At 43.3% G+C, this 115,343-nt stretch carries 106 protein-coding genes, 1 tRNA gene and 1 pseudogene (1 of these 108 running past the window's edge); 22 read left to right on the top strand and 86 right to left on the bottom strand.

Going from position 1 to position 115,343, the window contains the following annotated elements; all coding sequences use genetic code 11:
- The 7 genes from nspC to NQ488_13185 all read right to left on the bottom strand — a co-directional run.
- Positions 1-221, bottom strand: partial view of a carboxynorspermidine decarboxylase gene (gene nspC / locus NQ488_13155; protein UWN95476.1) — the 5' end (the start) only. It extends 1,030 nt beyond the left edge of the window; only the first 221 of its 1,251 coding nucleotides appear in the window; it begins with the start codon at positions 219-221; its stop codon lies off the left edge, out of view.
- Positions 222-232: 11 nt separating this feature from the next.
- Entirely contained in the window at positions 233-1,450 is a 1,218-nt protein-coding gene (locus NQ488_13160) for a saccharopine dehydrogenase family protein (protein UWN95477.1), read from the bottom strand.
- 40 nt (positions 1,451-1,490) lie between these two features.
- On the bottom strand, positions 1,491-2,336 hold the full coding sequence (gene speE, locus NQ488_13165) for a polyamine aminopropyltransferase (GenBank protein UWN95478.1): 846 nt from the start codon (positions 2,334-2,336) through the stop codon (positions 1,491-1,493).
- Position 2,337: 1 nt separating this feature from the next.
- Positions 2,338-3,798, bottom strand: coding sequence for an aminotransferase class I/II-fold pyridoxal phosphate-dependent enzyme (locus NQ488_13170; GenBank protein UWN97168.1), 1,461 nt, complete (start codon positions 3,796-3,798; stop codon positions 2,338-2,340).
- Positions 3,799-3,903: 105 nt separating this feature from the next.
- Positions 3,904-4,692 carry a CvpA family protein gene (locus tag NQ488_13175; GenBank protein UWN95479.1) on the bottom strand — a complete coding sequence of 263 codons (789 nt, stop codon included), beginning with the start codon at positions 4,690-4,692 and terminating at the stop codon, positions 3,904-3,906.
- Positions 4,693-4,723: 31 nt separating this feature from the next.
- Positions 4,724-6,022, bottom strand: a complete 1,299-nt coding sequence (locus tag NQ488_13180; GenBank protein ID UWN95480.1) for a DUF5711 family protein — start codon at positions 6,020-6,022, stop codon at positions 4,724-4,726.
- A 202-nt stretch (positions 6,023-6,224) separates the two neighbouring features.
- Positions 6,225-7,577, bottom strand: coding sequence for a LysM peptidoglycan-binding domain-containing protein (locus NQ488_13185; GenBank protein UWN95481.1), 1,353 nt, complete (start codon positions 7,575-7,577; stop codon positions 6,225-6,227).
- A 244-nt stretch (positions 7,578-7,821) separates the two neighbouring features.
- Here NQ488_13185 and yyaC point away from each other — a divergent pair, with 244 nt between their 5' ends.
- Complete coding sequence (yyaC, locus tag NQ488_13190) at positions 7,822-8,391, top strand: spore protease YyaC (protein ID UWN95482.1); 570 nt, start codon at positions 7,822-7,824, stop codon at positions 8,389-8,391.
- Here the strand turns inward: yyaC and NQ488_13195 are convergent.
- From NQ488_13195 to NQ488_13205, 3 genes are all read right to left on the bottom strand, one after another.
- Entirely contained in the window at positions 8,360-9,424 is a 1,065-nt protein-coding gene (locus tag NQ488_13195; protein UWN95483.1) for a PTS sugar transporter subunit IIC, read from the bottom strand. The genes yyaC and NQ488_13195 overlap by 32 nt on opposite strands.
- A gap of 96 nt (positions 9,425-9,520) precedes the next feature.
- Positions 9,521-10,090 (bottom strand): transcription repressor NadR, encoded by a 570-nt coding sequence (locus NQ488_13200; GenBank protein ID UWN95484.1) that lies wholly within the window; start codon positions 10,088-10,090, stop codon positions 9,521-9,523.
- Between the two features lie 21 nt (positions 10,091-10,111).
- Positions 10,112-10,351 (bottom strand): hypothetical protein, encoded by a 240-nt coding sequence (locus NQ488_13205; protein ID UWN95485.1) that lies wholly within the window; start codon positions 10,349-10,351, stop codon positions 10,112-10,114.
- Between the two features lie 197 nt (positions 10,352-10,548).
- On the opposite strand from NQ488_13205, the gene NQ488_13210 reads away from it, so the two are divergent.
- A complete protein-coding gene (locus NQ488_13210) occupies positions 10,549-10,821 on the top strand; it encodes a hypothetical protein (protein ID UWN95486.1) in 273 nt (90 codons plus the stop codon).
- On the opposite strand, the gene NQ488_13215 is transcribed toward NQ488_13210, so the two are convergent.
- The 6 genes from NQ488_13215 to NQ488_13240 form a co-directional block, all read right to left on the bottom strand.
- On the bottom strand, positions 10,818-11,783 hold the full coding sequence (locus NQ488_13215; protein ID UWN95487.1) for a D-2-hydroxyacid dehydrogenase: 966 nt from the start codon (positions 11,781-11,783) through the stop codon (positions 10,818-10,820). The two genes, NQ488_13210 and NQ488_13215, sit on opposite strands and share 4 nt — an antisense overlap.
- A 31-nt stretch (positions 11,784-11,814) precedes the next feature.
- On the bottom strand, positions 11,815-13,161 hold the full coding sequence (locus NQ488_13220) for a glucose-6-phosphate isomerase (protein UWN95488.1): 1,347 nt from the start codon (positions 13,159-13,161) through the stop codon (positions 11,815-11,817).
- Between the two features lie 126 nt (positions 13,162-13,287).
- Entirely contained in the window at positions 13,288-13,491 is a 204-nt protein-coding gene (locus tag NQ488_13225) for a hypothetical protein (protein ID UWN95489.1), read from the bottom strand.
- 113 nt (positions 13,492-13,604) lie between these two features.
- Complete coding sequence (locus NQ488_13230) at positions 13,605-14,699, bottom strand: hypothetical protein (protein UWN95490.1); 1,095 nt, start codon at positions 14,697-14,699, stop codon at positions 13,605-13,607.
- A 43-nt stretch (positions 14,700-14,742) separates the two neighbouring features.
- The gene (locus NQ488_13235) at positions 14,743-17,028 is read right to left on the bottom strand and encodes a hydratase (GenBank protein UWN95491.1); all 2,286 of its coding nucleotides are present in this window, start codon (positions 17,026-17,028) and stop codon (positions 14,743-14,745) included.
- A gap of 52 nt (positions 17,029-17,080) precedes the next feature.
- Positions 17,081-17,497 carry an HIT family protein gene (locus NQ488_13240; GenBank protein UWN95492.1) on the bottom strand — a complete coding sequence of 139 codons (417 nt, stop codon included), beginning with the start codon at positions 17,495-17,497 and terminating at the stop codon, positions 17,081-17,083.
- A gap of 127 nt (positions 17,498-17,624) precedes the next feature.
- Between NQ488_13240 and NQ488_13245 the strand changes: the two genes are divergently transcribed.
- Positions 17,625-18,362 carry a sensor histidine kinase gene (locus tag NQ488_13245; GenBank protein ID UWN95493.1) on the top strand — a complete coding sequence of 246 codons (738 nt, stop codon included), beginning with the start codon at positions 17,625-17,627 and terminating at the stop codon, positions 18,360-18,362.
- Positions 18,363-18,376: 14 nt separating this feature from the next.
- Here NQ488_13245 and NQ488_13250 read toward each other — a convergent pair whose 3' ends face one another.
- Genes NQ488_13250 through NQ488_13305 form a run of 12 tightly spaced genes read right to left on the bottom strand, consistent with a single transcriptional unit; the run spans position 18,377 to position 29,876 of the window.
- Positions 18,377-19,366 (bottom strand): SCP2 sterol-binding domain-containing protein, encoded by a 990-nt coding sequence (locus NQ488_13250; GenBank protein ID UWN95494.1) that lies wholly within the window; start codon positions 19,364-19,366, stop codon positions 18,377-18,379.
- A 46-nt stretch (positions 19,367-19,412) separates the two neighbouring features.
- A complete protein-coding gene (locus NQ488_13255; GenBank protein UWN95495.1) occupies positions 19,413-20,747 on the bottom strand; it encodes an FHA domain-containing protein in 1,335 nt (444 codons plus the stop codon).
- A gap of 24 nt (positions 20,748-20,771) precedes the next feature.
- Complete coding sequence (locus NQ488_13260; GenBank protein UWN95496.1) at positions 20,772-21,215, bottom strand: hypothetical protein; 444 nt, start codon at positions 21,213-21,215, stop codon at positions 20,772-20,774.
- Positions 21,206-21,640, bottom strand: coding sequence for a prepilin peptidase (locus tag NQ488_13265; protein UWN95497.1), 435 nt, complete (start codon positions 21,638-21,640; stop codon positions 21,206-21,208). The genes NQ488_13260 and NQ488_13265 overlap by 10 nt, the downstream gene beginning before the upstream one ends.
- Complete coding sequence (locus tag NQ488_13270; GenBank protein UWN95498.1) at positions 21,619-22,605, bottom strand: pilus assembly protein; 987 nt, start codon at positions 22,603-22,605, stop codon at positions 21,619-21,621. The genes NQ488_13265 and NQ488_13270 overlap by 22 nt, the downstream gene beginning before the upstream one ends.
- A gap of 57 nt (positions 22,606-22,662) precedes the next feature.
- Positions 22,663-24,819 carry a DUF5702 domain-containing protein gene (locus tag NQ488_13275; GenBank protein UWN95499.1) on the bottom strand — a complete coding sequence of 719 codons (2,157 nt, stop codon included), beginning with the start codon at positions 24,817-24,819 and terminating at the stop codon, positions 22,663-22,665.
- 44 nt (positions 24,820-24,863) lie between these two features.
- The gene (locus NQ488_13280) at positions 24,864-25,037 is read right to left on the bottom strand and encodes a hypothetical protein (GenBank protein ID UWN95500.1); all 174 of its coding nucleotides are present in this window, start codon (positions 25,035-25,037) and stop codon (positions 24,864-24,866) included.
- A 24-nt stretch (positions 25,038-25,061) separates the two neighbouring features.
- Positions 25,062-26,372 (bottom strand): type II secretion system F family protein, encoded by a 1,311-nt coding sequence (locus NQ488_13285; GenBank protein ID UWN95501.1) that lies wholly within the window; start codon positions 26,370-26,372, stop codon positions 25,062-25,064.
- Positions 26,373-26,406: 34 nt separating this feature from the next.
- A complete protein-coding gene (locus NQ488_13290) occupies positions 26,407-27,153 on the bottom strand; it encodes a type II secretion system F family protein (GenBank protein UWN95502.1) in 747 nt (248 codons plus the stop codon).
- Entirely contained in the window at positions 27,120-28,355 is a 1,236-nt protein-coding gene (locus tag NQ488_13295) for a CpaF family protein (GenBank protein ID UWN97169.1), read from the bottom strand. The genes NQ488_13290 and NQ488_13295 overlap by 34 nt, the downstream gene beginning before the upstream one ends.
- A gap of 44 nt (positions 28,356-28,399) precedes the next feature.
- Positions 28,400-29,398: an AAA family ATPase gene (locus NQ488_13300; GenBank protein ID UWN95503.1), complete on the bottom strand. Its 999-nt coding sequence runs from the start codon at positions 29,396-29,398 to the stop codon at positions 28,400-28,402.
- Between the two features lie 37 nt (positions 29,399-29,435).
- Positions 29,436-29,876, bottom strand: coding sequence for a prepilin peptidase (locus tag NQ488_13305; GenBank protein ID UWN95504.1), 441 nt, complete (start codon positions 29,874-29,876; stop codon positions 29,436-29,438).
- Positions 29,877-30,066: 190 nt separating this feature from the next.
- Between NQ488_13305 and NQ488_13310 the strand changes: the two genes are divergently transcribed.
- Positions 30,067-30,309, top strand: a complete 243-nt coding sequence (locus tag NQ488_13310; GenBank protein ID UWN95505.1) for a YaaL family protein — start codon at positions 30,067-30,069, stop codon at positions 30,307-30,309.
- Positions 30,310-30,517: 208 nt separating this feature from the next.
- Here NQ488_13310 and NQ488_13315 read toward each other — a convergent pair whose 3' ends face one another.
- Positions 30,518-30,952, bottom strand: coding sequence for a restriction endonuclease (locus tag NQ488_13315; GenBank protein ID UWN95506.1), 435 nt, complete (start codon positions 30,950-30,952; stop codon positions 30,518-30,520).
- 95 nt (positions 30,953-31,047) lie between these two features.
- Here NQ488_13315 and NQ488_13320 point away from each other — a divergent pair, with 95 nt between their 5' ends.
- The gene (locus tag NQ488_13320) at positions 31,048-32,142 is read left to right on the top strand and encodes a glycoside hydrolase family 25 protein (protein ID UWN95507.1); all 1,095 of its coding nucleotides are present in this window, start codon (positions 31,048-31,050) and stop codon (positions 32,140-32,142) included.
- 122 nt (positions 32,143-32,264) lie between these two features.
- Positions 32,265-33,482 carry an IS256 family transposase gene (locus tag NQ488_13325; protein UWN97170.1) on the top strand — a complete coding sequence of 406 codons (1,218 nt, stop codon included), beginning with the start codon at positions 32,265-32,267 and terminating at the stop codon, positions 33,480-33,482.
- Between the two features lie 290 nt (positions 33,483-33,772).
- Here NQ488_13325 and NQ488_13330 read toward each other — a convergent pair whose 3' ends face one another.
- The 8 genes from NQ488_13330 to NQ488_13365 all read right to left on the bottom strand — a co-directional run bounded on the left by NQ488_13330 (position 33,773) and on the right by NQ488_13365 (position 39,688).
- Positions 33,773-34,156, bottom strand: coding sequence for a hypothetical protein (locus NQ488_13330; GenBank protein ID UWN95508.1), 384 nt, complete (start codon positions 34,154-34,156; stop codon positions 33,773-33,775).
- Between the two features lie 87 nt (positions 34,157-34,243).
- Positions 34,244-34,441: a hypothetical protein gene (locus NQ488_13335; GenBank protein ID UWN95509.1), complete on the bottom strand. Its 198-nt coding sequence runs from the start codon at positions 34,439-34,441 to the stop codon at positions 34,244-34,246.
- A gap of 171 nt (positions 34,442-34,612) precedes the next feature.
- Positions 34,613-35,605 carry a hypothetical protein gene (locus NQ488_13340; protein ID UWN95510.1) on the bottom strand — a complete coding sequence of 331 codons (993 nt, stop codon included), beginning with the start codon at positions 35,603-35,605 and terminating at the stop codon, positions 34,613-34,615.
- Between the two features lie 70 nt (positions 35,606-35,675).
- On the bottom strand, positions 35,676-36,089 hold the full coding sequence (locus NQ488_13345) for a hypothetical protein (protein ID UWN95511.1): 414 nt from the start codon (positions 36,087-36,089) through the stop codon (positions 35,676-35,678).
- A gap of 267 nt (positions 36,090-36,356) precedes the next feature.
- A complete protein-coding gene (locus tag NQ488_13350) occupies positions 36,357-36,770 on the bottom strand; it encodes a hypothetical protein (protein UWN95512.1) in 414 nt (137 codons plus the stop codon).
- 184 nt (positions 36,771-36,954) lie between these two features.
- Entirely contained in the window at positions 36,955-37,551 is a 597-nt protein-coding gene (locus NQ488_13355; GenBank protein ID UWN95513.1) for a hypothetical protein, read from the bottom strand.
- A 98-nt stretch (positions 37,552-37,649) separates the two neighbouring features.
- On the bottom strand, positions 37,650-38,945 hold the full coding sequence (locus tag NQ488_13360) for a GHKL domain-containing protein (protein ID UWN95514.1): 1,296 nt from the start codon (positions 38,943-38,945) through the stop codon (positions 37,650-37,652).
- 14 nt (positions 38,946-38,959) lie between these two features.
- Complete coding sequence (locus tag NQ488_13365) at positions 38,960-39,688, bottom strand: LytTR family transcriptional regulator DNA-binding domain-containing protein (GenBank protein UWN95515.1); 729 nt, start codon at positions 39,686-39,688, stop codon at positions 38,960-38,962.
- A 197-nt stretch (positions 39,689-39,885) separates the two neighbouring features.
- Between NQ488_13365 and NQ488_13370 the strand changes: the two genes are divergently transcribed.
- On the top strand, positions 39,886-40,476 hold the full coding sequence (locus NQ488_13370; GenBank protein UWN95516.1) for a nucleoside recognition protein: 591 nt from the start codon (positions 39,886-39,888) through the stop codon (positions 40,474-40,476).
- Between the two features lie 4 nt (positions 40,477-40,480).
- A complete protein-coding gene (locus NQ488_13375; protein UWN95517.1) occupies positions 40,481-41,005 on the top strand; it encodes a spore maturation protein in 525 nt (174 codons plus the stop codon).
- Positions 41,006-41,062: 57 nt separating this feature from the next.
- On the opposite strand, the gene NQ488_13380 is transcribed toward NQ488_13375, so the two are convergent.
- The 12 genes from NQ488_13380 to fba form a co-directional block, all read right to left on the bottom strand.
- Entirely contained in the window at positions 41,063-41,800 is a 738-nt protein-coding gene (locus NQ488_13380; GenBank protein UWN95518.1) for a DUF6440 family protein, read from the bottom strand.
- 20 nt (positions 41,801-41,820) lie between these two features.
- Positions 41,821-42,765 (bottom strand): GTPase, encoded by a 945-nt coding sequence (locus tag NQ488_13385; protein ID UWN95519.1) that lies wholly within the window; start codon positions 42,763-42,765, stop codon positions 41,821-41,823.
- 46 nt (positions 42,766-42,811) lie between these two features.
- Positions 42,812-43,945 (bottom strand): GTP-binding protein, encoded by a 1,134-nt coding sequence (locus NQ488_13390; GenBank protein ID UWN95520.1) that lies wholly within the window; start codon positions 43,943-43,945, stop codon positions 42,812-42,814.
- 82 nt (positions 43,946-44,027) lie between these two features.
- On the bottom strand, positions 44,028-44,492 hold the full coding sequence (locus tag NQ488_13395; GenBank protein UWN95521.1) for a C-GCAxxG-C-C family protein: 465 nt from the start codon (positions 44,490-44,492) through the stop codon (positions 44,028-44,030).
- Between the two features lie 10 nt (positions 44,493-44,502).
- Positions 44,503-47,637: an AAA family ATPase gene (locus NQ488_13400; protein UWN95522.1), complete on the bottom strand. Its 3,135-nt coding sequence runs from the start codon at positions 47,635-47,637 to the stop codon at positions 44,503-44,505.
- 13 nt (positions 47,638-47,650) lie between these two features.
- Positions 47,651-48,832, bottom strand: coding sequence for an exonuclease SbcCD subunit D (locus NQ488_13405; GenBank protein ID UWN95523.1), 1,182 nt, complete (start codon positions 48,830-48,832; stop codon positions 47,651-47,653).
- Positions 48,833-48,834: 2 nt separating this feature from the next.
- Positions 48,835-49,272, bottom strand: a complete 438-nt coding sequence (locus tag NQ488_13410) for a MarR family transcriptional regulator (protein ID UWN95524.1) — start codon at positions 49,270-49,272, stop codon at positions 48,835-48,837.
- 76 nt (positions 49,273-49,348) lie between these two features.
- Positions 49,349-51,223 (bottom strand): ABC transporter ATP-binding protein/permease, encoded by a 1,875-nt coding sequence (locus tag NQ488_13415; protein ID UWN95525.1) that lies wholly within the window; start codon positions 51,221-51,223, stop codon positions 49,349-49,351.
- Positions 51,223-52,947, bottom strand: coding sequence for an ABC transporter ATP-binding protein/permease (locus NQ488_13420; GenBank protein UWN95526.1), 1,725 nt, complete (start codon positions 52,945-52,947; stop codon positions 51,223-51,225). Before NQ488_13420 ends, NQ488_13415 begins: the two co-directional genes overlap by 1 nt.
- Positions 52,948-53,101: 154 nt before the next feature.
- Positions 53,102-55,225, bottom strand: a complete 2,124-nt coding sequence (locus NQ488_13425) for a glutamine synthetase III (protein ID UWN95527.1) — start codon at positions 55,223-55,225, stop codon at positions 53,102-53,104.
- Between the two features lie 261 nt (positions 55,226-55,486).
- Positions 55,487-56,296: a class B sortase gene (locus NQ488_13430; GenBank protein UWN95528.1), complete on the bottom strand. Its 810-nt coding sequence runs from the start codon at positions 56,294-56,296 to the stop codon at positions 55,487-55,489.
- 45 nt (positions 56,297-56,341) lie between these two features.
- On the bottom strand, positions 56,342-57,205 hold the full coding sequence (gene fba / locus NQ488_13435) for a class II fructose-1,6-bisphosphate aldolase (GenBank protein UWN95529.1): 864 nt from the start codon (positions 57,203-57,205) through the stop codon (positions 56,342-56,344).
- Between the two features lie 181 nt (positions 57,206-57,386).
- Between fba and NQ488_13440 the strand changes: the two genes are divergently transcribed.
- From NQ488_13440 to aguB, 6 genes are all read left to right on the top strand, one after another.
- Complete coding sequence (locus tag NQ488_13440; protein UWN95530.1) at positions 57,387-57,608, top strand: hypothetical protein; 222 nt, start codon at positions 57,387-57,389, stop codon at positions 57,606-57,608.
- A gap of 216 nt (positions 57,609-57,824) precedes the next feature.
- Positions 57,825-58,901, top strand: a complete 1,077-nt coding sequence (locus NQ488_13445; protein ID UWN95531.1) for a hypothetical protein — start codon at positions 57,825-57,827, stop codon at positions 58,899-58,901.
- Positions 58,895-59,740 carry a TPM domain-containing protein gene (locus tag NQ488_13450; protein UWN95532.1) on the top strand — a complete coding sequence of 282 codons (846 nt, stop codon included), beginning with the start codon at positions 58,895-58,897 and terminating at the stop codon, positions 59,738-59,740. Before NQ488_13445 ends, NQ488_13450 begins: the two co-directional genes overlap by 7 nt.
- Before the next feature lie 74 nt (positions 59,741-59,814).
- Positions 59,815-61,167 carry a phosphoglucosamine mutase gene (gene glmM, locus NQ488_13455; GenBank protein ID UWN95533.1) on the top strand — a complete coding sequence of 451 codons (1,353 nt, stop codon included), beginning with the start codon at positions 59,815-59,817 and terminating at the stop codon, positions 61,165-61,167.
- Positions 61,167-62,309, top strand: coding sequence for an agmatine deiminase (aguA, locus tag NQ488_13460; GenBank protein UWN95534.1), 1,143 nt, complete (start codon positions 61,167-61,169; stop codon positions 62,307-62,309). Before glmM ends, aguA begins: the two co-directional genes overlap by 1 nt.
- Positions 62,306-63,187, top strand: a complete 882-nt coding sequence (aguB, locus tag NQ488_13465; GenBank protein UWN95535.1) for an N-carbamoylputrescine amidase — start codon at positions 62,306-62,308, stop codon at positions 63,185-63,187. Before aguA ends, aguB begins: the two co-directional genes overlap by 4 nt.
- A 68-nt stretch (positions 63,188-63,255) precedes the next feature.
- Here the strand turns inward: aguB and NQ488_13470 are convergent, their stop codons facing one another.
- The 5 genes from NQ488_13470 to NQ488_13490 all read right to left on the bottom strand — a co-directional run bounded on the left by NQ488_13470 (position 63,256) and on the right by NQ488_13490 (position 67,000).
- A complete protein-coding gene (locus tag NQ488_13470; protein UWN95536.1) occupies positions 63,256-63,687 on the bottom strand; it encodes a DUF1934 domain-containing protein in 432 nt (143 codons plus the stop codon).
- A gap of 21 nt (positions 63,688-63,708) precedes the next feature.
- Positions 63,709-64,380, bottom strand: a complete 672-nt coding sequence (spoIIR, locus tag NQ488_13475; GenBank protein UWN95537.1) for a stage II sporulation protein R — start codon at positions 64,378-64,380, stop codon at positions 63,709-63,711.
- 74 nt (positions 64,381-64,454) lie between these two features.
- Positions 64,455-65,123: a GntR family transcriptional regulator gene (locus NQ488_13480; protein ID UWN95538.1), complete on the bottom strand. Its 669-nt coding sequence runs from the start codon at positions 65,121-65,123 to the stop codon at positions 64,455-64,457.
- 26 nt (positions 65,124-65,149) lie between these two features.
- On the bottom strand, positions 65,150-66,019 hold the full coding sequence (gene ispE, locus NQ488_13485; protein UWN95539.1) for a 4-(cytidine 5'-diphospho)-2-C-methyl-D-erythritol kinase: 870 nt from the start codon (positions 66,017-66,019) through the stop codon (positions 65,150-65,152).
- Positions 66,020-66,163: 144 nt separating this feature from the next.
- Entirely contained in the window at positions 66,164-67,000 is an 837-nt protein-coding gene (locus NQ488_13490; GenBank protein UWN95540.1) for an AraC family transcriptional regulator, read from the bottom strand.
- Positions 67,001-67,200: 200 nt separating this feature from the next.
- Here NQ488_13490 and NQ488_13495 point away from each other — a divergent pair, with 200 nt between their 5' ends.
- Positions 67,201-68,592 carry an MATE family efflux transporter gene (locus tag NQ488_13495; GenBank protein ID UWN95541.1) on the top strand — a complete coding sequence of 464 codons (1,392 nt, stop codon included), beginning with the start codon at positions 67,201-67,203 and terminating at the stop codon, positions 68,590-68,592.
- 31 nt (positions 68,593-68,623) lie between these two features.
- On the opposite strand, the gene NQ488_13500 is transcribed toward NQ488_13495, so the two are convergent.
- The 9 genes and pseudogenes from NQ488_13500 to glpK form a co-directional block, all read right to left on the bottom strand.
- Positions 68,624-69,940, bottom strand: a complete 1,317-nt coding sequence (locus tag NQ488_13500; GenBank protein UWN97171.1) for a citrate/2-methylcitrate synthase — start codon at positions 69,938-69,940, stop codon at positions 68,624-68,626.
- A gap of 181 nt (positions 69,941-70,121) precedes the next feature.
- On the bottom strand, positions 70,122-70,634 hold the full coding sequence (locus NQ488_13505) for a metallophosphoesterase (GenBank protein UWN95542.1): 513 nt from the start codon (positions 70,632-70,634) through the stop codon (positions 70,122-70,124).
- Positions 70,635-70,652: 18 nt separating this feature from the next.
- Positions 70,653-71,474 (bottom strand): pectinesterase family protein, encoded by an 822-nt coding sequence (locus NQ488_13510; GenBank protein UWN97172.1) that lies wholly within the window; start codon positions 71,472-71,474, stop codon positions 70,653-70,655.
- 1,731 nt (positions 71,475-73,205) lie between these two features.
- A pseudogene (locus NQ488_13515) lies at positions 73,206-73,688 on the bottom strand (GNAT family N-acetyltransferase).
- 31 nt (positions 73,689-73,719) lie between these two features.
- A complete protein-coding gene (locus NQ488_13520; GenBank protein ID UWN95543.1) occupies positions 73,720-74,304 on the bottom strand; it encodes a LemA family protein in 585 nt (194 codons plus the stop codon).
- Positions 74,305-74,308: 4 nt separating this feature from the next.
- Entirely contained in the window at positions 74,309-74,863 is a 555-nt protein-coding gene (locus NQ488_13525) for a DUF2207 domain-containing protein (GenBank protein UWN95544.1), read from the bottom strand.
- Entirely contained in the window at positions 74,847-75,461 is a 615-nt protein-coding gene (locus tag NQ488_13530; protein ID UWN95545.1) for a hypothetical protein, read from the bottom strand. Before NQ488_13530 ends, NQ488_13525 begins: the two co-directional genes overlap by 17 nt.
- A gap of 65 nt (positions 75,462-75,526) precedes the next feature.
- Positions 75,527-75,691 carry a hypothetical protein gene (locus NQ488_13535; GenBank protein ID UWN95546.1) on the bottom strand — a complete coding sequence of 55 codons (165 nt, stop codon included), beginning with the start codon at positions 75,689-75,691 and terminating at the stop codon, positions 75,527-75,529.
- A gap of 416 nt (positions 75,692-76,107) precedes the next feature.
- On the bottom strand, positions 76,108-77,601 hold the full coding sequence (glpK, locus tag NQ488_13540) for a glycerol kinase GlpK (protein ID UWN97173.1): 1,494 nt from the start codon (positions 77,599-77,601) through the stop codon (positions 76,108-76,110).
- Positions 77,602-78,138: 537 nt separating this feature from the next.
- Here glpK and NQ488_13545 point away from each other — a divergent pair.
- The gene (locus NQ488_13545) at positions 78,139-79,083 is read left to right on the top strand and encodes a hypothetical protein (GenBank protein ID UWN95547.1); all 945 of its coding nucleotides are present in this window, start codon (positions 78,139-78,141) and stop codon (positions 79,081-79,083) included.
- A 254-nt stretch (positions 79,084-79,337) separates the two neighbouring features.
- Here NQ488_13545 and NQ488_13550 read toward each other — a convergent pair whose 3' ends face one another.
- The 3 genes from NQ488_13550 to NQ488_13560 all read right to left on the bottom strand — a co-directional run bounded on the left by NQ488_13550 (position 79,338) and on the right by NQ488_13560 (position 81,596).
- Positions 79,338-80,171, bottom strand: coding sequence for a PD-(D/E)XK nuclease family transposase (locus NQ488_13550; GenBank protein UWN95548.1), 834 nt, complete (start codon positions 80,169-80,171; stop codon positions 79,338-79,340).
- A 358-nt stretch (positions 80,172-80,529) separates the two neighbouring features.
- Positions 80,530-81,069, bottom strand: coding sequence for an NADH peroxidase (locus NQ488_13555; protein UWN95549.1), 540 nt, complete (start codon positions 81,067-81,069; stop codon positions 80,530-80,532).
- 89 nt (positions 81,070-81,158) lie between these two features.
- Positions 81,159-81,596 (bottom strand): transcriptional repressor, encoded by a 438-nt coding sequence (locus tag NQ488_13560; protein UWN95550.1) that lies wholly within the window; start codon positions 81,594-81,596, stop codon positions 81,159-81,161.
- Positions 81,597-81,800: 204 nt separating this feature from the next.
- On the opposite strand from NQ488_13560, the gene NQ488_13565 reads away from it, so the two are divergent.
- Entirely contained in the window at positions 81,801-82,826 is a 1,026-nt protein-coding gene (locus NQ488_13565) for a branched-chain amino acid aminotransferase (protein ID UWN95551.1), read from the top strand.
- A 59-nt stretch (positions 82,827-82,885) separates the two neighbouring features.
- Here the strand turns inward: NQ488_13565 and NQ488_13570 are convergent, their stop codons facing one another.
- The 6 genes from NQ488_13570 to NQ488_13595 all read right to left on the bottom strand — a co-directional run bounded on the left by NQ488_13570 (position 82,886) and on the right by NQ488_13595 (position 89,036).
- Positions 82,886-83,476: a glycerol-3-phosphate acyltransferase gene (locus NQ488_13570; GenBank protein ID UWN95552.1), complete on the bottom strand. Its 591-nt coding sequence runs from the start codon at positions 83,474-83,476 to the stop codon at positions 82,886-82,888.
- The gene (locus NQ488_13575) at positions 83,473-84,588 is read right to left on the bottom strand and encodes a glycosyl transferase (GenBank protein ID UWN95553.1); all 1,116 of its coding nucleotides are present in this window, start codon (positions 84,586-84,588) and stop codon (positions 83,473-83,475) included. Before NQ488_13575 ends, NQ488_13570 begins: the two co-directional genes overlap by 4 nt.
- Before the next feature lie 406 nt (positions 84,589-84,994).
- Positions 84,995-85,615, bottom strand: a complete 621-nt coding sequence (locus NQ488_13580; protein ID UWN95554.1) for a flavodoxin family protein — start codon at positions 85,613-85,615, stop codon at positions 84,995-84,997.
- 224 nt (positions 85,616-85,839) lie between these two features.
- Positions 85,840-87,609: a carbohydrate-binding domain-containing protein gene (locus NQ488_13585; protein UWN95555.1), complete on the bottom strand. Its 1,770-nt coding sequence runs from the start codon at positions 87,607-87,609 to the stop codon at positions 85,840-85,842.
- Positions 87,609-88,295 (bottom strand): DUF4956 domain-containing protein, encoded by a 687-nt coding sequence (locus NQ488_13590; GenBank protein UWN95556.1) that lies wholly within the window; start codon positions 88,293-88,295, stop codon positions 87,609-87,611. The genes NQ488_13585 and NQ488_13590 overlap by 1 nt, the downstream gene beginning before the upstream one ends.
- A 51-nt stretch (positions 88,296-88,346) precedes the next feature.
- Positions 88,347-89,036: a polyphosphate polymerase domain-containing protein gene (locus NQ488_13595; protein ID UWN95557.1), complete on the bottom strand. Its 690-nt coding sequence runs from the start codon at positions 89,034-89,036 to the stop codon at positions 88,347-88,349.
- Positions 89,037-89,237: 201 nt separating this feature from the next.
- Here NQ488_13595 and NQ488_13600 point away from each other — a divergent pair, with 201 nt between their 5' ends.
- A complete protein-coding gene (locus tag NQ488_13600) occupies positions 89,238-89,465 on the top strand; it encodes a helix-turn-helix domain-containing protein (protein UWN95558.1) in 228 nt (75 codons plus the stop codon).
- Positions 89,449-90,297 carry a KilA-N domain-containing protein gene (locus NQ488_13605; protein UWN97174.1) on the top strand — a complete coding sequence of 283 codons (849 nt, stop codon included), beginning with the start codon at positions 89,449-89,451 and terminating at the stop codon, positions 90,295-90,297. Before NQ488_13600 ends, NQ488_13605 begins: the two co-directional genes overlap by 17 nt.
- 16 nt (positions 90,298-90,313) lie before the next feature.
- On the opposite strand, the gene NQ488_13610 is transcribed toward NQ488_13605, so the two are convergent.
- The 5 genes from NQ488_13610 to trmB form a co-directional block, all read right to left on the bottom strand.
- Positions 90,314-91,615, bottom strand: a complete 1,302-nt coding sequence (locus NQ488_13610; GenBank protein ID UWN95559.1) for a HAMP domain-containing histidine kinase — start codon at positions 91,613-91,615, stop codon at positions 90,314-90,316.
- 1 nt (position 91,616) lies between these two features.
- A complete protein-coding gene (locus NQ488_13615) occupies positions 91,617-92,309 on the bottom strand; it encodes a response regulator transcription factor (protein ID UWN95560.1) in 693 nt (230 codons plus the stop codon).
- A 35-nt stretch (positions 92,310-92,344) separates the two neighbouring features.
- Complete coding sequence (locus tag NQ488_13620) at positions 92,345-92,803, bottom strand: hypothetical protein (protein UWN95561.1); 459 nt, start codon at positions 92,801-92,803, stop codon at positions 92,345-92,347.
- Positions 92,804-92,907: 104 nt separating this feature from the next.
- Positions 92,908-92,980: transfer RNA gene (locus NQ488_13625), tRNA-Lys, on the bottom strand.
- Positions 92,981-93,443: 463 nt separating this feature from the next.
- The gene (trmB, locus tag NQ488_13630; protein UWN95562.1) at positions 93,444-94,103 is read right to left on the bottom strand and encodes a tRNA (guanosine(46)-N7)-methyltransferase TrmB; all 660 of its coding nucleotides are present in this window, start codon (positions 94,101-94,103) and stop codon (positions 93,444-93,446) included.
- A gap of 179 nt (positions 94,104-94,282) precedes the next feature.
- Here trmB and NQ488_13635 point away from each other — a divergent pair, with 179 nt between their 5' ends.
- Positions 94,283-95,761 carry a D-alanyl-D-alanine carboxypeptidase gene (locus tag NQ488_13635; GenBank protein ID UWN95563.1) on the top strand — a complete coding sequence of 493 codons (1,479 nt, stop codon included), beginning with the start codon at positions 94,283-94,285 and terminating at the stop codon, positions 95,759-95,761.
- A 70-nt stretch (positions 95,762-95,831) separates the two neighbouring features.
- Positions 95,832-97,175 (top strand): MATE family efflux transporter, encoded by a 1,344-nt coding sequence (locus NQ488_13640; protein UWN95564.1) that lies wholly within the window; start codon positions 95,832-95,834, stop codon positions 97,173-97,175.
- On the opposite strand, the gene NQ488_13645 is transcribed toward NQ488_13640, so the two are convergent.
- The gene (locus NQ488_13645; protein ID UWN95565.1) at positions 97,172-99,094 is read right to left on the bottom strand and encodes an ABC transporter ATP-binding protein/permease; all 1,923 of its coding nucleotides are present in this window, start codon (positions 99,092-99,094) and stop codon (positions 97,172-97,174) included. The two genes, NQ488_13640 and NQ488_13645, sit on opposite strands and share 4 nt — an antisense overlap.
- A gap of 1 nt (position 99,095) precedes the next feature.
- A complete protein-coding gene (locus NQ488_13650) occupies positions 99,096-100,847 on the bottom strand; it encodes an ABC transporter ATP-binding protein/permease (GenBank protein ID UWN95566.1) in 1,752 nt (583 codons plus the stop codon).
- Positions 100,848-101,036: 189 nt separating this feature from the next.
- Between NQ488_13650 and NQ488_13655 the strand changes: the two genes are divergently transcribed.
- Positions 101,037-101,477, top strand: a complete 441-nt coding sequence (locus NQ488_13655; GenBank protein UWN95567.1) for a MarR family winged helix-turn-helix transcriptional regulator — start codon at positions 101,037-101,039, stop codon at positions 101,475-101,477.
- Here the strand turns inward: NQ488_13655 and NQ488_13660 are convergent.
- The 7 genes from NQ488_13660 to NQ488_13690 form a co-directional block, all read right to left on the bottom strand.
- Positions 101,474-101,833, bottom strand: coding sequence for a DUF3783 domain-containing protein (locus NQ488_13660; GenBank protein ID UWN95568.1), 360 nt, complete (start codon positions 101,831-101,833; stop codon positions 101,474-101,476). The two genes, NQ488_13655 and NQ488_13660, sit on opposite strands and share 4 nt — an antisense overlap.
- A 102-nt stretch (positions 101,834-101,935) precedes the next feature.
- Positions 101,936-103,162: a 6-phosphofructokinase gene (locus tag NQ488_13665; GenBank protein UWN95569.1), complete on the bottom strand. Its 1,227-nt coding sequence runs from the start codon at positions 103,160-103,162 to the stop codon at positions 101,936-101,938.
- Positions 103,163-103,288: 126 nt separating this feature from the next.
- Entirely contained in the window at positions 103,289-105,283 is a 1,995-nt protein-coding gene (gene tkt / locus NQ488_13670) for a transketolase (GenBank protein ID UWN95570.1), read from the bottom strand.
- Positions 105,284-105,313: 30 nt separating this feature from the next.
- Entirely contained in the window at positions 105,314-108,367 is a 3,054-nt protein-coding gene (locus NQ488_13675; GenBank protein UWN95571.1) for a hypothetical protein, read from the bottom strand.
- 149 nt (positions 108,368-108,516) lie between these two features.
- Positions 108,517-113,028: a hypothetical protein gene (locus NQ488_13680; GenBank protein UWN95572.1), complete on the bottom strand. Its 4,512-nt coding sequence runs from the start codon at positions 113,026-113,028 to the stop codon at positions 108,517-108,519.
- The gene (locus NQ488_13685) at positions 113,015-113,731 is read right to left on the bottom strand and encodes a DUF6063 family protein (GenBank protein ID UWN95573.1); all 717 of its coding nucleotides are present in this window, start codon (positions 113,729-113,731) and stop codon (positions 113,015-113,017) included. Before NQ488_13685 ends, NQ488_13680 begins: the two co-directional genes overlap by 14 nt.
- Positions 113,712-115,295 carry a hypothetical protein gene (locus NQ488_13690; protein ID UWN95574.1) on the bottom strand — a complete coding sequence of 528 codons (1,584 nt, stop codon included), beginning with the start codon at positions 115,293-115,295 and terminating at the stop codon, positions 113,712-113,714. Before NQ488_13690 ends, NQ488_13685 begins: the two co-directional genes overlap by 20 nt.
- Positions 115,296-115,343: the final 48 nt, after the last annotated feature.

The raw sequence follows: 115,343 nt of genomic DNA on the forward strand, positions 1-115,343 counted from the left end.
TTACCCAGTCTCGCCTCATATAGTGAACTCGCTGTTGTCCCGCACAGATATCTTCCTATAAGCGGATATTCACAGAACATTGAGAATCCTTTCTGTGCAAGAAGTATACGACACCCCGTATCCTTAATAACATCAGCAAGTATCTCGAGATTATCCCTCAAAAGTCTCTCATCAACTACATACGCAGGTGTCTTAACCAAATCAAAATCTATATCGTACATCCAAATCTCCATTAATCAACAAGTACAGGATCAAAATCTTCCTTCCATGGAAGTCCCCACTTGTTGAGTGCCTCCATGAACGGATCCGGGTCAAACTCCTCTATATTATGGACGCCCGGTGTATTCCATCTGCCCGTCATAACCATCATCGCACCAATCATCGCAGGCACACCCGTTGTATATGAGATTGCCTGTGAACCTACCTCCTTGTAGCATTCCTGGTGGTCACATACATTATAGAGGTAGTATTTTTTATATTTGCCATCCTTTTTGCCCTGGAAAATGCATCCTATATTGGTCTTGCCTACTGTTCTCGGTCCTAAAGATGCAGGGTCAGGCAGTACTGCCTTAAGGAACTGCAACGGAACTATCTGCTTTCCCTCGAATTCAATAGGCTCAATAGATGTCATTCCGACATCCTCAAGACATTTAAGATGTGTAAGATAGCTTTGTCCAAATGTCATGAAGAAGCGTATGCGCTTAATGCCATTTATATTAATTCCGAGAGACTCCAGCTCCTCATGATGAAGAAGATACATGTCCTTTTCGCCAACCTGGTCAAAATTGTACACTCTCTTAATCTCCATAGGCTTAGTCTCTACCCAGTGTCCGTCCTCCCAATAGCTTCCGTTAGCTGATACCTCACGGATGTTAATCTCAGGGTTAAAGTTGGTTGCAAACGGATATCCATGGTCTCCGCCATTGCAGTCGAGGATATCAATGTAATTAATCTCATCAAACTGATGCTTCATTGCATATGCAGAGAATACACCTGTAACACCCGGATCAAAGCCTGAACCGAGCAGTGCGGTTATTCCTGCTTTTTCAAACTTCTCGCGGTATGCCCACTGCCATGAATACTCAAACTTGGCCGTATCCTCAGGCTCATAGTTAGCTGTATCAACATAGTGTGTCTTTGTTTCAAGGCATGCATCCATAATTGTAAGGTCCTGATAAGGAAGTGCAAGATTAAGCACCACATCCGGCTTGTAGCTGTTAATAAGTTCTACAAGTTCAGGCACATTATCAGCATTCACCTGCGCTGTTGTTATCTTTGTGCTTCCTTCCTGCGTGCCATACCGGCGTTCGCACTGTTCCTTAATTGCATCACACTTTGACTTCGTTCTGCTCGCAATACAGATTTCATTAAAAACTTCCGAATTCTGGCAGCATTTGTGAATTGCCACGCCTGCTACTCCGCCTGCGCCGATTATTAAAGCTCTTCCCATATTTTTATCTCCAATCTGTTATTAAATATATTTATCATTACTACATATCAAGAAGCTGCTTGACGTATGTGGGCAGATAAAAACTGCCCTTATGAAGGTCGGTATTATAATACCTCGTATTAATTCCGAGTCTGTTCCACTCATCTTCCCTTAAGTCAGCTATTGGGTCGTACTTCTTGGAAGCAAAACCGAACAGCCAGTGTCCCGAAGGGTATGAAGGAATATGGCACTGATACACCGTGCTGTAAGGAAATACAATCTTTATCTGCTTATGTGCCTTCTGTACCGATCTGGAATGTTCGCTGTAATAAGGACTTTCATGCTGGTTAATAAGTATGCCGTCCTCTCTGAGCGCTTTGTAACAGGTTCCGTAGAACTCCCTTGTAAACAGGCCTTCCGCCGGTCCGTACGGATCCGCACAGTCAACTATGATAAGGTCATATTCATCCTTCATCATTCTCACATACCTGAGACTTTCCTCAAAATGCATATGCACTCTCGGGTCATCCAGTCTGCATGATGTCTCCCAGAAATGCTCCAGGCACATATCAGTAACTTTCTTGTCTATCTCTACCATATCAATATGTTCAATCGTGTCATATTTGCAGAGTTCCCTGATAGTTCCGCCATCACCCGCACCTATCACAAGCACATCCCTGACATGCGGATGCACGGCCATCGGCACATGCGTAATCATCTCATGATAGATAAATTCATCCTTCTGTGTAATCATAAGCTCGCCGTCAAGGACAAGCACCTTGCCGAACTCACTCGTCTTTAAAATGTCTATTCTCTGGAATTCGCTCTCGCAGCTTGCAATCTGCTGTTCAACTTTCATAGAAAAACGCACATTTTTAGTGTGCTGGTCCGTATACCATAACTCCACTCTAATTACCGCCTTTCTCATCTACAACATTTATATACTCAAGATTCATATCCTGGGTACCCGTCATAAGGCAGCCCTTTTCCTTGGCATACTCAATGTAATTAATAATCTCCTGGGTGATCATCTCACCCGGTGCAAGTATAGGTATTCCCGGAGGATAACACATTACGAACTCGCCACACACCCTGTCTTTGGTCTCTCTGAGCAAAAGCGGCTGCTTGCGGCTGTAAAATGCTTTGTTCGGTCCCATTACAATCTTCGGGTTAATGTACTCATGGTCAAACAGCCCCGTTATCTCACTTTCATGCAGACGCTTTATCTCAGAAAGCGCCGATATAAGCCGTTCAATCTCAAGATTACGGTCGCCGCCGGATATAATTGCGAGTATATTGCCAATATCACCGAACTCTATCTGTATTCCATAGTCATCCCTTAACAGATCATATACTTCAATTCCGGCAAGCCCTATATCCCTTGTATGTACCGAAAGCTTGGTTGTATCAAAATCATACACGGTATCACCGTTAATAAGTTCAATTCCAAATGCATAATATCCGCCGAGCTTATTAATCTCCCTGCGCGCATACTCTGCATACTCCCTTGATTTGTTAACCAGATATCTGCCGTTAAGGCTCATATTCTTTCTTGCAATATCAAGTGATGACAGCAGAAGATATGAACCGCTGGTAGTCTGCGTAAGATTAATTATCTGTCTGACATAATCGGCATTAACCGTATTTTTCGTAAGAAGAATTGCACTCTGCGTAAGTGAGCCGCCGGTCTTATGCATGCTGACTGCTGCCATATCCGCTCCTGCTTCCATTGCAGATACGGGCAGATTGTCCCCAAAGTAAAAATGCGTACCATGGGCTTCATCGGCAAGCACAAGCATTCCGTGCTCATGTGCTATCTTTACTATGCTTCTTATATCAGAGCATATTCCATAATATGTTGGGTTATTTACAAGAATCGCTTTTGCGTCAGGATTCTCTACAATTGCCCTGCGGACATCCTCAACAGACATCCCCAGAGGTATTCCGAGACGTTTGTTAACACCCGGATTGACATAAACAGGCATTGCGCCATTAACTACAAGTGCATTGATAGCACTTCTGTGCACATTACGGGGCATTATAATCTTATCTCCCGCCTCCGTACATGACATAATCATTGCCTGAACGGCTGCCGTAGCACCGTTCACTATAAAAAATGCTTCATCCGCACCAAACGCTTTTGCTGCAAGCGCCTGTGCATCTTTTATAACAGAAGTGGGGTGGCACAGGTTATCCAGAGGTTTCATTGAATTCATATCAAGCCTCATGGTATCCTCTCCCAGGAACTCTCTCAGTTCCTTATTACCTCTTCCCCCTTTGTGTCCCGGCACATCAAAATGAGCAAGCCTGTTAAGCCGCTGTTCTTCCAGCGCCTTGTGAATAGGCGTGTCAAACTGAGTGAGGGGCATGCCATCGTGAGACACAACTGTCTCTACATCAATCTCAGTGTTTTCCAATTTAGCTATCCGTCTCCTTCCTTTTCATCCTGCCGGCAGAGTGTACACATTGCGTTATCACCCCATTACTGCGCCGACAAGTATATTCATAATAATGTTGTTATTGTAGAGCCATGCAAGAAATGCATTATCATTAACGCAGGTCATTACAGCCTGTGAGAATGCAGTGTTATAGAGCACCGCTACCGCGACAAAGAACAGCCACACTATGAGCAGTGCCTTAATTATACCAAACAGTATTCCGAGAGTTTTATTAACCTCCTTTATTAGCGGAAGTCTGCTGATACCGTTGGCAAGTCTGAGTAAAAGTCTTATGACGACATATACGACCGCAAATACAATGATATAACATGCCGAACTGATTATCATTCCGGCAATTCTGACAGCCACGAATCCCGTTATTGCGTCTTCAAGCTTTGATGCCGTATTATTGGCGCTTCCCGATATTGTGCCCCCTATTGCAGCAGAAGCTACTTTATCCCGGACAGCTTCCGGAAGCGGAATCTGCTGTATGACTTCTTCTATAAAATCATCAAATTTCCCACCAAGTTCACTTATGTCAATGCTTCCGGCATCTGATATACCTGCCTCTTCCCCGGCAGACTCAATAGCCTGGGACACAACGCCCCTGCTCTTAAGGCTGTCATATGTATTCTGCCTGATAGTCTCATAAATGGCAGTATTATCCATAACATAACCGCTAAGCGCAGGTGCCGCTGCCGAAGTCACAACAACGCTTCCTATCATCGCCGCAAAAGACATAACTATCATAATCATGCCTCGTCTCCAGCCGGACCACGCATATAATGCAAATACCGCTATAATAAGAATTAATAACCAGTTCATATTTTCTCCATTCCCAGATGCACAGCATCAGCTATTTTAAACGTATTTCCTGAACATAGGTTGAATTGACAACCATATAACTGCCTCTCGAACCTGCCGACAGAATCTCCTCTACAGGAAGATCAAACCGAAGATTCGCAAGCTGCTTTCCTTTAATATTCATAAGTGTAAATGTATTGTCGTTATACAGAATTATACTGTCATTGTCAAACTTGATTGTATCGTATGAAGTATTAAATGCCGTCTCACTGACTTTATTGCCTGAATTATCGTATACCATAAGCTTAAAGTTATCACCGGACTCCTTATTCTCCATAAGTATCCCTATATACCTGCTGCTTGTAAATACACGCTCTATATTGCCGTCAAGCTTAATCTCCTTCTGAAGATTAGGGAACTCTTTAATCTTGTAAATGCTTAAGACATCCTCTCCGATTGCAATTGCACATGTATCACTTAAAAAATCCACCTCAGGAACTATCGTGCTGTCATAGTGGTTAAAGCCGCCGACAACACGCTCCGTCTCATTCTGTCCTACATCCGAAAAATTATAGAATACGACATTAGTCTTAATTGATTCACCGCTTACATATACATATGATGCAATAAGCTTTGTCATATCCTCGGAAATGCTTATGTTAAGCGGATATCCGTCTCCCGAGAGTGTCGTCTTAACACTGTATACCTTCTCACCCGAAGGCTCATACATATTGATATAGTTGGAAGACGTATCTTCAAGCACTGCCGCCACAAGTCCTGTTCCGCCCACATCTATCTGTGATATTGAAAGCGATGTATCTATGGAACCCAGCATTCCTTTGGTGTTAAATACATATATTGTACTTCCGTTGATATCGCCGACAGCAAGGCACTCCTTACAGGTTACAAGCTGTGGTGACTTCATCTCATACGTCTGGTTCCAGATTGCATTGCCTTTATAATCATAATATATAATTCCGTCATTGCTGCACTTTACATAACCGTCAGCAAATTCGTAATACTTAACATTCTGTACATCATCACGCGTAACAGAATTAACTATTGTATATCCCGAATATGTATGATTGTCCACATTGGAAATGATATACACCACTCCCAGCGCTGCCAGCGCAAGCACTGCGATTCCCGCTATCACGCTCCTTATTCTGTGCATCTTAAGCTGTCTTGAATAATCCTCGTCATCAAATGTATCGTCATACTCCGTGTCATCAGGAGCATTCTTCCCCTTCTGTGCAGACGGCGGCAACGGCTGTACGTTAAAGCGTGACTTGCCGGATACCACGTTGCTTTTCTGTTCCTTCATCTTTTTATATTCTCTTATATCTGCCATCCGATTGCCAACTCCCGCAAATTGTGTTAAATCGCGTCAATTGCGTACAGACGCTATTTCCAATAATTATACAGCACATGATATTCTACGTCAATTTTGAATAAGTCCCGGGAGCCATATTTTACATTTGTAAAATGCAGCAACCGGGACTACTGTTTTGTGTCTGTTTTAACTTGTTAATAAAAATCTGTATAAAATGTTACTATGGAAGGAGCAGCTCCTGCCCTATAAATATCTTGTCAGGGTTGTCCATCCTGTTTATCTCCATAATATCTTTGTATTTCTGGGTGTCGCCATATGCTGTCTTACAGATGCTCATAAGCGTATCGCCCTGCACTACTATATATGTCCTCGCCGGCTGTGACACAGATGCGCTGACTGTGGTGTCCGCAGCTGACGGACGGACGGCTGATGCCTGACTGCTGACATCTGTGGGCAGGACTGACGCCTGACGGTCTGATGTCTGTGATTCATTCTGTGACGGCTGCCGGCCTGCCGTCCCGCTTACGGCTGCTTTTGTCTCAGCAATACTCTCCGTTACAGGCGCATTAGCTACAGCTGTTGTCGGATATACATTGCCATCTATCTTAGTTACAGGTGTTCCGGTAAGATTATCATAATCCGTACCTTCAACATTCATATTGGCAATTTCTTTTGCTATGCGGCTCATAGATGCATCAAGCGTCTGCATTTTTTCATAACTGTTCATCATATTTATCCCGATGACCGTAACAACAACTATCATGAACGCAAATATTCCATACATAAGTGACATATTCTGATGCTTTACCGCATCAGCCTTCTTCTCCCGGATGATGCTTCTGAAATTAGTTATCACACTGTCATCTACATTTTCATCCACACTTCTTGCAGGCCTGCTTGCGAGCATATACTCCTGCATTGATTCATTCTTTTCATAAAAACATATAAAACCGCTCTGGCGCTCAAGCCGCCCCTTGTCTACCATATAGAAATATTCTTCCTGTTCATGTGTATCCACAAGGAACATGACTTTGGCAGCACCCGAAAAATTATCAAAATGAATCTTCTGCAATGACGGTATCAGTGCGGGATTCTCGCAATCAGTAACCACCCGGCTCTGTTCATCACATAAGAACCACCCGATTATCTCCTGCCCCTTAAAATATTTTTCTGCCGAATCATAGAGATTCTTCCAGATCTCAGGGCTGAATCTTACATCGTCGTCGCTGTCTGGGCCGTCACCGTACTCTTTATCGTCAAATGTTCCTTCATCAAGCTGTTTCTCCCGTTCTGTAATTACCCTTACGGCACTCCTTACGAATATAGATGTTTCCCCTGCGCTCTTATGTGTTTCCCCAAGAAGTATTCCATAGAACCTGACACCGTAAGCCGCATATCCGGGCTTGTCCTTTGCCAGTGAGACAAGGTATGTATACACATAGTCTTCTATGTATATCCGCCTTCCCGGCTGCGGCTCACCAATCTGTCTGATATTCTTCGGTATCCTGCACTGCGGTGATGCTGTCTGTGCATCCCCCGCCTTTGACTCATTTTCACATATAATTTCTATCACTTCATAATACCCCCGTTTCAGAACTTGAATTTATCCTTGTCATACAGGAAATATTATCATGTGATCTGTGCGGATTTTATCGTTTTGTGTCACGTATGACCTGCTATCAGCCGCAATTTTATACCAATTAATACGAAAATTTTGTATGCATAAAACCGGCTGAATATGCATATCATAATGCAAGGGCCGGATTGTCATAAAACCTTTGGCCTCACATTATATCGTTTTTATAAGGGGAACTTCAATGCCAGTATATTATGATTCAAGAGAATTTATGACACCCGATCTTATCGGCAGTGATATCAGCCGCATTCTGGATAAGAATATCGGTGCCACACAAAAGCTTGTTATTCTGTGTATCGGAAGCGACCGTTCAACAGGTGACTGCCTCGGACCACTCATAGGCTACAAGCTGGCACAGCTGATATCTCCTTCGGATGATGTAGCCGTATTCGGCACTCTCAGCCATCCTGTACATGCAGTCAATCTCCTTGAAACAATAAACCGTATCCACCGCATTTACAATGATCCTTTTATCATTGCTATCGATGCATCTCTCGGGCGGCGCGACCATATAGGATATATTACTCTCGGCAGTGGAGCTCTGCGTCCCGGACTTGGCGTAAAAAAAAAGCTGCCTGAAGTCGGCGATATCCACATAACCGGAATAGTTAACCTGTCCGGCGGTGTTGATACCGTCATACTTCAGACAACCCGTCTTGCGACCATTATGACACTTGCTGATGCAATAGCTTCCGGCCTTTCAAAAGCCATTCATTCCGTTACATGTCAAGCTTCATGTCCCCTTCTTTGATTATGCCCTTTTTGCGCATGAACTCCGATACTGCCAGTGCAATTACCGCAGGAAGCACAAAATGCATAAGAACTATCTCAATAAATGTAACTGCCGCAGATGTTGTCTGTGTCATCGTCTGCCATGCCATTATCTGGCCTACGAATCCGGCAGATCCCATTCCTGAGCCCGTCGCGTTATTAGTCATATGAAGCACTGCTGACGAAACCGGTCCCAGAACCGCACTTGATATAATTGCAGGAAGCCATACAACCGGCTTTCTTACGATATTAGGCACCTGAAGCATTGAGGTTCCAATTCCCTGTGCGATAAATCCGCCAAACTTATTCTCTCTGTAGCTTGCAACCGCAAATCCGATCATATTGCAGCAGCAGCCGACTGCTGCAGCACCTGCTGCGAGTCCCGACAGATTCATTGATATTCCTATTGCCGCCGAACTGATAGGAAGTGTAAGAATCATTCCCATTGCAACCGATACTATTATTCCGCCAATAACCGGTGACTGTTCCACGTTGACATTAACAATCATTCCGATCCAGTACATAAGCCTGGATATAGGTGGTCCGACAATATATCCGACTACTGCTCCCGATACTATGCTCAGGAACGGAGTAATTATGATATCCACAGGAGTCTTGCCTGATACAAGATGTCCAATCTCAATTGCTGCATACGCTGCAACAAACGCTCCAAGAGGTTCGCCCGGCTTTCCAAGTGCTATTGTTGTCATTGCGACATCAGGAAATGCACCAATAAGACCTGCAACTGCTGCAGCGATTGTAACAAGCGGTTTCTCCTTAAACTTGACTGCCACACCAACACCGATTCCGGCCCCCGTAAGTGACTTAGCTACACGGCTTATTGCAATAAGGTACAATCCGGCCGTCTGTGCTGCCGGAGCCTGTATTCCCATTATAAGGTCACCTATCTGGGCAATGATTGTACCTATGATAAGCGTTGAGAACAGTCCGAGTGCCATTCCGCTTAAACCGTCAATAAAAATGTGATTCAGTATCTTTTTTACCTTTTCCATATATCCTCCTATACAGCTGTAATGTCAACTGTCTTGTCAGATGATAACACACAATAAAAAATCCCGCAAGGACTTTTTATGGAACAATATCCACTGTTATCCTGCGGGATGAAGATAGCCCCTTTTCTTAAGCTCCTCTTCTATTATATCAAGATCTTCTTCACTATTGGCGACCACCGTGTGATAATGCACTCCGTTAGTCAGCCCGTTAAGCGGTCTGTCATGATTATCCGGCGAATTCAGCCGTGCAAGGAAATCCTTCACATCTTTCCTTGAGTTAATTATCAGATCCACCGTGATCTGCCCGTATATATAATGCTCAACTATTACATCGCTTACTTTGCCGTTGTTATCCACAATGCAGTTGAGCTCATCCTCTATCTGATCATCCGTATGGCTCACGCAGAAAGTTCTCCGCACCTTTGAATCTTTTTCAGCAAATAAAATATATCCCTTGTTCGTTGAAAGAATGCTCTTGTCAACAGCCCTCAGCAAAGCTATATCCTGCACTATAACCTGTCTGCTTACACCAAGTCTTTCTGCCAGTTCCGCTCCCGATATCGGGGCATTACTGTCCGCAAGCATCTGTATAATCCTGTCACGCCTTTTATCGCCTTCCATCATCTGTTCTCCCTTCATCCGGAATTCTGAATTTATCTTAACCATATTATTTCAAAAATGCAATATCTATTTTCCTCCTCTGTGGCAGTCCTTCATCCGGCAGTCTGTTTCCTGTGTTTTACATTTATCTGCGCACTTAAGCGGCGTTCCGAATGCATAGATTTTTTTATATTTCTCATCTTTGTCTGCCGGAGATTCTCCCTCAGGTATAAGACCCGTACATTCATGCGCCGACACCGCGTCGCTTAAGTCAAGATAGTCAATATCCGTGTGATAATAGTCTTTTTTATCATCATTTATCGCCATACTAATCCTCCATTCCGCAGGCACAAAGTGCCCACTCACACAATAATTGTTCCTCAAGTCTTAGTATTTAATACATGCGGCACCGCCGAACGCTGATAAAATAAATACAAATGTCCGTTTACAATGCCATGTTTTAATGTATAATGTGAGATATATTAACCATAAACATATTATAGTAGATTGGAGATATAGCAGAAATGTTCCGTATGTGGTGTAAATGCTTTGATGACAGAGGTCATCTTCTTAAAGATATGGTAGTAGAAAATTCATCCCCTGATGAGTCACGCACTAAGAAGATATTCGATGCGCTTGACAGCGCATGTCATGAATTCGACCTGAGCAAACCTATATGGCTTGATTCCAATGTATCCGAATTCAAGCGTCACTCCAAAGTGCGTTTCACACAGGATAATTTTATTGATTCGATTGATTTTGCTTTTCTTGAAATTGAAGTTATCGAGGAGGATTAGCCGCCAATTACATTCCTGGCTTCTCCCCTTACAAATGCCGTTATATTCATGGCAACCTCATCCATGAGTCTCTGTCTGGCTTCCGTTGTTGCCCATGCACTGTGCGGCGTTATGAGAAGCTTCCTGCTGTCCTTAATATCAAGCAGCGGGTTATCGCATCTTACAGGCTCTGTCTCAAGTACATCAAGGCCTGCAGCAGCTATCATTCCGTCATTAAGCGCCTTCACAAGATCCTTTTCAACAACTATAGGGCCGCGTCCGACATTTATCATGACTGCACTCTTCTTCATGCGGCTGAATGCATTAATATCCATAAGGCCTTTTGTGTTCTCATTAAGAGGCGCATGTATGCTTATAATATCAGATTCAGCCAGCAGTTCATCAAAATCCACACGTCTGTAATGTTCATCCGAATGATGTCCCGATGTAGAATAATAGATGACATTGCATCCAAAGCTTTCAGCAATCTGTGCCACCTTGCGTCCAATCGTTCCAAGTCCGATGATTCCCCATGTCATGCCATACAGTTCATGAAACGGTTCTCCAAAATGTGTGAATATAGGGCAGTCTGCATATGCACCCGACTTCACATAGTCATCATAATATCTCATCTTCTCAACGAGGTAGAACATCATTGCAAATGTGTGCTGTACTACTGAATTAGTTGAATATCCCGCCACATTAGTCACCGTAATGCCGCGTTCCCCGGTATATGCAAGGTCAACATTATTATATCCTGTCGCAGTAAGGCAGATGAGCTTAACATTTGCAGCCATCTCAAGCGTGTATGCATTCATAGGTACTTTGTTGGCAATAACAATATCAGCATCCAGAGAAGCAAGACGCTGTCTTGCCTCATCCGGTGTGCTCATATCAAACTTTACAAATTCTCCAAGCTCTTCAATTCTGTCCAGATTCACATCTGTTCCGACTGTAAGAGCATCAAGCATAACTATCTTCATTAATTACCGCCTTAATTACCATCTTCAGATATTACATTCTCTTAAGGAGTTCTTCTCTTGCTTCCTCATATCCCGGCTTGCCGAGAAGTGCGAACATATTCTTCTTATAGCTCTCAACACCCGGCTGGTTAAACGGATTAACGCCAAGTATATATCCGCTGAGGCCGCATGCAAACTCAAAGAAGTAGAACAGCTCGCCAAGATAGAACTCATTCTGCTCAGGTATGTTAACAATTGCATTAGGCACATTACCATCCGTGTGTGCAAGAATAGTACCGTTCATCGCGCTCTTATTTACAAAATCAACTGTCCTTCCTGCAAGGTAATTAAGTCCGTCAAGGTCTTCGTCCTCTGCTTCAATAGTGAGACTGCATCTAGGAGACTCAACATTGAGAACTGTCTCAAACATTATTCTTGCGCCGTCCTGAATAAACTGTCCCATTGAGTGAAGATCCGTTGTAAGGTCAACACTTGCAGGGAAAAGACCCTTGCCATCCTTGCCTTCGCTCTCGCCCATAAGCTGTTTCCACCACTCAAGTGTGTAATGCAGGCTCGGTTCATAATCGCAGAGAATCTCAACTGACTTGCCCTTGCGCAGAAGAATGTTACGGACTGCCGCATACAGCATTGAATCATTCTCCTCAAACGGTGCATTGAGACATCTCTCTCTTGCGGATGCAGCACCTTCCATAAGCTTATCAATATCTGCACCGCTTGCTGCAATTGCAAGAAGTCCTACTGCTGTCAGCACTGAGAAACGTCCGCCTACATCATCAGGTACAACGAATGTCTCATAACCTTCTGCCGTAGCAAGATTCTTTAAAGCTCCCTTAGCCTTGTCAGTAGTTGCATATATTCTCTTTGCAGCCTCTTCCTTGCCATACTTCTTCTCAAGCATCTTCTTGAATATACGGAATGCTATTGCAGGCTCTGTTGTAGTTCCTGACTTTGATATAATATTTACAGAAAAATCCCTGTCGCCAATAACATCTATAAGATTGGAAATGTATGTAGAACTTATTGAATTACCAACAAAATATATCTCAGGAGTCTTACGTATCTCCTTAGATACTGAATTATAGAAATTGTGACGGAGGAACTCAATTGCTGCCCTCGCACCAAGATATGAACCGCCTATTCCGATTACCACAAGCACCTCAGAATCAGACTGTATCTTAGCCGCTGCCTGCTTAATTCTTGCAAATTCATCCTTATCATAGTCTACAGGAAGATCTATCCATCCAAGATAATCATTACCTGCCCCGCTCTTAGACAGAAGTACCTTCTTAGCCTCTTCTGTTATAGCCTTCATAGACTCCATCTCATGGTCTCTGATAAACCCCTTTGCTCTTGAATAATCATACGTTACCTTTGCCATATTAATCCTCCATTCCACTCCGCAGTTTTCTTGAAATATTAATTAATGCATCAGCCGGTTCAGAAGCCTTCCCCTCCGGCATCACTATCTTTATTATAGTCATTTATCGTTAATTTTTCAACAATATTATCTGATATAACCAAATTGTGCCTCAATATCCGACATTTTCTTTTTCATTCTGCGGAAGTCAGCAAGTGATGCATATCTGTCCAGCTTTCTGATTATACTTCTGCCTCCCGCAATACCGGCAACTGATACCGTCAGGACAAGCACTGTGACAGCTGCCGTCACACATGCCGCATCATAATCTGATGCATATATGTTATACATAAAATCCCCTCCTTATAATGGACATGCTATCACTATCCATTATAAAGAGGGGATATTACAGTTAAAAGCAGATTACGTCTGCAATTTGCTACAACAAGCCACAAGTTTCGGATTTATTTGCGCTCATCATACACCATAAGTGCCTGACCTATAGTCTTTACATTGGTACTTCTCATTATCTCGTACAGAGAATCAAGCTTAGCCGATGATACAAACTCACTTCCGATATAAGCCTCATAGTTAGATGAAATATATATCTTCTGTTGTTTTACCCTGTCCTGAAGCTTCGACAGACTTGCCGCCTTTTCTTCAAGCTCAGTCTTCATCGCCTGGATTCTGTCCCTGTCACGGCTCTCAATCTCATCCACAATGTCCGGTCTGGTAGAATTGTCAAATTCTTCAAGAGCAATAGCTCTCTCACCTTCAATGCGTTCCACATCGGAATACAATTCACCAAGCTTGTCGTCAAAGCTCTCAAGACCGTACATTTCTTCGTTGGTGTCCTTCTTTATTGAGCGTCTTATTTTCTTAATCCTGCGTTTATTGGCATCAATCTTTTTCCTGGTTGTACGCACCCCAAGCATTGTCTCTGCGTGAGGAACAAATAATATGTCATTGATGCATTTGTATATGAAAAATCCAAGACATATTATAAGCAGGTATATTCCCGACATAACAAGCTTACTAAGCTCCGGAAATATCAGATTGATTATAAGGGGTACTGCACAGTAAAATACCGCAAACACAGCAATACAGATCAGTATATCCTTAATTCCCTTGGTAACAAATAATGCCAGATAAAGTCTGTTCCTGCACATTCTCGGTATTCTCTCAACCCTGAACGCCTCAAGAATCTGACTGTTCATCTCCTCATTATCCCTGGCAAGGTCCTCTGTCTCCATTGCAATGCGCTCTTTTATTCCTTTGCTCTTAGCCTTCTCGCGCTCTGCCTGAACCTGTTTTACCTTTTCCTTATCGATATCAATGGCATTGTTAAATCCGGCAGCCACATCATCACGTCTCTTCTTCACAGTGGCATCAACTTCATCTTTAACATTCTTACACATCACATCGATATTCTTTGACAGGCTTGATACACTCTGGTTGAGCGCATAAAGTCTGTCGCAGTTGCCCTCATATTCCTTAACGTCACTTCTTACCTGTGCAAGCACATTAATGTCACCTGCAAGTATATTCTGATCTGCCATAAGCTTCACCTCATGTATTATACATGTACTATAGCATTACCTGTTAGTTATTCCTGTAAAAGTTAATAAGGCATCCGTCAAGGATAATCTGTCTCTCATCATCTGTAAGGTCGCCTACAGTAAGTTCGAATTCCTTAAGTGAATCTCCGACAACATATGCCTTGATTACATCATCCTTATTCCTGATTGCATCTACTATTCCCGGTACAAATATATAATCTCCGTTAGCAAACGGAAGCTCACCATCCTTAATAATGAATGGAAGCATGCCCCAGTTAATAAGATTAGAACGATATCTCTTCGTTGCATACTCATTAGCTATGTTAGCCCATCCGCCAAGAACCTTCTGGCATGACGCAGCCTGCTCTCTGGCTGATCCGTCACCAGGCTTAACTGCAAATATTGTACTTCCTATTGCTATTGTGTCCCTGCTTATCTTATATGATTCCTTAATCTTATCCATGACAGGCTTAAGTTCAGGGAATGCCTCTGCAGGACAGTTACCTGCAACTCTTGCTTCTTCAGCCTTCTTAACTTCCTTGGCACGTCCTACATATGCCGGATCCTTTCTTGAGAGTGTGAACTCTGCAAGGCCTATTGGGTTAGATCTGAATGATGATGTCTCACCCGAAGGAATAAGCTCATCAGTTGTAGTTACCGGATCATGTATCTCTGATACAACCTTAAGGAGCAGATTCTCAGGAAGTGGCTCCATTGCAGGCCAGTCCTTAATATTAGGACCAAACTTTATCTCCACAGACGGATCTGCTACTCCGTGGCTGTCAAATACTCTGTTCTCATATATTGTCTTGTCAAAGAAATACTTAGGATTCTTATACTCAACATCCATATCCGTTGCTGCTGTAAGGAAGCCCTTATTAGCCGCTGTTGCCGCAATAGAACGCGCGTCCATAAGTGCAACTGATGCAATCTGACCGTTCTGAAGCTTAGAGCCTTCACGGTTAGGGAAGTTACGTGTTGAATGTCTGATTGAAAATGCATTATTAGCCGGTGTATCACCTGCACCAAAGCAAGGACCGCAGAATGCAGTCTTAACGATTGCACCTGTCTGCATAAGATCAGCAAGCGCTCCGTTCCTGGCAATCTCCATATAGATAGGAGTACTTGCAGGATATACGCTGAGCGTAAATTCATCATCGCCTATACTCTTGCCGCGGAGTATGTCTGCTGCTGCACAGATATTCTCAAAACCGCCGCCTGCACATCCCGCAATGATACCCTGGTCAACATAAAGCTTACCGTCTATAACCTTGTTCTTAAGTGTAAAGTCAACCTGTCCGTCAAGGCTTACCTTGGCACGCTTCTCAACATCATCAAGGATATCCATAAGGTTGGCATTAAGTTCTTCAATAGTATATGTGTTGCTTGGGTGGAATGGCATTGCTATCATCGGCTTAATCTCGCTTAAGTTAACATATACAACTCCATCATAGTAAGCAACATCTGCAGGATTAAGTTCTGCAAAATCAGCGCTTCTTCCATGAATGTCATAGAATTCCTTAATTCTGTCATCAGTTCTCCAGATAGATGACAGGCATGTTGTCTCTGTTGTCATAACATCAACGCCAATACGGAAATCAGCGCTAAGGTTAGATACACCAGGGCCTACGAATTCCATTACCTTATTCTTAACATAACCGTTGCCGAATACCTTACCGATAATTGCAAGTGCAACGTCCTGAGGACCTACACCCTTCATCGGCTCTCCTGTAAGATAGATTGCAACTACGCCCGGCATCTTTATGTCATATGTCTTATTAAGGAGCTGCTTAACAAGCTCAGGTCCGCCTTCACCCATAGCCATTGTTCCGAGAGCACCGTAACGTGTATGACTGTCTGAGCCCAATATCATCTTACCGCCGCCTGCAAGCATCTCTCTTGCAAACTGATGAATTACAGCCTGATGAGGAGGTACATACACTCCACCATACTTCTTGGCACATGTAAGGCCAAACATGTGATCATCTTCATTAATTGTTCCGCCCACTGCGCAAAGACTGTTATGACAGTTGGTAAGTACATATGGGATAGGAAACTTCTCAAGTCCTGAAGCTCTTGCTGTCTGGATAATTCCTACAAATGTAATGTCATGTGAAGTAAGCTTATCGAACTTAATCTGAAGCTGCTCCATATTGCCTGATGTATTATGCTTTTCAAGAATCGAATATGCCATTGTACCCTTAGCAGCCTCTTCCTTAGAAGGTACACTGCCAAGCTTTGATGCAAGTATTGCCTGTACATCAGCATTATCTTCAATTATCTCAGTTCCATGAAGCAGATATGCTCCACCATCACTTAAATTGATCATTTTATGCTCTCCTTGTATTATGGAAAAAATTTTATCAGTATTATATCATCAGTTACTGCTGTGACGCAAGTTTTTCAATGAGATCATGCGCAAGCTTTTCATCAAGCTTGCCTTCCTGCCACTTCAAGCTGACCGAGTCACCTTTATATCTTGGAATGATATGCATATGAAAATGAAATACAGTCTGTCCTGCAATCTCTCCGTTATTCTGGAGAAGGTTCATTCCGTCACATCCAAGCTCATCATTAAGGAACTTCGCAATCTTTGACGCAACTGCAAATACGTGTCCGGCAGTCTTTTCATCCATTGAAAATATATTGTCAAAATGTTCCTTTGGAACAACAAGTACATGTCCTCTTGTTGCAGGGCCGAGATCGAATATTACCTTAACAATGTCATCCTCATATAATGCATTCGTTGGGATATCCCCATTTGCAAGTTTACAAAAAATACAATCATCCTTTTTCATTATGAATAATCCTCCTTTTTCCGCATTATGTGCAGTCGAACTTTGTCGATTTGTCAGCATTTACCGCCGGCATTTTTTATTATATACTTAAATCATACTAATAATCAATGGAGAGGAGCTCATAAATATGCCTTTTTCTGACAATGACAACAAGCTTATTAATAAAATGAAAACCGAGGCTCCCGAATTCTACGATCTGTTCATGCGTACATGTAATATATATGAGTGTCAGGCATCAAGCGCATCACACGATATACTGAATCATATCACCGTACTTCACGGAACCCTTCAGGTTCTTGAACACCGCTCCAATGATATCAAACATGACCCTGTATGGATGAATTTCAGTAAGGCGCTTCACTCTCTGATTGACTATATTAATACGACATCTGAGCTTCGTTATTCACGCCACTGCAACAAAAGCTACTTTGATATTCTGGATATATTATGGAATATTCCTCTTAATCTTGATGATATGTTTGAAACTATAGGTGAAACCCACTCCCGCAATTACAGGCTTGATTTTCCTGAACAGTTCCCTCTTGTATATGCCGACTGTGACAGAATTAACTCTGCACTTCTTGCAATAGCACGCAATGCTGTCGAGGCTACTGATGAGGGTGATGATATCATAATAAGTGCATCACTGGATGATAACGTATTATCTGTTGTTGTAACTGATTATGGCTGCGGATTCTCAGAAGATGCATTATCGCATGTGTTCCATGCATTTGAAAGTGAGAAGACCGGACATGCCGGTGTAGGACTTGCCATAGCAAGAGCAGTTGCCAGTGCACACGGCGGCAGTGTAAGCATAACACCGCTTGCCACCGGTACATCTGTAACTTTCAGCTTTAGAATATAATTTGAATATTATAATTAAAATTTGAATATCTCATCGAGCGTTCTCAGTATTCTGAAATCTCCCTTGGCTGTCATAGCACCTGTCATGAACGCTCGCTGGAATGTCATTCTTCCATATACTATATCATCAAACACCTGCTGTTCCATCTTTCCCACGACATCCGCATTATTGCTTCCTTCGCTCACCAGAGAGATATCTGCATTCTGCCCGTTAGCTTTGATACTTACAGTCTTCTGCTTATCGCTTATTACAATAATATAAGAAGCGTCAAATCCGTTCCTGCCTTCGTAATGCGTCTTAAGCGTTGATATGTAATAATCGTCTCCGCCTCTCTGCTCATCATCGAGCATCTCCATGAACATTCCTGCAAGATCCTGTATATCCTGCTTCTGAGTTGCAACGAACTTATCATTGGCAACAAACCTGGATAACTGTTCGCTCTCCTGTGGCGTAAGCTGGAGTGTCTCCTTCATAAGTGCCCTCTTCATCGCTGCGTTGCTTGACGGAAATGTCTTAACCTGCTGTGACACAGTCCTGTACACATTCTCTGCCATCTTCTCTACAAGTGCCGTTGTATCATCCTCAAGTTCAGCCGCATCCTCATCAACATATGCACAGATTCCGTTCATTGCTTTACCGCCAAGAATCTCCCATGCGTTAGAAAGCGTAAGTGCCGCCTCCCTCTCTCCGTAGGTCTTCGCCATAACGACAGGGAACATGTATATTGAAGCTATCTTATCCTTATCACCGTAAAGCCAGCAGGCATCGAGAAAGTCCTGCATAATTCCGCCTATTCCGAACCATTCTACCGTAACCGCAAGTATGACGGCATCTGCATCCTTAAGCGTCTGTGGAAGTGTTGTAATTGAACTTCTCAGCTCATGGAGGTCATACCTTGACACATGTACCTTAAGCTCGTCAAGTACATCCTGAACCTTACCAAGCACTGACAGCGTCGGGTCTTCTACCATACCTCTTCCGCCATAATATATATTAACATTCATTCCTTACATTCCCTCTCTTATCAATGAATTACATAGCTCAAGAATATCATATCGGATTTGAATTTACAACCCTGTAGAGAGATGCTGCAAATGTTATAACATCGCCGTTATTAAGCCTCTCCGGCTCATTCGGTATAAGCCTTCTGCCATTGACATATGTGCCGTTGCCGGAGTACAGATCCTTCACCACAACTTCTTCATTCTCAATACTGATCTGTGCGTGCATCCTGCTTACATACGCATCATCAATAAACACATCCGCCTCCATACCATGCCTGCCGATAACACATGGCAGCCGGTCAATTATAATCCTGCCATTTTCCGGATTATCATCATGCCACAATTCAAGCACATGTGTTACATTAGAGACAGCAGCATTACACAGTTTCCGTGTTGCATATACATCTTCCGAAACCGCATCCGGCTGCCTGTGCTGCTGTCTTTGCTGCTGCCTTTCGTGTTGATTCACCGGCGTTGTTTTCCCGGCTGCTTCTGCTGCCTTTGCCGCCTTTACTGCCTTTGCTGCCTTTGTTTCCTTTGTTTCCTTCCCCATACGTGATGCCATTGTATACATTGCAGCAGGTACTGCCATCAGAACTATAGCGGATATCAGAGGAATTCTCACCGGAAACCGCGAGCTGAACACCTGGCTTAATATGATAAACACACTTATGATTACGGCAATGCATCTGACGATACCCGGATTAACATTAATAAGTTCCGTATTCTTTATCGGCGCATGTTCACTGTGTCCTATCTTCAAATCCGGTGCTTTGTCCTCAGCAGCTCCATCCTTTCCACATTCTTCTGCCGGCACGCAGCTATTATGTAAATCTCTGGAATTTCCCTGTATAATATCTACAAGCTCCATAATCGTTATATTGCTTCTTCGCGTATGCTGATATGCTTCATAGAATCTCACAGTATCTTCACGTCTTCCATACTGCATATGCTCCATGTAATACTCAAACAGATGCTGCAGCTTTACATTAACAGGCGTGGTTTCCCCGGGTACATATACAAACCCGGCTTTTCGGCTGTCAGAATCCCACATAATATATTGCGGCTCAAGTACAATACCATCCCTGTCAAGAAAATACTCATCAAGCGCCACAAGTGTTCTGTCAAGACACTTTAATATGTCAAGAATAACATCCGTTCCGCTGTTCTCCCTGCTTCCGATATCTTTTAACGATTCATATCCATGTGTATCATAATAATATGCAATCCTGTTATTAACACTCTGTGCATGCATATCCAGAATTCCTTTTATTCTGTTATTCCTGAGCATTCCGGTTATATACGGGGGAATCTCCCCCTCAACCTCCGGATATATTTCGATATAACTGTTATTATCTTCATTTATAAATCTGCCTTCCACAAAATTCCCTCCGCATATATGCAACTATCCAATTATATTCTTTGCAGCATTAATAAGCCTTATAAATTCCGGCGGTGAATTCACCGTAATATCTGCCCCCGCACTCACATTATGTTTTTTCGTAATACGTGATATCATGTCAGGAGTATTGCCGTAACACACAACCGAAACCATCTTTTTCCCATCCTGCACTTCCAGCCTTACATTACGCATTGATATCGTCTTCTCCGCAGCATATATCTGCCCTGCATCACATATATTTTTCTTTACGATATTCCTGTCAGCCCCTGACATTACCGCATAGTCAGACAGCTCCATCTCAGCTTTTACGCCAAGCTTCAGTGCTGTACTTTTGGCAATCAGATTATCATGAATATACAGATCAAGCATTATCAATGATACCGTTATAATTACAAAAAGCGGCACTATAACTGCATTTTCCACAGTAATTGAACCCCTCAGCCGCATAATATCACCCCCACATATCCTGCCAGCAGATAAGGTATGAATGCTATAGTGCTTTTTTTCTTCACCTTTCCTGCCATAAGTAAAGCAGGCATCATTACCGCAGCTATCGTACCTGCAAACATGAGCGCCATAACTGACACATACACTCCCCCAGCAGCACCAATAACCATAAGCACCAGCCCATCTCCGCTTCCTATTGCCTGTCCCGTCATTACACTCAGCATAATGATGAATGCTCCGGGAAGCATTCCGCATAATATATCTTTCCACCCCATATTGCCGCATATCAGATTGCACGCTGCCAATGCTGCAAGCACTGTAACAGCGCATACCGCCGATATATTTCTATGTCTGTAGTCGACTACCGCTTCCACTCCGAGAAATACTACAAGAATAGCATTAATTATGTACCACATTTGCTGCATTGCCGCATTCCTTTCACCGATGTTTTTAATACCTTGATTACATTGCGTCTTATCTTAGGGCAACTACTATTTGAATGATACCTGCCGCCATATTCCGTAATATATACTTCGGACAGGCCACCGCAATCCGTCCCACAATATTCGCATCTGTAATATATGCCTCCGCTTTTATTACGCAGCTTATTCACAGATACCGAAGATACCTTACTGACAGCTATGTCTATATATGTACATGCCCTGTCCGTATGATATACATCACCATCCTGCGTTACATATACATATTCCTGTGTGTTGCTTTCAGAAGCACTGTCCTTTGCATACATATCACTTCCTGTCCACGCACTGACACACACTTTCTGGGTAAATGTCCTTATCGCGACTCCAAATACATCAAAAGGATTCCTCATGGCATATCTTACTTCAAGTTCGATATCATTATTACCGTCACGTATTTTGGAACCCGTCATTATATATCCTGCATTACCGCCGCTTATATGCATTTTTTCCGCATAATCCGCACCCGTCTCCCTGATAAACAGTGCATATACGGCTGCAATATCAATACCTCTTTCCAGTATGGATTTTTCCGGAAATGCATCTGCCACATTTTGATTTGATGATATCGCGCCATCACTGTCATCTCCGTTTTGCAGGCAGTCAGACAGATATGCATAACGTGCCAGCAGTCTGCACTCGTTATACAGACTTTCCTGTATATGAAGCTGCACTGACAACATCTGCATAATATACATGACCGCAGTAACCGCATATATAAACAGCGGCATCACAAGCGCTGCCTCAACAGTTGCGGAAGCTGATAAGTATGCCCTGTGCACGTTGGGCGAAACGATACACGATATGTTATTTTTATTATATCTGACCGGTTTTGCTTCCTTTTGTTCCTTTCTGCCATTATGGCCTGCATATATTCTGTTAATAGTTGCATTGATATATCTTCCGGGCATACTTGTCACCTCCCGCAACCCATCCTGTTAATATACTGTCTTCTCATCATTAACAGATTAATATCCGTATGACACACTCTGTACGCTGTATCTGCTGTTTCTGTACGCTCCCGCCTTAAATGATATGTCCGCATCCATACCGCATATATGATTTCTCATTCTGAACTCCTGACATCCGCGCCTTACTGCCCACAGCTCTATCTGTGCCATTGTCCTGTAATACTTTTGATTACGCTGACACATCATAAGAAGTATCCGCAGATACTCTTCATAATCAAGTCCTTTGCTGATTCCGGAATCTGACCTGTCTGAATCTTTTTTCCCAAAATCACAGGCAGCAGCTCCCTCAAGACTCAGTTTCCACGTTGCCGACGTCTTGGCAAGCTCTACCTTATCCCCAGCCATTAACTGCCTTACGTCCGACAACGCTTCCGCGTAAGCCCATAATGCCATGATTACATATTCAGCAGCCGTGACTACTGCCGGCATTCCCGTAAAACCAAACATTGCAAGCGCCAAAGCGTAGCACTCCTGCCTTCTGGCGCTGTCTGTCATAAGACAGACAAAATTTGTCCCCTCTCTTAATGCAGACAGCTTAAGGACAGTCATAAAAAGATTGTCATAATCTGTCCTGCATCCGTTAAGTATGTACTCCGCCTGGTAATCCAGCAATTCGCCTTCATCACCTGATACACTGGCATTCTCTGTATTTGTGCCGCCTCCCCGGTCATTCGTTATATAATCCGTATAGCTGTCAAAATGCATCATCACATATTCATCATAAAGTATCGTATTCTTTATCTGTGTAAGTACGCCATCCAGATGCGACCTGTCATAACTTACGGCTGAATCTGCCAGGTCTGAAAATGTTATCTGCTTCTCCGATACCTCTGCCCCATCTTCAAGCACAATCCCCATCATGCCTTTGGACATTACATCACGCACTCTCTGAAACATCCCCTTATCCGCCTTATTCTTCTTAAATACAACCCCTGAATAATTAAATTTCAGTCCCGAATATCTTATTGCCTGCGCAGTCATCCGGGCATCATGTGTCCGATCCTGCACTTCTCCGTAGCTGCCATTGCGGTAAGCATTGCTTATGTCCTGTGTTCTCTGTGAAAGCAGCATAAAATACGGCAATATATCCCTTAATGCCGAATATACCGTCTCCGCATCGCAGATAGCGTCATCCGTTGCGAATTGCCCGATTTTTCCTGCATCTTCATACAGGATATCCGCGACTTCCTTTCCGATAAGATTCCTGCTCTCATCTATATGACCTTGCGCAGTCTTTGCCTTTTTCACAACCGAATCTTTGCTTTTCCTGTACATATTGCAAAGCTCTATTCCTCTTTCGCACGCAGCTTTTGCTGAATCCACAGCATCTTCAAGTTCAGATATTGAACCGGAGACTGATGCCTTCAGCCATCTTTCCTTTTGTGGTGATGCATCATCATCAAGATTGTCCAGCTCATATGCATCATCCTGAATATCACTTAATATTGCTGACAGATTGGAATAATGCGGTTTCATGACATTATATACACGCAGATCACTTACCCCCATAAGTGATGGTGACGGCTCATCAGGCGCCGCTGTTTTGACAAATCCCTGTCCTGTTGCAGCAGGTCCGTCATTCTCACTTTTAAAATAACCTCCGGCAGAGTCAATTCCTTCTACCTGCGCAATCAGCTCCAGTAATACCGAATCTATTGCTGCAATATCCTCACGGCACTGTGCAATCTCTTCCGCCAGTTCTCCCGTCCTGTACTCTGCCCTGATTCTTTTTTCGCTCCCCATGAGCATATCTGCAAATTCACTAAACACGCCATATTGCATATATGAAGCTACTGCCGATGCAAATACACTGCCACCTTCATCTGTCGGGTATGTCTTTGCTGTAATGTCACATGCCAATGCCTGTGCCCCTCCGAATCTTCCGTTATTCTCACAGCTCTTGCCGGCATATGAAGTAATGTCAGCTTCAAGCGACTGCCTGTCAGGCATTATAAGAATATTAAATCTGTCTGCAATCTGCCTTGTATAACCTGCAAAGACCGATTCAACAGCCAGATTGGCAGCCATTCCAAGCTTTACATTAACCGCTGCATCAGATGCTGATTTTATTGAGGTGCATACAACCGCAAGCACCAATATTATAGTAAGTGATGCAAGCACGGTTATCTGTGCTTTTAATCTGTAAAACCGCATACATTTCCAATCTCCAATCCCATAAAATGTTACATCTTTTCTGTCTATATCTGATTGGCCTGGCTCGTCATCTTTGACAATATAGAATTGACAAGTGATGTAATCTGTCTCTTGAAGATTACTACCAATCCGATAAGGACAATGATTATAAGGATGATTTCAACAACACCCATTCCATCCTCATCTTCCACAAACTTTGTTATAATATTTTTCACCATATATATTCCCCCATTCTTATTCCGTCAGAAGTTGAAAGACATCATCGCAGGAACCATTACGATTACCATAACTACCGCAAGCATAAGTATCATTGGCAGTAATAATTTTGTTCCTGCCTCTTCTCCAAGCTGCTTTGCCAGATTCTTGCGCTGTTCAAATGCTTCCTCTGATTCCTGTTCAAGAAGCACCGAAAGTCCTCTTGTGCCTTTCCGTACATTCTGTTCAAGAAGCGTGCCGAGCTTTCGGTATTCCTTGATACCGCATCTCCGTCCAAATTCAGCATATGCTATATTCTCAGACATTCCTGACTGCATCTGACGAAGCGTCGTCATCATCTCCTCATATACCGCATGGTACTTTTCCTTTGGCATGTCCTTCATCTTATTATTGTAGTCAAGTGCAATCTTTTCCCATGCACGCCTTACCGACATGCCCGCACCCGTAAGAAGTGTCAGCTTAGACACAATCTCAGTGTAATCATATTGAAGCTGCTTATTCCTCAGCCTTACAGCCTTGCGTTTTCCCTGTTCACGTCCTGCTATTAACGCGGCCGCTGCAAGTACACCTGCCATAATTATTGCCGGAACAGCATTTCCGCCATTCTCCTCATAACGTATGGAATGTCCTTCAACACTTTGCGGCAGGCTTACAGTATCAGAATGCTTTTCAGATTCAAGCACCGCATCGACGCATGCTTTTACTGATTTCCACAGCCTTTCTTCCCCATTCAGATCCGGCTGTTCAACATGTACCTGATATCTGTATTCAGATTTATAACTTCCGCATGTCATCAATGCTGTAAGTTCAACATTGGTTCCGGTACCGCCAATACTATCCGTATTGACGCTTCCATCATATCCGACGATATCGTAATCTGACGAGTACCATTCAACATTTATTCCATATTCAGGTATCTGCGTCATAAGATTAAGATCTCTGGTTACATGCTGTAAGGACTCATTGTCCGCAACAATATTATCAGACACAAAGCTGTCTGCATCGGCAAAGCTGTTCATAGCTTCCTCATACGTGGGCTGCCTTGGCAGGACCTCCACAGCTATCTGCTGTTTTTGCCCACTATTCTCATCTATTGCCTGTATGTCCAGATTCAGCGCACCCTCTCCTGCTCCTGGTCTTGTAATCCGCCCATTATCCAGATTCGTATTCTTTCCTGCACAAAGTGCTGCAGCACTTAAAAATCCTGTTATAACAATGGCTCCGGCTGCTACAATAATTCTGTACATCCATTCATGCTGAATATTAATTTCCAGCTTTTCTTTTGCAAACCGTTCACACTTAACGGTGCAGTGCTCTATATATTCGCCGATATCCATACAATCCCCCCCCCTGTTACGCATATCTATGCATCTATACCTTTATATCAGTTATCTTTCTCCCCAATGCGATTGCCAATGCATATACCGCAAGACACCCCGTCATCACTGCCACCCCTGCGGCATTGCCATACAGAGGCTCTATAAATTCAGGCGATGCAAGCCGCAGATATACAATTATTCCAAACGGCACAAAATTCATTACCATCTGCTCCATGCGCCGTCCGCTTATTATTGTCCTTATATCTTCAGCCACCTCATTCTTATCCCTTATAACTGACGCTGTATTACGGATTATTGACATAAGGTCTCCTCCGCTTCTCTTGGCGTACCTGAATACCTGGGCAAAATACAGAATATCCTCCACTCCGCTCTCGGCCGCAAAATCTTCAAGAATGTCCTCAATATTCTCATTCTGTGCCATTCTGTTGCATATAATCCTGAACTCTTTTGCTATCCTGCTTTCACTTCCATATAACATCTGCATCTCTTTGTATGCTTCCCTGAATGCATTTTCAATTGAATAACCTACGTTAAGTGAGAATGAAACTGCTATTATTCCGTCTTTAAATGCACCGGCAAGCCGCTCATCCTCCCGCTTTGCAAGCTCTCTTTTTTGAATTCTCACATATACCCAGCACAGTGGAAGCAGCAGAATAACCACAAGAAACGAGTTATAAAATATGATTCCCACCGCAACAGGTATGAAAAGACTCTTAAGCCACAATCTAATGTCCTTTCCAAATGCTATTCCCGCATGCAGTTTTCCGTCTGTCCCCAATCTCTCACCCCCGCAGCTATAAATTTATCTGTGTTAGTCATGCATCCACACTTTACCAGTCTTCCGCATACCCTGCCATCCTGCTCTCCCGTTTCTTCAAATCGGTACAGCGGATTAAGCATAATTTCACCATCTTTGTATCCCGTTACTTCGACTATCTGCAGCACGCGCCTTGATTTGTCACGCAGCCTTCCAAGGTGCACTATAATATCTATCGCCGAACCAATCTGGCTTCTTATTGCCTGAACAGGCATATCCATTCCCATAAGGACCATTGTCTCAATTCTGTTAAGCATGTCTGTAGCACTGTTGCTGTGTCCTGTGGAGAGACTTCCTTCCATTCCGGTATTCATTGCCTGAAGCATGTCAATTGCCTCAGCACCCCTTATCTCTCCCACGACTATACGATCCGGACGCATTCGCAGACAGGACTTAATCAGGTCTCTTATTGTTATTGCATTATTGCCTTCCATATTGGCATTGCGCGTCTCAAGGCGTATCAGATTACGTGGTTTTCCGTCCACATCATGTATCTGAAGCTCTGCCGAATCTTCAATCGTAATAATTCTCTCGTCTGCAGGTATATAATTGGACAGTGCATTAAGGAAGGTTGTCTTACCGGAACCCGTTCCGCCACTTACAAATATGTTATATCTTGCCTTTACCGCACACTCCATGAAGCATGATACCTCCTTCGTTATTGAGCCCAGCTCTATAAGCCGTTCTATTGTTATCGGTGTATCGTAGAACTTTCTTATAGTTATTGCAGGACCTTCAATCGCAATCGGATCAAGTACTATGTTGACACGGGAACCGTCTGCAAGTCTTGTATCAAGAATCGGCTCCGTTTCATTAACAGTTCTGTTAGACCACGCGGCAATTCTCTGCGCTACGTCCTCGAGATCCTGCTGCGACTCAAAGCACCTGCCGCTGAGGCTTATACGGCCCTGTCTCTCAATAAAAATCCGTCCCTGCCCGTTGACCATAATCTCGGTTATCGTGTCATCATCAAGCAGATCCTGCAGTACGCCGAATCTTCTCATTGAATTAAATACATTTCTGCGTATATCAAGCCTTGAATTAACCGGGAGCGGAATCTGTGATGCAACATATCCCATTGTGTTGTCAATCAGACCAAGCAGCTCTTCGTCCGTCATGTCCTCCCCAAGGTTCATCTCTTCCCTGACACGGTTCTTCAGCATATCCTGTGCTTTTGACTGCAAATTATTATCCAATGATATCTTTGTCACTGCCAGCTTTTAACTACCTCCCTTGCATGTCTTCCAAGCGTGCCATACTCTGCTGCATCAAGATATCCCTTATCAAGCACCATACCGTTATCCTTCGGCAGCAGCATTTTCTCTATAATTCCGCATACATGCTCTCTTCCCATTGACAGCATATAAGTCTCAAAATCATTTAACTTCTGCATTGAGATGTAGTCCTCGCGCACAGGCATTATCGCTCTTGTACATACCTCAAGCACACGCCACGGCTCACTTACAAGTGTTCCTATGTCCAGAATTATCGTGTCATACAGCCCGCTTGAAGCTATATCTGTTATAAAATCCTGCCACTCCTCCGCCGTCTGGCATGTAATGTCATCAGCGCATCTTATTGGCGGAATATAATATACGTCGCCTGTCCTGCCGACAATCTTCTCAAGTGCATTGGCAAATGCTGCCCTGTTAGTCCTGTATGTATAGAGTGCATCCGACATATTTCCCGCACCACAGTCAGGAAGAAGTTCCGACAGTCCTGAGAATTCCTCCATATTCACGTATAGCACACGCTCCTGCGATTTGGCGCATGCAGAAGCAAGTGCCAGTGCAAATGATGTCTTGCCTGCATAATGTATCGGTGAATATATTCCGATAACCTTTCTGTCATCAGCGTATGTATATATTCTTGAGACTTCATCTCCGACAATTGAATATATCAGCGAGTCCGCCTGCTGATACTTATAGACCTCTGAGACCTTTTCATTACTGTATGTCCCTGCTGTGCCTGAATCCTCCCGCAATACAACAACCCTGTTTACTCTGTGTGTGTCCGTAATCTGCTCCATTGCCTCTTCCCCAACCACAAGCAGAGGCAGCTGCCTGTCTGCCATATATTCACCGAGTGCAGATTCCTCCGTGAACATAATTGTCCTGTAATTAACACCTTTACGTGAATTCATGGCATTCATAAGTCTTCTTGCGTACTGTTCATCATAATCAAAAACCGCACATACTTTTTCCATTATTCTCTCCCCCTCATGTCATTTTCCCTTAAAATTCTCACCATATAATCTGTGTACTTAATATGCTCATAATCAGTGCCGCTAATATTGCATACGAAAAATGTATTCTGTGCATACCGCATCCCCTCCTCCTTATAAGAACCGGAATTCCGTACAACGCCGATATCACCAGTGCCACAGCGAATATCACACATGCCCTCTTAATGCCCGTAACCGATGCCATAACGCACATAAGCTTGATATCACCCGCACCAACCGCATGCACGAGATATACCGGAATCAGAATAATCAGCATCACAATCATCCTTGCCGGAATATCAGCAATCATGCCCGGACTGCATGTATTCATCCACACTGCTTCTGTAATTATTCCGCCCGCGATTGAAAAAGCCGCATACAGCATAAGTCTGTTGGGAATCTTATAAGAAATATAATCGCAGGCTGCCGCCGCCAAAGTAACAGCTGTCACCGCTGCCATACCAAAAATCTGCAGACAGGCCTCCTTTCCGTGGCTTAGCGTTGCTGCGCGCTGCCACTGTCTGATAAAACATATTTGGAATTATCTGATAATAAACTGTATAGATTCTTATAGCCGTGACTATAATTAAGATGATGGTAAAAATTACTTATAACGAAACCTTTAAGAAATCTTAATGAAAGCAGGTCTTATGTTCAGAAAAGAAAAAACAAAACAAAAACCGCTTACTTACGAAGAAAAATATCTTCTTGAGGAAATTGCCATGACAAAAAATGCTATCGAAACAGCATATTCCAACTTTGAAAATGCTGTTGAACCTGACCTGATAGACTGCTATATCTATCAGCTCAATTCAGAACAAAAAAGATACAAATACTTAATCGAACGTGCCAAAGCAGTCCAGTACCGTAATGAACAGCTATGCAGGAATTAACTGCTGTGCTGTGATTAACAATTTATCATCGCCACAGGCAAAAGTCAACAGAAAAACCCGCTTAATTACGCACAAAAAAGCCGTTAAAAGATTGTTATACATTAACAAACTTTCAACAGCTTTTTTATTTTACAGAATATATTTTTCGCAAGTGTAATAAATATTGTTATACATTTACAATATTTTATAAATGTGCTGTGCAATATGACTACCGCTCGTCCATCATCGCTTCAAGATATCCCCTGTCCCACAGCATAATCTTAAGCTTCTTTGCAACATTGACTGCAGGCGTCGTAAAATACTGGTTCGTCATGACAACACCGACCATGCAGTCATAATAATCACGTCCCGCATATATCTCCTGAACTGCCTTGATACCTACAGGCTCTGTATAGCATTTGCATTGGAACGCATATGATACTCCGTCCTTCTCGGCAAGTATGTCAACACCGTAGTCATGGCTTGCCTTCGTAACCTCTACATCGGTGAATCCGCTTTTTTCAAGAAGATCAGCACAGTACAGCTCAAACTCACCGCCATCCATGTCGTCCCATTCCCCGCACCGGAGGTGTCTTCTTATCAGTAATAAAACAACGGCTATGACAACTGCTGCCACTACAGCCGCTAATGTATAATTTAACAAAATATTTTCCATCCTTATATTCATTGACAATATCAGCTTACTATTTTAGTATAAGAATGTAAGTTCGTAAAGACCAAATCGAAAGAAGTGAAAATATGAATACACAGAATATTAATCAGGAAAATCTTTCACGCCAGCCTAAGCCGCAGCGTCAGCAGAAGGCTAAGCGTCAGAAGGCAAGTCCGTACAGATACCTTCTTATACTCGCAGTTGTTACAATTATCGCTGTCGTAAGTATAATTGCCGCTGTATCTGCTAACATAAAATACCGCAGACAGCAGAAGGCTTATGTTGAAGCCGGCATATCCAATCCGGCATATTCCATGGATGTAGCCAATAAGATGGCTCAGGCTGCTGAGGCACAGGGCCGTCAGGCTGTTCTTGACAACATGCGCGAGAATTTTTCTAACGGCACATCAACAATATCATATCTCAAGAAGACATTTACTGATAAGATTGTATTTGCTGATGACGGCAGATACGTCTTTGTTGATATCAATAAGTCGCTTCCTATGCACAACCTCAATCTGTCCGCATTCTCCAAGGATGACAGAGGCTTCATGAACTACAGCGATGCTGCAATCCAGACACACCGCGGAATTGACGTATCGAAGTATCAGGGTGACATTGACTGGAGCCAGGTGAAGACAGACGGCATTGAATACGCTTTCTTACGTGTCGGCTACCGCTCTTACGGAACCGGTATCATCAAGGAAGATGAAGCCTTCAAGACTAATGCGGCAGGTGCCATACAGAATGGTCTTAACGTCGGTGCATATTTCTTCTCACAGGCAATAACTACTGCTGAAGCTGAAGAGGAGGCTGATTTTGTAATTAACACGCTCAAGCCGTTTAAGATTAATTATCCGGTTGTGATTGATGTTGAAGAGATTGTAAATGACTCCTACCGTCAGGAAAATCTGTCACAGGGTGAGCTTACCGATGCAGTTATCGCATTCTGTGAACGTATCAAAGCAGCCGGCTACACGCCTATGATATATGCCAACATCAAGGGATTTGCGTCTCTTGTCGATATAAGCAGACTTACCGCATATGACAAGTGGTACGCAGATTACAACCAGACGCCATATATACCTTATGACATAAGCATCTGGCAGTACAGTGAGAGCGGTAAGGTTAACGGAATCAGCACAAATGTTGATCTTAATATCAGTTTTAAGACATGGTAATTCTGATGCCTCAGGGAGTATCCCAAAGTTTGTGTAAACCTCCAAACTGATGTAAGATAAAATTACTCAGTTTGGAGGTTATTTTTATGGCAAGAAGAAAAGACAGCCCACAAAAAGCAGCAATGAGAGAAATGATGCGTGACTATCTGAAAAATAATGATATCAGCATCAAAGATGGCACTGATGTTAACAGCATCATGCGTGACATGATGTCTGTCATTTTGGAAGGTGCTTTGGATGAAGAACTAGATGAAGAATTAGGATATTCCAAGTATGACTATCGGAACAAAGAAACAGACAATAGTAGAAATGGACATTCCAGCAAAACCATGCACACCAGTTATGGAGATATGGATGTAGCTATACCAAGGGATCGTAACGGTGATTATGAACCACAGCTGATTAAAAAATATCAGAATACCGTAACTCAGGACATGGAAGAAAAAATACTTTCCATGTATGCCAAGGGAATGACAACTGGAGACATTGAATCCCACATGCGTGAATTATACGATATTGATATTTCTGACAGCACAATCAGCCGGATCACAGACAAAATCCTGCCGATTGTAAAAGAATGGCAGGAACGCCCTTTGGAAGAAGTGTATGCTGTAGTATTTATGGATGCAATCCACTATCACGTCCGCAGTGAAGGACGTATTGTAAAACGTGCGGTTTACATTGCCCTTGGTATCGATATGAATGGGAAAAAAGATGTTCTTGGAATGTATGTTGGAGAAAACGAAAGTGCAAAGTTCTGGCTTTCTATCATGAATGGATTAAAAAACAGAGGCGTTGAGGATATCCTGATTGCATGCGTTGATGGTTTAAATGGATTTCCACAGGCAATCGAGGCTGTTTATCCAAAAACAGAGATTCAACAGTGTATCATCCATCAGATTCGTAATTCAACGAAGTTTGTTTCATACAAAGACATCAAAAAACTGATGGCTGATCTGAAGCTTGTATATGCAGCTCCAACGGAAGAAACAGCTTTAAATGAGTTAGAATTGTTCAAGGATAAATGGGATTCCAAGTACCCAAAAATCTATAAATCCTGGCATGATAACTGGGCAACACTGTCCACTTATTTCAAGTATCCAGAAGCTGTAAGACGTTTGATTTATACCACAAATGCCATTGAAGGATTCAACCGTCAGCTTCGGAAAGTGACCAAAAGCAAGACCGTTTTTCCGTCAGATGACAGCCTTTTGAAAATGCTGTATCTGGCAACCATGGATATCACGAAAAAATGGACCGGACACAGGCAGGACTGGGGACAGATCCATTCCCAGCTTGAAATTTATTTTGAAGAACGTCTGGCAGGACGGAACCTGTAAAGCAGTCAATTTTAGGCAGGTTTTATTGACATGCCAAAAAACTACTGTATAATGCAGATATGGGCAGAATCCGGAAAATCGGCTCTGCCCATTTGTAACTATTCACAAATCTTATATCAGTTTTTAACGTTTACACAAAACTTGAAACGGTCTCATGCCTCAACACAGCTTCCGCTTTCTGTAAGCATTACTGCTAAGTAAATGTTCTGTATTCAATATTATATGATATTTTTGTGTGAGACGGCTGATGCCGTCTCATTTTTACTTGTTTATATTACGCTCCGCGTATTTCACCTGAACATTGCATAATACCCGCTTACGCAGCAGTATATTATCAACAACGTACTTACAAATCCGCATACTGAGGCTATTACTATCAGCTTCATGACAGAGCTGTACGGCACTACCTTATTACGATTTTTCTTGCCTACAAACAATTTGCATGGCACACCTTTTTTCGGCTTCCATATAGCCTCTGTGTATATGCTGTACTTCTGCCCGTCTATCTCATATTCATACGTTGCCGGATAATATTTCTGCCCTTCATAGCCGCCACGCCTGCTTGTAAATTCTACACATACTGCCTCCACTACATCATATCTTGCATAATGCCAGATTAATTCCACAGCTATTAAAATAATAAAAAATGCTAAATAATATGGTAGATCTAACATTGGTTTGTTACCATCCCTTCATATTAAATATTTTTCTTATGTGTAAAGATAGCTGTTCACAGGATACGCTGTGGACAGCCATCTTACTTACTTCTTATGCTTAAATATTCTTTGCAGTAACCCTTCTCTCTTTTTGCTCTGCTCGAATTTCTCCTTCATTCTGGCATCAATTTCTTTTTCGTCCTCTTCGTGAAATTCAATGCCTGATTTCTTATACATTTTTTTGTCCACATTCAGCCCCATGGCATCCATGCTTCCGTCTGAGCTGTCGTACTGTCCATACATGGCAGGTCACCTCCTTCTATTATCTCTACAGTTGTGTTTGTTTCAGCCGCCTAAACCTCCTGCGTCAATGTTACAATACAGAAATCATATGCAGTGTACCAATATAATTGGTTGTAAATGCAATTTAATTATACAATTACTTTTAACCGGATAACTTTTTAATGTATCACATCAGGCATTTGCAAATGCATCCAGACCTGAAACTATTATTCCATCCTCATAAGTTGATATATCATCAGCGACTATATGCGCCGGAAGCTTCATTTTCTCAAGCAGCTGATCCACACGATTATTCAAATTGCTGTAGCTATTGTTTTCATTGAAGTTTCCTGACTTTATCAAATCATATATTTTCCCAAAAATATAGTATTTTTCGTTTACATCTGTCCAGCGATAGTAATACTGATTACCTATATCCACTCTCTGATAAGGAATATTTAACAATTCCATGCTCAGTATAAATGTCTGATAATACTTAAAACATTCTTTATCAATATTAATTGTAAATTCCATACCGCCATCTTCTTCAGGATCAACATCATGAATATGCCATACATCATCCACCTTGTCATATTTAGAAAAACATGAACCTATTACATGCTTTTGAATTCCAGTATAATTATATTTTATTCCCGTTGAAATAACAGTTACAGATTTAACATTACGCAACTGATTTTTTGCGTGGTCAACTGTATCCGATGATATTCTGTTACTTATAGTCCCCTTGCTTTCAAACAAATACGCGTTGCCTTTATTATCAAGTCCAAACCAGTCAGGCGCCATTTCGCCACGTTTTAACCTCGTATTAAGCCTGCTGTCTGTAAAATGATATAATCTTGAAATTTTATACTCATTATTAGCTATAATTCTCGCTGCCAGCATCCCCATTGCAAAAGAAATCGCAATCTTATATGACGTTTCGGCATTTGCATAATCCTCCGAAATTGAAAAATATCCATTTTTCTTTTTTATTGCCATTTTGCAGATCGATGAGTAAAATCCTTTTGTATCATATGACATTTTACGCCCATTATACTTTCCGTTCAGTATGGCATATTTAGAAATGTTATATCTGGAAATTTTTAACTGATGTTTCTTTACTTTAGAATGACTGCCTGAATAGGCGCTTGTACTTGTAAAATATTCATATATTAATTTATTCATATGTTTATCACCTTTTCTTACAGTATATTTCACTGTCCAATTCTATAACTTTTATTAAATAGTTTTTATATCACCTGCTGTACCCAAGAATAGCATTAATTCTGGCAAGCACATCATCCTCTTTAATCTTATAATCATTCCATTTGCCATTAGCATTTACAGATACCCAGCCACCGCCTATCTGCCACCGCGAATAGCTGCCATCCGTATACACAATATTAACAAATTGTTCCGGTGCCGCTCCTATGATTCCTTTTCTGGAAAAAGGAGTTCCTTTGAGTCCGTTAAGTAATGCAGCCACTTCATCGCACCCTTGTCCTGATATTTTCACTGATTCATCGCTGTATGGCACTATGTACGCCACTTCGTTATCATATATTCCCAACCTCTTTGCAATATTAAACGGAACAAATTTATAAACTGCTCCACATATCAGGCATACTAAGATCAGGGATAATATCACATACTTTAATATCTTCTTCATGCCACCTCCACCTCCTATTGCAATACTGTTTTATAATTCATACCATATACCGACTTTGCTATTTTTACAATACACTTTGCGCAAGTGGTCGTTTTTCTTCCCAAGTGGTATATTTTTATGACTATAAGAAAGATTTGGCTTATAGATATTGCAAAAAACTGCTGTCCAACCGGATTACCGGCTTTAGACAGCAGCTTTTTATATTTTGATTGCTATTATAAACAATATACAAGCACTTCACGTTCTTAATTATAATAGCATTTTATATCATCTGCTGTACCCAAGAATAGCATTAATTCTGGCAAGTACATCATCCTCTTTAGTCTTATAATCATTTGATTTGTCATTAGCATTTACAGCTACCCAGCCACCGCCTATCTGCCACCGTGAATAGCTTCCATCTGTATACACAATATCAACAAATTGTTCCGGTGCCGCTCCTGTGATTCCTTTTCTGGAAAAAGGAGTTCCTTTGAGTCCGTTAAGTAATGCAGCCACTTCGTCACACCCTTGTCCTGATATTTTCACTGATTCATCGCTGTATGGCACTATGTACGCTGCTTCTTTATCATACACTCCCATACGCTTTGCAATATTAAACGGAACAAATTTATAAACTGCTCCACATATCAGGCATACTAAGATTAAGGATAATATCACATACTTTAATATCTTCTTCATGACACCTCCACCTCCTATTGCAATACTGTTTTATAATTCATACCATATACTAACTTTGTTATTTTTACAATACACTTTGCGCAAGTGGTCGTTTTTCTTCCCAAGTGGTATATTTTTATGTGTTTTGGATGAAAATAATTAAGGAATAGGCTGAGTATTGTCAAAACTTCATTCATTCCGACATCTAATTACTTATTGCATATTTTGATAAAATTGACATAATGTTTTCATAGTTATTGTCTTTATTAACAAGATATTTTGTCTCATTTTCTCCAATCCTTATACTGCAAATATTTCCCGAAAAAGTATATGTTGTTCTATCACTATCATTTAACACTACTTTATACATCCATCCTGTAAACTGCTCTCCCGTATATATTTCAAGTATAAGCGATTGCAGGGAATTACGTATCTGTTCAACATCTTCTTCCGATTCTACCAATACACATTTTCCTGTATTTCCATAAACAATTTCTACATCATTACTTTTTTGATTTGAATTTACACTATCTTCTTCCAATTTATTATATGCCTGCATTTCTTCATCTTTTTTATCATTATTTTTTAAACTATAATCACTTTGTAAAGTCATATTTTCATTCACATATCCAGACACAACTTCCGCCCTTTCTTCATTACTTTCAATTTCATACTCATTACTAAGCTCCTCATTAGTTTCAGATTTTGTTTGTGTATAATTAATATTTTCACTTCTGCCATTAGTGCATCCACACATCATCATAATGCACATCGTAATAATACCAAATATCATTTTTTTCATTGTAATTTTCTCCTTTGGTCACTCCTATGGTCACAGTATGGCTTTTAAAATTACAATTTTCAATAGTTTTGGCGCAAGAGGCACTATTTTGGCGTGAGTCATTTATTATCAGCGATAATCAACACAATCTTAAACATTATCATTGAATGACTTATATTTTTATATATAATCCGTCCATTATATTTATTGACTATGTAACGTATATTATCCATACCATAGCCATGATGTTCTTTGTCATCTTTTGTAGTCTTAAATAGCGGATTATTGTTTAAAGCATTTGGCATTATAGAATTACTTAATTCAATTCCTACTCCCGTCTTATCAGAATATATCATCAGATTAATCATTTTATCATTGCTATTCTCTGCTGCTTCGATTGCATTATCAAGAAGATTTTCAATGAGAATATGAAAGTCAAGGTCATCTATTCCGGATAATTCTCCTTCTACAAGACAACTGAACGAAATACCTTTTTCCCTGCAATATCTGTTTTTTCTATTTAGTACGTGATTTATTATAATGTTAGACGTATAAACAATCCCCTCATCCGGAAGAATTCTGCCACTCGTTACATTTGTAATATACCGGCGTGCTTCTTCGACACTGTTTGCCGTAAGCAGGCTGTCTATCATATTAATAATCCTTTCAAACTCATGGCGCGCCCTCTCATTTTCCCGATGCACACGTTTAATCTCGTCAATATCCGCACGCTGATACTCAAGTGCTGTAAGCCTTACCTTTTCTTTTATCATCTGATGATATCGTTGTTGTTCCTTAGCCATTAATATAAAATTAATTATATTTATAATAGCTATTCCAACTATTACAGCTATCACATAGATTTCTCCATGTATATCACCATTATCAATTCTCAGGACCATGCCACACAAAAAAATACTTATTAGCGGAATCATTGCGGCAGTAACCGCGTAAGCATAATCCCGTAATTCTTTCAATCTGTCTGCCTGTTTTGTGATTGCAATAATACATCCTGTAAGTATTATCTGATTTAACACAATTGCCAGATATCTTGCTTTTCCGCCATTATAGACCATATCTATATAATTTGTTTCGAATATAAACGATATAATACTTCCTGCTATAACCGCAGAAAATATCAGAATGATTATGAGGACTATATTATATATAAGTTTCTTTACAAAACTTCCATCCATATAAACCAAACAAATCGGGAATGATATCAACATATAAATTAGTATTCCGCTTCCCTCAAACACATTAATTTTACTCTGTATTACCAGATATGAAAAAGTAAGCATACATCCAATTATAAATACCTTGGATGCCTTGCGTCCGGGTGCTATATGAAGGCATCTTGTCAAAAAATATATTGTCATTACACTTTGATATAAATCTACTAATATCTCAATCATCTTTTCTGCCTCTGTCACATCATTTTGTAATACATCCATTCATTTTGTACACTTTTGTACCTGTCTTTACTGATATCAATGCTTCTCCCATTAACAAGCTTTACTTTATATGGCCGAATATCTGCAACATACCTTAAATTAATCATCATCCCTCTGTATATAGTTACAAATCCACAGTCCTGTAATTCTTTTATATGATGCGATAGCTGATCCCTGATTGAAATCACATTGTCATCTGTTTCAAGCCTCATCTCATGGTTATACACCTCTATTATCCGGACTCTGTCAATCTGAATTGCCAATTTCTTTGAATTATCACTGAATACAACAACTCTTCTTTTCTTCATTATGTATTCCTGCACAGAAGAGATGGCAAACCATATATCCTTTTCTATAGATTTTTTTCTTATAAATCCCAACGGACGGCACACAAATGATTCATATACATATTGATCGTAGTTCGTCATATAGACTATTCCCGGATCTGTAATTATTGTGCCTAATCTTTTTGCTACTTCAAAACCTGATACATTATTATCCAGCTCTATATCCATAAATACTACATCGATATTATCGCGTATATAATTATCAACCAGCTTGTCACCATCTCTGTAATAAAAGAAACTGATTCCTACACCCTTTTCAGCATATTTTTCTTTGTATACACTTTCAATTACAGGGACTATACGCTTCATAATGTTCTCATCATCATCACATATTGCAATATTTATATTATTATCCATAGTGTATGCTCCAATTAATACCCTTTTATAATATATTATAAATTTAATTATAGAACATTATTATAATTTTTCAATAGCACCTGAATTTATTTACATTAAGATGCAATATAAAACATTCCAAGACACCAATCTTTCCTGCACACTTCCCCACTCCCCCGCATACAATAGAATATCAGTATCACCTTGCGGAGGCTTCTATGCTCAACTACATATGGGCTGTTCTTATTATTATCGGAGTTATATACGGCGCACTTACCGGGCACATGGCTGATGTAACGAATGGTGCTCTGGATTCTGCCAAAGATGCCGTTGAGCTCTGCATCACCATGCTTGGTGTAATGTCTCTGTGGACGGGGCTTATGGAAATAGCAACGCGGAGCGGTATCATTGAGGCACTCACGCGAAGGCTCCTGCCTGTCATGCACTGGCTTTTCCCAAATGTACCGGACAATCATCCGGCGATGTCACACATCTCAACCAATATGATTGCTAATTTTCTGGGGCTTGGATGGGCGGCAACCCCGGCAGGTCTTATGGCAATGAAATCCCTGTCCGAACTTAATACGGAGCACCCGGACAGTGCGAGTGATGCAATGTGTGCGTTTCTTGTAATAAATATTTCATCAATCCAGCTTATCCCGGTGAATATAATCGCATACCGGAGCCAGTACGGCTCTGCCAACCCGGCTGCAATAATAGGTCCGGCAATAATTGCCACATCAATATCTACCGCCGCCGGAATTATTTTCTGTAAACTTGCATGTGCGCGCAAGAAAGGATTAGGGTGATTGAATGAAATTTTTCCTTATTATATCTGATTTTATTATTCCTGCAGTTCTGCTTGGGATTGTTGTCTACGGAATGAAAAAGAAACGCCCTGTATATGATGATTTTGTAGATGGCGCAAAGGAGGGCATGAAGACAGTTGCCGGAATTCTGCCGACTCTTATAGGGCTTATGGTAGGTGTAGGCGTTCTGCGGGCATCCGGCTTTCTTGATATGCTTGCACAGGTTACGGCAGGTCTGTCCTCAAAGATTGCATTTCCTGCCGAGCTTATTCCGGTAGTGTTTGTAAGAATGTTCTCATCATCTGCTGCGACCGGACTGTCGCTTGATATATTCGACAAATACGGTCCCGATTCGTACATAGGTCTTGTGACATCAATCATGATGAGCTGCACCGAAACCATTTTTTATACGATGAGTGTCTACTGCATAGCTGCAGGCATCAAAAAAACACGCTGGACTCTGCCGGGTGCGCTGTTATGCACATTCGCCGGCATCGCCGCAAGCGTGTTGATTGCAGGAATGCTGTAAAATAAATATTATGATACCGGAATCAAAAGACCGGAGCCCACATCAGTCTGCCCATAATTACTGTACTGCCGCACGGTCAGCCGGAGCTGTTACAGGTTCTGTCTCTCCCTGTGCCGCCTGTGTTGCCGATGCACTGCTGTATGACGGAGCAGTTACAGACTTGTTATGAACTGCTTCCGGCAGACTTGCGCCAACCGTAGCCGTACTCTGTGTTGTCTGCTCCTTTTCCGGCTGCTTTTTAAATCCGTCAATCCAGCTATGTTTTGTAGTCGCCTCTGAGGCCGCACCACCAGCAGGGGTTGTAGGTTCAACATACTGCTTATATGAACCGTCAGGATTAATAAGCGGCTGTATACTTATTGAAGATCCGACCTTGAACATAACATACTCTATCCCGGTCTCACTGTCGAGATATATCGTATAATTGCTGCCCGTCTCAATTATGTTAAGTATACTCGTTGTAACGTCTTCCTTAACTTCCTTGTTGTCGGTACTTACATAAGTGTTATCATTCTTCTTCACCTTAGTGTATGAGCGGAATTCCACAACAAACAAAAGTGCAAAAAGAATTAATGCAACAATGCTGACTACTATTCCAAGCCCCTTCTGCATAACACGGGTACGCTTTCTTGTCGGATGCTGCTCATCCCACTCATCAGGATTGAACTCGCCGTCTTCATATGCATACGGATCTTCCTGCCTGTCTGCAGAATTATCTTTATCTTTGTCTTCAGGCTTTTCAGGCTTCTCATCCTTCTTAAGCTCTTCATCATTGTTGTTGTCTTTATCCTTCATAAACACCTCTTTATTATGACTTAGAAATAAACCATCTCTTCCGCAGCAGGCTCAGCCGGTGTTACGCTTGATGCATAAAGAACCGGACCCTTCTTGCGGTATGACATCTGGAACTCATACTTGATAACTGCTTCTACATATACCCATGAACGCTCAGTAAGCGATGCAACGTCAGGATAATTACATATATATCCGATAAATGCCGTATCAGCCTCACAGCATGTCATTGCCTTACGTCCCGGGACGAATGTCTTGGCTGCGAACTTCTTGCCCTTGTATACCTGTGCCTTGAATCTTACCTTTTTATCTTTATAGACTTCAGGTCTCTCCGACACATCCATATACCAGATACCATAATCAGAATCATCAACATCTATGACATCTGCATTAATATCATAAGGAAGCTGCTCTGCTATTGATGCAATCTCACCGTTAGTATTCTCGAATACTATCTGTGCGAATCCGTTAAGAATCTTAACGCTTCTTCTGAAACCGCCAAGGTTCATTCCCTTCTCACAGCGGTTGAATATTACCATCTCTGCGCTTCTCATGGTCTCTGCCATTGTTGACTTCATGTTATTCCACATAAGCTCAAATGTACCGGCATTAACAAGTGTTATTCTCTGATATATTGTCCATCCGAATGGCTTCTTAAGCTCATCCAGAAGCGACATCTCCCACATTCCGTTGTATTCGATTACAACAAGCCATGGGTCATATTTTTTATCAAGCTCTGTAAGCTTCTCGGCAGTAAAGTCTTCCTTCTCAAGTACGACCATGTCCATCTTATGCTTCTTCAGCATAGCTTCGTCATATTCATTCTCGCCCTCTTCACAGACAATAAGAAGCTTCTTCTCTGCCTCATCAAACTGTCCCTGCTCTATAGTCTCTGTTATAAATGTAGTCTTACCGCTGTCAAGGAATCCATCTATAAGAAATACCGGAATCTCATAATTCTGATCCATTAATAATCTCCATTCATGTTTGGTTAAATGTTACCCGGCATCAGATCTAGTTGACACCGAACAGCTCCTTAAGCTTATCCTCTGCAAGCTTAGAACCGATTACGCAGATACGTCCTGTAAAATCAGGCTTTCCTTCTCTTATCTCATACTCGCCCGGTACAAGGTCAAAGTACATCCACTTGCCTTCCTTATCTGAAAGCATACCCTTTGAACGGAGTATCTGACCGAACTCTTCACTGTTGGCAAGCTTATTAAGTATCTCATCAAGCTGCTGTCTTGTAAACTTATTAGGTGTCTCTACGCCCCAGCTTGTAAATACTTCATCTGCGTGATGGTGATGATGATGCTCATGGTCATGCTCGTCATGGTCATGATGATGTCCACAGCAACACTCCTCGCCATCTTCATGGTGATGATGGTGCTCGTGCTCATCTTCGTCATGATCGTGATGATGCTCATCCCCGTCATGATCGTGGTGATGTCCGCAGCAGCACTCCCCGCCATCCTCATGGTGATGATGCTCATGCTCATGTGCCTGATGCTCTGCCTCAGCATGCTCTGCAAGAAGCTCAAGCTCAAGGTTAGTAACATTCTCCATGGCTGACAGGATCTGTGCTCCGTCAAGGTCATCCCATGGTGTTGTAATAATATGTGCGTTAGGGTTAAGCTCACGCATCATCTTTATGACTGCATCAAGCTTCTCCTCTGTCTGATTCTGTGTACGGCTGAGGATTACTGTTCCGGCATGCTCAATCTGGTTATTAAAGAACTCACCGAAGTTCTTCATATATACCTTTGCCTTAAGTGAATCTACAACTGTAGATGCGCTGTTAAGCTCAATCTCATTCTCGATATGAAGATCCTTTACAGCCTTGATTACGTCTGAAAGCTTACCTACGCCTGAAGGCTCGATAATGATTCTGTCCGGATGATACTTATCAATTACATCCTTAAGTGCTGTACCAAAATCACCTACGAGTGAGCAGCATATACAGCCTGAATTCATCTCTCTGATCTCAATTCCGGCATCCTTAAGGAATCCGCCGTCTACGCCAATCTCACCGAATTCATTCTCAATAAGTACAACCTGCTGTCCCTTGAGTGCCTCAAGAAGAAGCTTCTTAATTAATGTAGTCTTTCCTGCTCCGAGGAATCCTGAAATTATATCTACCTTTGTCATTGCTCTATTACTTCCTTTCTTATGATGCGGCTTGCACCACTATATATCTAACAGTTCTCACAGTAGAATTATACAACATCTGTCAAGCCAGCGGATGTCCTCCGAGGTCAAATGTCTCTTCAATAATATCGCATGCAACCCCGATAAGCTCGACACACGGTCTCTTCTTATAGTAATCTGCATTACGCTCTGCCGGCACTGTGCTTCCCTCCGGCTTCTTAAGTCCAAGCAGTTCCTTACATATTATGCTTCCTCCTGACCGTTCCCTGAACTTCTTCGCCATCTCCTGTACAACCGCGTAATTATGTGCCTTGGCATCTCTGTCAGCGCCTTCCGTTGCTCCTGTCTCAAATCCTGCCACAAGTGACATTCCTGATACACATCCGCACACCTCACGCATTCTGCCTACTCCGGCGCCAAATGATGCCGATATCCTGAATGCCATATCCGCCGGAATCTCATACAGATCCGCATATGCGCCGAATACCGACTGTGCACAGTTGTATCCCTCTTTAAAAAGCTGTACTGCCTTTTCTTTACGTGTCATAATCTGCCTTCTACCTCCACTTCACACTGCTTCCCCTTCCTGTCTTGCTTACCACAAGCTGACATTCTATCTGCTCCTTCAGTTCCGTAACATGCGATATAATTCCAATCATACGTCTGCCGTCCGCAAGACCTTTTAGTATATTAATCGCCTGTTGCCTTGAATAATCATCAAGTGAACCGAAGCCCTCATCAATAAACATTGTATCAAGGCGCACTGCCCCTGTCCTGTTCTGTATTATATCAGACATTCCGAGCGCCATTGCAAGCGCTGCCATAAATGTCTCTCCGCCTGACAGTGTCTTAACATCCCTCACTGAATTAGTAAGTTCATCATGGACATCTATATCAAGCCCCGACTTTCTGCCCTTATTGTCTATATTATCAATGTCACGGCACATAAGGCACCACTGCCCGTCATTCATTGCCGACAGCCTCCTGTTGGCTGCACTTATTATCTTTTTGAAATACTGTCTTAATACAAATGTCTCAAAATTAATCTTGACGCTGCCTGTAAGACTTCCGTTCGCCGTATTGTAAAGCGTTGCATATATCCTGTACTTATGCATTGCGCCCGCGCGTTCTTCTGACATCTTTGCAAACTCATCAGCTATCTCCTGATTAGCCCTTATATCCGCATAGAGTTCACCCATATGACCTGATTTTTCGCGGATAAGCTTCTCAATTCGTACGACTGCCGCCTCAGCCTCCTGCGTATCAACACGCATCTTTCCGTCAATCTGGGCGGCCAGCGTCTTAATCTTTACAGCATTATCGGCTACTTCCCTGTCATATTCGGCAATCCCGGCCTCAAGCACCGCCATTGCTACCTTATCCCGCTTTGCTTCTTTATATTCGGCTTCAGAGGCAAATCCTTCAGATTCAACCGAGTCTGCCAATGCTCTGCATGCAGCTTCATAAGTTTCCCTTAACTTCTCCGCCCCTTTCTGTTCATTATCCGCTTCTCCACGTTTTCCTGCAAGCTCTTTTTGAAGATTCGCCACAAGCTCCTGCCGGCTGAGCCAGGACTTCTCAACTGCCGCTATCCTGTCTTCAAGCTCTTTCATAATCTTCTCGGCTTCCGAACGGTCTGAATATCTCAGGTTCTTGGACAGTGCCGATATCTCTGACTCCATGTGTGCAAGCTGTACCTCATCCTGCGATATCTCATTCTTTAGTGAATCAACCCTGACACTCATATCACTAAGGTCTGATGTAAGCTTCTTAAGCTTATCCTCATTGTCTCTGTAAATGCGTGCTGTCTCGTTAAGCTTACGCATCTCTTCACCGACATCAGTGAGTTCTTTTTCTGTCTTAAGCTTGAGTCCGGTAATATCTTCATCCTGCCCATCATCTCCCATAACACTTTGAATGCTCTGTTCGATAAGCTTAATCTGATTATCACATTCACTTTTGGCAATGACTGTTTCTGTATACATATTCTGCCTTGCAGCATCTGCCTTGTCTCTTGACCTTCTTGCTTCATCAACCGATGCCTGCGTTACATCTTCATTATTAAAAGCCGCCGGATTTGGGTGAATTACAGAACCACATACCGGGCACGGCATTCCGTCTTCAAGCTGCCTTGCAAGTATTCCCGCCTGTCCGCTCATGAATAATGCTTCAAGCCTCTCATAGCACGCACTGGCATGTTCATATTCATTCCGTGCATTAAGGTACTCACTGCTTTTCTGTTCATGCCTCTTGCGCATCTTTAAAAGCTGCTCCTGCAAATCTTCAATCTTCCTGATTCTGTCAAGAGTATCCTTTTTGTCGCTTATTGTGTTATTAACCTTTTCGAGCCTTACCATACAGTCAGCGTTCCCGTTCTGAAATGCTGTTATACCGTCCTGATATGCCTTTTGCCTGCTTAATTCCTCTTCTAATGCTGCTTTCTGATTGTTAAGGTCTTTCTTCCTATTATTAAGAGCATCAAATTCCTTCTTCCTGCTGCCAAATGTGTCATAATCCGGAATGCTTTTTCTAATCTCCTCAGCCTGCAGCCTGAGCTTAGGACATTCGTCATTATATACTGCACTTATGCCGGAAAGCTCCGCACTCTGCCTGTCAAGCCTTTTTGCAGCTTCATCAATCCATGTGGCAAGTTCCTTCACCCGCTTCTCAGACTGTCTCAGCTTCTCTTCTGCATCTGTTCTCTTATCATCCAATACAGCCACTGCCGCTGCACGCTTTGCTGCTTCAAGCTCACGTCTCATGCCATCTGCCTGAGGTCTTCTCTGCTCAATATCCAAAGTCTCCGCCGCAGCTTTATCATATTCATCAAACAGGCTGTTAGTCTGCTTCGCTCTCCCGATAGCTGCATTATTATTATCTCTCTGTCCCGTAAGCTCGTCCTTCTCAGCATTCAGGCTGTCGTATAATGACTGCTGTGATGCAATTATATCGCCAAGCAGCGTCAGAGACTCCTCGTAATCCGGTTCTTTTCTCTCACAAAGCTGCCGGTATCTCTCATTATAAGCTTCCGTTACTTTAATCTGTCCAATCCGTGAATCATATATCTTCCGGTTATCCTCAAGCTGGCCGTATATATTCTTATATCTGGCCTGAAGCTCATATTGAATCCTCTGATAATCCTCCGTCCTGAATATCCTGGAGAATATCTCTCTTCTGTCATCAGAATCCGCATACAAAAGCTTCATGAAATCACCCTGCGCAATCATTGCCACCTGCGCAAACTGCTTTGCATCCAGCCCGATTATCTCAACAATCTTACCGTTAACCTCTTTCTTATTACCGGTAAATTCACTTCCGTCAGGCATTGTAAGTGTAACATCCGGCTTCTCCGTTGTATATCTGGCCGAGCCGTCCGCATTGCGGCGCTTACTCTGACGTATGTACTCAGGGTTACGCCTTACTGAATATATGTTGTTCCCATACTCAAACGTAAATTCTACCCATGTATCCGTATCTGCATCCGCATACTGGCTGCGCATCATATTACCGCTTCTGTTGCCGCCACTCGTCTCATCGTAGAGTGCATACATGATTGCATCAAAAATAGTCGTCTTGCCTGAGCCAGTGTCACCCGTAATCAGGAAAAGTCCTTCTCTTCCCCTGTCAAATTCAATTGTCACCCTGTCCGCATACGAGCCGAATGCTGACATTGTAAGTCTTATTGGTCTCATTCTAATTCCATCCTCATTGCCGGCATGATATATTAATTACATCTTCCATTGCCCTGCGCTCATCATCTGACATATCTCTTCCCTGCATCCTGCGGAAGAATTCTGCAAACAGTTCATCCAAAGATACATTCACATCATCATACTCTTCCACGTACTCCCTGTTCGTCCTTGAATTGTCCACACTCACAGATAACAGATTCGGAAATATATCAATAAGAGTCTGACGTGCATTATAAACCTCATTCTCATCAGTCAGCACAACACTGACGTAGTCATTCGTATTCTTATCGGAATATTGCCTTACTATCTCATCAAACTTTCCCTTTATCAGTCTTACATCATGCAGCGCATCAAGCTTAAGCTCCGTTATCTCAGCCGGTTTGCCCTTCTCTTTCATATCTACCATAAGAAGTGCCTTATTATCTTCACGTTCACTTACTGAATACTTAAGCATTGTTCCGCAATACCTTACATAATCATATCCGACCTTCTGTCCTCTGTGTATATGGCCAAGCGCAGCATAGTCAAAATCCTTAACGGCACTGACATCAACATTATCAATTCCGCCTACACTTATAGTCTCAGAATCAGTTCTTGACGGCTGCGTCTGTCCATTAGTATAGAATTGATGTGACACGATAACATTACGTTCTGAATAGTCAATATTCTCCCTTGCTATAACTGCATGAACTGCACTGTCATAAGAACTGCAGCAATCCCCAACTGCGTCTGTAGAAGCCCCAACTGCATTCTCGTCTGCAAATACGCCCTTGACATAACCCGGCTTAATAAATGGCATCAGCCAGAAAGTGACTTCCCCATATTCATCCTTAAGCACCACACTCTTAAGATGGTCCCCACTGTTGCGCGGAGGCATTCCTGCCACGTGGATGTTGGATTTTGTGAAGATTCTGCTGCCATAGTTAAGCCTCTCTGCCGAATCATGATTGCCGCTTATAAGCATAACTGTAGTGCCCGTATCCGCAAGATTAACAATAAAATCATCAAACACTGTAACCGCTTCGGCTGACGGAAGTGACTTATCATATACATCACCTGCAATTATAACTGCATCGGGGCTGTACTCACGTACATACTCCACAACGCGTGTAAGTACATGCCTCTGGTCATCAAGCAGACTTCTCTCATGAAGCTGCTTGCCGATATGAAGGTCCGACATATGAAAAAATCTCATAACTATAACTCCCTGCATTCCTCAAGATTATCCGATATCTTAACAAGCACGCTATGCAGCGCATTAAGTTCATCATCGGACAGTCCCTTGCAAATCACATTATCAAGCTTCTTAAGTCCTTCGCGTGCCTTGGCTGCTTCAATCTTTCCCTGTTCCGTAAGACATATAAGGAATGACCTTCTGCACTCCGGGTCACGTTCCCTTACAAGGAATCCTGCTTCCTCCAGCCTGTCAAGGCTTCTTGATACCGTAGCCACATCCATATAACAAATATCCGCAAGTGTCTTCTGTGTTATATGGTCTTTGGTCAGAAGCGTATCAAGAATTCTTGCCTGCCCCTGTCCGAATGTAAGCCCAAGTGCCGCAAGATAAGGCATCATAAGGTTCTTACGATCTCTCTCTATTCTTAAAAGTTCAACCCTTATCTCATTCTTCTTCATTACTGTTCTCCGTTCCCGCACAAATATGCGCTATTATATACACGCCTCAGATTGTCACGGCTCTGGCATACCTCTTCTATTCAAGTTCGAACTGCCCGGTATATAACTTATAATATCTTCCCTTTTGTTCAAGCAGCTCCTCATGACTGCCGCGCTCTATTATCTCACCATGCTCAAGTACCATTATAGCCTTAGAATTACGTACCGTTGAAAGCCTGTGTGCAATTACAAATACGGTTCTTCCATCCATAATTGCATCCATGCCCTTCTCAATAAGCTTCTCTGTTCTGGTATCGATTGAACTTGTCGCTTCATCAAGAATAAGCACCGGAGGTCTTGATATTGCTGCCCTTGCTATTGCAAGCAGCTGCCTCTGTCCCTGCGACAGGTTCGCACCATCACTGTGAAGCACAGTATCATATCCGTTAGGAAGCCTCTTTATAAATGAATGCGCGTTGGCAACAAGTGCCGCATTCCTAACATCCCCGTCTGTTGCATCAAGTCTTCCGTAACGTATATTATCAGCAATCGTTCCGGTAAACAGATGCGTATCCTGAATAACCATAGACAGCGATCGTCTCAGGTCATCCTTACGGATATCCTTTATGTCTATTCCGTCATATGTTATCGTACCGCTGTTAATCTCATAAAAACGATTGATAAGGTTAATTATTGTCGTCTTGCCTGCACCTGTCGAACCGACAAATGCAATCTTCTGTCCGGGCTTTGCATACAGGCTGATGCCGTTCAGAATCACTTTATCTTCATTATATCCGAATACCACATCCGAGAACCTTACATCACCCTTAAGCGGCACAAGCTTATATTCCTTACCTCCGTCTGTATTATCCTCCACAGGCACCTTCCACGCAAAGTTCTGTGTGAACTCCTCACATTCTGCCGGCTCTCCATCAGGATTATTCCTTACATTGCATAATGTAACCGGTCCCTCATCAATCTCTGCCGGCTCATCCATCATATCAAATATACGCTCCGCACCCGAAAGTGCCGCAAGCAGGAAGTTGACCTGCTGTGTAAACTGGTTCATAGGCATGGCACTCTGTCTTACATACACAAGGTACGAAGCAAGTGTACCTATATCCGTAAGTCCGGCAATTACAAAGAGACCTCCTACACATGCTGAAACAGCATAGTTAAAATATGACAGCGAAACAATCCCGGGTACTGTCATTCCCGAATACGCCAGTGCCTTGGTTGCCGACTCCCTGAATGCTTCATTCCTTCTGCAGAATTCTTCATAATCCTGCCTCTCATGATTAAATACCTTCTCAACCTTCTGTCCTGCCACTATCTCCTCAACAAAGCCGTTAATACTTCCCAGACATTCCTGCTGTCTTGAAAAATACTTTTTACTTCTCCTGCCATTATACCACATGAAAGTAATCATACAAATAAGGAAGAATACAACTATAAGTGACAGCCGCCAGTTAAGCACAAATATCATGGTAAGTGTTCCGGCAACCGTGATAAAACTCTGAATCATCATTGCAAAGCTGCTATTCAGAGCTTCGCTTATTGTATCAACATCATTGGTAAAACGGCTCATCATCTCACCATGCGTGTGCGCATCAAAATATGCAAGCGGAAGCTTCTGGACATGACTGAACAGATCACTTCTTATCTCTCTTACTACCTGCTGCGAAATATGAACCATAAGCTGGTTATACGCAAAACATGAAAATGCTCCCACAAGATACATACATCCCATAAACACCAGTGCCTTAATCAGACCTCTGATATCACCGGGTATTATATACTTATTAATGACCGGCTTAAGCATATATGTTCCTACTATTCCTGCAAGCGCACTTATTGCTACAAGCACTGCTACAAGGAGCATCTGCCACTTATGATGTCCAAGATATTCAAGCACATGCTTAAGAGCTTTCTTCGTATCCTTAGGTCTGCTGAAATTAACTGCTCTCGCCATTACAGATTCGCCCCCTCCTGCTGAGAATAATATATATCCTGATAGATTGCATTAGATGCAAGAAGACTCTCATGTGTACCACTTGCCACAAGCCTTCCGTCATCAAGTATAAATATCCGGTCTGCATCCATCACAGATGTAATTCTCTGTGCAATTATAATCTTCGTCGTATCCGGAAGGCTCTTTGCAAGTCCTTCCCTTATCTTACCTTCAGTTGCCGTGTCCACCGCACTCGTCGAATCATCAAGTATCAGTACCTTAGGCTCTTTCAGAATAGCTCTGGCAATACAGAGTCTCTGCTTCTGTCCGCCGGACACATTGACACCGCCCTGCCCCATCTCAGTGTCATATCCATTCTCAAGTCTTCCGATAAATTCATCAACACACGCAAGCCTGCATGCTTCATCTATCTGCTCATCCGTGGCATTCTCATTGCCCCACTTAAGATTATCCTTAACAGTCCCGGAAAAGAGTGTATTCTTCTGAAGAACCATGGCAATCGAATCACGGAGACCCTCAAGCGGATATTCCCACACCGGATGTCCGTCTACATATACCGTACCTTCCACAGCCTCATAAAGTCTTGGAATCAGCTGTACGAGCGTACTCTTGGCAGCTCCCGTCTGACCGATTATTCCGATTGTCTGCCCGGCTTCTATATGAAGCGATATATCTGTAAGAACATTCTCAGCTGCATCCTTATTATACTTGAATGAAACATGGTCAAATACTATGTCTCCATGCCGTACCTCAATATCTCCGGCACGTTCCTCTCCAATATCAATCTGCTCATCCATAACTTCACTTATACGCTTCCACGAACCCATTGCTCTCGTAACCATAAGAAATGCATTAGAGAACATCATAAGTGAATTAAGTACCTGAAGTACGTAGCTCAAAAATCCGGTAAGCTCACCAACCTTCATTCCGCCAACCGTAAGCAGATTGCCGCCAAACCACAGGATTGCGAGAATTGTTGAATACATTATGAACTGCATTGCCGGCATATTAAGTGTAGCCGTCCTGAATGCGCTCTCAGACGCTGTCTGCAGATTATCATTAACTTCATCAAACTTCTCTTTCTCATAGTCACCCCTGACATATGACTTAACTACCCTTACCGCAGTAAGATTCTCCTGAATAATCCTGTTAACCTTATCAATTGCTCCCTGCATAACCGTATACATCGGTCGTACATGGCTTATTATAATAAAGAGAATGACTGCAAGCACCGGTGCTGCCACAAGGAACACAAGCGCCAGCCTGGCATTGATAAGAAAGCTTGCCGTCATCGCCGTAATCATCATCACCGGCGAACGGAAGCCCGGCCGCATTCCTCCTGCAAGTGCGTTCTGTATAGTTGTAACATCACTTGTAAGCCTTGTCACAAGTGATGCACTGCTAAAGTGATCCGTATTGGCGAATGAGAACTGCTGCAGCCTGGCAAACTCAGCCTTACGAAGCTCCGCCCCCACTCCCTGGCTGCACTTTGCCGAATATATTGAAGACCCGATTCCGAGTCCGAGCGCAATCAGCGCAAATAAGAGCATCTGGGCGCCCTTCATCAAAATATAATGTGTATCCGCATTAGCTACTCCGACATCCACAATCGAAGCCATAACAAGAGGAATCACAAGTTCAAACACGGTTTCCGAAAGTATGCAGAATATCGCAAGAAATGCTTCCTTCTTATACGGTCTGACATAAGACAGAAATTCCTTCATGGAATATCCTCCTTTCAAATTGCATATGTAATTATTGCATGTGCAACTATTGTATTCTCATCAATCAGTTTTGTCAACACAAAAGCAGCCCGGAAAGACCTTAATTGTCTTTCCGGGCTGCGCACGTCCAATTATTATATTTATTTATGCCTGATTAGAATTCAAAAAGCATATCTGCATATGTAGGAATCGGCCAGATATCCTTATCGACGATTGTCTCAAGCTTGTCTACAGGTGCTCTGAGTGCTGTCATTGCCGGCATTACATCATCATGGTAGCTGTGTGCCGAACACTTTGGACACTCCTGTGATGCTGCCTTCTGTCTTGCATCCTTAAGTGCTGCTACTGCCTTCTTTGCCTCAGCAAGAAGAGCCGATGTCTCCTTAAGTGTGTCTGTCTCATATGATACATCTGCATCCTCACATGCTGCCTGAATCTCATTAACAGAAGCGGCAAGGTTAGTTGCGTAAGCCATAACAGCAGGAAGAATCTCTGTCTGAGCCATATCAATCATTGTCTGAGCCTCAATGTTGATAACCTTTGCATATGTCTCATAGAGTACTTCTTCTCTAAGCTTAAGCTCTGTCTCGTTCATGATACCAAACTTGCCAAACAGCTCGATTGCCTTGTCAGTTGTAAGAGTCTCCGTTGCATCAACCATAGACTTGATGTTAGGAAGTCCTCTCTTCTCAGCTTCAGCTACCCACTCATCTGAGTATCCGTTGCCATTGAAGATTACTCTCTGGTGCTCTGTAAGATACTTTCTTGTAACCGCATCAATTGCAGCAGCCTTATCAGAAGCTGCCTCAATCTCATCTGCCGCATCACTGAAAGCTTCTGCAACGATTGCATTAAGAGTTGTATTAGGTGCTGATATAGAATCATTAGAACCAACCATACGGAACTCGAACTTATTACCTGTAAATGCAAACGGTGATGTTCTGTTACGGTCTGTAGCATCCTTCTTCATAGGAGTAACTGTGCTGATTCCGAGATCCAACCTGCTGCCCTCGATAACTGAATCAACCTTACCCTTCTCGATAATCTGCTTAACAATATCCTCAAGCTGGTCACCAAGGAAGATAGAGATGATAGCCGGAGGTGCCTCCTGAGCACCAAGTCTGTGGTCATTACCTACATCTGATGCTGACTGACGAAGCAGATCTGCGTGAGTATCAACACCCTTAACGATACATGCAAGAGTAAGAAGGAAAAGCTTGTTCTCTGCAGGATTATCGCCCGGATCAAGAAGGTTAACACCTGTATCTGTAGCAAGTGACCAGTTGTTATGCTTACCTGAACCGTTAACGCCTGCAAACGGCTTCTCATGAAGCAGACATGCAAGGCCATGACGCTCAGCTACCTTCTTAACAATCTCCATAACTGCAAGGTTGTTATCAACTGCTATATTAGCCTCTGAATATATAGGTGCAAGTTCATGCTGTCCCGGAGCAACTTCGTTATGCTGTGTTGTTACAGTAATACCAAGCTTCCAGCACTCAGTATTAAGATCCTTCATGAACTCGCCAACCTTCTCAGGAATAACACCAAAGTACTGGTCATCAAGTTCCTGTCCCTTACAAGGAGCAGCACCGAAAAGTGTACGTCCTGTAAATACAAGATCCTTTCTTGCAAGATACTTATCTCTGTCAATTACGAAATATTCCTGCTCAGGTCCTACAGATGCTCCAACCTTAGTTGCCTCTGTCTCAGGATCTACAAGCTTAACAATTCTCATTGCTTCCTTGCTGACTGCTTCAATTGAACGGAGAAGCGGAGCCTTCTTGTCAAGTGTGATGCCTGTGTAAGAACAGAATACAGCAGGTATACAGAGAACTGCGCCAATCTTGCCTGTCTTGATATAAACAGGTGATGTCACATCCCAGAATGTATAACCTCTTGCAGCGCATGTATCTCTTGTTCCGCCTGAAGGGAATGATGATGCATCAGGTTCCTGCATAATGAGTGCCTTGCCTGAAAGCTGTGTAATCATGTTGCCTGATTCATCAGGGTTAGTAACAAATGCATCATGCTTCTCTGCCGCAAGACTTACGATAAGTGGCTGGAATATATGGGTGTAATGTGTTGCACCCTTTTCTTCTGCCCAATCCTTCATTGCCTTTGCAATGACATCTGCATCACCCATGCTGAGTTCCTGAAGACCTGCCATTGTCTTCTTAAGATTCTTGTAAACCTTCTTTGGGAGACGTTCCTGCATAACCTTGTCGCTGAACACGTTCTCACCGAAAATGTCAGAAATTGTGTACTTCTCTTCCATGTGTCATATCTTCCTTTCACGATTTGATTTTAAGAAGCCGGTCATAAAAAAAGGCGCCCCTTAAAAAAAGGAACGCCGTTGTCCTGCTCAGTCAAACTACATTAAATTACCGGCCGCTTAGCCTGTAATTAAAATAACTCATATCTTTGCAAATTGCAAGTGTTTTTTAAAATTTTCTTAAAAAACTTAACTTAAAAACGCTTATCATACAAAGAATCAGCTATTCCGGCGTCATGTTGCTGATGTTGTGTCATTGCAAGCCTAATTATCAGAAGTCTGTTTATCAGTCCTGCTTCCGACATATATACCCTGAACTATGATTCTTCTCGCGCCGTCACCGGTACATGTTGAGAATGTTACAACCTGCGTTGCTGACGACACATCAACTCCCGTGTCATATAAAGAATACGACTTCACTGTGGAAGCATATTCCTGAAGCTGTGATGCCGTACCGAAATTACACGTATACACATATCCTTCCGGATCATTCTCAAAAGCATCAAATATCCTGTACTCGCGAATCTCATCACCGGTATATATGTAGAATACATCATTGCCCTGCTGCCTGTAGAATGATTCATTCTTATAGTAAGCAAGCTTGGCAAACATGCTGCCATTCTTCATATTATGACCGTATATTATAACGTTAGAGCCACCCAGTCCTTTGTCTACCCTGGAATCAATGAACAGTGCTCCTGCCGCGTTATAAACTTTGTTAAATGTATGATTGAGATAATATTCATTATCTGTTCCCTGCACTACCGGTAATCTCAGGTCAATTGACGGTATATAAAGATATCCCTGACCTTCGGAATTAATATTCAGAAGTGCCTGATGATCATACACAAACGGAAGATTCTCCTCCTCATCCGAAGAAGTATCCGTTCCGTCACCTGTCGGCTTATCGACAGGTGTAAGCACCGAACTGCTTATATTCTCATATATGTCCGTGCCTTTTTTATATTCCATGAAAATGTGGATAAGCATTCCTGCCGCCACAAGGAATACCACTACCGCAGCACCAAGCACTATGTACCTGATGATGTCATAGGTCTTTGAATTCTGTTTCATAAATATAATATCCTGCCCGTTATCTGTATGCTTCACGCCTTATAATCAGGCCTTATTAACAGAGCCAAAGAGTTCCATCTTCTCCTTAACAGTTGCTCTGATTGCCTCACAGCCCGGAGCAAGAAGCTTACGTGGGTCAAATCCCTTGCCCTCAAGGTCTTTGCCTTCCTCAATATACTTACGTGTAGCTGCTGCAAATGCAAGCTGGCACTCTGTATTAACATTAATCTTTGCAACTCCAAGTGAGATTGCCTTCTTAATCATATCTTCAGGAATTCCCGTACCACCGTGAAGTACAAGTGGCATATCTCCCGTCTTCTCCTTGATTGCTGCAAGTGTGTCAAAGCTTAAGCCTGCCCAGTTAGCCGGATACTTACCGTGGATATTACCGATACCCGCTGCAAGCATTGTAACTCCGAGGTCTGCAATTCTCTTACACTCATCAGGATCTGCGCACTCGCCCATACCGATAACGCCATCCTCTTCACCACCGATAGCACCTACCTCAGCCTCAAGCGAAAGACCCTTCCCGGCACATACTTCAACAAGCTCCCTTGTCTTGTCTACATTCTCATCTATAGGATAGTGTGAGCCATCGAACATGATTGATGAAAATCCTGCTTCAATACACTTATAGCATCCGTCATATGTTCCATGATCAAGATGAAGTGCTACAGGAACCGTAATATTAAGACATTCAATCATTCCGTTAACCATATTGGCTACAGTCTTGAATCCTGTCATATACTTGCCTGCGCCCTCAGACACACCAAGAATTACAGGTGAATTCATCTCCTGCGCAGTAAGAAGGATTGTCTTAGTCCATTCAAGATTATTAATATTGAACTGACCTACTGCATACTTTCCATCTCTTGCTTTCTCCAACATCTCTTTAGCTGAAACTAACATAAACTCCTCCATTCTCCGCCTCAGGGCGGTCAGCGCTCTAAAGTATCTTAATTATACCCCAAACGGCATAAAATTGAAAGTAATAAGTTCAAAAACGAGAAAATTTATGATACAATATTCTCAGTTGTTTGCTAATATATTTTTAAATAGAAAGAAAGGTTTGGAATATTCAATGCAATATATGCCATTTTTGAATTTTCTTCTGTCATTTGCGGGACTTATACTGGCTTTTGCCGGCATTGTAAGGCTTATTTCAATAAAGAAAGAATTTGCGATGTATTTTGACATGCGCGACCGGATTCCCGAAGATACGCTTGCACAGAAGAAACGTAAGACCGTTATCAGCTGGATTCTTGTTGCTGCCGGTATTATCTGCTTTGTCGTATCATATATTACAGGATAAAAGGCAAAAAAATCGCCCATTCACATGGGCGATCAAAAAGGGAGGAGAGCTATTTATAGCTCAATTATGAAAAATGATATTATCTTGTAAGCAATTTTTATTATGATGCTATTATATTTTTCAAAAGTGAAGAAACAATGTTTTTAATGTTAATTGTTGTTGAATTAAATATGAACAAACTATGAACATTGGTAATTAATTACAGGGGGTACTATTTTGAGCGAAACAATCACTTACAAATGTCCCGGATGCGGTACCGTCATGGTATTTGATCCGGACACACAGATGCTGGCATGCCCGTCATGTCAGGAATCATGTACGGTAAATGAGTATCTGGCAAAGTACGGTAATCCGCAGGCAGGCAATCCGCAGGCAGGCAGTTATGATAATTCCGGCAGTTCTGATGATTCCGGTGACCAGCCTGAGATGAAGGTCTATCATTGCACAAGCTGTGGTGCCGAGCTTGTATCAGACGAGTACACTTCCGCGACAATATGCGGTTTCTGCGGCAATCCGACTCTGGTTGCCGACAGACTTGAGGGGGAATTCAAGCCAAAGCTTATTATTCCGTTTAAACTTGACAAAGATACTGCTGTCGAAAAGTTCAGGGCATGGACACGCAAAGGACCTCTCACACCCGGAACGCTCCGCTCCGACAGCATGATTGATAAACTGACGGGCATATATGTTCCTTTCTGGTGCTATGATGTCCATTCTACCGACTCTATGCACGGAACAGGTCTCATAGTATCACGCGAAGACCACGCAGATTATTATTACACCGTAACACAGTACTATGATGTGGCACGTGAGGTATCCGCACGTTTTGAGAAGATTCCTGCCGATGCCTCTGAGAAGATGAATGATGACGATATGGATAAGCTGGAACCATTTAATTACAGCGAGCTCCGTAAGTTCGAGATGCCGTATCTGTCAGGATATCTTTCAGAAAGATATAACTATACTGCTGAAGAGATGTTTGACCGCATATATAAGCGTACCAACAGATACATCAAGGAAGCTGCCGATAAGACACTTACCGGATACTCCTCAGTAACAAGCCGTACCGACACGCCTAATTCACGCATAACTGCCAGATATTATGCGCTTCTTCCTGTATGGATGCTTAACTACCGCTATAATGGCAAGGATTACACATTTCTCATGAACGGTCAGACCGGTAAGATTGTTGCAGACCGTCCCGTAAGTACAGGACGCAGCGTTGCTGCATTTATGATTACCTTTGTCGTAACACTTATCATTGCGATGATTGGAGGTGTTGTATTATGGTAAAGACTATCAGACATATAACAGCCCGTATTACCGCATTGCTTGTGATGGCACTTTTTTTCTGCATGATGTGCGGATTCGACAGTACGGGACAGAAAGTCTACGATGATGCCGGTCTTCTGACATCAGACCAGATAAACAGGCTTGAAGCTCTGTGTGTCAGCAAAGCTGAAACATCACAGATTGACCTCATAATAGTAACAACCGATTCAACCAAAGGCAGATCTTCAATGCGTTATGCAGAGGATTTTTACATGGCGCATGATTTCGGATACGATAAGCTTCACGGTGACGGCGCACTGATGCTTATCAATATGGAAGAACGTGAGGTATGGATATCTACATCAGGCAAGGCAATCCGCTATCTGTCTGACACACGTATTGACAACATCGTCACTGCCGTGACTTCTAAGCTTTCTTCCGGCAATTATTATGACGGATGCGTCGCATTTATTAATAAGACATCTGACTACATGACTTATCTTCCTACATCGTCCGATGCCGGGGGCAGCGGTATGACTACAACCGTAGGCGAAGCTGCATCACTCAGTGAAAAGCTTCTTTATGCAATGCCTGTCAAATTGGGAATTGCAGCCGCTGCCGCAGTGCTTGTTGTATGTATTCTGCGCATGAAGAATAAATCACGAATGACTGTTGACAGCACAAGCTACATGCATGATAATCAGTATGATGTTAACCGTCGTGTTGATACATATCTGCGTACATCAAGAGTACGTCACGAGAAGCCGAAGCCTTCCGAAAGCAGCGGAGGTTCGTCAGGAGGCTCTTCCCACAGCGGAAGCGGCGGACATACCTTCGGTGGCGGCGGTGGCAGGTTCTAGTATCCTGTATTCTGACATCATATTATTGGATTAAATATTAAGCGGCGCTCAGCGTCCGCAGAATGGAGATTATAATGGGCAAATATTTCGGTACAGACGGTTTCCGTGGTGAAGCCAATGTAACACTTACAGTTGAGCATGCATTCAGGATTGGACGCTTCTTAGGCTGGTATTACGGTCAGAATCATGAGGATGGCAAAGCTAAGATAATCATAGGCAAGGACACAAGACGCAGCAGCTACATGTTTGAGTACTCTCTCGTATCAGGTCTTACTGCATCGGGTGCCGACGCTTACCTCCTTCATGTAACTACAACACCAAGCGTTTCGTATGTGACAAGAACTGAGGATTTTGACTGCGGTATTATGATTTCTGCAAGCCACAATCCATTTTACGATAACGGCATCAAGCTTATCAACGATAAGGGTGAGAAGATGGGTGAAGATGTAATCTCTGAGATTGAGAAGTATCTTGACGGAGACCATGCTGAAGTACCTCTTGCAACCCACGAACGCATTGGCTGCACTATCGACTATGCAGCAGGACGTAACCGCTACATGGGATACCTTATGTCACTTGCAACATATTCTTTCAAAGGTATGCGCGTAGGTCTTGACCTTGCCAACGGAAGTGCATGGTCTATAGCAAAGGGTGTATTTGATGCACTCGGTGCCAAGACTTATGTCATCCATGCAGAGCCTGACGGAACCAACATTAATACAGACTGCGGTTCCACACATATTGAGAGCCTTCAGGAGCTTGTGAAGAGAGAGCATCTCGATGTAGGTTTTGCATATGATGGCGATGCAGACCGCTGTCTGTGTGTCGATGAGACAGGTGAAGTAATAAATGGTGACCTCATCCTCTACATTTACGGATGCTACATGAAAGAGCGCGGCAAGCTCATTTCCAATAAGATTGTCACAACAGTAATGTCTAATTTCGGTCTGTATAAGGCTCTTGATGCAGTAGGCATCGAATATGAGAAGACCAAGGTAGGCGATAAGTATGTATATGAGAATATGTCCAAGAATGGTTACCGCATCGGCGGCGAACAGTCAGGACATATTATATTCAGCAAATACGCAACAACCGGTGACGGCATTCTGACATCCCTCAAGATGATGGAAGTCATGCTCGCCAAAAAGAAGACCCTTCATCAGCTTGCAAGCCCTGTTACAATCTATCCGCAGGTTCTTAAGAACATTAAGGTGATTGACAAGGCTGCTGCACAGAATGATCCTGATGTCCAGGCAGCTGTTGCAAAGGTTGCGGCAAAGCTTGGCGACGACGGACGTATTCTTGTACGCGAGAGCGGTACTGAGCCTCTTGTACGTGTAATGGTTGAAGCAGGAACACATGATATATGTCAGGAATGCGTAGACAGTGTAATCGAAGTTATTAAAGCAAAAGGATATGCCATCTGATGAAAATACTCGAATCAAGACCTGTTAATGACGGTTTCTATATGCCTGCCGAATATGACAGGCACTACGGCTGCATTATGATATGGCCCGAGCGTACCGATTCATGGAGCTTCGGCGGCTACGAAGCAAGGAAAGTGTTTGTTAAGATTGCATCTGCGATAGCTGAATCAGAAAAGGTAATCGTATGCGCCGGCTATTCACAATATGAGAATGCAAGGCTTGCACTCCCTGACAATATAAGAGTTATTGAGATGTCGAATAATGATGCATGGGCGCGTGACTGTGCCCCTACCTTTGTTGTTGACGATGCCCGCACACTGAGAGGCATAAGCTGGTGCTTCAATGCATGGGGCGGGCTTGTTGACGGACTGTATTTCCCGTGGGATAAGGACAATGCCATGGCATACAAGCTCTGCGATATGCTTGATGCTGATGCATATAATGCAGGCGATTTTGTTCTTGAGGGAGGATCCATTCATGTTGACGGTGAAGGAACCGCAATGGTAACCGCATCATGCCTGCTAAGCAAGGGACGCAATCCTTCCCTTACCAGATCTGAGATTGAACAGAGGCTCAAAGATTATCTCAATGTAAGCAAGGTACTGTGGCTGCCATGTGGTGTATTTAACGATGAGACTAACGAACATGTAGACAATATATGTGCATTTACACAGCCGGGACACGTTGTACTCGGAATGACCTCCGACAGGGATGATGTCCAGTATGACATGTCAATGCAATGTCTCGATTACCTCGAGAATGAGACTGATGCCAAAGGACGTGCGATAACCGTTCACAAGCTGCCGATGCCGTCTCCGGTGTATATAACGCCGGAGGAATGCGAAGGACTTGACAGCTGCGGCTTTGAACCTGTAAGGACTGCCGGTGAACGTCTTGCCGCATCATATGTTAATTTTTACATATCCAATAATGCGATTATAATGCCCGGATTCGGTAAGCCTGATAATCCTGATGATGTTAATCACATTTATGATGCCAAAGCCAAAGAGATTCTCGAATCGCTTTTTCCTTCGCGCAGGGTAATCCAGATATATACACGTGAGATTCTTACAGGTGGAGGCAACATCCACTGTCTCACGCAGCAGATACCGTTTTTTTGCCATACAGGAGGTACACAATGAGAAATGTATGCGTAGGCGCTGTTCAGATGCGCTGTTCAAAAGATACCGCAGCCAACATTGAGAAAGCTGACAGCCTTGTGCGCGAGGCAGCAGCTGGCGGTGCACAGATAATACTGCTTCCCGAACTTTTCGAGAACCTGTATTTCTGTCAGGAACGCAATTACGATTACTATAGTCTGGCCACAACACCTGATGAGAATCCGGCAGTTGCGCACTTTAAGAAAGTTGCAGAAGAACTCCGCGTAGTTCTCCCGGTAAGTTTTTATGAAAAAGCCGGCAACACTGCATTTAACTCCATTGCCATAATAGACGCTGATGGCAGCATTCTCGGTGTTTACCGCAAGACACACATTCCAGATGACCATTACTATCAGGAAAAATTCTACTTTTCGCCCGGTGACACAGGCTTCAAAGTCTGGGACACTGCCTATGCCAGAATAGGTGTAGGAATCTGCTGGGACCAGTGGTTCCCGGAGAGTGCAAGATGCATGGCGCTTGATGGTGCAGAGCTTCTATTCTACCCTACGGCAATAGGTTCAGAACCGATACTCGATTGTGACAGCATGCCGCATTGGAGAAGAGTAATGCAGGGAAGCTCCGCAGCCAATATTATGCCGCTTATTGCTGCTAACCGTATCGGTACCGAGACCGTCAAACCAAGTGAGGCCAACGGCGGACAATCTTCCTCTCTCAGATTCTACGGATCATCATTTATCACAGACGAGACAGGCGGAGTTGTCGAATCAATTGACATGCGCACAAAAGAAGGCGTAATTATCCACACATTTGACCTTGATGCCATCCGCGAGATGCGTCTTAGCTGGGGCGTATTCCGGGACAGACGTCCTGAGATGTACGGGGCCATTATGCATATGTAATTCAAGTTAAAAATAGCATGAAATTGAAGTGTGATCTCCAATTTCATGCTATTTATATTTTTCAAAAATTATATATGCTTTTTCCTGACCGTTATATCAATCGAATTATCCGATACCGTCTCGTAATTCGCATCTATAGAATAATCCATGAATACATGAATCGTATCCTGTGTCTCTTCTATATCCACCTGACGCGCATATATTGCAAGATTCATTGCACCAAACGGTGTCTCATAGAATGTATGCGTCTTCTCACCGCTTACAAAGCTCATATGCGATGTTATTGCGCCCTTTTTGTTAATCTCTACTTTTATATCATCCGGGTATATCTTTATCATATTGGACGTAAGCCCTGTGCCTGTGTCAGCCACTTCGTCATACCTTATGTAAATCACACCGTTGCGCCGGTTGAGGAGTCCGGTATAATCTATCTCCATATTCTCCTTCTCTTCACCTGCTCTTGCTTCACTGAGTATCTTTATCAAAACCTTCTCTGCCATTATTACTCCCAATCAATGTTTTTATTCCATATATCCGTTAAGAAATTTAAGAAGCCTGAATCTGACTGTAACTTTCCGGCCGTTATCATTAGTAATCAACTCATACTCCTTGGGAGTAAGCTCATCTTTAAGATATTCTTCCGCATCCTCACTCATCACTGCATGTGTCTCATCTTCAAAGCAAAGCGGCGGATACAGCACACACCACCAGTTATGTCCCCCGGCGCTTCCTATGTCGATACGATATGCATCATATATACCGGCCGGCAGCGTGATATCCCCATAATTCCTTGTAGGGAAATGTTCTGTCGTAAAGTAAGCATTTACCTTATAGTTCATTCCGCTGTCTGCAACAACCGTCTGCGCCACTGTTATTATATTCCCGGTATTGCCGGCAATTATCCGCTTCGACTGCTCAACGGATTCAGAGCCGGCAAGCAGTGGTGCAAGATAGTCAATAACCGCATCACGCACCTTAAGCTTAAGCGTCTGATCCTCACACGTATCGCTGTTGGCGCGGACATGGAATCTGACAAGTTCGCCGGCTATATGTTCCTGCATGCGTATTCTGCCGGCTGCGCGTACCGCCATTACCGACGTAATGCACATAACACACACAGCAGCCAGCACAACCGCTGTAAGCGTAATATTCTTACTTTTTATGTAAATATTCTTAAAGATATAATTTTTCATAAAATAACCTCCATATGAATGATTCATGTTCATATGGAGATTATTGCCATCCTGCCAGTATATATACAAAATTCTTATCCGCGCATCATTCTTATAATTCCACGTTCCTGATTGCCAATATGCTGGCTGATAACCTCCTTGGCACCTTCCTCATCCCTGCTGGCAATCCTGTTAATGATGTCGGCATGCTCGCTTATAAGTATTGAATGTGATCTTGCATCCTTAACGTACTCAAGACGATATCTGTACATCTGCTCACTTAAGTTATTTATTATCTGGATAAGCCTCTGGTTATCTGTCATCTTGTAGATAACATCATGAAATTCCACATCGGCATCTACTATCCTTACAACATCCTTGGCAACCACGGCTGCCTCAAACAGCTTATTAGCCATCTTAAGTTCATCAACCGCTTCGTCTGTAACATGTCTGCATGCCAGTGCGACTGCAAGTTCCTCAAGGGTTCCCCTGACCTCAAGAACATCTTTCATGTCCTTCTCTGTTATCCTTGCCACTTCAGCTCCCTTACGCGGAATCATGACAACAAGTCCCTCAAGTTCAAGCTTTCTTATAGCTTCCCTTATAGGCGTGCGGCTTACCCCAAGCTTCTGGGCAAGCTGTATCTCCATAAGCCTCTCGCCCGGCTCAAGTTCTCCCTTAAGTATCGCCTGACGAAGCGTATTAAATACAACATCTCTCAAAGGCAGATAATCATTAATTGCCATTGTCATGTCATCCTTCATACTGTTCCTCCCTTAACCTCTTATATTTATCTTACATTATATACGTCCGTAATATATGCCTGCCTTGCACTTCCCTGCTCCCGCATGTGGTTAAGACATATCTGTGCCTGCTGCTTATCATCAAATATTCCAAACACTGTGGGACCGCTTCCGCTCATCATCGCATTAATTGCGCCGAACCTCTTCATATCACGCTTAATGGTATCTATAACAGGATGCATCGGAATCGTAACATCTTCAAGTACATTGCCCATGCTCTCTGCTATCTGTACAAGATTACCGTTCTCAAGTCCTCTTATCACTGCATCTATGTCCGGATGTCTTATATCACTGCTCATATCAAGCTTCTCATATACCATCCTGGTTGATACATTAACGGGAGGCTTGGCAACAACTATTGCACACTGCGGCATAGGCGGCAGTCTATCAAGCTTCTCACCTATACCTGTTGCAAGCATCGTTCCGCGAATAAGGCAATACGGAACATCCGCACCAACCTTAACCGCGCGTTCCTTAAGCTGTTCAATATCAAGTCCCAGTCCAAACATACGGTTCATTCCATAGAAGACAGCTGCTGCATCGGAACTTCCTCCCGCCATTCCGGCTGCTACCGGAATGAACTTCCTGAGATCCATATGAACGCCTTCATCAATATCAAATTCACGCATCAGCATATCTGCTGCTTTGTACATTAAATTATTCTCATTAAGAGGAATATACGAAAGATTGGATGTTATGACTATTCCCGGTTCCTTAGTCTTTTCAATTATTATCCTGTCATACAGCCCAACCGTCTGCATAACCATCTTAACTTCATGGTAACCGTCTTCACGAATCCCTGTAACGTCCAGTCCAAGATTAATCTTGGCGCGTGCCTTAAGCCGTATGCTGTCCATACCTTCTCCATTCCCGCGTAAAATACTGAATTCCCGCAGTATTAATATAACTTTATATGATGTATACACATAATTATATAAAAATAGCCTCGCATTTTCAAGGTGATTTTTCACACTATGTCTATACGCTATGTCTGCCTATGTCTATACTACATCTCTATTATGCCTGTACTTATTCGGTGATATTCCCTTTATTCTTCTGAATGCGTCTCCAAAATAATTACTGTCATTGAAGCCGCATGCAAATGCAATGTCAGTTATGGAATGATTAGTCTCCAGAAGCAGCCTGCATGCCTCCTTAATTCTTACATTGAGCAGATACTCCTTGAATCCGAACCCTGTTGTCTGCTTGAATTTTTTCGACAAATAAGACCTGCTTATGCTGAATTGTTTTGCCACATCATCCAGATATATCTGCTTATCATAGTTATTGTAGACATACGTTGCCACATCCTGAATTGTGCTGTTCTGCGCATCAATCTCATGTGCCGACGTATCCCCGTATAATTTGCAGCGCAGCACAAAAATCATAAATTCCTGAAAAAGAGTCTTTACCATCCCCATCGAAAGTTCATCAGGCATCTGATTCTCATATATCATTCTTGTTATAAGATTCTCTATATATTCTTTCCTCTTATCCGGCACTTCAATTATACCGGCTGTAAGATTATCTTTTACAAAATCCTTTCCAAGTGCAGAACACAGCCAGTCCGTATCTTTTATTGAAAACCTTAATGCCGTCCTCTGCTGTCTCACCTTATCGTTGCTGCCATATGATGTCTTATGTATCTCCCCCGGCGGAATAATTACCAGAGTACCCGGCACCATCCTGTATATAGTGTGGCTTACAAGAATATTGCATTCTCCTGAAAACAGGTAAACCAGCTCATAACAATCATGTGAATGGGTTTCATCCATCCTGAATGCTGCTTCTCGTATAAGTTTATTAATATTAAAATATTCTGACATTGTACCATTCATAAAAATTCTCCAATTTTATTATATATAATATAATTAATCTGTAATTATTCGTTTTTCAAACCATTTTTCGCTTGTTACTACTGTTTTTTTAATATATCATATAAAAAGAGATATATCTATAGAATATATAAAGATTTTGAAAATATTTATTTTCTTATGTGCAGGAAGCGTCCCTAAAGGGGCAGGAACGGAGATTAATTATGAAGAAACTATCAGCAGAAAAACGCAATATGATTCTTGAGGGTAACCTCTTTCAGGCCATAATTGTACTTGCCATTCCAATTATGATAAACAGCTTTATTCAGTCCATGTACAACCTGACAGATACATACTGGCTGGGACAGATTGGTACTAATCCAATGGCTGCAATAACACTCGTTTCCCCGGTTCAGAATATTATCATCAATTTCGGACAGGGCATTACAACTGCCGGTGCAATCCTCATATCGCAGTATATAGGGGCCGGTGAAAAACGTCAGGCAGGAATAATGGCTAATCATCTGTATATATGCTCAATGATATTTGCATTTGTATGCGCATCAATATGCATTATTGCCACACCCGGTATTGTCAGATGGCTCGGTGCTGATGGTGACGTACTTAATTTTGGCATAACTTACCTCAAAGTTGTTGTTATTGATATGCCGTTTCTTTTTACAATTAATATGTACAATGCCATACGTCAGGCTCAGGGAGATACGCTGAAGCCAATGCTCATGAATCTTCTGGGAATATGTATTAACTTTGTACTCGATCCTCTTCTTATGATTGTATTTGACATGGGAATTCTCGGTGCCGCACTTGCGACTCTTCTGGCGAAGGTGCCGCCTGCACTCATCTGTCTGTACTCACTGTTTAAAACAAAACAGGGTATCCGGCTTTCATTAAGGGGATTCCATTTTGAATCCTCAAAGATACTGTCAATCATTAAAGTCGGCCTTCCTACCGCAATAGGCGGAAGTACCATGCAGTTCGGTTTCCTTCTTATGACCAAAAATGTTTTAAAATACGGTTCAATCGCAACCGCTGCCTACGGAATCGGCAACAAGATTAACAGCATAATCACCATGCCGTCTAACGGAATAGGTTCAGCCGTATCAACAATCGTCGGACAGAATATGGGTGCGAAACAGGTTGACCGTGCCAACAAAGGTTACAAGATTGCTATGGCAATGGCAATTATCTTCCTTTTTGTCGGAGGAATGATATTTTCAAGAAGACCGGTATCACAGGCACTCGTAAATATATTCACCAAAGATGGTGCCGTATCTAATCTTGCAACAGACTTCTTAAGCCTCATGGCATTCTGGTGCTGGACTAACGGTATCTACAATGCGACAAGCGGTCTCTTCCAGGGTTCCGGCCATACGATGATAACAATGCTCGTTGATGCCTCACGTATATGGGTCTTCCGTTTCTTAGTGCTTTTTATATGCGAGACGATACTTCATCTCGGAGTTGCAAGCATATGGTATGCCGTTGTTGTCAGCAACGCAACATCTTCAGTTATTCTTATCATTCTTTACTTCACGGGAATATGGAGAAAATCGACGGTTAAGATTGAAAGTGATAGTGAAAAACAGGCTGCATAATAAGCAGCCTGTTTTCTTATATTTATAACATTTACTGTTCTTCGCCGGTTCTTTCATCCATCTCAACATAATCACAGTGTGTTCCGACATACTTATACGCCGGACGGATAATCTTGCCTTTGTTTACAAGTTCTTCAAGACGGTGTGCACACCATCCTGATGTACGTGCTATTGCAAATATAGGCGTGAAGAGTTCTTCCGGAATCCCAAGCATTGTATACACAAAGCCGCTGTAAAAATCGACATTGGCACATACCGGCTTTACAAGATGTCTCTTCTGTGCAATGATAGCACCTGCTGTCTGCTCTACAAGCTCGTACAGTGCGAACTCCTTCTGAAGTCCCTTCTCCTCTGAGAGGCTCTTCGCATATCTCTTAAGTATCACGGCTCTCGGGTCTGAATCTGTATAGACTGCATGTCCCATACCATATACGAGACCCGACTTATCAAACGCGTCCTTATCAAGTATCCTGGTAAGGTATGCCCTGACCTCATCAACATTAGTCCAGTCTGATACATTCTCCTTGATATTCTGGAACATCTTCTGAACCTTAAGGTTGGCGCCTCCGTGACGTGGTCCCTTAAGAGAAGCTATACCTGCAACTATTGCCGAATATGTATCAGTACCACTTGATGTAACAACATGCGTTGTGAATGTTGAGTTATTACCGCCGCCATGCTCTGCATGAAGGATAAGTGCAACATCAAGCACCTTCGCCTCAAGATCTGTGAATATTCCGTCACTTCTGAGCATATACAGCAGATTCTGTGCTGTTGAATAATCCTTACGCGGATTACGGATAATCATGTTCTGGTCAAGTCTGAAATGTCCGTATGCCTGATATGAATATGCTGCTATAAGCGGCGTCTTCGCTATCATCTGGAGTGACTGACGCAGTACATTGGATACCGATATATCATCCGGATTGCCATCATATGAATAAAGATTAAGAATACTCTTCATCATCGAATTCATAATGTTGGCACTCGGTGCTTTCATAATTACATCACATATAAAGTCACCGGAGAGTTCACTAAGGTCTGCAAGGATTCCGATAAAGCTCTTGAGCTGTGACTTAGTTGGAAGTGAACCAAACAGAAGAAGATATGTCACCTCTTCAAATCCGTAGAAGCTGTCCCTGCTTCCCTGAATCAGCTCGCTTACATTGTAGCCCTGATAATAAAGGTTGCCATCTGTAGGAACCTTCTTACCATCAACAATCTTACTTCCTACAACATCCGAAATCTCTGTAAGTCCTGTAACAACGCCATTACCGTTGCTGTCTCTCAATCCTCTTTTAACATCATGCTTAGTATAGAGTTCCACGTCAAAGGCTCTTGACTTCATACAGCTCTCAACAAGCTGTCCAAACTCCGCATCATGTTGTGTTATTTCCATCATCGATCTGTTGTCCACGGTAATGCTCTCCTTTACTTTCCTCAAAATAATGTGCTTATTTTAACCTATTGTCGAAAAAAAGACAACATTTAAATAGTATTTTCTTAATAAATTAAGCTTTTTATTTCTTTTACTTTCGATTATTAGTCACTTTTTCAACAATCTCATCAAACGGAACCGGTCTGTAATCCGTGCGTTCTACGCTCACACAGTATGACTGTTCACTGTAATCTTTGTACAGCTGACTGCCATGCACATGTCCGAATATGTTGGCATAAGGCATATTGCGGCACACATACACAGGTTCGTGCGAAAGAATCCAGAATCCTTCATATATTATTGGATATCTGCTGACAAACTCAAAACCGCATCTATACCAGAAATCCTCCGTAACAATATCATGGTTGCCAAGTATCAGGCTCTTGTGTCCGTTAAGCCTGCAGGCAAGCTCTGTATTCCTGCCGACACTTTTATAAGCCGAGAAATCACCCAGCACGAATACATTGTCATCTTCACCTACAGTCTCATTCCATCCGGCAATAAGCTTCTCTTCCATATCATCGGTATCCGCAAAAGGCCTGTTCTCATATCTTATAATGTCCGCATCTCCAAAATGCGTATCCGCAATAAAGAATGTTCTCATATCAATTCCATTTCTGTATTATATAATCTCCATGCAATGTTCCGCCTGCGACCTGCGCAGAAGCGGCCTGTCATTATTAACTGCCACGCCTTCTCCCACAGAACCATACTCTGCAAAGCGCGCATTCTTATATGAATTGCCGCTCATGTCACTGTATCCGTTGTCACATACAACATCGCTCATATAACAGTTAATGAAAAATGCTGCAGCATCCCTGCCCCATGGACGGGCAAGCCTGTACGCCCCCGTTTCTATCCTGTCATCAGCATAGAATCTGCAGTTTCTGAATATAAAACCATATTCCGCATCTGCATGTGTCCTCGGTGCAGTAAAGCATCCATCCGCCTTATATGGTGTGTATCTTCCGATTATATCGCAGTCATCGAATATTGCAGCACCACATCCATATATAAAGTCAACATTGCCTTCGATATGACAGTAGCTAAAATGCTGGTGTGTGGTAATATCCGGTGAAAAATCATCCTTGTCGGCTGCATCAACAAACAGTGTATCCTGATATCCGAGCAGAGTAATATTGGTAACCGATACATTATCTGCAAGTATAGCCAGCGCATCTGCCTGCTGGTCTGTTCCGTCTGCATAAGGATATGTATTCTCTATACTTATATTGCACATTGAGAATCCTGTTGCCGTATACTCAACAAGCATCGCATTCCTGTCACGCATTCCCGCCGCTGTTCCGTCCGCAACACATGCATTGAACTCAATTCTGGTTTTTTTTGCATCTTCACCGATAATACTTACATCCGCACGTTCAACGACAACTCTCTCCCTGTAGACACCATTCTTAACAAATATGACATCTCCATCACCAGGCATTCCATGTACAAGTGCATCGCTTATTCTGGAATACTGCGGAATACCTGATGCATCCAATGCGCCCTGTGCTCCCTTGTATGAAGCATCCACTACACAGTTATAGTACGGCATGCACAGGAAATTGAATACCTTTCTCGACCTGCTTCCGGTTACGGATTCAAATATAACTTCTATCTTATTAAAACCTTTTGCAGGGTATCCCTCTATCCTGATACTCTCGCCTGCACCACATGCGATACAGCCTTCGCAGTCGCGTTCTCCATGTGTGAATCCATCGAGTGCCTCCGCCGCATCCCGGCCATTTACAAGCACTTTATATCTGCCGTCAGTGTTATAGTGTCCTGTTATATAGAAATAATGTGCGCCAAGCGTATCATTACTCTTATCATCAACTACCATTTCAACCTGCCTGTCATTAACTGCATACACAGCTTCCGCTCTATCGCTTATACGCAGTGCCTGCTGTGGTTCTCCCGGATTGCTGCAGTTATCTTCTGAATATGATATTACATAATAATACAGCGGGTCATATCCGCATGACTTATCAGTAAAGCTTACAACGGATTCTCCGTCAGCATCTTTCTTTGCATCTTTCCCTGTAAATGTTCCCATAAGGACATCATTGTCACCACACACATTACATGTATCAGCGCGGAATACTTTCCACTCATATGCATCATCCGTAAGCTTAAGGCTTATATCTATTCCGTCCGCACTTCCAATTGCAGTAAGAGACGCATCATCGAGAGGTCTGATATAATGTACTGCCTCTGACTGCGCATATGATGATTTATTAACCTCATTGCCGATTCTTCCGTATACCCTGAATGTATAATCACCACTGTTTTCCGGTGTATATGCAAATGCTGTTGTCGCCGCAGTTCCTACATTAATATATGCTTCATTATTATAAGATACTTCAACATCATACTCGCAGTATCCATCACATGTCTCTGCCTCCCAGCCGAGTTCTATGCGGCGTCTGTCGGATGATTCTCCTGCCTTTGTTATCTTGGTAACAGCCGGAGGTTCACAGTCCGGCTTATAGTAGTCATCCTGATTATAGATAACACTGCCTGACGCATCCTTAAGCGTAAGCCTCGCTATATCTGCTTCAACTCCCGCAAGAGCAATTCCATACCGCACACTCCGTCCGCTTTGCAGTGTCTCATATGTCTGTGTCAGGTCAAATGTATTATCATCCTCCAAAATTAGCTTTCTTCCCATAGCATCCCATACCTGAAGAGTCGCTATATTATTGCATTTGGAATACATCATCCTGTATGTCGTTCCTGTAAAACTGTCCTTATCTATAGCAGCAGACTTTGGATTACCATTGGCTCCCATACCGCTTGCTGTTGAAAAGGTATGCTGGAACACACAATTCTTTTGTCCATGAAGTACATCACAATGCACAGGCATTCCTTCAACAGCATCAAACTGCCCTATTGCTATACCCTGCTTGTCCGTTCCTGCATCAACAGACTTAAGCCTTATCGCAGCCGATATTGTGCAGTCATCATTGCGCGGTTCAAACAGTAAGTATGTACATTCCCTGTCCTCGCGTATGTTCCCCCTGACCTTATGTACTTTGTCAAGCACACTCTTCACTGACAGGACATTGCCTGCATCTTTGCATTCAACCTGCGTGCTCTCAGAATAAATGCCACTGTAAGATCTGCTGCTTGTACGCTCCGGGCCATCCCCTTTCATTCCGCGGCCTGTCTTTATATAGTAGATAAATATATCTTCATAACTGCCGTCATCCATTCTGAAACCGCCCGGAATAGTCCCTGCTTTTGTAAATCCAAGCTTCTCATACAGATTGTTAGCAGCCGTATTTGATTCCACAACAGCATTGAACTGAAGTATTCTGAAGCCAAGCTCCCCTGCCTGTCTTATGCAGTCACGCACAAGAAGTTCCCCGACATGTCTTCCCCTGCAATTCCTGTCAACTGCGTAGCTGGCATTACTTATATGTCCACAGCGTCCTATATTATTGGGATGCAGTATATACATTCCGACAATTCTTCCTGTCTCATCCTCTGCGACACCACAATAACTCTGCCCCTCAAAAAACCGTCTTCCGCCTGCCGTACTTAATGTCTCAAGCTGTGGGAATGCCACTCCTTCTTCAACTACCTGGTTCCATATAGGAACCATAGACTTAACATCTTCTTTTTTGTACTGTCTGATAATAATATTGCTTTCCATTGTCACTCTCCATATAAAATTATTTATTATTTTAATTCATCTTAAATGTATCACCATTCATACGGGTTGCCTGTCTCTCAGAAGCAGCTGCCTCAAGCAGTTCCATTTTCTTAAATCCAAATATTCCTGCAAATGCTGACCTCGGGAACATCATTATTGCTGTGTTATATTTGGTAACAGTATCATTGTAAAACTGGCGTGCCTTTACAATCTTATCCTCCGTATCGGCAAGCTCCTTCTGCAACTGAAGGAAATTTGAATTCGCCTTAAGCTCCGGATACTTCTCACCAATTGCGAGCATACGTGAGGCCTCATGTCCGAGTGCCTCTCCGGCCATATATGACTCTGCCGGTGATGCTGCAGACAATACTTTGCTTCTAAGCTCTGTAACCTGTGTAAGTGTCTGCTGCTCATAAGAAGCATATCCCTTGGTTGTCTCGATAAGATTAGGAATTAAATCCGCACGTCTCTTGAGCTGCACCTCTATCTGTGCCCCCTGATTCTCCACACGGTTTCTGAGGACAACCATGCCGTTATAGCACCTTATAACCGCTATTGCTATAAATGCTATTATTACAAATACAACCCCTGTGACAATCATAATTGAATTTGCCATATTCTTATATTCCTCCATTCTGCAAACGCATTTTCCTGATATCCGCAACTATCTGCTCATTCTCCTCAAGCACAACCGCATATATAAGATAATCATCCCACAATGCGAGCTGGCTCTTATCTGCCTCACTCAGGTTTGAGTAATCATGTATGAAATTCTTCATTCCATATACATATTCCGCCATCTCATTACCTGACTGCGTTCTTCGGTATCTTTGCTTCGTCGCTGTCGACACGATACCTCCGACCACCATTATTCCCGGCATAAAGAAAGCTGCAAGCATCACAATAGCCGCCAATATCAGCTCCGCCATAACCGGATAATACTGCGGATACATGCTCAGATACTCTACCTGTTCACGAAAAGTTGCCGTATCGGGCAGCGCATCAAGTATCTGCTCAAGTTCGTCCAGCTGCGGTGTAATCGCATTAATAAGAAATGCCATCCCGACAATGATTATTATTGGGACAAGGCATCCTGCAAAGCATCCTGCCGCCTTTCCTGCTGTTTCTTTCACTTTACTCCTCTTAGCAAACAGACCGTCATATATATCCGTCATCTATAGCCTCCTGTACCGCCATGCGCTGCCATGCCGCTTCATCAACCGCATCACACCCACGTTCGGCAAGTGCCTTCACCAGATATCTGTCACTATTGCGTAATACCGGATTCATCTGCCAATCCCCATCGGCATCCAATACATACCTGCCATATTCATCCGTCTTGATAATGCCAAGATTCTCATACTTTAAAATACACGCCGCAATATCCTTGCGCTTTTCAATCTTAAGGTCTGCAAGCAGGCTTATTGTTCCCGGTGCAAGTCCGTCAAGCTTATCCCTGTAATAATCTATGTCATTTACCGTGATAAATGTGCTCCTCTTAAGTAGCTGCCTCCTCGCAGTATGAATAATCACCTTAAAAAGCATCACCCAGAACAATCCGAGTATAAGCCCCACAAGCGCCTGCATGCCTATCATTACCGCAATAATTGCCGGTGTGGGGTTATCCGCCAGAACTTCCTCCACCTGATCCCATGTTATTATAATGTCACGCAGCATAAAGCCTATCGGAATCAGCCATACCAGATGTTCTGCCATTGTCAGCCTGTTAAGCTGCCGACTTTTAAACACCTTCTTCTTTTTTATATGAAACAACCGAACTTCCTCCCATATACCGATTATTAGCTGTGCCATGCCGATTAGCAATCTCCCAAAATTATTCAGCCAAGCGATTCTGCTATCTTATCCACAGTCTCTGTATCTATACCTAAGACTTCAGATATCTCCTCACGCGTCAGCTTACCCTGTCTGAGAAGCTTAGCCGCATTCTCAAGCTTCTCTTCATTCCTTGCTTCATCGCACAATTCCTCAACTGCTCTGCACATCGCTGCCACTCCTTCCTCATCTTCCTTAAAGCATCCAGAATATTAGCATCAATTATACTGCTGTTATATCTTGCCCTCTTTACACCTGCACCCTTATCCGACCTCTGAATCTCAAAATTATATTTTCTGTCGGAAGAGTCTGTTGCAAATATATCAAGCCTCACAGATCTGCCATGCAGGTTCTTAATACTATACTGTGTATGCACTTCCTGAACCTTAATATCATCCCTCATTCAATATCCCTTTCAATAATCATCAAACATTCTGCATTATCAAAAGAGGCTCCGGACTCTCTTTAAAGTAAGAAAATATTATCACATGGTACCATACGAAACAATAGCCAATATACACGAAAATATTTATGTATATTCTTGACAGATTAACAAACTTTTCGGAATTTCAGACTTTTTTACTCATCACGCCTCAGCCCACGCCAGTGCACACCTTACTGCACGTTCCCAGCCTGACAGAAGCTCCTGCCTCCCCGCATCTGCCAGATCCGGATGAAATGTATTGGATATCGCCCAGTTCTTACGGATATCATCCTTATCCTTCCAGTATCCAACCGCAATTCCCGCAAGATACGCCGCGCCGAGTGCCGTTGTCTCAACACACTCCGGTCTTAACACATCCACATTCAGGATATCCGACTGGAACTGCATCAGGAAATCATTCTTCGATGCCCCGCCGTCAACTTTGAGCTTCGGAATATCAACACCGGATTCATTTTCCATAATCTTAAGAATATCATATGTCTGATAAGCCATCGACTCAAGCACTGCCCTGACAAAATGCGCCTTCGTGCAGCCTCTCGTAATTCCTACGACCGTTCCCCTTGCATACGGATTCCAATACGGTGCGCCAAGTCCCGTAAATGCCGGCACAACATACACTCCCGCCGTATCCTCAACCGACCTTGCATATTCCTCCGACTGCGCCGAAGTCTCAAGAATATTCATCTCATCACGAAGCCACTGTATTCCTGCGCCTGCCACAAAAATACTTCCCTCCAGCGCATACTGCACATCATTATCCGTTCCGGCAGCAATCGTTGTCAGCAGTCCGTTCTTTGATTCAACCGCCTTATCTCCTGTATTCATCAGCAGAAAGCAGCCAGTTCCATATGTATTCTTAACCTCGCCCGCATCAAAGCAGCACTGTCCGAACAGTGCCGCCTGCTGGTCTCCCGCCGCACCCGCAATCGGTATGCAGCCGCCAAACAGGCTGTTTTCGGTATATCCGTATACACATCCCGAAGGCTTAACCTGCGGAAGCATCACCTCAGGAATGTCAAAATACTCAATAATCTTCTTGTCCCAGCACAGATTATGTATATCAAACATCATAGTTCTTGATGCATTGGTATAGTCCGTCACATGCACCTCGCCCTTTGTAAGATTCCAGATAAGCCATGTGTCCACAGTTCCGAACAGAAGATTCCCGGCCGCCGCATCTTTTCTCGCACCTTCCACATTATCAAGAATCCACGCCAGCTTCGACGCCGAAAAATACGCGTCCGGCACAAGCCCTGTAGTCTTTCTCACATAATCTTCCATGCCGTCACACTTCAGCCTGTTAATATAGTCCGCCGTTCTCCTGCACTGCCATACAATCGCATTGTAAATGGGCCTGCCGGTACGCCTGTCCCACACAACCGTCGTCTCACGCTGGTTAGTAATCCCCAGCGCCGCAATATCATCCGCAGAAGCACCGATTCTGCTGACAGCCTCAGTAACAACCGACATCTGCGATGCCCATATCTCCATCGGGTCATGCTCAACCCAGCCCGGCTCAGGGTATATCTGTGCGAACTCCTTCTGTGCCATACTGCATATCCGCCCCTGCTTATCAAACAGAATGCATCTGGAGCTTGTCGTTCCCTGATCAAGTGACATTATATATTTATTCATATTACTCATACTAATCTCCATTCCCTGCGCTAATCAATCCCATTATACAAAAAATACCCATTGTAAACAATATCACAACAGGTTTCCATCAATATATCTTACATATTTAATTAACAACTATACCCTAGGTCAGGGAACTAAGATAGACATTCAGTAACTGTAATGCTGTTGCCCTCGTCTTTGGTGAGCTGTTATTCAGCCACTCCTCCCTGTGTCATTCCGAGCTTCTTACGATAAGCAAGTAAATTGTTACCTATCATTCTAAAATCATACAGCAGCACTTCCGTTCCCCCTTCAACATTATATAGGAATTATACTTCCTAATGTTGGTGACACAATCTCTGTAGAAGATTACAGAGCCAAACTCGAAGAACTCGGATATGACACCAGACATCAGGTGGGCAGCCTCGGTGGCGCATCTAATTCAGGTGTAATCGAGATAAAGGACGGCGTGGTTACAATGGCAAAGATAAATATGTGCCTGTGCACAAACTTAGAATGCCCTGAAAACGGGCAGGAATGGAGAATAATATAAATATGAAAATGACAAATACCTTATTTGATAAGATAAAATCTCACACATCAGCTGCACTGTCCCTCATGACAGTAACATGCCTCTCATTATCAGCACTGTCCCTTGGGGCCTGCGGCAATGAGGCGCAGCCCATATCCGCCCAATCTGCGGCAGTTCTGAATACTCAGGAATCAGATTCCGCAGTATCCGCAGCTTCATCGCAGTCTTCTACGCCTGCTGCAGAACCATCCGCATCCACTGCGTCCACTTCATCCGGCACAGAGCCAGCCTCCGCAGAACCATCCTCCGCTTCTGCCCCATCACAGGAGCCGGTCCCTGCCACAGAACCATCTTCTGCTGCCGTAACTCAGGAAGATAATAAGAATGTTGAGGTTGTATCTCAGGCTGCCGAGAATTATGCTTCTATCGATGCTGATCCTGAGAAGATTAAGTCTGATATTATCGATCAGTTCCATGCTTGGTGTGATTATATTGATACAGGTGCAGGATATCCTGATGACCAGTATCCTGATGACCAGTACATTGCTGTTAAGCGTTATAATGCTTATCTTACAGGTCTCCTTTTTGGTATAGATCATGGTGTTGGTAATGCTTATGAAGGGGTGTTTACTCTTGATGAACAGGTTAATAGAATGAGATATGCTTTCTTTAATCGTATTCCTTATTCTCTTGCTACATGTACTATTGAATACAAGGAAGTTCTTTCAGACTGGTTTAAGGGTGATGGTCCTGAATTTAAGACAATTAATTCTATAGTATTATCTTCTCCTGCTCTTGAAGGAAGATCAGCTAAGACCTTCGATGGTATTCCTGCCGATCTTGAAGCTGACATAGTAGGTGAAGAAGTTACAGGTGTTATCCTCAACTGTCATGTCTATCTTTCATCTGAGAGAACTTCTGATGGTTCTGTATCCAGATACAGAGTATTAGACTGCAAGATTAATTAATTGAATGATTATAAGAAAGGTATGCATATACGAAGACCATCGTGATGAGACAGGACAGAGCGGTTCTTCAAATAATAAGAACTTCTAACTAAAGCACAGTATACACAAGCCTGTAAGTCAGCAGTTGTCAGTGGTACTATCCGCGCGGCTGCCTGCCTTGTGTGTACTGTGCTTTTTTAACTTTCATGAGCTGTAAAGACAGCTGTGTACAGCTATGTAAAATCACGCTGATGTATAATTATGTCACATTGACATTAATGAGCAGATGTGTACTTCGCCAGCGCCTCCTCTGCCTGCTCTCTTGTAAGGTGGGAATCTTCCTGAAGCAACGCTATAATCTGCTCATCAGTCTGTCCGAGCCTGCGGCATGTGCGGATTGTTCCACTAACTTCGCCTTCTTCAATACCTTCCTGCCTGATCTTCTCCTCAATCTCAAAACTCTTCATATATGCAAGACCTACCTCTCCATCCTGCTTGACAGCCATAACCATCTTATGGAGTTCTCTCAGTTCTTTCGTGCAGGCGTTCTCTGCAACAGAGTTCTCCATATAGTGTAATAGCTGACGCAGTTGTTCTGTCGGATGCCCTTCCGTTCCGCCTGTATACAGGAATATCGTCCTGTCACCGTCATCATACGGCATATCAGGCACTTCCACACAGCTCTTTTTCACTGTATACACCATCCTGTCCAGCTCAAACGGGTCATACGGCATGATGAATATGACAATCACATTGCGAAGGTCATCGTAGTTACTGCCTGAGCTAAGATTGGCTGTGTCAATCTTATCATGGTAGAACCGTGCCCTTTTGGGAAGTGATGCAATATCCTTTGCATTATTATTCTTATCCGGTTCAACATCAAATATCTCACCGTCTTCCTCATCAAGGTAGACATCCATCCTGATACCATGCCTCTCAGGGTTGTCCCCAATAAGAAACTTCTGTGTGACTACATTAAGCTTCCCAATCTTACGGTTCAGTATGCAGCTCAGGATGTAGCGCGATGCCGCTTCGCCATACTCCTTATGACCTATAAGGCTGCCTGCCAGAAAGTCATCCACAATGTTCATCTGTTCCAAAGGTTTCATATTTCCTCCTGTTCCCACAGTGCATGCAGGGAAGGAAGAAATACATAACCTATATATCTTAGGATATGACGCACAATCTACAGATACCAACATTCCGCTACAGACCGTCAATCCCATCTTCCGTCCAATGCACTATGCTATAAAAATGTTAAATGAGTTACAAAAGCATAGAATTCATTGAATAAAGATTAGAAATAGATCAACTTACGTTGTTGAATTGTAGAATATATGCTTTGTGTTGATTGTAGCAGAGTGCAGGCAAAAACACAAGTAAAAAAAGGAACAAGCACATAAGTACTCATTCCTTTTACCAATCCTTATATTAAGTGGCTCTCAGACTATTAAATCCTGCTGTCAATTAACCAAAGTATCTCTTTAACAGGCCTTCAAAAGCTCTTCCATGTCTGGCCTCATCCCTAGCCATCTCATGAACTGTATCATGGATTGCATCAAGGTTAGCAGCCTTAGCACGCTTAGCAAGGTCTGTCTTGCCTGCTGTTGCACCGTTCTCAGCAGCAACTCTGAGTTCAAGATTCTTCTTAGTGCTGTCTGTTACAACCTCGCCAAGGAGTTCTGCAAACTTGGCAGCATGCTCTGCCTCTTCATAAGCAGCCTTCTCATAGTAAAGTCCAATCTCAGGATATCCTTCTCTGAATGCAACTCTTGCCATTGCAAGATACATACCGACCTCTGAGCACTCACCGTTAAAGTTGGCTCTTAAGTCTGCCATGATGTCCTCGCTTACACCCTGTGCAACTCCTACCGTATGCTCTGCTGCCCATGTCATGCCTGAATCCTGAACCTTGAACTTGTCAGCAGGTGCATGGCATACCGGACACTCAGCCGGTGCTGCATCTCCTTCATATACATATCCGCAAACTGTACATACAAACTTCATATTGTTATCCTCCTTTAAAATCATAAATGTTCTATCGCAATCATTAGTATATTAGTAATGATTACTGTTTTGTTGTTGATATTAATTTATCATCTTTTATCATTATTGTCAACACTTATTTTGCTTTTATTTTCTTTTTTTATGCATGCCGGACATACGCCGCTGAAGAACAGCTTGTGTCCCTGAATCTTTCCGCCGAATCCGTCCTGAACCATCTCATCTATTGCCATGAGCTTCCCTGCATCTATATTCATAAGGTCGATTATCGCTCCGCACCGCGTACATTCAAAATGATAGTGAGGGCTTACATTGCCGTCAAAATGCACCGAGCCGTCATCACACGGAACCTTAACCGCATGTCCCATATCAACAAGCAGGGTAAGATTACGGTATACTGTACCAAGACTTATCTTCGGAAACTCCCTGCGGACATTCTCATATACGACCTCTGCCGTCGGATGATCCTTGCGGCTTATAAGAAATGTAAGAATCGCGTCTCTTTGTCTGCTGTGCTTTATTGCTGCCATATCATCACCTCTTTTAACTCTTTTGATTATTTTGGAATTGATAACTATTACTATTAATGATATTTTACACAAATAATTGAGAGAAGTCAATTCCTATTTCTACCTATTAAAATCATGTCAAATTAAGAGAATTGTTGACATTCTCAAATTCGTGACTTATACTTGAGATAATTTATTTATATAGTCGAAAGGAAGGATTCGGTAATGGAAAAGAAAGATATCGACTGGGGCAATCTTGGATTTGCCTACATGCCTACAGACAAGAGATTTGTTGCTAACTACAAGAACGGAGCATGGGATGAGGGAACACTTACATCTGATCCTAATGTCGTACTTAACGAGTGCGCATGTGTTTTCCAGTATTCACAGTCATGCTTTGAAGGACTTAAGGCTTACACAACAGAGGATGGACATATCGTAACATTCCGTCCTGACCTCAACGCAGAGCGTATGGCTAACTCAGCAAGAAGACTTGAGATGCCGGCTTACCCTGAGGACAAGTTTATTGAGGCAGTTGTTAAGACTGTTGAAGCTAACGAAGCTTATGTACCACCTTATGGTTCAGGTGCTACATTATACATTCGTCCATATATGTTCGGAAGCAACGCCGTAATCGGTGTTAAGCCTGCTGATGAATATCAGTTCAGAATTCTTACAACTCCTGTTGGTCCTTACTTCAAGGGTGGCGCTAAGCCTCTTACAATCAGAGTTTCAGATTTTGACCGTGCAGCTCCTCACGGAACAGGTCACATCAAGGCCGGTCTTAACTATGCAATGAGCCTTCATGCAATCGTATCTGCCCATCAGGAAGGTTATGATGAGAACATGTACCTTGATGCTGCAACAAGAACTAAGGTTGAGGAGACAGGTGGTGCTAACTTCATTTTCGTTACAAAGGATGGCACAGTTGTAACACCTAAGTCAGACAGCATTCTTCCATCAATCACACGTCGTTCACTTATGTACGTTGCTGAGCATTACCTTGGACTCAAGGCTGAGACAAGAGAAGTTTACTTCGACGAAGTTAAGGATTTTGCTGAGTGTGGTCTCTGTGGTACAGCCGCAGTTATCTCACCTGTCGGCAAGATTGTTGACCACGGCAAGGAGATCTGCTTCCCAAGCGGAATGACAGAGATGGGTCCTGTAACCAAGAAGCTTTACGAGACACTTACAGGCATCCAGATGGGTCGTATCGAAGCTCCAGAGGGATGGATTAAGGTAATAAAGTAATAAAGCATGATCTAATGTAATAAAGTAATTTAAAAAGTCATATGATATATCGCCGTTTTTCAACAGTTGCATATATCATATGACTTTTTTTCTGCCCGCACATGCTTATGCACAACCACCGCAGAGATTATAACCGCTGCAATACACACACTCTTATCATATCTCATTGCAGCAAGCGCAGCCCACCAGCATGTAAATGTTATTATCGACCGCCTGGAATGCGGATTAATTCTGACCACCGAAAACAATATATAGAAAAATGCAAGGCACAGCGCAGGCACCCAGTCCGGTGCAAGCCCGATAAGCACACCGAACGATACGGCTATTGCTTTGCCTCCCCTGAACCTTCTGAACACCGGATATGCATGACCGAGCACCGGCGCAATCAGCACAGGTATTATGAGCATCGACTGCCCTGGTATATAATTAAGCGCCATATGCACCGGAAGATAGCCCTTGAGCAGATCTGCCGCAAGGACTAATATTCCGCACGGCACGCCTGCATTTTTAAATACATTTGCAGCCCCCGGATTCCCGTCATCACTCATCAGGGCAACATCCATGTCATACAGCCATTGCGGTATATAGTATGCCGACATAAAGCTTCCGCATACATATCCGGCTATGGCAAATATCAGCACAACCTTCATCTGCATAACTCCTCAATTATGTGAACAAGCTCCATGCCGCAGTTTCCTTTAATGCACCGCTTCTGGGCTTCTATCATCTGCTGCCGTCTGCTCCATGAGCTTATCAGTGCCATACCTTCATCCACAAGATTCTCACGCTTTGGCGCTATTGCCATTCCATGCCTTACAAACAGCCCGCTGTTAGCCTTCTCGCAGTCCGACAGCGGTTCCATAAATACAGCCGGAATCCTCATTATTGCGCTCTGCGTTGCCGTAAGACCGCCCGGCTTAGTAAATATCACATCGCATTTGTTCATGTAATCATAGACATTATTGACATAGCCGAGAACATTTATGTGTCTGTCATTGCCATAGCTTTCAAGCATTCTTGCGTGAAGCTTCTCATTATTGCCACATACCGCAGTTATGCTGCACTCAGGCATTCCATTCTTAATCAGCCCGCCACGCAGCTCTCCTACAATCTGTGACATTCTTCCGGCTCCCATGCTTCCGCCCATAACAAGTATGTCACTGCAGGTATCATTGGCAGTGCGCTTATCATTGGCAGTGTAATCTCTTGGAGCAGGTATTCCGAGCGGTATCAGCTTATCCCTGTCAATCCCGCGTCTTACAAAATCCTCCACGCAGTCCTCATGCGGTATGACATAATAATCACTGTCGGTCTCTTCCCAGAAAGGAATACTCGTATAGTCCGTTGCAACCGCAACCGTAAGCGGCAGCCTGTAACCATTCCTCTTCATCCACGTAATCGTCTCAACCGGATAGAGGTGCGGCATCACAATGGCATCATAATGCCCTTTTTCAATCACCTCTGCAAGATGCCCTGCCATACCCGCATTAGCATAGTACACAGGTGACTTTATATTGATATTATGGTTAAATGTGCTTACAGCCCTTCCGATGTGATACACACCACGGAATACCGCCGGACACGCCTTGACGCTCTTAACATATGCGCCGCACACAGCCCTGTCCACAAGCTTGCCGTGCAAAGCAAGATAATTAGGCATAAAGTCAGCCACATGGCCGCAATCTGTCAGTGCTTCCGCAATTCCCGCACCACAGGCATTGTGTCCTCCGCCGGTGGCACAAGACAGAACTAGAACCTTCATGTTGTGTATCTCCCTTCTGAAAAAGTGTGATTTGATGTTTCGGCAGGTGACGCGGGGAGAGGCGGCAAGGCAACGCAGGCCCGCTCTCGCTGCTTAGAGCTGGCAGCGGTACATAATGCGGCACAAGACGCCGCATAAGTACCGGCCGCTCTAAAAGCACCTGCTTATGCCTTACCGCCTCTCCCGCTGTGCGCATCCAGCCACAACAAATATACTATATAGCCAGGGGTTGGTGGGGGTGCCGTGCATCCAAGATGCACGCACCCCCACCCTGCTGTGATTTGTGTGTGGTCTGCGGCGCACTATGCAGGCGCCGGTACTTATGCTGCGTCCTTTGCAGCATTAGTATCCGCTGCGTCTGCATCGTAGCGGGAGCGGGCGCCGCGGATCACACACAAATCGCCCATCACCTTATATAATTTGTCGCAATCTTCTTCTCATACTCCGGTCTTTCAATTCCGGCCTTCTTACCTGCCTCAATGCACTTCAGGAGCCATGCCATATTCATTCCGAGCGTACGCATCGTCTGCATGCCTTCCTCATCCTGAACGACCTGCTCAGGCGTGTTGCCGTGAACCTGATTCCAGTATTGTGAAGTAACGATAGGCATATTTGAAATAGAAAAATATTTGTTAATCTGGTCAAATGCTGCTGTTGCACCTCCACGTCTGCAGCTTACAACTGCCGCTGCCGGCTTGCCTGCAACAAGGCCGCCTCTTCCGTAGAATGCTCTGTCCATAAAGCTCGTAAGCGCGCCCGAAGCAGATGCATAATGAACAGGGCTTCCGAATACGAATCCGTCTGCCTGTGACATTTTCTCTATAAATGTATTAACTACATCATTGCGGAAGCATCTGCCGCTCTTAAAACAGGCTCCACATCCGATACATCCTGCAACAGGATCATTGCCAAGCCACATTATCTCAGTCTCTATCCCTTCTTTGTTAAGAATCTTCTCCACCTCAGTAAGTGCCGTATATGTACAGCCCTTCTCGTGTGGACTTCCATTTACAAGAATTACTTTCATAATTTTCTTGACCTCCGTTAATTGAATAGTTGTTATTCCCAATCTGTCTGCCGAACACTTATAATATATCCAAAATGTCCTGCCGGACTGTATCTAAAATATTATTATACAACCAATGAGGTTTTTTCTCAACTATGTGCTTATAACCATATCCGCCATGTCATATCTGCCATCATACCCTTTAAGGATAGAGCTTTCTGCTTCCATATTCCTGCCTGCCGGCATTACCGTCTGCCGCCTCCGTTGCTGCCGCGTCCGCCGGCACCTCCGAAGCCGCCTCCGAAGCCGCCGCCAAAGCCTGCATTGCCGCTTGTTGTTGCTACCGAACTAAGCGTTACCTCTGTCTGTGTATCTCCTGTTACAAGTGTATATGTGCTGCCCTGAGCAAGTTCCGCCGTACTTATCACAACGCTTGAGAACTGCTTAGGCGATGTCCATGATATCAGCACATTTCCTGATGAATCCTTAAGACTTATTACTGAGCCTGCAGCTATTGTCTCTGAAAGATTAACAAGCATTGAGCACTGTGTAGAATTGCTTCCCATGCCCTGTGCCATTCCGCTTGAGCCTGCCGCTATGAGTGTTCCGCCTGTAATTGAGGCCTCTCCTTCATAATCAAGCGCACCGTTACCATTGCTTGTAGGGCCTGCAACATATACTGTTCCTCCTGTAATATAGAGATTGCCGTTTGAATCAATGCCGTCACCGCCTGCATTGACCGTTATTGTTCCGCCCGTAATCTTTATATATACATCATCATCGGATGCCGACCGGCTTGCAGGTGCCTGCATTTCCTGTGGCTGCTGTCCGTCCTGCGGCATCTGCATTTCCTGTGACTGTACATCAGCCCCCTTCTGTCTGCCAAATCCGCCAAATTCACCCTTCTGTTCGCCCGGCATCCGCTGTTCGTCTGAGCTTCCGCCCGTGGCTGAATTTATTCCGTCATCACCTGCCGTAAGATTAATTGTGCCGCCGCTTACAGTAATCCTGCGTCCTTCAATGCCCTCATAGCTGTCCGTGATTGTTATGCTGCCGTCCGTGATTATTGTATCGTAACTAGCATGGATTCCGTCATCGCCCGCAGCTATTGTGTATGTTCCTCCGGCGATTATGCAGCTTCCGTCTGCATGTATTGAGTCATCCTCCGACTTGATTGTAAATGTTCCGCCGGCAATATATATGCTGCCTTCCTTGGCATCGTCATCGTTGCCTGAGTTCAGTCCCTTGCTGCCTGCCGTAAGAGTAAAGCTGCCGTCAAGTATCTTAATTCCGTCCTTGCCTGCAAGACACGTCTTAACGGCATCAATTACATATGTTCCTCCGGTTATGCACAGTGTATCTTTTGTCACTATGCCGTGCCTGTAATCGGTATCAATCTTAAGAGTACCTGCTCCGTTAAGCGTGAGGTCACTCTTGCTGAATATTACGCCGTCAACCGTATTATCATCTGTCTGGACATACTCCGTACCACCTCCAAGGCTGTTTGTTGTGCCTGCCGGAAGTGTTACAAACACCTTATCCGCACTCTTTACATATACTGCGGCACTTGTATTACAATTAATCTCCGCATTATTAAGCACAAGCTGAACCTTGTCTGAATCCGATGCCGCGATAACAATCTGTCCGTCACTAAGAGATCCGCTTATAATATATGTTCCCGCTGACGTAATTGTTACCGTGCTTCCGCTTATGTTTACTCCGCTGCCGCTTACAACGGCACTGCTGCCGTTAAGCGTAATCTTTACCGCGCTGCTTTCATCATATTCGCTGCTTTTATCCCTGTCGGTAAAATTGATATCAACATTGGAATCTGTAAGCTCTATGTTCTTCTGATTTTCCGATACAGCCGTTGTAATGTATGCGCCGTTAGAAGAAACATCCGAGGAACTTCCTGCAGTGCCCGTCTGACCGCAGCCTGCAAGCGCTGACATGACAAGCGCACCTGACATGACAACCGCCGCGGCTGCATTTTTATTTATCAATAACTTTGTCATTATAATTCCTCCCTTGCCTGATTGGCTGCCCTGCTGCACATAATCTCAAGATTACCGTTGCGGCATCTCAGCTCATCTATCATATCCTTTTCCGTTCCCGAATCCTTAAGCCTGATGCGGTATTCAAGCTTGAACAGGCTTCCCATGCTTGAAGTCTTAACATTTACAAGCTCACATTTTGTAACATACTTATCAAATATCTCTTCAAATACATCCGTGTAATCAAGCGATTCCGGTATTGTTATTCTTAAGCTTCTCTCAAGCTCAGGCCTGTCGCCAAAGCTGCTGAGTGTAAGCACAACATTTACAAGCTCCATAATAATTACAAAAACCACTGCTGCTCCGATATAGCCCATTCCGCAAGCAAGACCTACTGCCATTGCAAGGAAAATGCTGTTAATCTCACGCGCCGTTCCCGGTACCGAACGGAACCTCACCAGTGAAAATGCACCCATAACCGCAACTCCTGCGCCGAGATTGCCATTTACAAGCATAATCACAAGCGCCACTATTGCCGGCATAAGCACCAGCGTTCCCACAAAGCTTTTTGTGTATGTGTTGCGGTACATGTGTGCTGCCGCTATCACCACGCCAAGCACCACCGACGCTATTATACATATTAAAAATGTCTGAATTGTAACTGTTCCTGTTGTTGTATCTGCTATTGACTGAAAAATTGTTATCATATTAATCTCCATTCCGCCCGTTTTTCAGGGCATCTCTAGTTTGTGTGTATCTCAACCTACCTGACTTAAGTACGCCCTTCCGTACTTTGAAAATGACGCAGGGTATATCCCCAGCTCATCAAGTACTTTTGTAAGCCACACCGGAATTGCCCCGCCGGCCTTAAGCTCCATAAGATGCTGCCCCGGTTCAAGTATGCTCTCACCTTCAACTCCCGCCGCAAGACTTAAGTTATATGAGCGGTACATAATATTCCGGTCAAATGTAATCCTCAGATCCGGATTTTCAAGTGAATAATATGCCTCGCGCTCATATGAAATGTACATCGCCGGTTTCAGATTCCCGTAGTAATCCCTGAACCAGTCTATTTCACGGAAAATCTGTGTATCGCAAGGTGCCTTCGTGTGGCCTGCCAGATATTCATCAGATTGTGCGAGTGTCAGCGTCTCACGCCTCTTATATACGATTCCGTTGTACTTCTTTTTCAGTTCAACAAAAACCTTATCCTCCGCTCCTGCCGTTCCGTAGCTTCTGAGCCTGAGCTTCTCCTTGTACACAGGCTTTTCAAGAGATTTCCTTATAATCCTGAAATCGGGAGTATCATAATAAATGTTGCATATCGTTGACCTGCCATGCTCATCCTCAACAAGCCTTGCCTGCAGGCGCTCCTTCAGACTGTTATACACATCGTCATCCAGAAGGTATTTTATTTCGCGCCTTTTAAATGTCATTATATTGTTCATAATGCCTCCTGTCTCTTATTTTAAATATTAAAAAAGTGGATATATGGTTGTTTTTCCTTTCCATATATCCACTATAAAATACAAACTTAAATTGAAACTTAATTTTAGAAATTTGTGTAAAATAAATTTATTTACACGTTGCGTAATTACTTTTTCAATGTTATGATATACACATAGTGTAAATATAGGAGATTGTATATTATGGAAAAACAAACCGAATGTCAGATTGAAATTAAAAAGCTCCGAGAATCTACCGGAATGAATCGTAAAGAATTTTGTGAGGTATTTGACATTCCTTACAGAACAGTTACAGAGTGGGAAAGAGGAACGCGCAATGCCCCCAATTATGTACTTCGACTTTTAGCATATTATATCAGGATGGAAAACATGGTTAACAAGAAAGGCGATAATGATGGCAAAGACTATTAGAGATACAATTCATGCCAACGGGATAGATATACGCATTTATTCTGAAGACTTGAAGAATGACTATATTTCTTTGACAGATATAGCAAGAAAACGGGAAGGCGATTATCCGGGATACGTTATTCAGAACTGGCTGCGCAATAAAAGTACAGTTTCATTTGTTGGTTTGTGGGAATCTATTCATAATCCGAATTTTAATTATATCGAATTCGAGGCAATTAAAAATGAAGCCGGTCTGAATAGTTTTGTATTGACACCAAAACGATGGGTAGAAACAACTAATGCAATAGGCATTGTCACAAAAGGCGGAAGGTATGCTGCTACATATGCATATAAGGATATTGCATTTGAATTTGCTTCGTGGATTTCTCCGGAATTTAAGTTATATATAATTGAAGATTATCAAAGATTAAAAGAAGGTGAACAAGCCAGATTATCTTTAGAATGGAATCTTAACAGAGAACTGTCTAAGTTAAATTATCGCATCCATACAGATTCCATTAAAGACAATCTGATTCCTCCATTGCTGACACCTCAGCAGATATCATATACATATGCCAGCGAAGCAGATTTGATCAATACCGTATTGTTTGGAAAGACTGCTAAGCTTTGGAGAGAATGTAATCCTGATAAAAAGGGGAATATTCGCGATCAGGCAACAATTCATCAATTACTCGTGCTTGCCAATCTTGAAAGCTATAATGCAATCCTTATTAAGCAAGGAAAGCCTCAGTCAGAGAGGATGCCGTTATTACACGAACTAGCAGTACAGCAAATGACAACACTCAGCAGATTAGAATTAGGCAATTTACCCGGCATTGAGAATAAAAAATAAATTTTACCCACTCCCACTACGCCCGCACAAGCGTCACCGTGAAGCATGCGCCGCCGTCTTTTTTCTCTGCGCTTATCCTGCCTTTGTGAAGCTGTACGACAGCCTGTGCCACCGAAAGGCCTATACCATAGCCTCCCGTGCTTCTTGAACGTGATTCATCTGTCCTGTAGAATCTGTCAAAAAGCTTATTCATATCATCCGGCAGCTCTCCGTGATAGGAATTATACACAGAGAATACTGCCTTGCGTCCGTTTATCCACAATTTCACGCTCATGCTTCCGCCATCTGTGCAATACTTTATCGCATTGTCAATAAGAAGTGACACAAGCTCGGCAAGTCTTCCCGAATCTCCCATAACACGCACATTATCAGCTATATCGGTACTGCATGTAATATTTTTCTTCTGCATCATAGCCATGAAGCTGTCCGTACTGCTGCGAACCGTTTCGCTCAGATTAACATTTACAAATTCAGGTTTTTCGGACATCTCATCCATGCGGCTTAATTCAAGCATGCCCTTAACCAGGACATTCAGTCTCTCGACCTGATTGCAGATACTCTTCGTCCACTCAGTCTCACCATTCATCATCTCAATAACCTCTGCGTTGGCAGATATTATTGCAAGCGGTGTCTTAATCTCATGTCCGGCATCCGTTATAAATCTTTTCTGCTTTTCTATACTCTGTGCCACCGGCTTTATCGCACGCCTTGAGAATATCATAACAAGTACTGTGACGAGTGCAAGACAGACTACTCCTATAATCACCGACAACAGGGCAAAATTGCGCATCGTACGCAGGCTCTCATCACAGTCAAGAAATACAATAAGCTTCCCATCGTCTTTTACGGTAACCTTGAATCTGTAATTACCATTGTAGCCTTCCGTTCTTCCACCCTTGAGCACACTGTCAGCCATCTGCCTTGCGCCATCCCGGGACACCGCCGCTATGCTGTCGGTATTTATATCACAGGTGCCGTCATTTTTAATATATACAGAGAAATATCGCGTACGGAACTTAGCCTCAGGGGACGCAAGTGCTCCCGGTCTGCTGCCGTTTTTCTGCCATGCATCACCCTGCTGTGGACTGTCCTGTTGCGGATTGTCCTGCTGCGGGCTGCCCGTCTTTACCTTCATTGAATCCTTATTATTATCCGGAAATCTTCCATCGTTGTCACTGATCATGTGAAGAATCGTGTCCGAATCCTGCTCTGTCTGTATCATATTAGCGGCATTAATTCCGGCAAGAAGCACTATCATTACGATTGCAACTGACAATGCCGTTATCATTACAAATTTTCTCTGGAGACGTTTTATCAACCTACTGCCCTCCGTTCTGCTCTCCCGTACCTTCAAGCCTGTAGCCAAGCCCCCGCACTGCCTTAATTTCAACCGGAGCATTAATCTGTGTAAGCTTGCGCCTGAGATTGGATATATTGACCCAGACAACATTTACATTGATATCAGTCTCATACCCCCAGACATGCTCAATAAACTGCTCTGACGAGACAAGCCTGCCCTTATTTCTCATAAGCATCTCAAGCATCTGGTATTCCTTGTTGACAAGCTGCACTTCACCGCCGTTATACTCGAGCATGCAGTTCCCGCGGTTAAGCTTCATTCCGTCAACATCGAGCGTATCAGGCGCATATGATGCCGTACGTCTCGTCATTACACGTATCCTTGCAAGCAGCTCCTTCATTGCAAATGGTTTTGTAAGGTAATCATCCGCTCCCGTATCAAGTCCAAGCACGCGGTCTTCTACCTCCGACTTTGCCGTAAGAAGCAGCACAGGTGTCTTTATGCCGTCCTTTCTCAGTTGTGCAAGCACATCAATGCCATTGCGCTTCGGCATCATTATATCAAGTATAATTCCGTCATAATCATCCGTCACTGCCCAGTCATATGCATCTGCTCCGTCATATACGGCATCAACTATATAATTATTGGCTTTCAGCACAGCCACAAGTGCATTGGAAAGCTCCTTCTCATCCTCAGCAAGTAAAAGCTTCATTATAATCCTCCATTTGCAGTTGCAAAATGCATTCTCTATCTTCCCATATGCTGATAAAGCGTTGAAGGAATCTCGCCTGACGCACCTGTATTAACAGCTTTGTCGAGTATTGAAACCTTAATAATCTGCTTTCCCTCATACTGTACCTTACATTCAACACCGGCACCCGATGCTTTTGCTTCTACAGCATCCGCAAAATCCTTATATGCAATCTGCTCTCCGCTGTTATTATAGAAAGTACATCCGTCTGCAAGCGGCTGCTTTGTTACTTCCTTCCTGCTTCCGTTATCCGTCGTATATCCACCAAGCACCTTAAGACTTCTCTCTGCTGTTGTAACATTCATCACAAGCTCTGATGAAGCTGTAACCTGTGCTGTGCTGACGTTATTCCCCACATTGCTGCCTTCACTGACGTTTCCTTTGGCAGCACCGCAGCCTGTCATAATAATCATTGCACACGCACACGCCATTGCTGATAACATCTTTCTTTTCATTATAGTTCCCTCCTAAGCACCCTGATTCTCCGCCCCCTAAAAAAGGCAAACAAAAAACACCGCCCCCGCAGCTCCTACGTCTGCAAAAACAGTGCTTTTCTTAGTGCGCCTCCAGGGGTTCGAACCCTGGACACCCTGATTAAGAGTCAGGTGCTCTACCAACTGAGCTAGAAGCGCATGTGATAAATTTTACTGTTCAGGAAGCTTTCATGTTTTGTTCACTTGCTGAACACAATGGTTATTATATATGATGGTTTCAAAAAATGCAAGTACTTTTTTAAAATTTTTTAAAATTTTTTGACACAATTTGTACAATTCCCCGTAAATCCCCTGTTTTAGCGCTTTTTCAGCGGTTTGGGATTAGTATGGCAGGGGTCTGAATTAATAATTTTGTATATTTCGCGATAAGAATTTTTCATTTTTATTAAGCATCTGTTGAATTTGCAATTCTTATACATAAACAAATCCATCCGGCTATAGAATCTTCTGCGCATCCTGATACCTATTGTACTGATTAACGATGTTACATTATTATATGCATCTTCAGGAATAACTGTTAACAAAAAGGACAAAAGGTCTTCCACCGCTTAAGAGCGGACTCATACGGATTCCGGCCTTTTGTCCCTGCATCAGATAATAACTATGCCTGTATATCTCCGGTCTGCCTTACAGCTATCAGCTTGCAGATTGGATTACCCATTGAAGAAAACTTCTCTTCATATTCTGTCATGACATTGCCCTCGTTAAGAACCGCATCGTTATGGAGATCATGCGTCTGGGCTGTAAGTCTCCATTTTGTCTCTCCTATCTCCTCAAGTGACCAGTCAAACAGATCCACGTTGTCTGTCTTGAACTGTACTTCTCCGTCAGGAGCAAGAATATAATCATATCGGTCAAAAAACTGTCTTGATGTCAGACGTCGCTTCGCGTGCCTGTCTTTTGGCCACGGATCTGAAAAGTTAAGGTAAATGCGTCCAACCTCATGTTCACCGAATACATCCTTTATATTCTCCGCATCCATTCTTATGAACTTAAGGTTAGGAAGCTGTTTCTCGTTCTGTTTTTCTACAGCACGAAGAAGCACACTTGAATACTTTTCAATTCCTACATAATTAATATCCGGATTCTGCTCGGCCAGCGTAGTTATAAACTGTCCCTTTCCCATTCCGACTTCTATGTAAATAGGATTATCATTGCCAAATACTTCATTCCATGTTCCGCTCATCCCTGCCGGCTCAGTGAACACAAAACCGCTTTCTTCCATAACATCCCTTGCACCGGGTACATTTCTAAGACGCATATTCCATTCCTTTCAATTTGAAAATATATACATTAAAATCTATATTATATGAAATCTCCACAAAAGTCTACCAAAACTGTCCACCAAAACCAAATGTGCTATTGCACGTTTTTTCATTTTACAATATAATTTAAGGATAGCCTTAAAACATAATCAAATTAATAATGAGGATTAACAGGATGAACTTCAATAAAATAAAGCTACATAATATCAGGAAAACATTACTGCGTTCAACCGCTGCAGCGCTCTGTGCCGTAACAATATCAGCTTCAGCTGCGTTATCAGTATCCGCTGCCACGGCTTCAACCGCAGCTACCAATGCTGCAACATCAGCCGTCAATGGCACTGTGCAGAGCACAACCGGTACAACCGATACAACCGGCAATTCCCAGGGCAGTTCTGATAATCAATGGCCCGCATCACCAACGATATCTGCCGGAAGTGCCATTCTTATAGATGCAGACACAGGCGCCATTTTATATGAGAAGGACTGCCACTCGCGTGCATATCCCGCAAGTACAACCAAGATAATGACTTCTCTTCTTGCAATCGAGAACAGTTCTCTTGATGATGTGATAACATTTTCCAAGGCAGCTGCCAACAGTTATAAGTGGGATGAGGCCAATACAGGCACACGTGAAGGTGAGCAGTTCACAATGGAACAGGCTCTCTATGCCACGCTTCTTAAGTCAGCCAATGAAGTTGCCTACGGAATTGGCGAATACATCGCCGGAAGCATTCCCGCATTTTCAGATATGATGAATGAGCGTGCCAGGGAACTCGGCGCACTTAACACACATTTTAACAACCCTAACGGTCTTTCCGATACCAATCATTATACGACTGCTTATGATCTTGCAATGATTGGACGCGCATGCTTTAACAACTCTACATTCATGACGATATCTTCTTCCGTAAATTACAGCATACCTCCTACCAACAAGACTGCTGAGACGCGTTACTTCAGGCAGCGCCATGGCATGGCAAACAGCAACGGATATCAGTATGAGTACTTCAAAGGCGGTAAGACGGGCTTTACGGATGAGTCGGGATATACTCTTATCACATTTGCACAGAAAGATGATATGAGGCTTATATGCGTTGTGTTCCGCGAATCAGATGACGCATCAAGATATGTTGATTCCAAAGCACTGTTTGATTACGGATTTAATAATTTTAAAAAAGCTCCAATATCCAGCAGCGATGTAAGCTCGCTGTTTAACAGCTCCAACTACTACAATTCCAAAGTGTTTGGCAACGCCGGGATATCATTCTCCATGGATTCGGCTTATGTGGATATTCCTCAGAGTGCCTCAATTACTGATATTGATATATCCGTCTCCGAGAACAGCGAAGCATCTGATAATAACTACGACTTCACGGCAGATGTTTCATTCAACTACGGCAGTCACAAAGTCGGAACAGCCACACTTCTCGTTACAACTCCGAAGTCCGACACCAAAGATACCAATCTCCCTTACATTCAAGAGAGTACTTCTTCTGTAGTGAGCCAAAAAAATTGCCTTGTCATCAATATATGGCATGTTATAATTATGATTATTGCGGTTCTTATAATCTTCGAGATAATTGACACCGTACATGATAATAAGATGAGAAAGCACCGCAGGAGATCATATAACCGAAGAAGACACAGATAAACCAAAGGCGGATGTTTAATCATCCGTCTTTTTTATTACAGAAAAGCTTTTATTACAGGAAAGGAAAAGTATGTTCAGCAATAAAGATATTTTCAAATTAATCATACCGCTCATAATAGAGCAGATTCTTAATTCCGTCATGGGCATGATGGATTCACTTATGGTCAGTACCGTAGGTCCGACCGCAATCTCGGCGGTATCTCTTGTAGACTCGATAAACACACTTATCATACAGGTATTCTCAGCACTTGCAACAGGCGGGGCAATCGTATGCTCACAGTACATCGGAAGCCGCAACCACAAAAAAGCCAACGAATCCGGCCAGCAGCTTTTACTTTCCGTGTTTGCAATCTCACTGATAATTACAGCATTTGCAGTAATATTAAGGAGACCGCTGCTTTCATTAATATTCGGAAGCGTTGAGCCGGCAATCATGAATAATGCACTTACTTACCTTGTAATAACGGCATTTTCATATCCTTTTATTGCGCTCTACAATGCAGGTGCGGCACTCTACCGAGCATGTGGCAATTCCAAATATCCAATGACAATCTCCATGGTTGCCAATGTCGTAAATGTAGCCGGTAACGCAATCCTTATATTCGGCCTGCACTGCGGCGTTGAAGGTGTCGCAATTCCAACACTTGTCTCACGTGCTTTCTGTGCCGTTGTCGTGCTTTACAGCCTGCGTAAGCCTAAGCAGGAGATTGTCATCAGCAATTACTCGTCAGTGCGCCCGCAATGGGCTCTTATCGGCACTATCTTAAGTGTCGGAATACCTACCGGCATCGAAAACGGAATGTTCCAGTTCGGCAAGCTTGCAATCCAGTCTACCGTATCCACACTCGGAACAGATGCCATTGCCGCCAACGCCATGCAGACAATACTTGAATCCTTCAACAGTATGGCTGCAATCGGCATAGGTCTCGGAACAATAACCATCGTCGGCCAGTGTATGGGTGCAGGCAGACCTGACGAAGCAAAGCGATACATAATAAAGCTTGCCAAATACGCCGAGGTTGCACTTATCATCTCATGTGCTCTCACCTATTTTGCAACAAGACCGCTTGCGGTGCTTGGCAACATGACACCTGAAAGCACGCGTATGTTTATAGAAATGTCGACCTTCGTATCAATAATAAAGCCTATTCCGTGGATATTCTCATTCAGCCTTGCATACGGAATGCGTGCCGCCGGTGATGTTAAGTTCTCAATGATTGTATCATCAATCACAATGTGGACCTGCCGTGTTCTTATAGTTACAATCCTCTGCCGCGTATTCGGCTTCGGTCCGATTGCAGTGTGGATAGGTATGGCGTGTGACTGGTTTGTACGTGGAATATGCTTTACGACAAGATTTATCAGTGGCAGATGGAGTCAGATAAAAGTAATAGATAAGGCTGCCGGCAATTAGCTGGCAGCCAGTCCTCCCGTATACAGCTGGTAATATCTTCCCTTAAGTTCCATGAGCTGGTCATGATTGCCACGCTCTATTATCCGTCCGTTCTCAAGCACCATGATGCAGTCTGAGTTACGCACTGTTGAAAGTCTGTGGGCAATTACAAATGTTGTCCTGCCCTTCATAAGCTTATCCATTCCGTCCTGTACAATCCGCTCCGTTCTTGTATCAATTGAGCTTGTTGCCTCGTCAAGTATGAGTGCCGGAGGGTCTGCTATTGCGGCTCTTGCAATGGCAAGAAGCTGTCTCTGTCCCTGGCTTAAGTTAGCACCGTCACCCGTAAGTACCGTGTCATAGCCGTCAGGAAGCTTTCTGATAAAGCTGTCCGCATTGGCAAGCTTTGCTGCTGCAATAACTTCATCGTCAGTTGCATCAAGCTTTCCGTATCTGATATTATCACGTACTGTTCCCGTGAACAGATGCGTATCCTGAAGAACTATTCCGAGAGAATGTCTTAAGTCATCCTTCCTGATATGGTTAATATTTATTCCGTCATATCTTATCTTACCGTCCTGAATATCATAGAAACGGTTAATAAGATTCGTAATAGTAGTCTTTCCCGCACCTGTCGAACCTACAAATGCAATCTTCTGTCCCGGTGTCGCATACAGATTTACTCCGTGAAGGACTATCTTATCAGGGTTATATCCAAAGTCAACATCATCAAATACAACATCGCCCTTAAGCTCAACAAGCTCCTCTGTTCCGTCCTTATGTATATTTTTCCATGCCCACATATCGGTTCTTTCGTCAGTCTCAGTAAGAACACCATTCTCAAGCTTTGCATTTACAAGAGTTACATTGCCCTCATCCTCTTCATGAACCTCGTCAAGCAGCCTGAATACCCTCTCTGCACCCGCAAGGCCCATTATAACGCTGTTAAGCTGCTGGCTCATCTGGTTGATAGGCTGGTTGAAGCTCTTATTAAATGTAAGGAAGCTCGCAAGCCCGCCAAGAGTGAAACCGCCAAAGCCGTTAAGTGCAAGCACACCGCCGACCATTGCACACACAACGTAGCTTATGTTGCCAATCTGCATGGTTACCGGCCCCATGATGTTAGCGAACTGGTTGGCATTATATGAACTCTCGCAGAGCTTATCATTAAGTCTGTTGAAGTTCTCTATGCTTTCTTCTTCATGACAGAATACCTTGACAACCTTCTGTCCGTCCATCATTTCCTCTATATAGCCGTTAACCCTGCCAAGCTCCTTCTGCTGCGCAATAAAGTATTTACTGCTTCTTCCGGCGATTGCCTTGGTAGATGTAAGTGTGACTGCAACCATAATCAATGTAACAACCGTAAGCGGAACATTGAGCACTATCATGCTTATAAATACACTGACAACCGTAATTACACTGTTAAGAAGCTGCGGCATGCTCTGGCTTATCATCTGTCTGAGTGTATCAATATCGTTAGTATATATTGACATGATATCGCCATGCGCATGTGTATCAAAGAACTTTATCGGAAGTCCCTCCATGTTGGAAAACAGATCCTGACGGAGGTCTCTTAGTGTTCCCTGTGTGACATTAACCATAATTCTGCTGTAAACCCATGTTGACAGCGCACCAATCGCATAGAACACCGCTACTCTTGCCATCGCTGCAAGAAGCGGTCCAAAGTCAGGGTCTGCACTTCCCATCATAGGGAGTATATAATCATCAATAAGTGTCTGCATAAAGAGTGTACCGCGTACACTGGCAAGCACACCGACAAATATGCATATGACAACTACTGCAATATGAACAGTATATTTTCTCATGACATACTGCATGATTCTTTTAAACAGCTTGCCGGGATTAGCTACCTTCGGTCTTGGTCCGCGTCCCCTTGCTCCCGGTCCGCCCTTGAATTCACGTACTTTCTCTGCCATACTATTCTCCTTTCCCAGGCTCATCAAAGTCACCGCCGCCACCGGTCTGTGACTCATATACATCACGATAGATTTCATTGGACTTCATAAGCTCATCGTGGTTACCAAATCCGCTTACCACTCCGTCATCAAGCACAATTATTCTGTCACAGTGCTCAACACTTGAGATTCGCTGCGCAATGATAATCTTCGTAGTATCGGGAATTTCCTTTGCAAATGCGCTTCTTATCCTGGCATCTGTCGCCGTATCAACAGCACTTGTAGAGTCATCAAGAATAAGAATCTTAGGCTTCTTAAGCAGTGCTCTTGCGATACAGAGTCTCTGCTTCTGTCCGCCGGATACGTTGCTTCCGCCCTGCTCAATATATGTCTTATATCCGTCAGGGAATCTCTCGATAAATTCATCCGCGCACGCAAGCTCACAGGCACGTCTGCATTCTTCCTCCGTTGCATTCTTATTGCCCCAGCGGAGATTATCAAGAATTGTACCCGAGAAAAGGACGTTCTTCTGAAGAACAACCGATACCTCATCTCTCAACGTCTCGATATCATATTCTCTTACATCCCTTCCGCCAACGTATACGGCACCTCCGTTAACGTCATACAGACGGCTTATAAGATTGACAAGACTTGACTTTGCGCTTCCGGTTCCGCCGATAATGCCAATCGTCTCGCCTGCATTTATACTGATGTTAATATCCTTAAGTACAGGCTCTGCGACATTCTTTCCATATGCAAAATTAACGTGATCAAACCTTACGCTTCCGTCAGCAACCTCATATACAGGCTCTTGAGGATTGCAGATATCAGTTTTCTCATTAAGCACCTCAGCAATACGTCTTGCACTTGCCGCACTCATCGTTATCATTACAAATACCATCGAGAGCATCATAAGGCTCATCAGGATATTCATGCAATATGTAAGAAGGCTCATCAGCTCTCCTGTCGTAAGGGAGCCTCCGACTATCATCTTAGCACCCATCCAGCTTATGCAGAGGATACATGTATAGACCGTTGTCTGCATAAGAGGTGCGTTGAGCGTAGTTATCTTCTCGGCATTTACAAACATATTGTAAATGTTACCGTTCGCCTTTTTGAACTTATCCTTCTCGTAATCCTCACGTACATATGCCTTGACAACGCGGATTGCTGATATGTTCTCCTGAACGCTTGCATTAAGGTCATCGTATTTTTCAAACACCATTCCAAAATACTTCGTTGCCCTGCTCATAATAAGCACAAGCGCACACCCAAGTACTATTACTGCTATCAGATATACGCTTGCAAGTCTCGCATTAATGATAAATGCCATTACCATTGCGCAGATAAGCGAAAACGGTGCTCTCATACACATTCTCAGAATCATCTGATATGCATTCTGTACATTGGTCACATCGGTTGTAAGCCTTGTTACAAGACCTGCAGTACTGAACTTATCAATATTAGAGAATGCAAATGTCTGTATGTTCTCATACATTGCCTTCCTTAAGTTCCTTGCAAATCCTGTAGAGGCCTTGGCACCATACTTGCCGCCAAGCACACCGAATAACAGTCCAAGTGCCGCGACAACAACCATCATTGCACCAACCGTATATATATGCTTCATGTTGCCCGCTTCGACACCTTTATCAATGATTGATGCCATAAGCACGGGAATCGCTGTCTCCATGATTACTTCAAGAATCATGAATATAGGCGTCGCAATTGAAGCTGCTTTGTACTCTTTAATATGTGCCGCCAGCGTTTTAATCATATTCTTCCACTTCCTTTTCAATAGATTTCAACAATGTTAATATGTTAGCGTGCTAACAATAATAATACAATATTTTTTTAATGTCAAGCCGCTATTTGTGTACATTTTGTGACCTTTGCTTGACATCCGCCTTATTACAAATTAAAATGAAAACTGTTTACAATCTGATGCATATGAATGGAGTTTCGCGTGAAGAAAAGACTTGGTCATGAATTTCGTGTTGTTCACAACAAAATAAACAGATACATATCCTGCTTTATCAGTGAGATCGGCAAGTCAGAAGCTCTCACACAGCCTCAGTGCCATATTCTCGGGTACCTTATGGCTCACAAAGATACGGATGTATTCCAGCGCGACATTGAGAATGAATTCGATATATCACGCGCCACAGCAACCAATACACTTCAGGTCATGGAGCGCCACGGACTTATAATGCGTGTAGGCTGTCCCGAAGATGCCCGTCTTAAGAAGCTTGTCATAACAGATAAGGGTCGTGATGTATTTGAGTTGTTTGTACCATATTTTAAGAAAATGGATAACCAGATTACTAAAGGTTTCTCCAGAAAAGAGATTGAGCAACTCTATGATTTTCTTAAGCGCATACAGAAGAATCTTGACCCACCGTATTAATGTGTAAGCTTATGCTCAAGCTCCATATGGGCATACATTCTGGATACACTCCATGATGCATTAGTCTTTGTAAGTATTGCTTTGTAACCTATGTCAACATTATCCCTTCTCAATGCAAACAACAGTCTGTCCATATGCTTTTCCGTAAGCCCGCACATTACCATAAGGCTTTTATCCGGACTAAATGCTGTACCTGCGCTGCTTACCGCATCATCTGTTTCGGCAATCATTCCTATTGTTTTTCCATACTCCGCTTTATCTGCAACTTTAGTCTTAATCCGCATCTGTGATGCTATTCTCTGAACTTTGGAACTCACAGCGGATGATACTTCAAACAGTAATATTTTCTCTGACATATTCCCTCCCGGATACTTTACACGGATACTTTAATTCCATACTTTAAAAATGGGACTGCATATAATCAATATATGCAGCCCCAATCTTCAACAATTATTATCTTATTCATCACCAAGTCTGAGATGTCTTGGAAGACCATCAACCATAATTGGTGAAAGTTCTGCCTGAATCAGTGGACGGATGTAATGGATAAGGTCATCTGTTACATATGCGTCATCTGTAATCCACTCAAGAGGAATCTTCTTCTCGATGTTAGCAATCTTATGTACGTCATGTGTCTCTGTAATACAGATATATGGGTCATCAGATACTCTCTTAAGTACTACAACCTTACCTGTCTCTCCCTCGAATGCAGCCTTAACAGCAGCACCGCCTACCTGGAAAGCCTCTGTTATATCTGTACGTGATGTCATGTGGGCTGCACATCTCTGAAGTGTTGAGAACTCAAGTGCTCTTGTCTTAATTCCAAGCTCTGAGCCAATCTTGTCCGCAAGGAACTTAGCAGAACCTGCAAGCTGCTTATGTCCGAATGCATCGACAAACTCAACGTGGTCAGCAAGTTCAAATACATATCTTCCGTCTGCAACCTTAATACCTTCTGAAACGGCAATTACAAGAGACTTGCCTGTAGCACTTCTCTTCTTAACCTGCTCCATAAAATCCGCGATATCAAATACCTTCTCAGGAAGATAAATCATATCAACACCTTCGCAATCGTCTGAACGTGAAAGTGCCGCAGCAGCTGTAAGCCATCCTGCATTACGACCCATAATCTCAACTATAGTGATAGTCGGGTAATCATATACAAGACCATCCCTGATAATCTCCTTAAGTGATGCTGCGATAAACTTGGCAGCACTTCCATATCCCGGAGTATGGTCTGTGATTGCAAGGTCATTATCAATAGTCTTAGGTACACCCATGAACTTGATATCACTGTTAATTAATATAGCATAATCTGAAAGCTTCTTGATAGTATCCATTGAATCGTTACCACCAATATAGAAGAATGCTGATATCTCAAGTTCCTTAAGCTTTGCAAATATCTGCTCATAAACTTCCTTATTATCACAAATCTCCGGAAGCTTATAGCGGCATGAACCAAGGAATGAAGATGGTGTTCTCTTAAGAAGATCTATGTCGAGTGTTGTCTTAATGTGCTCTGACAAATCAACATACTGTCCGTCCAATAATCCCTTGATTCCATGGAGCATACCATACACCTTGTTAGCTCCTCTGTCCTTAGCTGTCTTATATACACCTACAAGACTCGAATTGATAACCGATGTAGGACCTCCTGACTGTCCAACAATAACATTACCTACCATTATGTAGCCCTCCTAATAATTGTATACCCATCCCTGACCCATTGGCCGTCCATCGGGTCAGTGTATGCTGATACTATTAATATACTGATATTTTAGCATATATGACCTGATTTCTCAACCAATTAATTAGAGACTCTTTGCAACATTTGCAACATTCTCTGCTGTAAATCCAAAATATTCAAAAAGCTGCTTAGCCGGACCTGATGCTCCGAAGCCCTTCATTGTGACATACGCTCCGTCAAGTCCCACATATCTTCCCCAGCCAAAGTCTGAGAGAGCTTCTACCGCAACTCTCTTACGGCATGCCTTAGGAAGCACCGACTCCTTGTACTCATCGCTCTGCGTTTCAAAAATATCCATACATGGCATGCTTACAACTCTCGCATCAATTCCATCACCGGCAAGAAGCTTCTTAGCCTCCACTGCCAGTTCTACTTCCGAACCTGATGCCATAAGAATTACATCAGGGACTTCCTTAGCTGAATCATCAATTACATAACCGCCCTTAAGTGCATCCCTGCTGCTTCCCGGCATCGGAGCAAGATTCTGTCTTGAAAGTACAAGTGCGGTAGGTGTCCTGTCAGACTTGATTGCTGCGTACCATGCAGCTTCTGTCTCAATTGCATCACATGGTCTGAATACGTTAAAGTTAGGCAGTGAACGAAGCATTGCAAGCTGCTCGATAGGCTCATGTGTAGGTCCGTCCTCTCCTACTCCTATGCTGTCGTGTGAGAGTACAAATGTAAGCGGCACTCCCATAATAGCTGAAAGTCTTGCCATAGGCTTAACATAATCACTGAATACAAAGAATGTTGCCACGAATGCACGCAGTCCTCCGTGAAGCATCATTCCGTTGCCGATAGCCGCCATTGCAATCTCTCTCACACCAAAGTGCATATTGCAGCCGCTTCTGTCCTGTGCTGAATAATCACCCATGCCTGCCATGTTAGTCTTGTTAGATGGTGCAAGGTCTGCTGAACCACCGATAAGATTAGGCATTACCTTCTTAATCTCGTTAAGCACACGGCCTGAGATACCTCTTGTAGCTTCCGGCTTCTCACCACGTGCCCAGTATTCATCTGATGCAAAAAGTTTATCAAGCTCTGCATTGTCTCCGTAATATTCATCCCACAGCTTACGCATGTCAGGATACTTTGCAGAATACTCTTCAAAGAGCTTATTCCACTCTTCCTCCTTATCTGCTCCCTTAGCTGCGTACTGTGCATAATTAGCATATACCTCTTCAGGTACTGCAAAGCTCTCTTCTAACGGCCACTTAAGATTCTCTCTGAGTGCCGCAACATTCTCAACGCCGAGAGGCTCACCATGTGCGCTTGCCTTACCCTGCTTAGCCGGACAGCCATAGCCAATCTGTGTATGAACCGTAATAAGTGAAGGACGTGTCTGGTCAGCCTTTGCCTCCTCAATAGCCTTGCCGATTGCCTCAAGATCATTGCCATCCGCAACATCTATTGTCTGGAAGCCGAATGCCTCAAATCTCTTCTGCACATTCTCTGTAAATGCTATATCAGTGCTTCCTTCAATTGAAATATTATTGGAATCATAGAATACTATGAGCTTGCCGAGCTTAAGCGTACCCGCAAGTGAAAATGCCTCAGATGAGATACCTTCCATCATACAGCCGTCTCCACCGAGAACATATGTGTAATGGTCAACCACATCATATCCGTCTTTATTAAATACAGCCGCAAGATGGGATTCTGCAATAGCCATACCTACTGCCATACCCATTCCGGCGCCAAGAGGGCCTGTTGTTGCCTCCACGCCTACTGTGTGGCGGTATTCAGGATGTCCCGGTGTCAGTGAATTAAGCTGACGGAATTCTGAGAGATCCTTAGCTGACAGATTACCATATCCAAACAGATGAAGCAGTGAATACAGAAGCATTGAACCATGTCCGCCCGAAAGAATAAATCTGTCCCTGTTCTTCCATTCCGGATCCTTAGGATTGTGATTCATATGCTTTGTCCAGAGCTCATATGCCATAGGTGCTGCACCGAGTGGAAGTCCCGGATGTCCTGAATTGGCCTTCTGGATTGCATCTGCTGATAATACACGTATTGCGTTAACTGACAAATTGTCAATCGCACTGTTGTTCATTGTAAATCCTCCTTGTTATACAGGTTTATATCAATCTTTAAAATCAGACTCGGTAAGAACAAAATATTCTCCGCCACGTCTTACATGCCTTCCGAATAATCTTCTGGAAGCACGTCGTTCTGCCTTGACAATAGCCTTGTCTATAATCTCCTTAACTTCATCCGTCCTTACATACTCTTTTTCTTTGCTTAATTTATTAATCTTCATATAGAGAAGTGTAAGTGCATCATCATTTACAACATGCTGGCGCTTGCCCGCATATTTTCTTGCATAATCAACAAGCTCTGCAACCGCATACTGCTTGATAACTATTCTGTGGTTAAAGTTCTCTGCCAGATCAGGATTAACACTGAGAAGCACATTAATCTCTGTATCTGAATCTATCAGTATTACAATCATTCCGCCTGTATCCTGCTTCATAACCTCAAGAAGCTCCGTGATTCTCTTCGGAACAATTGAACCCGCGTCTTCTACAATAAGAACCGTTCCTATAAGTCTTGGAAGTGACTTAGCGATTCCACGCTGGTTAATACTCTCACCGGTAGTCTTGGCAATCTTCTTAGGATATTCCGGATACAGCTGGTTAAGTGCCCTCGCAATATTCTTGGCAAGACTTGTCTTATCAGCACTCCTGTTGCCACTGATAATTATATTACCTCTCTCCGATGTATTCCGGCCAATCTCATCACCGACAGTGTCAAAATACTCTGCCAGCTGTTCGGTTACGCCATCCATATCATTATATTTGTTGAAAAACTTACGTACTTCCTTTGGGATTTCCAATTCAAACGCCTCTTCTCCATCATCATATTCTGATTCGTCATATTCAGGCTCTTCTTCATCAGGACTGCCTTCATATTCTTCCTCATATTCGTCCTCTTCCGGCTCCTCCTCAACCGGCTTTGGCTTTTTCTTTCTGCCAAAATGGAATAATGCCCTTACGCCTGATGGCTCTTCTTCCTCAATCGGCTCTACATCATACTCATCGTCCTCTTCGTACTCCCCATCTTCATCGTACTCATCGTCTTCCGCATACTCATCGTCCGCATACTCATCGTCATAGTCATCTTCTGAATATTCGTCATCATAACTGTCATCGTATTCTTCGCCGTATTCTTCATCTTCCGCATCAGGAATCGGTTTCTGTGAGTCCTGCTCCTGTGATACGGCACTGTTATCCATAGCTTCCCTTACCTCTCTGGCAAGTTCATCTGCCATGGCCTTCTGTGCCTGCCTCTGATGTTCCTCATCAGAGAACCTCTGCTCCAATACCCTGCGCTGCTCCTCTGCCGCCGCTTCTTCCCTGTCTTTTGCAAGCTTGCTCTTGTATGCATACAGCCATATTCTTCCGTCTTCCTTCTGCTTTACAGCATCCGTCTCGATATGCGCTGCTGCCTTACCTGTTCTGATTGCAAGGTCTGTCTTCACCGACTGCAGCATAAGCTCCTGATTGGCATTGTCTCTGGCCTTCGCCTCATCAAAAGGTACTCCTGTCTTCGCCGCTTCCGCCTTCTGCTTTGCCATAAGCCTGTCATATGCTTCTTCTTTGGACTCTCTTGCTGCAAGCTCTCTCTCAAGTTCTTCTTTGGAGAATTCCCTTGTCTCCCGGTTGCCGTATTTTTCTTCCTGTACAGCCTCCACCCAGTCAGCAATGCTCATCTGGCCGTCTATCTGCTCATCAGCGGCATTATCACTGTCATCACTATCATTCTTACTGTCTTTGTCAGCCTCATCCTGGACACTGCCAAAGTCATTATTCATAAATGACGGCATTGGGCTTACAGGTGTAATAGGTGCAGTATCTGAATTCATAATCTCATCAAGATTCTTGGCAAGCTCTGCCTGAAGATTGCGCGTGTCATATATGCTGTATTCCCTTACAGGAACCTCGATCTGCTCTGCTGTCTTGGCAATCCGCTCTTCCGCATCTTCCTGACGTACATCTTCATAACTGTCTTCAAGATTCTGTCTTGCCTTTGCAATAAGCTCATTAAGTGACTGCTTTGCTTTTTCTATTCCTTCATTGCCGGATGATGAAGCACTGTCGTCCGTGCCTGATGAATCCGCATCCTCTGCATCATCCACGTATGAAGAGTCCTGATATTCCGGATTGTCTGCCTGTGTATCAGCAGGAGTCTCCTCATCCTCTTCTTCCCCGTCTTCATCATCAGGACTGCCGCCCTTTGCACTCATGGCAGCCTTATTAATTAACGCGCGGAAAAAATTCTTGGCATTCTCGTCAGCCTTATTCTGGATAAGATCCATCGCCGGACCGTCGTCTTCCTCATCATCTTCATATCCGGCACCGTCGTATCCGTCTTCCTCGTCATCTTCATATTCAGCATCTTCATACTCATCCTGTGAGTACTCTTCCTCGAGCTCATTTTCCATCTCATCACTGTATCGGATCTTCTCATGCTCTTTTGCAAATATCAGCTCTTTTGTCTGATCCGCATCCGGTGCATCCTTTTTTCTGACAGCCTCTTCAAATATCTTCTGCTGTGTAGCCGTTATGTCAGCATACTTCTGCTTAAGCCTTATTGCACTGTCAACATATTCACCGTCAGAGAACCACAATATAATCTCATCACATATATGAACACACTTATCAGACATGCCGGCATAGCTGTAAAGCTGTGCAAGCTCATACATGTACTTCTCGTCTATCTCCTGGCTCTTGTACTCCTCAAGTATCTCGATAAGAGTATCTACCGGCGCATTCTCTGCCTTGCGGAGCTTATACTCAAGAATAAATCTGTTCACATCATGTGATGCCATATGAACATATTCCTCATACAGATCTTCCGCATCCTCGAACTGTCCAAGTCTGATAAAAAGCTCTGTAAGCTTATATACAAGCCTTCTTCCGCCCTGGTTCCTGTTATATGCGAGTATGGCAGTATCTCTTGCTTCCTCTATGTATCCTGCTGCTTCCTGAACATTGATTATTGTTGCAAGTGTAGCCCAATCCTTCATCTTGCGCCAATCCATGGAATTAGCGATAGCTGCTGCTGCCTTGTAATCTTTTCTGGCTGCGAGTTTCTTAATCTGTTCTAATTTTATATTGAATTCGTATTTATCCACGATAACGCCACCTTTTCAAAAGAAAGTTAAACATACATAATTAAGTTTATCACAGCATATAATGCTTGTCAAAAAAGTTTACAGCTCTGCCGCTTTCCAATACATGGCATATCTGTGTAAACTGCGTGTTGTCATATATCGCGGATGCATTACAGCAGGTCAAGCGTCTGCTGCTCATATTCAATCCTTGTATACTCAAGATTCTCACGCTCAATGTTGCTTTGATAATCCACAACAACAGTCTGCTGTATTCTGCCGGCCATCTTCTGCCCAAGAATATAATTAACATCAAACCTTCCCGTAATAGCAGGTGTTGCACCTCTTGCAGGAACAATAAGCTGCACATGGTTTGTCTTCAGCAGTTTGAATATAGGCTCCCATATGTATATATCCTTAGCCGCACCAAACGGATTATCGATAAATATTACCTTGCCCGTCACCGCTGCCCCATGAGTTGCCGCATTTATATTGGAGATATAATTGATAACCGCAATCAGGAACTGAATATATATGCCCTGTGACTGTCCCGTACTTCCCACAGCCTCCTCATACTTAAGGAACCTGCTCTGATCGCCGATTCTCTCACGTTTGTACAGATTCACCCTTATTGCATCCATATCCGTAACAATGACAGAAAAAAGTCTCTTCCATGTCAGTCTGTTGCGTATATACTGAAGTCTCTGTGCCGCATCCCTGAAGCTCTCAGCCGCTGTCACTGTCTCGTCTATGTAGGCAGACATGCGCTCCTTGTATGACTCCTCTTTTACATATGGTATCTGCAGGTCAATTATCGATATAAGCTTTCCGTCCAGCGTTATTGTCGAAAGCTGTGGAAGCCTGTCAAGCTCCGTCTTTATATTGCTGCAGGTCTGAAGACATCTGTTCTCAAAGCTTTCCTTTATACGTTCCATGTCTTCCGTGCTCTTTGCAACATTATCTCTCTCAAGCGCTATATACTCATTGGTCTCCTTTAGCTGTCCGGCAAGCTCTTCACACTGTTTTGCATCAGCCGGTGCATCCAGGCTTCTTGTAAATTCATCCGCAAGATCTGCTGCCTCAAGTCTGCGCAGTCTGTCAGTAAGCTCTGCTTTCTGCTTTGCAAATGTATCCTTGCGCTTTTCAAGCCTTACAAGAATCCTCTCGAGTTCTTTCTGGACATTCTCGTAATCCATGTAATTCTCCAAAGCCACATTCTCATCTGCTCCGGTCACATCCGCATCCGCCTCATCTATTCCGGCAGCACGGATAATCCTCTCCATATCCTTAATCATAACCTCAAGCTTTGTGTGCTGCTTAACAGTCTCCTTCTGTCTGTCAGACAGCCTGGCTTTGTTTTCTCTCATCTTTGCAACAAGCGCCGTATGCTGCTCCTTGAATGCCGCTGTATTGGCACATTCAAATTCCTCATAACTTCCGTATTTTTCCTCTATCTGATAGATTCCATGTGCTATACTTCCGTCAAGTCTGTTATAAAGTGCGCTCTGCGATTCTATTGTCTGTGTTATTGAAGCAATCTGCCCATCATACTCAGCCAGTCTGTCACGTATCGACATAAGCGCATCATTACTGCTGTCCGCCATTGAGTCGTCATCAAGCGCTTTCCTGACATCATCAACCGACATTCGCCTGTACTCTATCATACGGCAGCATTTGTCCATAGACGCAGCAAGATGGTTCTTAAGCTTCTCCTTATCCGTTATGTCAGATGTATCCTGCTCAATAATGCTTCTGAGTGCTGCAAACCTGCTCTCGAGATCCTGGTCACTGAATTGTTGTGCATTAACCGTGTTATCGGAACCTGCTTCGTAATCTTCACTATAATATGGTGCAAATGCAGTCCACTGGACATCCATTCTTTCAAGCGCACTCTGTACCGATGCAATCTTCGACCGGTATGCGCTGGCTCTTTCCTGTGATGCGCTGAGATCTGCCCCCGCTTTCTGTTTCCTTGAAGAGTACTCCTGAATCATCCCTTCAAGCTGCTTCACTTCGGCTCTGTGTCCCACAGCCCTGTCGAACAGCTCTGTAATCTTTTGAAGAAGCTCTGCCCTCTTAAGATCATGCGCCTCTCTCTGCGATTCGTCATCGTACTCTCTTGTGAGTGAAGCCTTTGATGTGTTAAGGTTCTCAAGTCTGCCGATAAGCTCCGTTCTGGTCTCTGCAAGCTGCACTGCTTCAGCTTTAAGCTTTTCAAGCCGGACTGCCGGACTGTCATTATAATCAGACCTCTTTACCGCTTCTCTTACTGCAAAATCATAGTCCTCCCTTATCACATCTCTTCTGTCTGAAAGACGCGCTATCACATCATCAAGCTCAGCTATCTCTTCGCTGCATTTTTTAATCTCATTGTCAATGCCTGACGGTTCTGTAAGAAATGACATATCCCTCGATGCAAATGTCACAAGTTCATTGTTCACTTCAAGCTTCATATCATACAGCACATTTTCACTGATAACCGGTACCGCATATGCACCGTTAAAGCTTCCAAGCACTGTATCCGCCCTGACTCTTTCAAAATCATTTTTTATTATAAAGCCGTTATGAATGAATGGAACGCGCTTTATGACATCCCGTTTCTGTCCCTGCTTAAGGCCCGCATACCAGCGTGAGCCCTGCATGGCATCTTCGCCATACTGCTTCTGAAGATAATCCCACACTTTGTCATACTGTTCATCGCGGCACACATACACGCCGTTCTTAAGTGACTCAGCATATACTTCAAGGTCAGATTTTCTGCGCATACTTTTGTCAAACTGTGATTCAGTCTCCTTAAGTGCCGCCGATACCGCTCTTGCCAGCCCCTCCGGCGTCTTCTGTGAATACACATTGCACAGCTTGTCAAAAAGCTCATCGGCATGCTTTCCTGCCGCAAGTTCCTGTTCAAGCTTCTCTGCCTGCTGTCCGTTCACCTCTATAAGAGTATCTGTTCTGTCAAGCTTAGTACGGCACATATCAATCTGTGTCTTTACTGACGCCAGTTTTTCCTCAAGTTCCCGCATATGCATTCTGCATGCTGCTGCCTCATCATTCACTCCTGCCAGCTCATCAGACGCATTCTCAGCGACAAGTACCGTATCGGCACCAAGCATCCCCGATATGGCATTCTCGTCGGAAGTTATCTCATTCTTGAGATATTCAGAACGTCCAAGTGCCTTGGATATTCCTGATTCTGCTGCCTTAAGTGCATCTGCTGCTGTATTGGATACGTTCTCCTCATTGGCAAGAAGTGCTTTTGCCTCTGTCATACCCGACAATAATTCATGTCTTCTGATATCATCAGCTGATTTTTTATATGATGCAAGATTTCTCAGTTCCGCAGCTATGTCTTCATGGTCACGGAGTCTGTTATCTATAATCTGGGTTATCTCATCAAACTGCTTCTTATATTCAAGATATTCCCTGTAATCTGCAATGCACTCCTTAAGAGTAAGTTCCAGCCGCAGACTTTCCGAAGCCTGCACAGCAGACGACCTCTCCTGCTCAGATTGCCTGAGAAGCTCCCCGACTTCCTTCATTGAATTCTTCTGTTCGATAATCTCCGCAGTGTCTATGAGCCGATGTTCTCTGTCGGTCTCAATCTGTATTCTCTCAATCGCCTCTGCTGCAGACTGCTCCTCAGCAGCTGTTTCATCACTCTTTTTCCTTGCTGCCGCGAGCATCCTTACAAGTCTGGCACTGTTCTCATTTTTATTGCGGTATATACTTTCAAAATCTGACAGTCCCTGTGCGAACTCATCTATGGCCTGTATCTGCATGTCATACTCATCCATAATGGCATGCTTTCTTGAAAGTTCAACAAGCTTATCCTTTATGTCAAGAAGCGTCCTTGCCATGCGGTCATCATCATTACCGTTGCCTGTTATGTTGTGGAAGGATTTCTGGATAATCTCCTCAATAAGCAGATCCTCAACAACCTTGCGGCTTGTCCTGTAATTCGTCTCAAAATATGTTCTTACATGACCTTCCGTCTTATTGATTCCTCTTACGATTTCCCATTCACTTTCATAGATTCCATATCCGCTTATAAAGTTCTGATAATCTCCCTTGCGGTCAAATATCTTTACCGATACTCCGAAATCCTTCTTCTCAAGGTCTCTCAGGTAATCTTTAAGTTCCTGATATGTTACCTTTTTGCCATCCTTTGAAAGCGGCAGATTTCTTATGTCATTATCGCCGAATTCCCTGTAGAATATGACATAGTTAAAATATTCCACTGATGCCTGGTCATTTGCCGAAACTGCCTGTGAAGCAGTTGATACGGATGAAGCCTGTGACGTTCCCGTGCCGTCCGTATCATATCCATCTGGCACTGCTGGCTGCTCTGATGATGTATTTCTTGCTTTGCGTGCGCAAAAGCCCGTAAGCATATATTTGTAATTGTCCTTACGGTAGCATGGGTCAAGATTCCACTCTATAAGTGAATGTATTGTTGTATTGCCGCTGTCCCCGCGAAAAAGCTTTTCTATCGGCTGTTTGTCATCCAGTGTGCAGTTTGGAATCATATTCTGCATAAGCAGAAGCATAAGAAGACTCTTACCGCCGCCGTTGGCAAGATCATACAGCGTATTCTTGCCGGAAAAGCGCATCATGAAATCATCATAATACTGGGTTCCAAAGTTATATTTGACATTGTTTACACGTATGCGGTTAATCTGTGGCATCTTCTTCCTCCCTCATTACTTCGAGAAGTCTTCCCTTATATTCCTCAAAATAGTTCTGTGCAAGTGCCCTGAACCTGTCTTTCGGATAATACCTCGTATCAGCCTGCACAAAAAGCTCCTGTCTTACCAGAAAGTTCATAACAAGCTTTACAAAGCCCGTCTTTGAATTCCTGGCGGCACGAAGCCCCTGCGAATCTTCCACGCTTACAACAGGAAGCCCGTCCCAGCTTAAGGCAATCTGTCTGAAACTGTTTTCTTCAATCTCGTTAAGCACTATCGCCTCACGCCTGTCTGCAATCCCCGTAACTGCAGCATCCGTTCCTGATATTATATCCTCAACCCTTACAAATTCAGAATATGCCGTACTGTCCGATGACTGGTAAAAAAATGTCAGCACATTATATATTACAAAATACGCAAGATACAGCTCCCTGTTATTCCTTATGCCTATCTCGCGCCTCAGTTCCTCATTGGAGTATCCGAATGCCCTGTTATTCTCTCCTGCGCTTACATAGAGACCGTTAGCATACTCATACATATGTATATTCATCTTTTTAAGAGACATATGTACTATGTCATACACTTCACCGTTATTATTGTATTCCTGATAAAGTGCGGCATTACTGCCCTTTTCCGATATCTCCTCACCCATGAGCAGCTTTGACACAATATCAAGTGCCTTATCAAGATTCCTCTGTTCCATCACTGCCTCCGTTGTCCTGTGTCCTGGCAAGCCTGAGTATAAGCTCGCTTACCACTGCTTCTTTGCCAACTTCAACTTCACCGTCAGCCATCTCTATCTCTATCACATATGGATTACCGTTCACTCCGGCTGCGCCATCCGCTGCCAGTCCTTCCTTAAGTATGCCGTCAAGGAAACTCTCTTCCGTATCATCCGGACCGCCTATGACATAGCGCCGCTTCTGGCACAGATTAACGAGAAATGAATAATAATCCGCATTGGCAAGTATATTATCTGCCTTTTCTTTGTATCTGTCTTTGAGCCAGGCATTATACCATGACAGTGTAAATTCCTGCTTTTCCTCAAGGAGCCTGATTATACTCCGCATGAAAAATATGTAATTATGGCTTATTCTTTCATCTTCCGCCTCATCAGCGAAGATGATATCCTCCTGCGTTCCCGGAGCATCTTCCTCGACTATATCCTGCTTCTGTGTCCTTTGTGTGAGACACTCGTCGATTATTCCAAAATCGAACATCTTAGAAGTCTTTGGCCTGAGCATGGCACCAATCATCATCTCAAGCGGTCTTGTTGTATCTGAACGCACCATTTGCTCAAGAAGCTGTCTGTAGTCACAATGTATTCTCAATCTGCTGAGCTTATTCCGATGTATCACATTATCTGTCAGCTTCTGCAGATCCATGCATGCCCGCAGCAGTTCCCCATGTCTGCTCATTGCCATCTTAAGCTGGTCATCAAGTTCATATATCTCATCAACCGCTCTTCTGTAACCATCCCCCGCATGTGCCGGCGTGCTTTCCATCTTAGCTATTGCCGCATCTATCAGCTCTTTATTTTTTACAAATAATCTCTGCTCGTCATCAAACCACTGCATTCCGTTATCAGTAAAATCCCTGTACGCTTCAAGTCCTGCAAATACATCCGTTGCCAGAAGCCTCTCGACTTCCCTGCGCTCGAGCATAAGTCTCTCGACCTCATCATTGATACGGCCTACTACCTGCGTTCCCCGTCCAAAATCCTGTGACTTAATCATCTTTTCAAGCAGAAGCTGCTGCACGCTTATTCTGCTCTCATCCTTAATCTCCTTAGTGTCAAGATAGAACTCTATCGCATCAGGACTTATTGAATACCACACCGTATTATTGCGTATTGAACTGTCTATCAGCTTCATTCGTGAGACCTTGTGCTTTCTGTCCACAGGGTCATAATATCCGAATTCAAATGGTTTTCCGTCATTTTTTATCTTATCAAATACATAGTCTGCAATATCCCTGCATTCTTCATCTGTCACATTAAGCACAAAATCCCTGCGTATGCATTGTCCTATGAACTCTACATACTCAGGGTACGTCACATCTTTTTCTTTAAAATTATTCTCTTCAATAAAAAAACGCAGGACCGCCATGACGATATAGCCCATGTCAAGATCTGCATACTGGCCCTGCCTGAAATTCTCAAAAGAAATCTCCGTAAGCTTAAAGAACGGATAATACTTCTTCAGGTTCAGCATTCTGACTCTGTGTTCATGCACGATATCATTCTGTAAAACATTTGCCTGCGCCATATTATCCTCCATTCCGCAGGCACAAAGTGCCGGAGGAATCGCAGAGCC

Source organism: [Bacteroides] pectinophilus, from assembly GCA_025146925.1.
Classification (GTDB): domain Bacteria; phylum Bacillota; class Clostridia; order Lachnospirales; family Lachnospiraceae; genus Bacteroides_F; species Bacteroides_F pectinophilus.

Excerpts from the sequence above, each read along its gene's own strand:
- NQ488_13195 (UWN95483.1), bottom strand. The coding sequence starts at position 9,424 with ATGGAAAAGGTAAAAAAGATACTGAATCACATTTTTATTGACGGTTTA.
- aguB (UWN95535.1), top strand. The coding sequence starts at position 62,306 with ATGAGAAATGTATGCGTAGGCGCTGTTCAGATGCGCTGTTCAAAAGAT.
- NQ488_13660 (UWN95568.1), bottom strand. The coding sequence starts at position 101,833 with ATGTCAGAGAAAATATTACTGTTTGAAGTATCATCCGCTGTGAGTTCC.
- NQ488_13345 (UWN95511.1), bottom strand. The coding sequence starts at position 36,089 with ATGAAGAAGATATTAAAGTATGTGATATTATCCCTGATCTTAGTATGC.
- NQ488_13565 (UWN95551.1), top strand. The coding sequence starts at position 81,801 with ATGGAAAAGAAAGATATCGACTGGGGCAATCTTGGATTTGCCTACATG.
- NQ488_13360 (UWN95514.1), bottom strand. The coding sequence starts at position 38,945 with ATGATTGAGATATTAGTAGATTTATATCAAAGTGTAATGACAATATAT.
- NQ488_13635 (UWN95563.1), top strand. The coding sequence starts at position 94,283 with ATGAACTTCAATAAAATAAAGCTACATAATATCAGGAAAACATTACTG.
- NQ488_13570 (UWN95552.1), bottom strand. The coding sequence starts at position 83,476 with ATGAAGGTTGTGCTGATATTTGCCATAGCCGGATATGTATGCGGAAGC.
- NQ488_13275 (UWN95499.1), bottom strand. The coding sequence starts at position 24,819 with ATGCGGTTTTACAGATTAAAAGCACAGATAACCGTGCTTGCATCACTT.
- NQ488_13595 (UWN95557.1), bottom strand. The coding sequence starts at position 89,036 with ATGAACAATATAATGACATTTAAAAGGCGCGAAATAAAATACCTTCTG.
- NQ488_13240 (UWN95492.1), bottom strand. The coding sequence starts at position 17,497 with ATGAAAAAGGATGATTGTATTTTTTGTAAACTTGCAAATGGGGATATC.
- NQ488_13210 (UWN95486.1), top strand. The coding sequence starts at position 10,549 with ATGTTCCGTATGTGGTGTAAATGCTTTGATGACAGAGGTCATCTTCTT.
- ispE (UWN95539.1), bottom strand. The coding sequence starts at position 66,019 with ATGGACAGCATACGGCTTAAGGCACGCGCCAAGATTAATCTTGGACTG.
- NQ488_13170 (UWN97168.1), bottom strand. The coding sequence starts at position 3,798 with ATGCCCCTCACTCAGTTTGACACGCCTATTCACAAGGCGCTGGAAGAA.
- NQ488_13575 (UWN95553.1), bottom strand. The coding sequence starts at position 84,588 with ATGAAGGTTCTAGTTCTGTCTTGTGCCACCGGCGGAGGACACAATGCC.
- NQ488_13425 (UWN95527.1), bottom strand. The coding sequence starts at position 55,225 with ATGGAAGAGAAGTACACAATTTCTGACATTTTCGGTGAGAACGTGTTC.
- NQ488_13180 (UWN95480.1), bottom strand. The coding sequence starts at position 6,022 with ATGGCAGATATAAGAGAATATAAAAAGATGAAGGAACAGAAAAGCAAC.
- NQ488_13560 (UWN95550.1), bottom strand. The coding sequence starts at position 81,596 with ATGGCAGCAATAAAGCACAGCAGACAAAGAGACGCGATTCTTACATTT.
- NQ488_13375 (UWN95517.1), top strand. The coding sequence starts at position 40,481 with ATGAAATTTTTCCTTATTATATCTGATTTTATTATTCCTGCAGTTCTG.
- spoIIR (UWN95537.1), bottom strand. The coding sequence starts at position 64,380 with ATGAAAAATTATATCTTTAAGAATATTTACATAAAAAGTAAGAATATT.
- NQ488_13505 (UWN95542.1), bottom strand. The coding sequence starts at position 70,634 with ATGAGAACATTCTTTATTGCGGATACGCATTTTGGAGATGCGGACATT.
- NQ488_13405 (UWN95523.1), bottom strand. The coding sequence starts at position 48,832 with ATGAGATTTTTTCATATGTCGGACCTTCATATCGGCAAGCAGCTTCAT.
- NQ488_13665 (UWN95569.1), bottom strand. The coding sequence starts at position 103,162 with ATGGTAGGTAATGTTATTGTTGGACAGTCAGGAGGTCCTACATCGGTT.
- NQ488_13500 (UWN97171.1), bottom strand. The coding sequence starts at position 69,940 with ATGAAGTCAAGAGCCTTTGACGTGGAACTCTATACTAAGCATGATGTT.
- NQ488_13690 (UWN95574.1), bottom strand. The coding sequence starts at position 115,295 with ATGGCGCAGGCAAATGTTTTACAGAATGATATCGTGCATGAACACAGA.
- NQ488_13295 (UWN97169.1), bottom strand. The coding sequence starts at position 28,355 with ATGCTGAAGAACCGTGTCAGGGAAGAGATGAACCTTGGGGAGGACATG.
- NQ488_13580 (UWN95554.1), bottom strand. The coding sequence starts at position 85,615 with ATGAAAGTAATTCTTGTAAATGGAAGTCCACACGAGAAGGGCTGTACA.
- NQ488_13535 (UWN95546.1), bottom strand. The coding sequence starts at position 75,691 with ATGTGCAGAGCAGTTGAGGAATTGTGCGATGAAGCAAGGAATGAAGAG.
- NQ488_13260 (UWN95496.1), bottom strand. The coding sequence starts at position 21,215 with ATGCGGCTGAGGGGTTCAATTACTGTGGAAAATGCAGTTATAGTGCCG.
- NQ488_13450 (UWN95532.1), top strand. The coding sequence starts at position 58,895 with ATGGTAAAGACTATCAGACATATAACAGCCCGTATTACCGCATTGCTT.
- NQ488_13380 (UWN95518.1), bottom strand. The coding sequence starts at position 41,800 with ATGAAGGATAAAGACAACAACAATGATGAAGAGCTTAAGAAGGATGAG.
- NQ488_13520 (UWN95543.1), bottom strand. The coding sequence starts at position 74,304 with ATGGCAAATTCAATTATGATTGTCACAGGGGTTGTATTTGTAATAATA.
- NQ488_13585 (UWN95555.1), bottom strand. The coding sequence starts at position 87,609 with ATGACAAAGTTATTGATAAATAAAAATGCAGCCGCGGCGGTTGTCATG.
- NQ488_13330 (UWN95508.1), bottom strand. The coding sequence starts at position 34,156 with ATGTTAGATCTACCATATTATTTAGCATTTTTTATTATTTTAATAGCT.
- NQ488_13365 (UWN95515.1), bottom strand. The coding sequence starts at position 39,688 with ATGGATAATAATATAAATATTGCAATATGTGATGATGATGAGAACATT.
- NQ488_13545 (UWN95547.1), top strand. The coding sequence starts at position 78,139 with ATGAAAATGACAAATACCTTATTTGATAAGATAAAATCTCACACATCA.
- trmB (UWN95562.1), bottom strand. The coding sequence starts at position 94,103 with ATGCGTCTTAGAAATGTACCCGGTGCAAGGGATGTTATGGAAGAAAGC.
- NQ488_13600 (UWN95558.1), top strand. The coding sequence starts at position 89,238 with ATGGAAAAACAAACCGAATGTCAGATTGAAATTAAAAAGCTCCGAGAA.
- NQ488_13200 (UWN95484.1), bottom strand. The coding sequence starts at position 10,090 with ATGGTTAAGATAAATTCAGAATTCCGGATGAAGGGAGAACAGATGATG.
- NQ488_13340 (UWN95510.1), bottom strand. The coding sequence starts at position 35,605 with ATGAATAAATTAATATATGAATATTTTACAAGTACAAGCGCCTATTCA.
- NQ488_13470 (UWN95536.1), bottom strand. The coding sequence starts at position 63,687 with ATGGCAGAGAAGGTTTTGATAAAGATACTCAGTGAAGCAAGAGCAGGT.
- NQ488_13245 (UWN95493.1), top strand. The coding sequence starts at position 17,625 with ATGCCTTTTTCTGACAATGACAACAAGCTTATTAATAAAATGAAAACC.
- NQ488_13300 (UWN95503.1), bottom strand. The coding sequence starts at position 29,398 with ATGGAAAAAGTATGTGCGGTTTTTGATTATGATGAACAGTACGCAAGA.
- tkt (UWN95570.1), bottom strand. The coding sequence starts at position 105,283 with ATGAACAACAGTGCGATTGACAATTTGTCAGTTAACGCAATACGTGTA.
- NQ488_13385 (UWN95519.1), bottom strand. The coding sequence starts at position 42,765 with ATGGATCAGAATTATGAGATTCCGGTATTTCTTATAGATGGATTCCTT.
- NQ488_13510 (UWN97172.1), bottom strand. The coding sequence starts at position 71,474 with ATGCCTGGTGATGGAGATGTCATATTTGTTAAGAATGGTGTCTACAGG.
- NQ488_13355 (UWN95513.1), bottom strand. The coding sequence starts at position 37,551 with ATGAAAAAAATGATATTTGGTATTATTACGATGTGCATTATGATGATG.
- NQ488_13285 (UWN95501.1), bottom strand. The coding sequence starts at position 26,372 with ATGGATATCGGCGAATATATAGAGCACTGCACCGTTAAGTGTGAACGG.
- glpK (UWN97173.1), bottom strand. The coding sequence starts at position 77,601 with ATGAATAAATATATAATGTCACTTGATCAGGGAACGACAAGCTCCAGA.
- NQ488_13525 (UWN95544.1), bottom strand. The coding sequence starts at position 74,863 with ATGACGGATATATATGACGGTCTGTTTGCTAAGAGGAGTAAAGTGAAA.
- NQ488_13270 (UWN95498.1), bottom strand. The coding sequence starts at position 22,605 with ATGCCCGGAAGATATATCAATGCAACTATTAACAGAATATATGCAGGC.
- NQ488_13370 (UWN95516.1), top strand. The coding sequence starts at position 39,886 with ATGCTCAACTACATATGGGCTGTTCTTATTATTATCGGAGTTATATAC.
- NQ488_13320 (UWN95507.1), top strand. The coding sequence starts at position 31,048 with ATGAATACACAGAATATTAATCAGGAAAATCTTTCACGCCAGCCTAAG.
- NQ488_13215 (UWN95487.1), bottom strand. The coding sequence starts at position 11,783 with ATGAAGATAGTTATGCTTGATGCTCTTACAGTCGGAACAGATGTGAAT.
- NQ488_13440 (UWN95530.1), top strand. The coding sequence starts at position 57,387 with ATGCCATTTTTGAATTTTCTTCTGTCATTTGCGGGACTTATACTGGCT.
- NQ488_13160 (UWN95477.1), bottom strand. The coding sequence starts at position 1,450 with ATGGGAAGAGCTTTAATAATCGGCGCAGGCGGAGTAGCAGGCGTGGCA.
- NQ488_13615 (UWN95560.1), bottom strand. The coding sequence starts at position 92,309 with ATGAAGCTTTTACTTGCTGAGGATGAGAAGGAGCTTTCCAATGCACTT.
- NQ488_13225 (UWN95489.1), bottom strand. The coding sequence starts at position 13,491 with ATGTATAACATATATGCATCAGATTATGATGCGGCATGTGTGACGGCA.
- NQ488_13310 (UWN95505.1), top strand. The coding sequence starts at position 30,067 with ATGTTCAGAAAAGAAAAAACAAAACAAAAACCGCTTACTTACGAAGAA.
- NQ488_13230 (UWN95490.1), bottom strand. The coding sequence starts at position 14,699 with ATGGCAGATCAGAATATACTTGCAGGTGACATTAATGTGCTTGCACAG.
- NQ488_13205 (UWN95485.1), bottom strand. The coding sequence starts at position 10,351 with ATGGCGATAAATGATGATAAAAAAGACTATTATCACACGGATATTGAC.
- NQ488_13645 (UWN95565.1), bottom strand. The coding sequence starts at position 99,094 with ATGGCAGAGAAAGTACGTGAATTCAAGGGCGGACCGGGAGCAAGGGGA.
- NQ488_13490 (UWN95540.1), bottom strand. The coding sequence starts at position 67,000 with ATGAATGGTACAATGTCAGAATATTTTAATATTAATAAACTTATACGA.
- NQ488_13250 (UWN95494.1), bottom strand. The coding sequence starts at position 19,366 with ATGAATGTTAATATATATTATGGCGGAAGAGGTATGGTAGAAGACCCG.
- NQ488_13280 (UWN95500.1), bottom strand. The coding sequence starts at position 25,037 with ATGGTGAAAAATATTATAACAAAGTTTGTGGAAGATGAGGATGGAATG.
- NQ488_13400 (UWN95522.1), bottom strand. The coding sequence starts at position 47,637 with ATGAGACCAATAAGACTTACAATGTCAGCATTCGGCTCGTATGCGGAC.
- NQ488_13325 (UWN97170.1), top strand. The coding sequence starts at position 32,265 with ATGAGAGAAATGATGCGTGACTATCTGAAAAATAATGATATCAGCATC.
- NQ488_13650 (UWN95566.1), bottom strand. The coding sequence starts at position 100,847 with ATGATTAAAACGCTGGCGGCACATATTAAAGAGTACAAAGCAGCTTCA.
- NQ488_13390 (UWN95520.1), bottom strand. The coding sequence starts at position 43,945 with ATGACAAAGGTAGATATAATTTCAGGATTCCTCGGAGCAGGAAAGACT.
- NQ488_13220 (UWN95488.1), bottom strand. The coding sequence starts at position 13,161 with ATGGCAAAGGTAACGTATGATTATTCAAGAGCAAAGGGGTTTATCAGA.
- NQ488_13605 (UWN97174.1), top strand. The coding sequence starts at position 89,449 with ATGGCAAAGACTATTAGAGATACAATTCATGCCAACGGGATAGATATA.
- NQ488_13235 (UWN95491.1), bottom strand. The coding sequence starts at position 17,028 with ATGATCAATTTAAGTGATGGTGGAGCATATCTGCTTCATGGAACTGAG.
- NQ488_13640 (UWN95564.1), top strand. The coding sequence starts at position 95,832 with ATGTTCAGCAATAAAGATATTTTCAAATTAATCATACCGCTCATAATA.
- NQ488_13350 (UWN95512.1), bottom strand. The coding sequence starts at position 36,770 with ATGAAGAAGATATTAAAGTATGTGATATTATCCTTAATCTTAGTATGC.
- fba (UWN95529.1), bottom strand. The coding sequence starts at position 57,205 with ATGTTAGTTTCAGCTAAAGAGATGTTGGAGAAAGCAAGAGATGGAAAG.
- NQ488_13415 (UWN95525.1), bottom strand. The coding sequence starts at position 51,223 with ATGGCGAGAGCAGTTAATTTCAGCAGACCTAAGGATACGAAGAAAGCT.
- yyaC (UWN95482.1), top strand. The coding sequence starts at position 7,822 with ATGCCAGTATATTATGATTCAAGAGAATTTATGACACCCGATCTTATC.
- NQ488_13550 (UWN95548.1), bottom strand. The coding sequence starts at position 80,171 with ATGAAACCTTTGGAACAGATGAACATTGTGGATGACTTTCTGGCAGGC.
- NQ488_13430 (UWN95528.1), bottom strand. The coding sequence starts at position 56,296 with ATGAAACAGAATTCAAAGACCTATGACATCATCAGGTACATAGTGCTT.
- NQ488_13555 (UWN95549.1), bottom strand. The coding sequence starts at position 81,069 with ATGAAGTTTGTATGTACAGTTTGCGGATATGTATATGAAGGAGATGCA.
- NQ488_13395 (UWN95521.1), bottom strand. The coding sequence starts at position 44,492 with ATGACACGTAAAGAAAAGGCAGTACAGCTTTTTAAAGAGGGATACAAC.
- NQ488_13480 (UWN95538.1), bottom strand. The coding sequence starts at position 65,123 with ATGAAGGATGACATGACAATGGCAATTAATGATTATCTGCCTTTGAGA.
- NQ488_13680 (UWN95572.1), bottom strand. The coding sequence starts at position 113,028 with ATGCCACAGATTAACCGCATACGTGTAAACAATGTCAAATATAACTTT.
- NQ488_13590 (UWN95556.1), bottom strand. The coding sequence starts at position 88,295 with ATGATAACAATTTTTCAGTCAATAGCAGATACAACAACAGGAACAGTT.
- NQ488_13265 (UWN95497.1), bottom strand. The coding sequence starts at position 21,640 with ATGCAGCAAATGTGGTACATAATTAATGCTATTCTTGTAGTATTTCTC.
- NQ488_13495 (UWN95541.1), top strand. The coding sequence starts at position 67,201 with ATGAAGAAACTATCAGCAGAAAAACGCAATATGATTCTTGAGGGTAAC.
- NQ488_13620 (UWN95561.1), bottom strand. The coding sequence starts at position 92,803 with ATGAAAAGAAAGATGTTATCAGCAATGGCGTGTGCGTGTGCAATGATT.
- NQ488_13685 (UWN95573.1), bottom strand. The coding sequence starts at position 113,731 with ATGGAACAGAGGAATCTTGATAAGGCACTTGATATTGTGTCAAAGCTG.
- NQ488_13335 (UWN95509.1), bottom strand. The coding sequence starts at position 34,441 with ATGTATGGACAGTACGACAGCTCAGACGGAAGCATGGATGCCATGGGG.
- glmM (UWN95533.1), top strand. The coding sequence starts at position 59,815 with ATGGGCAAATATTTCGGTACAGACGGTTTCCGTGGTGAAGCCAATGTA.
- NQ488_13305 (UWN95504.1), bottom strand. The coding sequence starts at position 29,876 with ATGGCAGCGGTGACAGCTGTTACTTTGGCGGCGGCAGCCTGCGATTAT.
- aguA (UWN95534.1), top strand. The coding sequence starts at position 61,167 with ATGAAAATACTCGAATCAAGACCTGTTAATGACGGTTTCTATATGCCT.
- NQ488_13420 (UWN95526.1), bottom strand. The coding sequence starts at position 52,947 with ATGAAGGAATTTCTGTCTTATGTCAGACCGTATAAGAAGGAAGCATTT.
- NQ488_13410 (UWN95524.1), bottom strand. The coding sequence starts at position 49,272 with ATGAAGAAGAATGAGATAAGGGTTGAACTTTTAAGAATAGAGAGAGAT.
- NQ488_13175 (UWN95479.1), bottom strand. The coding sequence starts at position 4,692 with ATGAACTGGTTATTAATTCTTATTATAGCGGTATTTGCATTATATGCG.